Genomic DNA, 115343 nt, shown 5'->3' with positions numbered 1-115343 from the left:
GGTGTTGCTTCGGCCTTGATTCCGTTGGTAGGAAACGCAAAATCCGAAGGGGTAAAAACGGCCGCCTGTGCAAACTGTATATCCATATTGTTCACTTTGGGAAGATTCCCGACACAACCGGCGATGGCGACATAACATTCGTTTTCGATAGCCCGCGCCTGCGCACAATTGCGAACCCGGGTATATCCGTTTTGCGTATCCGTTAGAAAGGGAACAAATAGGATGTCCATTCCTTCGTCGGCCAGTAAGCGGGACAATTCCGGGAATTCCACATCGTAACAAATCATAATACCGATTTTTCCACAATCGGTATCAAACGTTTTGATTTGCGAACCGCCTTTCATACCCCAATAAAACACCTCGTTTGGTGTAATATGAATTTTGGAATACATTTCGGATGTTCCGTCTCTTTTACACAGAAAACCGACATTGTACAAATTCCCGTTTTCCAGCAACGGCATACTACCGGTGATGATATTGATATTATAGGAAATCGCGAATTCCTGAAATTTTTTCCGGATCGAATCGGTATAGCGCGCTAATTCCCGAATCGCATCGGCTTCTGAAAGATGATTGTAATCGGCCATTAGGGGCGCGATAAACAACTCAGGAAACATAGCAAAATCGCTGGCATATCCGGAAACGGCATCAATAAAAAACTCGGCCTGTTCAAACAGCGCTTCCAGATTGTTGAGCGGTCGCATCTGCCATTGAATCAACCCTAGTCGGATGACACTTTTTCGTGTGTTGATCAATTGCTGATGTTTTTCATAATAAATATTGTTCCATTCCAAAAGCACGGCATATTCCTGCGAGCTAACATCGCCTTCGAGGTAATTTTTCATCACCTTGATCACGTGGAAATCATTACTCAGTTGAAACGACAATACCGGATCGTGGATTTCCTTGGCGCGTACTTTTTCGATATATTGTTTTGGTGTCATCTCTTTGGCATGTTCGGCATAACGCGGAATTCTTCCGGCAAAGATGATCGATTGTAAATTCAGTTTTTCGCAGATTTCTTTCCGGGCATCATACAAACGTCTGCCTAAACGGAGTCCGCGATAATCCGGATGAATAAAAACATCGATACCGTATAACACATCGCCAAAAGGATCGTGTGTGGAAAAGGTATAATTTCCGGTGATTTTTTCATAAGTATGTGTCGCACTGGCTTTCCGGTTATCTACAATTAATGAAAGTGCCGAACCAACCACTCTGCCGTCGACCAGTATTACAAGTTGGCCTTCAGGGAAAATTTCCAGTAAGCGTTCGATTTGCTCTTCTTGCCAATAGGCTTCTTTTAGTTCGCTATAGGCTTCCACCATGGAATTTTTCAGTTCTTTATAATCTTCGATCTGTAAATTTCGTAACTCAACTTTATTGATAGCTTGTTGCATAGGGGCGTATTTTTTAGAAAGTTACAAAAAATACCATCTTTTTACAAGCGATTGCAAAGCAGGACAGTTAGATATTTTCACAAAAAAGAGATATTTAATGTGCTGTGCTATAATTTTAACACAGTGCTAACATTGCGAATAATGCGGGTTTAGCGATTATTTTAAAGTATTGTAAAAACATTTAACAGTATTAAGTCTTTAAGATTATATTATTCTTATAAATTTGGTTAAAAACAAATCAAATACTACTATATGAAACTAAAACTACTTATTACAACAACTCTAATTAGTTTCTGTGGCGTCCAAGCTCAGAATTTTAACCAGAGTCAATGGCTTTGGAGTGCTGTAACCGAAAACAGCGGCTTGCAGGAAAACCAACCACAAGGTTTTGTTGACCGATACGGCAATTATATTATGCTTGGAAATTTCAGAACCGATACGGCAACAATACAGGGGACTACGATACAAAACACCAGCGATCCGTCGGCCACAACCAAAGGAGATGCTTATATTGCCAAATTTGATACGAACGGTATACTTTTAAATGTAAAGCATTTTAGCGGAAGCAAGTACGAACAATTTACTGCTGTCGCCTATGATGGTAATGATCATTATTATGCTATAGGGAGTTTTGGAGGTACTATGCAAATCGGTACGACCACTTTGGTCAATACAAATACCTATGGAGAACGTAGCTTTATCGTGAAATTTACATTAGATGGCAATCCGGTTTGGATTAAGGAATTCCCGGAGTATATGGGAGGTGGTTACCTGCAATATAAAAACAACTACCTGTATCTGGCGGCCAATTATTCGTCGGATCAATTTTCTTTTGAAGGATTAACCTTACCGATGGTGAATTATGCACCAGCAATTCAAGGTATGGATAAAAACCTGGTAGCCAAATTCGATGCCGGTACCGGCAATCTGGTTTGGGCTTCGTCTTCGCGTTATACCGGTACGACCAGTTCGAATATGTCCGACCGAATCGGAGCACAGATGAAAGCTATGGTTGTCGACAATAACGGGAATGTTTATGTAGCGGGCGATTTTCTGTCGCGTTCGGTAACCTTTGGAAATATTACGTTAAACCGCAGTTCGGCTTCGAACGCAGGATTATTTTATGTGCGCTATGATAATACCGGAGCGGTGGTCTGGGCAAAAACAGCTACCGTTGGGTCAAGTTCCGACACCAAGGCGTTTAATCTGGCGGTAGATTCAGCAAACAACGTATATTTGGTAGGGATGGCCTATAATTCGACAATAAATTTTGATGGAACCATTTTACAGTTTCCAGGAAATTACGGCGGTTATATGGTAAAACACGGTACTGCCGGAAACCTGATATGGGCTAGAAAAGCGGGAATATCAACCGATCAGGCACCGGGAACCAATGCGAGTTCCTCGTCGAAGTTTTCGAGATTGTATATCGATGCACAGGATAATATTTATGTAGGCGGAAATTTTTACCGATATGTCAATCTTTCCCCGGATTTTACCTATACGATTGATAATAATTTTTTCAACTTCATAGCTAAATATAATACACAAGGAAATATTCAGGCCTGTGAGATTTATCCCGCTCCTGCAAATGGATCCTCAAATTTGAAAGTACTGGATTCCGATCCGGATAATTTTACGATTATTTCGACGGCTTCTGTAGACATACAATTAAATAATCTGGCGATAGAAACCAACAACAAGCAATCGATTTATATTGCCAAAACCGGAGAATCGGCTTTAGGGCTTGCCGAGTTTGGAACAGCCCATTTTGCAGTATATCCCAATCCGGCCAGCGAACGATTGTTTATTAAAAACAAGGAACAATTATCCGATCAGGCACAAATCGCGGTATATGACTTAAACGGAAGACAGATTTTTAAGGTAACAGGAGCTACTATTGGCGAAAAAGGAATTGAGGTATCCAAACTGGCCGCCGGGATTTATGTGTTGGGAATTGAAGATGCAGCACAACAACTAAAAGAATATCAGAAATTTGTAAAAAACAAATAACCCTATACTCCCTTTTCCCCGAATTAAAAGTTAACCTATTAAAATTATGAGCCATGAACACATTGAGAAACCGAGTGCAATTGATCGGAAACGTAGGAAGTGATCCGGAAATTAAGACATTGGAAGAAGGTAGAAAACTGGCAAAATTGTCGGTTGCTACGAACGAAGTGTATTACAATGAAAAAGGTGAAAAAGTTACTGACACGCAATGGCATGTTGTAAAAGCCTGGGGGAAGCTAGCCGACATTGTTGAGAAATTTGTAGAAAAGGGAAAAGAGGTTGTTTTAGAAGGCAAGCTGGTTCACCGAACCTGGGAAGACAAAGAGGGACATAAACGATATTCGACAGAGATTGTCGTAAACGAGATTTTATTGCTTTAAACGAATTAGCTATAAATATAGGAAGCTACCCGGTAGGTATTGGTATGGGCCTGGATAATCGTTCGGATATCCGGCGAATAGCCGCCGCCCATACTACATTGAACCGGTATTCCCGCGCTATGGCAATGTGAAAATACGATTTCATCCCGCTTTTTACAGGCTTCCAGCGAACAGGCGAGTTTTCCGAGTTTATCGGAAGACAATATGTCGACACCGCTAAGGTAAAAGATAAAATCAGGGCGTTCTGAGACAATGAGTTGTGGCAACGTCTGATTTAATAGCGATAAATACGCATCGTCGGCCGTATGGTCTGGCAGTGCGATGTCCAGATCGGAACGTTCTTTTTTAAAAGGATAGTTGGACTGACCGTGCATCGAAAAGGTAAAAACGGAACGATTGTGTTCGAAAATCGCTGCGGTTCCGTTTCCCTGATGTACGTCAAGATCTACAATCAGAATTTTTTTAGCCAACTTTTGGTCCAGTAAATACTGTGCCGCTATAGCCTGATCATTTAACAGACAAAAAGCTTCGCCATGATCGGCATAGGCATGGTGTGTTCCGCCTGCGATATTAAAGGCAATTCCGGTTTGTAATGCTTTTTTGGCACCGGTTATGGAACCTTGTACAATTCGTAATTCCCGTTCGACCAATTCGGCCGATAATGGAAACCCTATTTTGCGAACCGCTCTCGGATCCAGTGTTAATCGGATCAAATCGGTTACATATTCTTTTTGATGTACAGCCAATATTGGTTGCATATCCGGCATATCCGGTTCAAAAAAAGCATTGTCGGAAACAATACCTTCATGTACCAGTTGTTGTGGTAGTAATTCGTATTTGATCATCGGAAAGCGATGGCCTTCCGGTAGCGGATGTTTGTAAATCGGATGGAAGGCAATCGGGAACATACCGTTTATTACGGATTTAATTCGTCGATCAATTCCAATAAGTTGCGTTCCGCATCATAACGGGCACTATAGGCGAAAGGCTGTTGGTTAAAAGCCTTTTCGTAAATATGCAGATCCGTTTCCGGTGTCAGGATATTTTTCAGATTATCTTTATGAATCCATTCCAATATTCCTTCGTTACATTCAGGTGCCGGTTGGTATGGAATTTCGGCCAAATAGACAAAAGTAAGCCAGTTGTATTCCACGGGCGAAACCTCGAAAAGCGTTCCCATATAAGTAAAATGTTCCGGACGAATACCGGTTTCTTCAAATGTTTCGCGTATTGCGGCATCCAAAGGTGTTTCGTTAGGATCGAGCTTGCCGCCAACAGGTACGTAATAGCCTTTAAAGGGTTCTTTAAAGCGTTTTAGTAAAAGCAACTCATCGTTACATTTTAAGATGATAAAAGCGGCAATTTTTCTCATTTCTGATCCAGTTGTTTTTGTAATTCTTCAAAAAACAGGCCTACATGATAACCGTCGGCCAATCCATGATGTACGTGTACGGAAACCGGCATTTCTCTTTTGGCTCCGATAAGCGTCATTTTACCAAAGGAAATTTTCGGACAACTATCGGGGAATGTAAAACTTCTCGCATGTGACAACGAGGTAAAATTCACCCAAGGAATAGAAGAAAAATGAATCAGGTTGTCCATTTCAAAACTTCGGGTAAAAAGTCCCGGCGTTTGTCGTACCCTTTCGATTTCGTTTTGAGCCATGGCTTTAAAATTTTGAATATTGTGGTCAAACTCGATCAGCGAAAAACCAAAAGAATGATCTTCCCGCAAGATCGTCGAAGAAGCATCGATACGATCGTAAATAACCACTTCATTATCCTGAATCCGGTAGCGAAAAGCTTCGACAGCATTTACCGCGACCAGCGTTTTGTACAGGTAATAAATAAAAAACGGCACACCGGCTTCCTTGGCGTTATCGTAGGCTTTGGTACAGTCAACCGTTGCGATAAGGCCGAAAAAAGGCTCTTCAAAATTTTTAAAAAATTCGAAGTGTTCTTTTCTGCTCCAGGTGGTCAGGTCTAATTTTTGTTTCACGATACTAAAAGTGGTAGGATATCGGTTAATTTTTCAATGGTTCTAAAGTTGGGATGTTCCACTTTATGATCGATACGTTCGTGCGCCCAGGTGGTGTGGAACGGCACGTGTACGGCATGACCACCAATTTCCAATACCGGTAATACATCCGATTTTAATGAATTTCCAATCATAAAAAACTCCTCCGGTTTTAGATCCAAACGGCTTACCAGTTTTTGGTAATCCAAAGGCTGTTTATCGGACATTACTTCAATATGGTGAAAATAAGCCCCGAGTCCGGAATCGTGTAATTTGCGATGTTGGTCTTTTAGATCGCCTTTAGTAGCGACGACCAAGCGGTATTTTCCTTTTAAAGTTTCCAGTGTTTCTTCAACGCCATCGAGTAATTCGATTGGTTTTTCCAGCAACTCTTTTCCCAGCTCGATAATACGGCCAATGATGGCGACATCGATGGTATTATTTGAAATTTTTAAGGCCGCTTCAATCATCGAAAGAATATAGCCTTTGATACCGTAACCATAGGCCGGTAAATTTTGTATTTCAATTTTGAATAACTCCTGTGATAATCCCTGGTGTGACAGATAATCTTCCATCAATCCGCAGAATTTTTTTTCGGTTTCTTCAAAATAAGGCTCATTTACCCAAAGGGTATCATCTGCATCAAAGGCTATAACTTTTAGTGCCATTTTATTTTTGTATTTGTAATCTTAATTAATAGTCGCTCCGTTTTTAACGCCATCGGCATCCGGGTTTACAAAAACCAGTTTACCTTCGGCATTTTCCGTCATCAGAATCATTCCTTCGCTTTCCACACCGCGTAAAGCTCTTGGCGCCAGATTGGCTAAAACGGTTACTTTTTTGCCGATAATAGCTTCCGGTGTAAAATGCTCGGCAATTCCCGAAACGATGGTACGAACATCAAGTCCGGTGTCGACTTTAAGCACCAGTAATTTATTTGCTTTTGGCATTTTTTCGGCAGAAACAATGGTTCCTACGCGTAAATCCAATTTGGCAAAATCATCAAAAGTAGCCACTTCTTTTTGTGGTGTTACCACTTGATTTTCGGCTTTATTGGCCACTTTTGTAGCCTCTAGTCGGTCGATTTGTTTTTGAATTTCTTCATCCTCAATTTTAGCGAATAGCAGTTCCGCTTGTCCGATCTGATGACCTGCCGGTATTAAATCGGAATTTTGAGCGATATCATTCCATCCGAAAGCATTGTCAATTTTTAAAATTGATTTTAATTTCTGAGCGGTAAACGGAAGGAACGGTTCGGCTAAAACGCTCAATGCTGCAGCAATCTGTAAGGCTACATACATTTGCGTTTTTACTCTTTCCGGATTTTCTTTTACAATTTTCCACGGTTCTTCATCGGCCAGGTATTTGTTCCCTAAACGCGCTACATTCATCAATTCACCTAAAGCTTCGCGGAAACGGTAACGCTCGATTGAACTCGAAATAACTGCCGGATAGGCTTTTAATTCGGTTAAAGCCGCTTCGTCCGCTTCGGTCAGTTCGTTAGGCTGCGGAATGATACCGTCGTAATATTTGTTGCTTAATACCACTACACGGTTGATAAAGTTTCCGAAAATAGCAACCAGTTCATTATTATTACGTGCCTGAAAATCTTTCCAGGTAAAATCATTGTCTTTGGTTTCCGGAGCATTGGAGGTTAAAGCATAACGCAATACGTCCTGTTTTTCCGGGAAATCGATAAGGTATTCGTGTAACCATACCGCCCAGTTTTTGGATGTCGACAGTTTGTTACCTTCCAGATTCAGGAACTCATTGGCCGGAACATTGTCCGGTAGAATATAACTTCCTTCGGCTTTTAACATCGCCGGGAAAATCACACAGTGGAAAACGATATTGTCTTTTCCGATAAAATGTACCAGTTTGGTATCCTGGTCTTTCCAGTACGGTTCCCAGTCTTTTCCTTCTCTTTCGGCCCATTCTTTTGTAGACGAAATATAACCGATAGGCGCGTCAAACCATACATATAGTACTTTTCCTTCGGCACCTTCAACCGGAACCGGAATTCCCCAGTCCAGATCACGCGTAACGGCACGCGGTTTTAAACCGTCGTCCAGCCATGATTTTACCTGTCCGAAAACATTCGGTTTCCAGTCGTTTTTATGACCTTCCAGAATCCACTCTCTTAAAAAAGTGTCGTATTGATCTAATGGCAGGAACCAGTGTTTGGTTGATTTTAAGATCGGTTTTGTCCCGGTTATGGTCGATTTTGGATTGATTAAATCGGTTGCATTTAACGACGTACCACATTTTTCACATTGATCGCCGTATGCCTCTTCATTACCACATTTTGGACAAGTTCCGGTCACAAAACGATCGGCCAGGAATTGTTGGGCTTTTTCGTCGTATAATTGTTCGGTAACCTCTTCGATGAATTTACCGTTGTCGTATAATTTTCTGAAAAAATCAGAAGCGGTATCGTGGTGTATTTTGGCTGAAGTTCTGGAATAATTGTCAAAAGAGATTCCGAAATCAGCAAAAGATTGTTTAATAATCCCGTTATATTTATCGATAACTTCCTGAGGTGTAATGCCTTCTTTTTTCGCTTTCATCGAAATGGCAACACCATGTTCGTCACTCCCACAAATAAAAGCTACATCTTTACCTTGCTGACGTAAAAAACGCGCATAGATATCAGCCGGTACATATACTCCGGCTAAATGGCCAATATGAATCGGACCGTTCGTATACGGTAAAGCAGCTGTAATGGTATATCTTTTAGGATTTTGTATCATAAAAAAAAGATTAGATTTTGAATGTATTTTCAAGATGAAATGCAAAAATAGGCTATTAGCCACGAATTTGAATGTTTTTTTCATTCAAATTGTGCAAAAAAGCGTTGACAAATCCTTTAACGGATGTTTATCGGATTGTTTTAAAAATGCTAAATTTGTTAGAAACGATTTCAAATGAAAACAAACCGCCTCCATCCGAAAGCCGTATTTTTGAGATCATTCTTGATTTTAGTGTTAATTTTTACAACGACCGATTTATATTCACAACGAAAAATGAAAATTCCATCCTATTTAAAGAAAGGTGATACCGTAGCCATTGTTTGTACCGCAAGAAAATTTTTTCCAGAAGATGCACAACCCGCCATTGAACTCTTAAAATCGTGGGGATTGGAAGTCAAATTAGGACGTACGATAGGATTGGATAGTTGCCAGTTGGGTGGTACGGATCGCGAGCGTATCGATGATTTTCAGCAAATGCTGGACGATGATAACATCAAAGCAATATGGTGTGCACGTGGAGGTTATGGAACGGTTCGCATTATAGACGGTTTGGATTTTACAAAGTTTAAAAAACATCCAAAATGGATCATTGGATTTAGTGATGTTACCGTTTTGCATAGTCATGTTCATACTATGAAAGTGGCAACCCTGCATAGTATCATGCCGTTTACGGTGCCACGAACGGAAGAAATTTCAAAAGAAACGCTACGAAAAGCACTATTTGGAGAGAAAATCCGATATGAGGTTTCGGCAAAAGGATATGAAATTAAGGGAAAAGCAACGGGGCAATTAGTAGGAGGTAACCTGTCTATATTATACAGTTTGTTAGGATCCAAATCCTCAATTGATACAAAAGATAAGATATTATTTATAGAAGATCTGGACGAATATTTATATCATATAGATCGAATGCTGTATAATTTAAAAAGAAATGGTTATTTTGACGGACTAAAAGGACTTGTAGTAGGAGGAATGACAGATATGCATGATAACGAAATTCCTTTTGGGCAAAATGAGGTAGGTATTATCACTTCCATCGCAAAAGAATATAATATTCCGGTATGTTTTTACTTTCCGGCCGGACATGTTAAAGATAATCGGGCACTAATTTTGGGTGCTACGGTTAATTTTGAAATAACCGACGATAAAGTTGTGTTAGAATTCCAATAAAATAAAAAATGGCACGTCATAATGAACTTGGAAAAGAAGGAGAATCGCGTGCAGTAGCATTTTTGATACAGAACGGATACGAAATTCTAGAACGAAACTGGATATTTTGTAAAGCCGAGATTGACATAATTGCAAAAAAAGGTACAACTTTAGTAGTTGTAGAAGTTAAAACTCGTTCTAAATTAGAGTATGGATTACCACAAGAATTTGTGAAATCGAAGAAAATTCAGCTTTTAGTGAAAGCTGTTAACGAATATGTAATCCTAAGGGACATCGAATGTGACGTCCGTTTTGATATAATTGCTATTCACAAACAGGGAGCTGTTTTTGATATTAAGCATTATCCTGATGCATTTTATTATTTCTAATTTATTTTTGTTAAAGTTTTAACAGATTGTTTTTTTTGTAATTTTACGAGATTTTTAAAACCCACTATAATTATGAAAACTATTTCCTCTGTAGTTGAACATTACATTAAAACGAAACCCTTTTTGCTCAATGGCCTCTCCCAGGGTATTATTAATCTGACCTCCTTAGCAAGAGTAATGATGCCGGAATTAGAGCAGGAATTAGGGAAAAACATTAAACAAGGAGCAGTCGTAATGGCTCTGAAACGATTATCGGAAGAACTTGGTTTCCGGATGAACCACAAACTGGATAAAGTTCTGAAGAATCTGGGAGAGATTACTGTACGTTCCTCATTGACGGATTATAATTTCGCAATTACTCCCAAAGTATTGAGTTGTCAATCGGATTTAATCGCAGAAATTAATAACTATACAGATATATTCTATACTTCTTCGCGAGGGGTAAATGAAACCAATATCATTGTAAGTGATTCCCTAAACCACTTAGTAGAGAAATACTTTGCAGAAGAAAAATGGGCTCATAAAACCGAAAACCTAGCTTCGATTACGGTAAAGCTACCTAAAGACAACCTTTCAGTACCGGGATTGTTTTACTACGTATTTCAACGTTTGGCATGGGAAGGTGTGAATATTTGCGAAGTGGTTTCCACAAATTACGAATTCACCATTATTGTTAGTGATGATCAAGTAGATATCGCTTTCAAAGCTATTAAAGACCTTAAAAGTTTGTAGTTAAAAGGTTAAAATTGTGTAGTTAAGCCGGGAATGTGACTCAGAACCTAAATATTTTTTATATTTGGACTGACTAAAATACTAACTAACCCCGCAAAATGAAAAAATTTACACTTTTTTTAGCCCTTTTAACCGGGCTGACTGTGTTTTCGCAAAACAGGGTCGCCCAAAGGGTCGCCGAGTTACGCTCACAGAACACAGACTTTAAAAAATTTTCAGTATTAGAAGCGTCGACTAAAACTCCAGGTAAAGAAATTGCCAGAGTTGTAAACGACGCTTCTTTTGCTATTATAAAAGAAGCTGCTGTCAATGAAATCGTGTCCAAAAAACCCAACGCGATCGAATTGAATCTACCGTATCATAACGAAACGGTAACACTACAACTTTATCGGGTAGACATATTAGCCGAAGGTTTTCACCTGGATACCGATAAAGGAAAAAACATCATTTACGAACCGGGAGTTTATTACCGTGGTATTGTAAAAGGTGATTCAAACTCCTTGGTGTCTTTTAACTTTTTTAAAGGCGAACTGAATGGAATCGCATCTAGTTCAAAGTTAAGCAATTTAACAGTGGGTAAATTGGACAAAAAAGGAAACAAAACGGACTATATTATCTATGAAGATCAAAAAATGAACGTGACCCACGATTTTGAATGTGCTACGGATGATAGAGTTGAAGAGTTTAAAAGCGCTCCAACAACTCCATCAGCAAGTCCGGCCAGTAATAAATGTGTAACGGTTTATTTTGAAATCGATTATAACCTGTATCAATCAAACGGAAGTAATACAACCACCACTTCCAACTGGATGACTTCGGTTTTTAATAATGTACAGACCTTATATAATAACGATGGAATTACGACAGCATTAAAATCGGTATACATCTGGACAACAGAAGATCCGTATGAAGGAGTAGGTAACAGTTCTGGTGATTATCTGGCAAAATTTAATGCAGTACGACCTGTTTTCGATGGTGATGTAGGACAATTGGTAGGGATCGATCCGGGTGGATTAGGTGGAGTAGCAGTAACAATCGGAGGACTGTGTACCGCTAATAATTATTGTTATTCGGATGTGAATTTTAGTTATAGTACCGTTCCAACGTATTCCTGGACTGTTCAGGTAGTGACACACGAATTAGGGCACTTGCTAGGTTCAAGACATACCCACGCTTGTGTGTGGAATGGGAATAATACCGCTATTGATAACTGTGCTCCGGCTGCTTTAGGGTCGACATCGGAAGGATACAACTGTATGACCAGTCCGCCAACAATTCCTTCTTCTTCTGTAAAAGGGACAATCATGAGTTATTGCCATTTGGTGAGTGGTGTAGGAATCAGTTTTAATAATGGATTCGGACCACAACCATCAGCGGCAATTTTAAATCATGTTGATTCCAGAACTTGTTTAAGTACGGATTGTATCAATACCTGTATTAATACGGTTATGGATATCAATTCTACTATGGGAGCCGGAAATACATCGGCTGTGATTACCTGGTCGGATGCCGGAAGTGCTACTTCATGGCAAATAGTTGTGTTCCCGTACTCTGGAACAGCAGGCCAATATACTACGGTAGGAACAAATTCATATACAGCGCAAAACTTAACGCCAAATACGTATTACAGAGTGCGAATCCGTCCGGTTTGTGGTCTTGGAATGACATCATTGGCCAGAGATTTTATATTGTTGACCGGAGCCGATTATTGTAACGGCATTCAATTGACCGATACCGGAGGAACATTTGGACAATATGGTAACAATCAGGTGTTTGTTAGAACGCTTATTCCAAATCTGGCAAACAATAAAGTAAAACTAACCTTTACTGCTTTCAGACTGGAAGATGGTTATGATTTCTTATATATCTACAACGGATCAAGTACAGAAGCGCCATTAGTAGGCGGCGCTGGTTTAACCGGATTAACGTTACCGGCACCAATCGAATCGACTGCTGCAGACGGTGCTTTAACCATGAAATTCGTTTCTGACGGAGGTGTAACCGAAGCAGGATGGGTGGCAACAACCTCTTGTACGCCTTCTTTAGGATTGGAAGATGCTGTGTATATGGATTATTCCTATTACCCGAACCCGGTTAACGGTTTTGTAAATATTGCATCAAAAGACGCAATAACAGAAATTCAGGTATTTAATGTTCAGGGACAATTGTTGTATAACAGTCAGTTGAACGACCTGACAACAAAAGTAGACATGACGGCCTATGCGACCGGAACCTATCTTTTCAAAATGAAAATCAACAACCAGACCGTTAATTTTAAAGTTGTTAAATTATAATTAAAAATAACGAAATCGGATGATTAAAGCCGTTTACCACTTAGGGTAAGCGGCTTTTTTAGTTTCAATTCCTTATCTTTGTTTTGAAAACAAAAAACTAACTATGTACGAAATTATTCAAAAAGGCCATTCCGGATTGGCTTACTTAGCTTTATTGGCTTTATTCATCGCTGTAATCAACGCTTTTTTAGGAATGAGTTCCAAAAGAGATTTTGAACCAAAAGACAGAAGCATTTCACTTTTTGGATTGATCTTTTCTCATATTCAGTTGCTTTTCGGTTTTATCCTATATTTTGTTTCACCACTGGGTTCGGCATCATTCGGACAAATGAGTAACAGTGCGCTTCGATTAACTTCTTTGGAGCATCCGCTAATCAATATCATTGCCATTGCATTGATCACAATTGGTTGGTCGAAACATAAAAAAGCAGCTACCGGAACGGATAAATTCAAAAAAATAGCCATTTTCTATGCGATAGGTTTGGTTTTAATACTAAGCAGAATACCATGGAGTTTATGGTTTAAATAAAATGAAGGCCCGTAAGGGCCTTTTTCAACTTGGCATATTTCTTGCCTTTCACCATCTAAAAAACGAATAGAATGAAAAAAGTAATAGTTTACATCGTATTTGTTACACTCGCTGTTTTGTTAATCAGTGCAACAACCGGAAGGGTTTTTGCTTTTCAGACAGATCCTAAAGTGAAAGCGAACGATACGATAAAAAAAGATTCTATCACGATTCAGGGAGGTCTTAAGCTTAAGAATTATAAAAAAAATGTACATGCATCGTATTATGCCGACCGATTTAATGGAAGAAGAACCGCAAGCGGCAGGAAATTTGACAATTCAAAATATACCGCTGCGCATAGAAATCTACCTTTCGGAACCAAAATAAAAGTAACGAATGTAGCGAATAAAAAAGCCGTTATCGTAGAAGTAACCGATCGCGGACCATTCTCACGAGGACGGGAAATTGACCTTTCTAAAAAAGCGTTTATGGAAATTACACACGGAAAAGGCCGTGGATTCGTAAACGTAAATATTGAAGTGATTCAGGATTAAACTATTCGAGTTTACTTCCTTTTGCTGCCCACCATCCCATAGTTTCCACTTCCAGTCGTCCGGATTTTACCGCCGGATCCAATTTTGCAAGACTGTCGGCTTCGCGTAATGTAGGTGTGTTAAAAACCAGAATGCCCGAAATGGTTTCGTGTTTGTCCATAGGACCGGCAAGGCTGATTTTTCCGTTTTGATGCAACCAGGAAAGATGTTCCATATGCTTTTTCTGAATTTCCTCAGCGTCCTCTTTTGATTGAGTTCTGTTAGGACCTTTTTTTAGTAAGACCAGAAAATATTTTTGCATCACATAAGTGATACCATTGTCCTGATAACTAAAAGTCTCCGGGGCAAGTCCGGTTGGAATGGATGGTGTTTGGACTGTTTTCTTAGGACTGCTACAGGATAAAACCGCAAGCAGAAAAACTAAAGTATACCGCGGCGTTTTCATTTTACCAGAGTTTATAAGGGTTGTTGCTTAAAAAAGCATTGTAATACCGTTTGTCGCCGGTAACCTCGGATCCGAGCCAGTCCGGCTTTTCAAAGAGCTCGTTTTCCGATTGCAATTCCACTTCGGCAATAATCAGTCCTTCATTGGCTCCGGAAAAAACATCCACCTCAAAAGTGTGGTTTCCTTTTTGGATCTCATAACGAACTTTGTCGATAACACCTTTTTCGCAGAGCGGCAGGAGCGTTTCGGCATCGGAAACCGGAATTTCCGTTTCCCATTCCAGGCGTGTCGTTCCGGAAGCATTGCCGATTCCTTTAACGGTTAGAAAACCTTTTTCGCCTTTAATACGAACGCGAACGGTTCGTTCCGGATCCGAATTAAGATAACCTTGAACAATCCTGTTTTGATGGTGTGATTCGGTAATAAAAGCCTCGGATTTGACTAAAAACTTTCGCTCGATTTCCTGCATTTTCTGGAGAAATTAATATAAATTAGGAGCAAGTTAAGAAAATTATAGCTCCCGGATCGTAATTTTGCAACAGAATAATTTACCAAAAACAAGCGCATGAATTTAAGACATAAGCTACAATCAAAGACAACGATAGAAAACCTGTTTGACAAACATTTTGAAAACCAGCGGTATGTCTCTGAAGATAGCTTACATTTTTTAGTGGATCTGGTACATTTGTTCCGCCCGAAAAAACCACAAAAACAAGCGACGGTTTCCATCGAAAAATTGCTTTATTTTCTCGAAGAACACCCGGATAAACGCGAATTACTGATTGGCTATCTGGCACAGTTGTTTAAAGAACGAAAATTCAGTCGGATGTTATCGGACGCTGCGATTTTGCAGGATGCCGATTTTGTCTTTGAAGTCAAAAAAAGATTATTGGCTAAAGTGCTACCGTATCAACCGCAAAAAGACACCCTTCAATATATCCTGAATCAGGTTTTTTATCTGAATTCAGATGGTATTTGGATCAAAAAAGTTCCAATGGAAGAATTATTGCGATTATTTGATCTGCTTTCGTTTCGGGATATCTATGTTTCGGTTAAAGAAAAATCACCATTATCCGAATTGCTCAATGTGATGAACCTGATTCCGCAGCGTATGAGCGGAAGAGCGATGGAAAATGACGTGATCAAAATGGTGCCGGAATACAGTCAGTTTGAAAGTCCGTTTACAGCTTTTGAAAAAGAGTTGCAGGAAATTATCGAAAAAATACGTACCGGAGAACAACATGCCATTACTTCCGATGATTTGTTGTATAAGCAACTGCTAATCCTGCACAAACAATGCGAAGAGTATGTCGACAAAGCTTTTGCCAACAGTTCCAAATACGGGATTTCGATTAAGGTAAACCAAAGTTTGTTACGCATTCGACAGCAATTGTACCGTATGAAAATCCTGATTCCGTTATTGGTAGTCAATAAAGAAGAAGACAAAAAACACAACACGATTCAGTTGGCCTTACAGCTTATTAAGTTTAACTGTTATAAAAACAACGTTGGTCAGCTGATCAATGAAAGTACGCAATTGCTTTCGTATGAGATCACACAACATACGGCCAAAACGGGAGAGCATTATATAACCGAAAGTCCGAAAGAGTATTTCGGGATGCTTAAAGCTGCTTTGGGAGGTGGTTTTATCGTAGGGATATTGTGTATCATCAAATTGTTGTTTTCCAAAATAGAAACCAGTGCTTTCGGGCATGCATTTCTGTATAGTTTAAACTATTCGCTTGGTTTTATTGCCATTTACCTTTGTGGCTTTACATTGGCGACCAAACAACCGGCAATGACCGCTGCGACCATCATTCAGGCATTGGAGAAAGGGATGAAAAAACAAGGAAAAACGGAAAATAAGCACAGTTCGTTTGCCAAATTATTTGCCCGTTTGTTCCGATCTCAGTTTATCGCATTTGTTGGAAATGTTGTTATGGCTTTTCCGGTTTCCTTATTGGGAATTTGGGCGATCGATCAGGTTTTCGATTACAATATTGCTGAAACAAAATGGCCCAAACTGTTAGGCGATTTGAATCCGATTTTTTCACCTGCCATTTTTCACGCTTCCATAGCCGGTGTATTCCTTTTTTTGTCGGGGATTATTTCCGGAAGTATTTCCAACCGAAACAAACACAATCAGGTGTATTACCGTATTCAAGAGCATCCGTTTTTGAAAATGAGTTTCGGTGTCGAAAAAACAAAAAAAATAGCCAACTGGTTTGAACACAATTGGGCCGGTATCGTTTCGAACGGCTGGTTTGGAGTTTTCCTGGGAAGTACGGCGTCGATAGGGATCTTTTTGGGGTTAAATCTGGACATTCGACACATTACATTTGCGAGTGGAAATTTTGCCTTAGGATTATACGGGATGAATTTTAAAGCCGATTTATGGATGATTGGCTGGAGTATTTTAGGAATCGGACTTATTGGGTTTATGAACTTTATTATCAGTTTTGGTTTGTCGATCGGATTAGCGTTCCGTTCCCGAAATATACCGCTTTCGGAATTCCGGCTTTTAAACAAGGCCATCTGGATTCATTTTAGAAAGCGACCGCTATCGTTTTTTATCCCGGTAAAAGACAAACGGGAGGAAGAATCCGTATCCTGATTCTGTCTGTTTTTTTCAGGTTTATGCCTACATTTACGATATGGAAACTACCCCGAATTTCAGAAAGATTATCCACGTGGATATGGATGCGTTTTATGCTTCCGTAGAGCAAATGGATAATCCGGAATTAAAGGGAAAACCGGTAGCCGTTGGTGGAAGTGAAGTCAGAGGAGTGGTTTCAGCGGCAAGTTATGAAGCCCGTAAATTTGGCGTTCGAAGTGCGATGAGTGGTTATATGGCGCGCAAAAACTGTCCGGAACTTATTTTTGTTCGTCCCCGCTTTGACCGGTATAAAGAAATCTCTAAAAAAATCCGGAAAATATTTTACGAATATACCGATCTGGTAGAACCGCTTTCGCTGGACGAGGCCTATCTGGACGTAACGGAGAATAAAAAAGGGAATCCGAGTGCCACGCTAATCGCGCAGGAAATCCGGAAACGTATTTTTGAGGAAATCGGACTAACGGCTTCAGCGGGAATTTCGGTAAATAAATTCCTGGCAAAAGTAGCCAGTGACTATAACAAACCCAACGGACAAAAAACGATTAATCCTGAAGAAATAATCCAATTTCTCGAAGAACTGGATATTAAAAAATTCTACGGTATTGGGAAAGTAACAGCCGAAAAAATGTACCAGAGTGGCATTTTTACCGGAAAAGATTTAAAAGCAAAATCGCTGGATTATCTGGAGGAACATTTTGGAAAAAGCGGAACCCATTATTACAATATTGTAAGAGGTATTCATAATAGTGCGGTAAAACCGGATCGAATGTTAAAATCGGTTGGCGCCGAAAGAACTTTTAATGTCAACTTATCGTCCGAAATTTTTATGGTTGAAAAGCTGGAAAATATCGCAAATGAATTAGAAAAACGACTGAAGTCTTATAAAATAGCCGGAAAAACGGTAACGTTAAAGATCAAATATTCCGATTTCACACTACAAACGCGAAGCAAAACGCTACCGTATTTTATAGCCGATAAAGCTCTGATTCTGGAAGCGGCGAAAGAATTGCTGTATCAGGAGAAAATGAAAGATTCCGTACGCTTACTAGGTATTTCGTTACACAACCTGAATACGGAAATCAAAAAAACTATTGCCGTACAATTGCGGTTTGACTTTTAAAAAAAAACCTGCCGATTGCGACAGGTTTGTACTATTTTATAATCATGTGGATTAGCTGATTTGAGAAATACGCAGGGTGTTAACCATCCCTTTATCAATTACCGGCATGGCGGCCAGGTTAATCATCATATCGTCTTCTTTTACAAATCCTTTTTCTTTTGAAATGCGGTTGATGTCTTCTACGGTATCATCGGTGCTCACCAATTTGTCGTAGTAGAACGTATGAACACCCCAAAGTAAACCCAATTGGGTCACAATTTTTTTATTGGATGTAAATACCAAAATGTGAGAATGAGGGCGCCAGGCCGAAATCTGGAAGGCCGTATAACCACTATTGGTTAGTGTTGAAATCGCTTTTGCATCGATATCATTAGCCATCAAAGCGGCGTGGTAACAGATCGATTTAGTAATATAGCGTTTGGTTCGAACTAATGGTGGATTTTGCGGAACCTTGATTAGCGGTGAATTTTCAACACTTTCGATAATCTGAGTCATTTTTTCAATTACTTGCACCGGATAGTTTCCTACGGAAGTTTCTCCGGAAAGCATTACCGCATCGGCACCATCCATAACCGAGTTGGCTACGTCGTTTACTTCGGCACGGGTTGGTGTTAAACTGGTGATCATCGTTTCCATCATCTGTGTTGCGATAATAACCGGAATACGGGCTGTTTTGGCACGGTGAACCAGTTTTTTCTGGATTAACGGAACTTCCTGAGCCGGAATTTCCACACCAAGATCTCCACGGGCAACCATTAGTCCGTCGGCAAAAGCAACGATTTTATCAATATTTTCAACCGCTTCGGGTTTTTCAATTTTAGCGATAATCGGAATTTTATGATCGGAATGTTTGGCAATTAAATCCTGAAGATCCTCCAGATCTTTTGGTGTTCTAACAAACGATAAGGCAATCCAGTCCACTTGATTTTCAATAGCGAAAATCGCATCGCGGATGTCTTTTTCCGTTAAAGCCGGTAATGAAACTTTAGTGTTTGGGAGGTTTACTCCTTTTTTCGATTTCAACGGACCACCTTGAATGACCACGGTTTTTACCTCAGTGTTTTTATCGGTTTCCAGTACTTCAAAAATCAGTTTTCCGTCATCCAAAAGAATACGCTCTCCGGGATTTACATCTTTTGGAAACTCTTTGTAATTCATATACACCCTTTCGGCAGTTCCCAGAATATCTTCAGCAGTAGTAAATGTAATGGTATCACCTTTACTCACTACTACGTCTTCTTTCATGACACCGACGCGAAGTTTTGGACCTTGCAGGTCGGCAAGAATAGAAGTGGTATAACCAAATTCATCGTTTAGTCCTCTAATAATATCGATACGTTCTTTAACATCCGTATAATCAGCGTGAGAAAAATTAATTCGGAAGACATTTACTCCTGTATCAATCATTTCTTTTATTATTTCTCTTGTACTACAAGCAGGGCCAAGTGTCGCTACGATTTTTGTCTTTTTTCTTGTCAGCATTGGTATTAGAAAATTAAATTATTTTTCGATTTTAGTTTGTTTTGTTCAATTTTATAGGCCGTGGTAATCTGTTTGATTGTCAACAGTTGATCAATCAATTGGTCCAGGTCAAAAAAATCGTCTGTGTTTTCAATTTTTATGATATAATCCACTTTTTTGAGCTCTGGCAACAGATATATGTTGGTTGCGATATCAAATTCCGTTTCCTCAAAAAGGGATGTGGCTTTCGTTTGTCGGGTAACCAGCGTTGTTTTATTTGGAATCAGATTCCAGAATAATTCATGTGCTTCGTCGTCGAAAATAAAGCGGGTAAAATGACTTTTTCCTTCCGGTACCTGAATACCGATATCCTTGCTGCTTTTTTCGAATGTAACGGGAAGCTTCTGGTTGATAAAATAGGCTAACCGATAGTCTTCCAGAGTCGAATGAATTGCAATCAATTCATAATCTTCGGAGATAAAATCGTTAATCAGTAGTTTATGAATAGCCATATTCTTTGAAAAAAATCCAGAGGTAAAGATACTACATTAAAGATTTAAAAAACAGGAAAGTAAGGTTGTTAACGATAATTTAGCAAAGACGGCACTTACTTTTTGTTAATTTTTTCCTGGAATGCGAAATAGGCACGTTGCGAGGCTTTTTCCTCGGCCTTTTTCTTGGAAGTAGCTCTGGCTTTGGCTATGATTTTATTGTCGATCTTTAGTTTTACGCCAAAATATTTGATTCCTTCGTTACCGTTATCTTCGAAAACGTCGTACTGGAAGGTATGTTTTTCTTTCTGACACCATTCGATTAACAGGCTTTTGTAGCTGATTACTTTTCCTTCGAGTTTGGCAATATCCACATACGGAACGATCACTTTTTTATGGATAAATTTCTCGCAATAGGTAAAGCCGCGATCCAGATAAATAGCGCCGATTAAGGCTTCAAATAAATTGCCGTGGATGTTTTCGCCAAAGTGCTGTGTCGATACTTTGCTTTCCACATGTCGGATCAGGTTCAGGTCTTTGCCGAGTTCGTTCAAATGTTCGCGACTCACGATTTTAGACCGCATTTTGGTCAGATAACCTTCGTCGCCGGTTGGAACTTTATTGAACAAATGTGCCGCAATTACCGATCCGAGCATGGCGTCCCCTAAAAATTCCAGGCGTTCATAATTCATCGGATTGCCTTCATCATCAGATTTATTCATCGAACGATGGGTAAATGCCTTGCGGTAATGAATCATGTTTAGGGGTTTGAACCCTAGTATTTTAGAAACTTCATCAAAAAAAATCCCGTCTTCATTAGAGCGGGAATTTGAAAATATTTTTTTGATAATACGCATTACAAGACTACAGATCCAATTTTTTTACAAGTACACAAGCATTGTGACCACCAAAACCAAACGTATTGCTCATAACCACTTTCATGTCTCTTTTCTGAGCCTGGTTAAAAGTAAAATTCAATTTACTGTCGATGTTTTCATCGTCTGTAAAATGGTTGATAGTTGGTGGAACGATTCCGTGTACGATCGAAAGAATAGAAGCTATGGCTTCGATAGCTCCGGCAGCACCTAGCAAGTGACCGGTCATCGATTTGGTAGCGTTCAGGTTTAGCGTATAGGCATGTTCGCCAAATACGTGTTGGATTGCTTTACTTTCGGCAATATCACCAAGAGGTGTCGATGTACCGTGCATATTCACACCGTCTACGTCGGTAGGTTGTAAACCGGCATCGCGTAAACAGTTTAACATTACGTTTTTCGCACCAAAACCTTCCGGATGTGGAGCGGTAATGTGATGTGCATCAGCCGACATACCACCACCACCTATTTCACAATAGATTCGGGCGCCACGGGCAACAGCATGATCGTATTCTTCCAATACCAAAGCACCGGCACCTTCACCTAAAACAAAACCTTCACGGTCTTTGTCCATCGGACGGGAAGCTGTTTTTGGATCATCATTTCGGGTCGATAAAGCATGCATAGCGTTAAAACCTCCCATTCCGGCAATAGTAACAGCAGCTTCCGATCCTCCTGTAACCATCACATCGGCATGTCCTAAACGGATGTAGTTAAAGGCATCGATAAGCGCATTAGTAGAAGAAGCACAAGCGGATACCGTAGTAAAGTTTGGTCCTCTAAAACCATATTTGATGGAAATATGACCACCGGCAATATCGGCAATCATTTTAGGGATAAAGAACGGGTTGAATTTCGGGATTCCGCTACTTCTGGCAAAATCAATAACTTCCTGTTGGAAGGTTTCCAATCCGCCAATTCCGGATCCCCAAATTACACCTACTCTGTCTTTGTCTAATTTATCAAAATTGAAATTCGCATCGTTAACCGCTTCTTCTGATGACACCATTGCATATTGTGCATAGCGATCCATTTTTCGAGCTTCTTTACGATCTATGAAATTCTCAACATTAAAACCTTTTAATTCGCAGGCGAATTGTGTCTTGAAGTTGGAGGCATCAAAATAAGTAATTGGAGCAGCTCCGCTTACACCGTTAATAAGACCATTCCAGTATTCCTGAATATTGTTTCCAATAGGAGTAAGAGCACCTAATCCTGTTACTACAACTCGTCTTAATTTCATACGTTCAATTTTATAGTTTCAATTTAAACAAAAATACCCATGTTGTTTTCTTTTATAAACTAAAGGAAACATGGGCAATTTGATAGTATATTTAATGATTGTTGCCAATCAGTTGTATTTCTTAACCAAATACCGTTGAAAAATAATAACACCCATGTATTCACAGTAAAACCGGAATACATGGGATTAATGAGGTTATTATTTTTTAGCTTCTTCTATGTAAGAGATAGCTTGGCCAACAGTAGAAATGTTTTCAGCTTGGTCATCTGGAATTTGAATATCGAATTCTTTTTCGAACTCCATAATAAGCTCAACAGTGTCTAATGAATCAGCTCCTAAATCGTTAGTGAAGCTTGCTTCCGTTACAACTTCGTTTTCGTCAACACCTAATTTGTCTACGATAATCGCTTTTACTCTTGATGCAATGTCTGACATAATCTTTAATTTTAAAATTTAATTTGTTGGCAAAAATAAAAAACTTTATTTTAAAACAACATTTTAGTTAATAAATGTAGCTACGAAAATAAAAAATTAATTTGAAAAGGCTCTCAAAAACTGTTTAATATCATTTATTATTCTTTTTTTTGCGGTCTGAAAAACAAAGGATAAATGAGAAAGATCGTCATATTTGCCTCGGGTTCGGGAAGCAATGCAGAAAAAATAATTTTACACTTTAAAAATAGTAATTTAGGGCTTGTTTCGGCCGTTTTTTCGAACAAACCGGATGCAAAAGTGTTGGAGAAATCCCAAAATTTAGGAATTTCGACTGTCGTTTTCGACAAAAATGCGCTTTCAGACGGTACGGTTTTGGCGAAAATTAAGGCGATCGATCCCGATTTAATCGTTTTGGCAGGCTTCCTTTGGAAGTTTCCGGAATCGATTATCGAACAATATCCCGGGAAAATTATTAACATTCACCCGGCTCTATTGCCAAAGTACGGCGGAAAAGGAATGTATGGGATGAATGTACACCGCGCCATACTCGAAAATGGCGAAAAAGAAACCGGTATTACGATACATTATGTAAACGAGCATTATGATGAAGGCGGAATTGTGTTTCAGGCAACCGTATCGGTAGCCGATTGTACCACGCCGGAAGCCATAGCGGCAAAAGTTCAGGAGTTGGAACACGAACATTTTCCTATAGTAATCGAAAACCTATTAAAAGCATAAGGTGCAGTCTCACGAAGTACATATATATACAGACGGTGCGGCAAAAGGAAATCCGGGCCCTGGCGGTTATGGCGTAATCCTGCAATGGGTGGGTAAACCGTATAAAAAAGAATTTTACGAAGGATTCCGGTTAACAACCAATAACCGAATGGAATTGCTGGCGGTAATTGTGGGCCTGGAAAAACTTAAAATCCAGGGAACTAGTGTTCTGGTGGTTTCGGATTCCAAATATGTAGTCGATTCCGTTTTAAAAGGATGGGTATTCGGATGGGAAAAGAAAAACTTCGAAGGTAAGAAAAATCCCGATCTATGGATGCGTTTTCTAAAGATATACCGCAAACACCGTGTCGATTTCAAATGGATCAAAGGACATAACAATCATCCTCAAAATGAGCGTTGTGACCAGTTGGCGGTAATGGCTTCGCAACAGGAAAAACTTTCGGTAGATACCTATTACGAAAAAGTGCAGCAGGATTAACGATCGTATTGTGAAATTTTACCATTACTTTGTGAGGCTGAACCGTTGCAACTCTGAAACTTATGAAGTATATTTGCACCCTAATTTTCAACACGTTTTATGAACAAACTATTAATTGTAGGTACCGTTGCGTTTGATGCGATTGAAACGCCATTCGGAAAAACTGACAAGATTCTAGGTGGAGCGGCAACGTATATCGGATTGTCGGCGTCATTTTTTAATATAAAATCAGCTATCGTTTCGGTTGTAGGAGAAGATTTTCCGGAAGCGTATTTGGACTTGCTTCGAAATAAAAACATCGATATTTCGGGAGTAGAAGTGGTTAAAGGTGGAAAAACGTTCTTTTGGAGCGGACGCTACCATAACGATCTGAATTCCAGAGATACCTTAGATACCCAATTAAATGTATTAGCGGATTTCCAACCGAAAGTACCGGCCGATTATACCGATGCCGATGTGGTTATGTTAGGAAACCTGCACCCAATTGTACAAAGCAGTGTTCTGGATCAGATGACAACACGTCCGAAGTTGGTGGTATTGGATACCATGAATTTCTGGATGGATTGTGCACTACCGGAATTACTGGACGTAATGAAACGAGTAGATGTAATTACCATTAACGATGAGGAAGCGCGTCAGTTATCAGGAGAATATTCCTTGGTTAAAGCGGCTGCCAAAATCCATACAATGGGGCCAAAATATGTAGTGATCAAAAAAGGAGAACACGGCGCGTTATTGTTCCATGATAAAGACGTTTTCTTTGCGCCGGCTTTACCGCTGGAGGAAGTTTTTGATCCGACCGGAGCCGGAGATACTTTCGCAGGAGGATTCTCAGGATTTATTGCACAAAGCGAAAACATTTCGTTTGGCAATATGAAAAATGCAATTGTATACGGTTCGAATTTAGCTTCGTTCTGTGTAGAAGAATTCGGGACACAACGTATGGAGCGTTTGGAAAAACACGAAGTACTATCCCGACTACAACAGTTTAAAGCGTTGACACAGTTCGACATCGCATTACAAGATTAACGGAAACATCCGAAGCCTCGAAACGGGGCTTTTTTTATTAATACACAACAACAACACAACAACTATGAGTGACGCAATAAAACACGAGTGTGGCATTGCCCTTTTACGATTAAAAAAACCATTATCCTTTTATAAAGAAAAATATGGTTCTGCATTCTACGGAATACAGAAAATGTATCTCTTAATGGAGAAGCAACATAACAGAGGACAGGATGGAGCCGGTTTGGCAAGTATTAAACTGGATGTGGAACCGGGAGAGCGCTATATTAGCAGAATCCGTTCCAATCAGTCGCAGCCGATTCAGGATATTTTTGCGCAAATCAATCAGCGTATTAACGAAGAATTGACTGCGCATCCGGAATATAATGACAACGTGGATTTACAAAAACAGGAAATCCCTTATATAGGAGAATTGTTTTTGGGACACGTACGTTATGGGACTTTTGGTAAAAACAGTATCGAAAGTGTCCACCCGTTTTTACGTCAGAACAACTGGATGCATCGCAACCTGATTGTAGCCGGAAACTTTAATATGACCAATGTTAAAGAATTGTTCGACGATTTGGTTCGATTGGGACAACATCCGAAAGAAATGGCTGATACGGTTACCGTAATGGAAAAAATCGGACACTTTTTGGATGATGAAGTAACCGATTTGTACCAGCAATGTAAAAACGAAGGACTAAGTAAAAGAGAAGCGTCACCGGAAATTGCAGAACGTTTGGACATTGCCCGTATTTTACGACGCGCGTCCAAAAACTGGGACGGTGGATATGCTATGGCGGGACTTTTAGGGCATGGCGATGCATTTGTAACCCGTGATCCGGCTGGAATCCGTCCGGCATTCTATTATCAGGACGACGAAATCGTAGTTGTGGCATCCGAAAGACCGGTAATTCAAACCGTATTTAATGTGCCGTTTGAAGCTATCCGTGAAATCACACCGGGACATGCGATTATCGTTAAAAAAGACGGACGCGTACTGGACGAGCAAATTCGCGAAGCCTTACCGTTAAAAGCCTGTTCGTTCGAAAGAATTTATTTCTCAAGAGGAAGCGATGCCGAAATTTATCAGGAACGCAAAGAATTAGGGAAATTGATCATGCCTGCGGTTCTGGAAGCAATCGGAAACGATACCGATAATACGGTGTTTTCCTATATTCCGAATACAGCGGAAACCTCCTTTTATGGAATGGTTGAGGCCGCGCAGGATTTTTTAAACCAACGTAAGATTTCCGATATTTTAGCGAATAAGGAAGTGCTGACAGCCGAAAAATTACAGGATATACTATCGGTAAAACTCCGAACAGAAAAAGTAGCGATTAAAGATGCGAAACTCCGCACCTTTATTACCGAAGATAGTAGCCGCGACGATTTGGTAGCGCACGTATACGATGTAACTTATGGGGTGATCAAACCAAGCGACAATCTAGTGATCATCGATGATAGTATTGTACGGGGAACAACCTTGAAAAAGAGTATTATCAAGATGATGGATCGTTTGCATCCGAAGAAAATCGTAATTGTCTCTTCGGCACCGCAAATCCGTTATCCGGATTGTTACGGAATTGATATGGCGAAGTTGGAAGGTTTAATCGCATTTCAGGCTACATTAGAGTTGTTAAAAGAGCGCAATCTATACCATTTGGTAGACGAAGTGTACCAAAAATCAAAAGCGCAGGAAAACTTCCCGGATAGTGAAGTGGTCAACTATGTAAAAGAAATTTATGCACCGTTTACGGATCAGGAAATTTCTGACAAAATCGCCGAGATGTTAACTTCGTCGGATGTTAATGCTGAAGTGAAAATCATTTTCCAGACCGTGGCGAATTTACACACGGCTTGTCCGAAAAATTTAGGGGATTGGTATTTCACAGGTGACTATCCAACCAATGGTGGTAATCGCGTAGTGAACCGTGCTTTTATGAATTTTTACGAAGGTAAAGACGCCCGCGCGTACTAACAAGTAGTTAAAAACACGCTTTTTATCGAATTTATTAGTAGATAATCTGATTTTTTTGATAGCAAAAAGCATTGACAATACATTTGTATCACCATAGCATTAGTAGGTTAAGTTTATGGTAGATTTGGGGCAAAAAGGGTGGAATTCTATTCCACCTTTTTATTTTATGATCAATAAAAAACCCCGACAGTAATACCATCGGGGCTATTTGTAGTTGTTATTTTAGATTATTTTGCAGCTGCATAACGTTTTGCTACTTCAGCCCAGTTAATCACATTGAAAAACGCCTCAATATAATCCGGTCTTCTGTTTTGATAGTGCAAATAGTAGGCATGTTCCCAAACGTCCATTCCTAAAATAGGAGTTCCGCCACATCCGATACCGGGCATTAACGGGTTGTCCTGATTTGGAGTGCCACAAACATCCAGTTTTCCACCTTTCTGAACACATAGCCATGCCCATCCGGAACCAAATTGTGTCGCACCAGCTTTTGAAAACTGCGCTTTAAATTCGTCAAAAGAACCAAAAGAAGCATTAATAGCCTCTGCTAATTCTCCAGTCGGTAATCCGCCTCCGTTTGGTGACATTACTTCCCAGAATAAATTGTGATTGTAAAAACCACCACCGTTATTACGAACAGCTGCTTTAGACAAATCAAGACCGTTAAGGATTTCTTCGATGGTTTTGCCTTCTAAATCCGTTCCTGCGATTGCAGCGTTTAAATTCGTAGTATAAGCATTGTGATGTTTAGAATGGTGAATCTCCATTGTACGGGCATCAATATGAGGCTCTAACGCGTCATAGGCATATGGAAGTTTTGGTAATTCGAAAGCCATAGTATTTTTATTTAAAGATTAGTATTAATTTTATTCAAAATTATAAATTATACTTTGGAATAAAAAATAGTAATTTTCTATTCTGATATTGGTAATGCCAATATAAACATTTCTTAATTGTGGAGAAAACTGCTTTTTCAATTTATGACGCTTCCGCCGGATCGGGAAAAACCTATATGCTTGTCAAAGAGTATCTTAAAATTTTATTGACAGCGGATTCGAATGATGCGTATAAAAAAATTCTGGCCATAACCTTTACCAATAAAGCCGTAGAGGAAATGAAAACCCGGATTGTAAACGGTTTGTCGGAGTTTTCAAAACCCGATACCAGCGACAAAGCTTTGGAGTTGATGAAGGATATTTCGGCGGAAACGCGGTTAAGTCTGGCGACAATTCAGGACAAATCGAAAGCGATCATCAAAAATATTATCCATAATTATGCGTCTTTTGATATTTCTACGATTGATAAATTTACTCATAAAGTAATTCGTGCTTTTGCACACGATCTGAATTTACCGGTAACCTTTGATGTTTCGCTCGAAACCGATTCGCTTTTAATGGAAGCCGTGGATGCCATAGTGGCCAAAGCGGGAGAAGAAAACGAATTGACAAACTTGTTGGTCGATTTTTCGGTGGATAAAACCGATAACGACAGAAGTTGGGATGTGACCGGCGAATTGTTGGATGTAGGGCGATTATTACTCAATGAAAACAACCGGAACGAGATTCATAATTTCGAGGATAAATCGATTGGGGAGTTTCTGGAGGTTAAAGCTAAACTAAAAGAAGCCGTGTCGCATCTTGATGCCGATAGTGTCGCTAAGGCGGATGAAGCCATGGCGCTGATCGAAAGTAAAGGAATCGATCTTAAATCATTTTCCCGCGGAACGTTTCCCAATCATTTGGGGTATATCCAAAAAGGCGAATTAAAAAGTTCGCATAAAAAGTTTCGGGAGATCGATGATATTGCGATTAATAAAACAGCAAAAGATAAGGACATAATCGAGTCGATTTCCGGAGAGTTGATTGCTATTTTGGATGCGGTCTATAAAAATTACGAAAAAAAGAATTTTTATACGGCTTTCTTAAAAAACATAACGCCATTGTCGTTGTTAAACTCGATTAGTCAGGAGTTGGAACGGATTCAGAAAGAACAAAACATACTGTCGATTTCGGAGTTTAACGCGATTATTTATAAAGAAATTCAAAACCAGCCGGCACCGTTTATTTATGAACGTCTGGGCGAACGCTACCGTCATTTTTTTATCGACGAATTTCAGGATACATCCGAAATGCAATGGCATAATCTGATTCCGCTAATCGACAATGCACTGGCCAGTGAAGATTTGTCGGGCGTACGCGGATCGCTAATGATTGTAGGCGATCCAAAACAGTCCATTTACCGTTGGCGCGGTGGAAAAGCAGAACAGTTTATTGCGCTGAGTAAATGCCATAATCCGTTTTCAAACCCGGATAAAAAACTCGTCCGACTGGAGAAAAATTATAGGAGTTACTCGGAAATCATTCAGTTTAACAACGCTTTTTTTGCGATGCTGGCCGATGAGTTTTCAAACGAAGACTATCAGGATTTGTATCGCAATCACAGTCGTCAGGAAAACAATTCCAAAATAGGCGGCTATGTCAATATTTCGTTTATTCCCGAAACGGTGGAAGTAACCGATGACGATGGAGAAGAAACAAACGACAAAGAACAGTTATACCTAAAAGCGACCTTAAAAACAATATACGAGGTCGTTGCAAAAGGATATGCCTACAAAGATATAGTGTTGCTCACGCGAAAGCGATCGTCAGGTGTCGCGTTGGCAAATTACCTTACCGAAAACGGAATCAAGATATTATCGTCCGAAACCTTGCTGATCGAAAATGCAACCGAAGTACGATTGATTTTAAACGTGCTGCGTTACCTGAAAAACAACAACGACAAAGAGTCCAAAGCAGCCTTTTTATATTTTGTGGCGCGGCATCGTCAAAACAAGTTGCCAATTCACGATTGTATTGAACAGGGGATGCAACAGGAAACGGAAGCGGCCCTCGAAAACTGGTTACGGGAACTCGGAATCGGAATTTCATTTGATGAATGCAGGAAGAAATCGCTCTATGAAACCGTTGAAATTATAATTGCCGCTTTTATAAAAGAAAAAAGCACCATTTCCTATGTGCAGTACTTTTTGGATCTGGTATTGGAAAGAGACGTGCGAACCCAGTCCGGTATTGCAGATTTTCTCGATTACTGGGATAAAAACGGATCCAAGTTTAGTATTCCGTCGCCTGAAGGAAACAATGCGGTTCGTATCATGACGATCCATAAATCCAAGGGATTGGAATTTCCGGTGGTGATCTTTCCGTTTGCAGAAGAAAACTATGCTGCGGCACCGCGGAATAAGATGTGGCTCGAAATGGAAGAAGACGAATTTGCGATTTCCAGAGCTTTGGTCGATGCTAAAAAAGAAGTATCGGAATACGGTGGAAAAGCAGCCGAAGTCTATGAAGAAAAAAGTCAGCAGGACATTCTGGATAACATCAATGTTTTGTATGTGGCGCTCACCCGTGCCGAAGAACAATTATATATTATTACCGGACGTAACATCAGTAGTAAAGGGGAATTACAAAATAACATGTCATCGTTCTTTATTAAATACCTCGATTTTCAAGGTGTTTATAATGATGATAGCATGGTGTTTGAATTCGGAGAACCGAACCGACAGTCGATAGGAGGAAGTTACACCGATACGCAGCAGCTAATTGTAGAAGTAAACGAAAAGCTAAATCCAAAAGCCATCAAGATTGCCCAACGGGAAGCATTGATGTGGGGAACGACACAGGAAAAAGCAATTGAATTCGGAAATATACTACACGAAATACTATCGTTTATCAAAACCAAAAACGACATTCCGCTGGCTTTGATCAAAGCGCAGGAAACCGGATTGATTGTCCGGATGCAAAAAGAAACCGTCGAACAGACGTTGCATACGATTGTAGACCACGAAGAGCTACGGCTGTTTTTCGAAGAAGCCGATGCCATTTATAACGAACAAAGTATTATTAAAAAAGACAGTCGGACCATTAAGCCTGATCGCGTGGTTATACGCGGAAAAACGGCTTATTTACTGGATTATAAAACCGGAGCGCATCAGGCAAAATACGCCCGTCAGCTGGAAGAATACGAACTCGCCTTGCAGGAAATGGGCTATGAGGTTGCGAAAAAAACACTGGTATATATAGGGGAAACGTTAAATGTGATACATTTGTAACCGGAATAATAATAACCGAATAAACAGCATATCATGTACGGAAAAATTAAAGCGCATTTAGAGAACGAATTAAATGCCATTCAGGATAACGGATTGTTTAAAAAAGAACGTATCATCACATCGTCACAAGGTGCGGAAATCACCATTTCGACCGGAGAAACCGTCTTGAATTTTTGTGCGAACAACTACCTCGGATTGTCATCGCATCCGGAAGTGGTTCAGGCGGCAAAAGACGCTTTGGATACACACGGATTCGGAATGTCGTCCGTTCGTTTTATCTGTGGTACGCAGGATATTCATAAAACATTAGAGCGAAAAATTGCCGATTTCTATGGTACGGAAGATACCATACTGTATGCGGCTGCTTTTGATGCCAATGGAGGTGTTTTTGAACCGTTGTTGGGGGAGGAAGATGCTATCATTTCCGATAGTTTAAACCACGCTTCAATCATCGATGGGGTGCGTTTGTGTAAGGCGGCCCGTTACCGTTATGAAAATAATAATATGGCCGATTTGGAGCAACAATTGATCAAAGCCAATGAAGAAGGAAGACGCTTTAAATTGATTGTAACCGATGGTGTTTTTTCGATGGATGGATTGGTAGCACCATTGGATAAAATCTGCGATTTAGCTGACAAATACGATGCGATGGTGATGGTAGACGAATGTCACGCAGCCGGATTTATCGGAGCGACCGGAAAAGGTACGTTGGAAGCTAAAAATGTAATGGGGCGTGTGGATATTATAACCGGAACATTAGGGAAAGCCTTAGGTGGCGCTATGGGTGGTTATACAACGGCCAAAAAAGAAATAATCGAAATTTTAAGACAGCGTTCAAGACCGTATTTGTTTTCAAATTCATTGGCACCGTCTATAGTGGGCGCGTCGATTAAAGTTTTTGAATTGTTGGAAAAAGATACTACATTGCGCGACAAACTGGAGTGGAATACCAATTATTTTAAAGTAGGAATGAAAGCGGCCGGATTTGATATCATCGATGGCGACTCAGCAATTGTGCCGGTAATGCTTTATGATGCAAAACTTTCGCAAGTAATGGCAGATGAATTACTTAAAAAAGGAATCTATGTAATTGGTTTCTTTTTTCCGGTGGTTCCAAAAGATAAAGCAAGAATTCGGGTACAATTATCTGCAGCCCATTCTAAAGAGCATTTAGACAAGGCTATAAGTGCTTTTACAGAGGTTGGAAAGGCATTGGAAGTAATTCGGTAAGAAGTTTTTAGTAAGAAAAAGCGAATTTTTTAACAAATTGCTTTGTAGTTAATATTTTACATCTTACTTTTGCTCTAATTATAACGTATTGTAATTAAATAAAAAAAGTATGAGACATCTAAACAAATTATTCGTAGCAGCATTGATGTTTGCGGGTCTAAGTTCGCAGGCTCAGGATAGCAATAACCCTTGGGCTATTACTATTGGTGCGAATGCTGTAGACACTAGATTCAGTGCTAGCAAGAAATTAGAAGACCAGTTTTCACAGTATTTTAACGCAAAAGCCAACTGGAACATTATTCCATCAGTATCTTTTGTTAACGTTTCCAGACACATTGGAGATAACTTCTCTTTTGGTGTAACGGGATCGGTAAACAAAATCACTAAGTTTGTTGAGCCAAGAGTTACAGTTCCTGGTGATTACAATGTAGTGAATCCTGGAGATTTATCTTACTACGGAATTGATGGGGTTATTAACTATAGCTTCATGAACCTTATCGGATCTAAAGTTATTGATCCGTCTGCACACATCGGTGGAGGTTACACATTCTTCGGTGATGCTAGTACAGGAACCGTTAACGGAGGTTTAGGATTAACGTTCTGGTTCTCTGAAAACGTAGGTTTATCATTCCGTTCAACTTACAAACATTCATTTGATGAGACAAGAGATCCGTCAGTAGACGTTCCTTCTCACATGCAACACTTCGCAGGGATTACTTTCAAATTTGGAGGTAAAGATACAGACGGAGACGGAATCTATGATAAAGATGACGCTTGTCCGGATGTACCTGGTTTAAAAGAATTCCAGGGTTGTCCTGATACAGACGGAGACGGAATTCCTGATAAAGATGACGCTTGTCCAGATGTAGCTGGTCCTAAAGAATTCCAGGGTTGTCCTGATACAGACGGAGACGGAATTCCTGATAAAGACGATGCTTGTCCTGAAGTAGCTGGTCCAAAACAATTCAACGGATGTCCTGATACAGACGGTGATGGTGTGCCAGATAACGTAGACAAATGTCCAAACGTAAAAGGTCCTAAAGAAAACGGTGGTTGTCCTTGGCCAGATAGAGATGGTGACGGTGTAGCTGATAAAGATGATAAATGTCCAGATGTTAAAGGAACTGTTGCTAACAACGGATGTCCTGAAGTTTCTGACGAGACTATCAAAAAATTAAATGCTTACGCTAAAACGATCTTGTTCAACTCTGGTAAAGCTTCTTTCCAAAAACAAACTTTCCCTGTGTTACAGTCAATCACTGCAATCTTAAAAGAGTATCCAAACTCTAGATTCAGCATCGAAGGACACACAGATAGCGATGGTAAAGATGCATTCAACCAAAAATTATCTGAAGACAGAGCTAAAGCTGTTAAAGATTATTTAATCGAAAACGGAATTGACTCCGATAGATTGTCTTCAATCGGATATGGTGAGTCTAAACCAATCGATACAAATAAAACAGCTAAAGGTAAAGCAAACAACAGACGTGTTGAGGTTAAATTAATCAAATAATTTCCCACACAAATAAATATGGAAAACGCCCCGTTTATCGGGGCGTTTTTTTATTTTTATACTATGGCAACGTTTTCCTTTTTAGACAAACTCAGTAGTGCGATTATCGATCAGTATCAGGATACTATCTCCAATATTGTAATTATACTTCCTAACAAAAGAGCGCGTATTTTCCTGATAGAGGCCTTAAAAAAACAATTACCGGGTACCTTATTTGCACCGGAAATCGTCAGTATCGAAGATTTTATTCAGGATGTTGCGGGGATACGAACCTGTGACAACATCGAATTGTTATTTGAGTTTTATGACGTTTACCTCGAATTAACGCCACCGGAAAAACAACAATCGTTCGAACTGTTTGCCAACTGGGCAAAAACACTGGTACAGGATTTTAATGAAATCGATCGCTACCTGCTAAAACCGAGCCATATATTTTCATATCTAAAAGATATTGAAGATATCAAACACTGGTCGTTGGATCTGGAGAAAAGAACCACGATGATCGAAAATTACCTGGAATTCTGGAAGCTTTTACCGTTATACTACGAATCGCTGTATGATCATTTATTGCGGAAAGGAATTGGTTATCAGGGATTGATTTATCGGGAAGCGGTAGAAAATCTTAATCATTTTTCGGAAGCGCTTGGATCTAAAAAACTAATTTTTGCCGGTTTTAACGCTTTGAATCAGGCTGAAGAAAAAATCATACAACAATTACTGTTTAATGATCAGGCAAAAGTCTATTGGGATATTGACGCTGCTTTTTTAAATGATTCATTTCACGATGCCGGTTTGTTTGTACGCCGATTTAAAAAAGAATGGAAACAATATACTACCCAGCCTTTTGAATGGATTGTAAGTGATTTTAGTCAGGAAAAAAATATCCGGATCATTGGAACGCCTAAAACCGTAGGGCAAGCTAAAATAGCCGGAAAATTAATAGAAGAAATTCAGCTTGAAACCGAAAGTCTGGACAAAGTCGCTTTGGTTTTAGGAGAAGAGAATTTGTTGATTCCGGTACTTTATGCTTTACCGTCATCGGTGGAAAGCCTCAATATTACCATGGGGTATAATAGTAAAAATAACCCGGCTCAGATCCTGATCAATAAGCTGTTTAAACTTCATACCAATGCTGTTCAGCGAAACGAAAAAAGTTACGTTTTCTATTATAAGGAAGTGCTGGATATACTCACACATCCGTTGGTGGAGCCCTATGTGAAAGCCGGATCGCTGGTTCAGGTGATCAACAGAAATAACATCACATTTTTAACATATAAAAAGCTTTTTGAAATTCAGGAAAAACCCTCCGCATTGTTTCAGTTGTTGTTTGAAAAATGGGATAATAATGATGTCGGACAAGTATTGGATCGATTGTCACAAATCATATTGACAATCAAATCGTTTTTAAATAACGATAAGGAAGAAGACAAGTTGTCAAAGACCTTTTTGTACTCGATTTTTAAAGTCATTAACAAGCTGATCAACTACCACGAAGCGCATCCGAAACTGGATACGGTGAGTACGCTTTATACGGTGTACAAACAAGTGATCGATCTGGCGGAAGTCTCCTTCGAAGGGGAACCGTTAACCGGACTTCAGATCATGGGAGTGTTGGAAAGTCGGGTTCTTGATTTTGAAACCGTAATCGTAACGTCTATGAATGAAGGGAAATTTCCGGCCGGAAAAACCATGAATTCGTTTATTCCGTACGATGTAAAACGCGAATTGGGATTGCCTACGTATAAAGAAAAAGACGCGATTTATAGTTATCACTTTTATCATTTGCTGTTGCGGGCCAAAAACATCTATCTGTTGTACAATACGGAAAGTGAAGGTTTGGATGCAGGTGAACGAAGCCGATTTATAACGCAACTGGAAATCGAAAAGCAACCGGCTCATCACTTGTCGCATCAGATTTATAATGCCTTTTTACCGGACAAAGCCTACGAACCGGTGTCGGTACCAAAATCGGATCGGGTGATGGTGCGCTTAAAAGAAATCGCAACCGGAAAAGGATTTTCACCTTCGGGACTGACGACCTATATGCGGAATCCGATTCAATTTTACAACCAGCGAATTCTGCGTATTTCGGAGGTGGAAGAAGTAGAGGAAAATATTGCTTTGAATACACTGGGAACGATTATTCACGCCACTTTGGAAGAATTGTACAAACCGTATGTTGGCAAATTCCTGTCGTTTACGGATATGGATTGGTTGTTTGCGATGGCCGATTCGGAAGTGGAAAAACAATTCCGATTGGTGTATAAAGAAGGAGAAATTTCGAAAGGAAAAAACCTTCTGGCTTTTGAAGTGGCCAAGCGGAATGTATACAATTTTTTAAAAGAGGAAAAGTGCCAACTGGAAGCCGGTGACGCGGTTAAAATAATCGCTTTGGAAACGCCGTTGAAACGAACACTGGAAGACAGTCGGCTGCCGTTTTCGGTAAAAATTGCCGGAAATGTCGACCGGATCGAACAGCGCAACGGGAAAATCAGGATTGTCGATTATAAAACCGGAAAAGTTTTAAAAAACAACGTACAGTTAAAAGAGTGGACGGGGCTGACCGAAGATATCAAAAACGACAAAATCATACAGTTGCTTTGTTATGCGTTTATGTATGAAGAAAAAACGGCAGGTTTGGAAATGGAAGTAGGAATTGTATCGTTTAAAAACATGCGTGGCGGCTTTATGCCTTTTGGTAGAAAAGTGGAAAAAGACTACGAAACGATTGTAACCTCGGAAATCCTTGCCGATTTCAGAACGCAGCTTGTTATGTTGATCAACGAAATTTTGAATCCCGAAATTCCTTTCGAAGAACAAATCAAATAATTAAACGGTTTTAAAAAAATCGCGTAACACGCTTACCAGTTCGTCCCGATTTTCCAGATGACTCATATGGCCGTCGTTAAACGTGATCAGTTTTACATCGGTATTTTCGATTTGTTCCAGACTATCCTGATAATTTAAAACCGGATCTTTTTTGCCGAGAATCAGCACAATCGGATACGGTGCAAAATGCAAAATCACTTCCCGGTCGTTACGGGTTTTCATGCCTTCGAGTGCGGCAATAATTCCTTGTAACGGTGTTTTTAAAGCTTCCGTTTTGGCAGTTTCAATTGCATCAGCCAGTCGGTCGCGGTTGTCTTCGCTAAAAAGATTGGCGATCGACATTTTAATAAAATTCGTATAACTCTGTTTGACGGCAACGATAGCCCGATCGCGGTTGCGTTTTCGTTCGTCACTGTCGGCTCTGGAAGTCGAATTTAAAAGAACCATTCCTTTTACGTGATCCGGATATAGTTCGGCAAAAGCCAGTGCCACATAACCACCCATCGAATGCCCGATAAAAACGGCCTTCCGAATCCGGAGTTCGCTTAAAACCGTCTGAACGGCATCGGCCATATCTTCCATACTATGAATATATCCGATCGATTCCGATTGTCCGTGACCTAAAAGATCGATGGTAATAACGCGGTATTTTTTAGAAAATTCAGCCGTATAAAAATCCCACATTCCGGCATTTTCAAGGAAACCGTGCAAAAAAACAAGTGCGGTTCCTTTTCCGGTATCCGTATAGGCAATCTTGGCGTTTTTAAAAAGGGTAAACTTCAAAGTAAGCGATTTTGATCCTGCAAAAATAAAGAATAAAGCGAGACGGCCGAAAAAGAAAAACGGTTTGCAACCAAAGCTACAAACCGTTTTTATGATCCGTTTGATATTGTATTAAGAATGCATAAGGCTTTCGATTTCATCGGCCTCGATAGGAATATTGCGCATCAAATTAAAAGGTTCTCCATTAGCCTGAATCACTACATCGTCTTCAATACGGATTCCAAATCCTTCGGCCGGAATATAAATTCCCGGTTCGATCGTGAAAACCATGTTTGCCTGCATTGGTTCATATAGTAAACCGTAATCGTGCGTATCTAATCCCATATGGTGTGAAGTGCCGTGCATAAAATATTTTTTATATGCCGGCCATTCCGGATTTTCGTTTTGAACATCCGCTTTGTCAAGCAAACCTAATCCCAATAACTCAGACGTCATAATTTTACCAACTTCCACATGATATTGTTTCCAGAAATTACCCGGAACCAACATTTTGGCAGCTTCGTTTTTAACGCGTAATACCGCGTCGTAAACCTCGCGTTGTCTTTTGTTAAAACGTCCCGAAACCGGAATTGTACGGGTCATATCGCTGGAATAGTTGGCATATTCGGCACCTACGTCCAATAACAATAAATCGCCGTCGTTACATTGTTGGTTGTTTTCGATATAGTGTAAAACATTCGCATTATTGCCTGAAGCGATAATCGGCGTATAAGCAAAACCTTTGGAACGGTTTCGTAAAAATTCGTGTGCAAATTCGGCTTCCACTTCATATTCCATAACGCCTGGTTTTACAAACGATAAAATACGACGGAATCCTTTTTCGGTAATATTACAAGCCTGTTGGATCAAATCCAGCTCTTCGCTTTCTTTTACCGAACGAATGCGTTGTAAAATGGGATTGCTCTTTTCTACTTTATGTGCCGGATACGTTTCTTTCCACCATTTGATAAAACGAGCCTCACGGGTTTCGGTTTCCACAGAAGCGCGGTAATGTTCGTTGGTGTTGATGTACATCGTATCGGCATAGGTCATCAGTTCGTATAAAACTTTTTTGAAATCCTGTAACCAATATACGGTTTTGATACCCGACACTTCGAAAGCGCGTTCTTTAGTCAGTTTTTCACCTTCCCAAACAGCGATATGCTCGTTGGTTTCTCTAAGGAAAAGAATTTCTCTCTGATGTTCGTACGGAGCATCCGGGAAAAGCACTAAAATACTTTCTTCCTGATCTACGCCCGACAGATAGAAAATATCGCGGTGTTGAGCAAACGGAAGCGTACTGTCGGCACTTACCGGATAGATATCGTTGGAGTTAAAAATAGCAATACCGTTTGGTTTCATAGCCGCAGTGAATTTCTTGCGGTTTTTGATAAAAAGGTTTCGGTCAATCTGATGGTATTTCATAACGAAATAAATTTAAGTATAGAACCTCAAATTTAGAGATTTTAGGTCGAAATGGTGTTAATGGCAATTTAAAATTTTGAAGAATTCATAATAATGGGTAATTTTCTGCCATGAAAAAAATACGACCCCTCTTTATATTCCTGTTTTTTGTGACAATTTTGCAGGCGCAGGACAAAATGCCGTATCAGTTATTTGATAAAAAAGGAAAAAAGTCAACCTATAGCAAACTGCTAAAAACAGCTGAAAAAACCGATGTAGTTTTGTTTGGTGAACATCATGATAATTCGGTGGTACACTGGTTGCAGTTGGAACTGACAAAAGATCTGGGTGAAAAAAAAGACGTGGTATTAGGTGCCGAAATGATCGAAGCTGACAATCAGAAGCAATTGGATCAGTACCTGCGTGGCGAAATTGATCAAAAAGCTTTTGATACTTTAGCAAGGCTGTGGAACAATCATAAAACGGATTACAAGCCTTTGGTAGACTATGCAAAAGAACATCATAAACATTTTGTCGCTACCAATGTGCCGCGCCGTTATGCCAGTATGGTTTTTAAAAAAGGACTTGAGATTTTGGAAACCCTAACGACGGAAGAGAAAACCTGGATCGCACCGTTGCCGATAGCCTATGATGCGCAATTACCAGGTTATGTAAAGATGATCGAAATGATGGGCGGTCACGGAGGGGATAATTTACCAAAAGCACAAGCGATTAAAGATGCTACGATGGCTTATTTTATCCAAAAAAACCAAAAACCGGAAGCGGTATTTATTCATTATAACGGAACCTATCATAGCGATAATTTCGAAGGAATCTATTGGTATTTAAAGAAAACCAACCCGGAAAGTAAGATAATTACCATTGCTACGGTTACGCAAAAAAATATTTCACGATTAGAGGCGGAACACTACAATAAAGCCGACTATATTCTCGTTGTAGATGAAGATGTAACCAAGACCTATTGATTTAACAAAATCTTGGCAGGATTTTTGTTGGTAATATTGTGTTAATTCAGGCTATGAAATTTAAAAGCATTATATTAGTAGTATTACTTGCCATCGCATTCTTTTCGTGTGATGACAATGATGATGTGAAAAATGCTGAGCCACACTTGGTGATGCGATTTAAGTTTGATGCGACACAGCCAAGATTGAACAATTTGGGACAGCCTGTGGCTGTTGCTGAGGGAAATGCGGCACAATCCCCGTCGTTTAATGCAATCAGTTCGCATTATATGGAACTGGCGCCCAATGCTAATACGGCCTTAGGTATGGGTACGATACTGTACCATGCGCCCGAAACAATGGCAGGAGGGGCGAAAGCAATCGATTTCAGTCAGTCGAAAATTGTTGGTGAAAACGAAATCTTTTTGTCGATACCCTTAAGTCAGGTAGCAACAGGAAGCTACGAATGGATCCGAACGTCACTTTCGTATCAAAACTACGATATCAATATATTGCATCAGGGAACCGATTATACCGGTACGCTGGCTAGTTTTGTCGGTTTTAAAACCTATTTGACCACGCATCATATCGGAAACAGTAGTTTTCCGGTAAACGGAAACCGCGAACAGGGTTATTGGGCTTTGAGTGTAAACGGAATGCCGTTTTCAGGTCAGACCGAAGCCGGAGCGACCACGGTTCCGAATCCGCTTTATGCAACATCTCCAATTCCGCCTAAATCGTGTGTCGTAACCGGTAAATTTGCTACGCCTTTGGTGATCACCGGAAATGAAACCCGCGACGTAGAAGTGACGCTTTCGCTGTCCGTAAACAACAGTTTCGAGTGGAAAGAAGTTCATGTGGATGGAAAATACGAGCCATCAGCCGGGGAAAATGTGGTCGATATGGGCTTAAGAGGCTTGTTGCCGACCTATCAGAAATAAAATCCCAAAAGTTATTCTGCTATAATTTAATAAGATAGAAAAATGAGAATATGGTTTTCTCAGTGCTATCTGATAAATACTTTAAATTCATTATAAATAAGCTTGAAAGGGTTGCGGTTAATTTGAAATAGCCTTATTTTTGTTTGATTTTTTTAAAAACTATTACAATCAAACACTATGGCGAAATCTGCACTTTTAAAGTCATCTATTGGAAAGAAATACTGGATGGCTCTTACGGGTTTATTTTTATGCTTGTTTTTGGTGGGACACTTAGCAGGTAATCTACAGTTATTGTTCGGTACACAATTGCAGTTCAACGAATATGCATTGTTTATGACAACCAATCCAGCGGTAAAAATTCTATCTTATGTTACCTACATTTCGATCCTTTTCCACGCGATCGACGGTATTCTTCTAACTATTCAAAACAAAAAAGCAAGGCCTATTGGTTATGCGAAGAACAATGCTGGAGCAAACAGTGCCTGGGCATCTAGGAATATGGCTGTTTTAGGGACATTGATTTTGATTTTCATTGCAACGCACATGGTGAACTTCTGGGCAAAAATGCACTTTACAACAATGCCGTTACAAAAAATTACGGTTGAAGCGCAACCGGGAGCGACTCAGGATTTTTACCTGACTTCAGGATGGGGACAAGATAAATTTATTCCGGTACAAAGTGTTGATGGGGAAAATATTGTTCTTGACGGACGTGATTTCTACTACACAAAACCACTTAAAGTGAAATTTGCAGAAGGATATAAAGATTTGCATACGATTACAATTGAATTCTTTAAAGATCCGAAATGGGGATTGGCATTCACAATTTTCTACGTGTTTTCGATGGCGGTATTAGCGTTCCACTTACTACACGGATTTAACAGTGCATTTCAGTCGTTAGGAGCAAACAATCCTAAATACACCCCGGCGATCAAAGTTTTCGGAAAAGGATTTGCAATTATTGTACCGTTATTATTTGCTATTATTCCTTTATATATTCACTTCTTTAAATAATCCTATAATAGATAAAGATTATGGCATTAGATTCTAAAATACCTCAAGGTCCTATTTCGACGAAATGGACAGACTATAAAGATCATATAAACTTAGTGAACCCGGCTAATAAGCGTAACATCGATGTAATTATCGTTGGAACCGGATTGGCAGGAGGTTCGGCTGCAGCAACTTTAGCAGAATTAGGATATAACGTAAAAGCATTTTGTTTTCAGGATTCTCCACGTCGTGCGCACTCGATTGCGGCACAGGGAGGTATCAATGCGGCAAAAAACTATCAGGGAGATGGTGACTCAACTTTCCGTTTATTTTATGATACGGTAAAAGGTGGAGATTACCGCGCCCGAGAAGCAAACGTACACCGTTTAGCGGAAGTTTCGGCCAATATTATTGACCAGTGTGTGGCTCAGGGCGTGCCTTTGGCTCGTGAATATGGCGGATTATTGGATAACCGTTCTTTCGGGGGAACTTTGGTATCGAGAACGTTCTACGCAAAAGGACAAACAGGACAACAGTTGTTATTAGGAGCTTATTCTGCGATGAACCGTCAGATCGGACGTGGAAAAATCCAAATGTATAACCGTCACGAAATGTTGGATCTTGTAATCGTTGATGGAAAAGCAAGAGGAATCATTGCCCGTAACCTGGTTACCGGAGAAATTGAAAGACATTCGGCTCACGCTGTAGTGATTGCTTCCGGCGGTTATGGAAACGTATTCTTCCTTTCTACAAATGCGATGGGAAGTAACGTAACGGCAGCCTGGAAAATCCACAAAAAAGGAGCATATTTTGCAAACCCTTGTTATACGCAAATTCACCCAACCTGTATTCCGGTTTCGGGTGATCACCAGTCAAAATTAACATTGATGTCCGAGTCATTGCGTAATGACGGTCGTATCTGGGTACCTAAAAAATTAGAAGATGCACAGGCAATCCGTGAAGGTCGTTTAAAACCGACGGATCTTGCCGAAGAAGATAGAGATTACTATTTGGAAAGACGTTATCCATCTTTTGGTAACCTTGTACCACGTGACGTAGCATCGCGTGCGGCAAAAGAAAGATGTGATGCCGGTTTCGGAGTAAACAAAACAGGAGAAGCGGTTTATCTTGATTTCGCCTCTGCGATCCAGCGTTATGGAAAAGAGCAGGCAAAAATCAAACACCTTGATCCGGATGATGCAGCTCTTGTTAAAAAATTAGGAACAGAAGTAGTAGCCAACAAATATGGTAACTTGTTCCAGATGTATGAGAAAATCGTTGACGATAATCCATACGAAACACCAATGATGATCTATCCTGCGGTTCACTATACTATGGGTGGAATCTGGGTAGATTATAACCTGATGACGACTATCGAAGGTTGTTATGCTATTGGTGAAGCCAACTTCTCCGATCACGGGGCGAACCGATTAGGAGCATCTGCTTTAATGCAGGGTCTTGCCGATGGTTATTTCGTATTACCGTATACAATCGGAGATTATTTGTCTAAAGATATCCGTACCGGAAAAATCTCAACCGATTTACCGGAGTTTGTCGAGGCAGAGAAAAACGTTAGAGATCAGATTGAAAGATTAAGTAAAAATAACGGAACGCATTCCGTAGACTACTTCCACAGAAAACTTGGAAAAGTAATGTGGGATAAAGTAGGAATGGCGCGTAACGCTCAAGGATTATCAGAAGCGATGGAAGAAATCAAAGCGATCCGTGAAGAATTCTACAGAGACGTTCGTGTACCGGGTGATGTTAACGGATTCAACCAGGAACTGGAAAAAGCATTACGTGTAGCCGATTTCCTTGAATTAGGAGAATTATTCGCGAAAGATGCTTTACATCGAAACGAATCATGTGGTGGACACTTCAGAGAAGAATATCAAACCGAAGAAGGAGAAGCACAACGTGATGACGTTAACTTTGCATACGTAGCTGCCTGGGAATACAAAGGAGATCCAAGAGAAGCCGTATTACACAAAGAAGAGCTGAAATTCGAAAATGTGAAACTGGTACAAAGAAGTTACAAATAATGTAATGTGTTAAGGGATCCTCTTAATACTTAATACTTAAAGTTATGAATTTAACGTTAAAAATATGGCGTCAGAAAAACGCTCAAGATAAAGGACAATTAGTTGATTATAAAATCAGCGATGTGTCACCGGATATGTCTTTCCTTGAAATGTTAGACGTATTAAACGACGGATTAGTTGAAAAAGGAGACGAACCGGTAGCTTTCGACCACGATTGTCGTGAAGGAATCTGCGGAATGTGTTCCCTTTATATCAACGGAGAAGCGCACGGACCGGACAGAGGTGTAACAACATGTCAGTTACACATGCGTATGTTCAAAGATGGTGATACGATTTTTATCGAACCATTCCGTGCCAAAGCATTCCCGGTAATTAAAGATTTAGTAGTAGACAGAAGTGCTTTCGACAGAATCCAGCACGCAGGTGGATTTATCTCGGTAAACACTTCCGGAAATACACAGGATGCAAATGCGATTCCAATTCCAAAACACGATGCCGACAGAGCTTTTGATGCGGCGACTTGTATCGGATGCGGAGCTTGTGTAGCGACTTGTAAAAACTCATCTGCAATGTTATTCGTATCGGCCAAAGTTTCCCAGTTTGCCTTATTACCACAAGGTAAAGTTGAAGCAGCCGAGCGTGTGCTAAACATGGTAGAGCAAATGGACCACGAAGGATTTGGAAACTGTACCAATACAGGAGCCTGTGAAATCGAATGTCCAAAAGGTATTTCGCTTGAGAATATTGCTCGTATGAACAGAGAATACTTTAAAGCAAGTATCAAATAAGTTTTAAAAAAATCACGATTCAAAAACGCATCCTTCATTCCGTTGGGTGCGTTTTTGTTTTTTACATCGAAATTATAGGCCGAAACGGTTTCTTTTGAAAGAACTTTTATATTTTTATTAGATAAAAACGCGCCAACTCTAAAATTAACAACACGAGATGAAAATCAGTATCATTCAGGCACCGCTATTTTGGGAAAACCCGGAAGTGAACAGAAATTATTTTGCAGCTAAAATTCAGAATATACCAGAAGACTCCTTGCTAATTGTTTTGCCGGAAATGTTTAGTTCTGGTTTTACGATGAATCCTGGTGAAGTCGCTGAAACGATGGATGGTACAACGGTAAACTGGATGAAACAGACGGCTACGGAAAAAAACTGCGCCATAACGGGTAGTCTGGTGATTAAGGAAGATGGGAATTTTTATAATCGTTTGCTTTTTGTCTTTCCAAACGGCGATGTCGAACACTACGACAAACGTCATTTGTTTTCTTTGGCGGGAGAACATAAAACCTACACTTCCGGAGGAACCGAACGTTTGGTGGTGAACTATCTCGGCTGGCGTATTTGTCCGCTAATTTGCTACGATTTGCGATTCCCGGTATATTCCCGGAATAATGACGATTACGACTTACTGATTTATGTTGCCAATTGGCCGCAGGTACGAATTCTGGCCTGGGATACGCTTTTAAAAGCAAGAGCAATCGAAAACATGTCGTATGTGATTGGTGTTAACCGTATTGGCGACGATGTGAACCACAATTTTTATTCCGGACATTCACAGGTTTTGGATTATTTGGGGAATGCCTTAGTAGAACCGGTGGAAAAAGAAGTTGTCTTTTCGGTACAACTGGATAAAGAATTAATGTTGGCGAACCGAAATAAACTAGGCTTTCTAAGAGATCGGGATAAATTTAATCTGCTTTAAAAACCTGATCGACATCCCAATTGGCGCGCACATCCACTTCCCCTGGAAAATAGAGAACTTCTTCCGGTAGTTCTTTTTTTAGGAAATTACCGGTATCCCATTTGCGGTTTTTATTATCGTCGTAAATAAGACGTAAGGTATAGGTACTTGGTTCCAGTAAATTGAAATCAATGACCGTCTCTTTTTCACTATACTCCGTGGCGAGTATCTTTCCGTTTTTATCCAATACTTCCAGTAAAACCGGAAAGCGTTTTACATTTTCAAGGCGGACACGTAAATTTCCAAAATCGGTATTGCTACGCGTACCTAACGTATACTTTAAAGTATCATTTTTGGTTTCGTAAAAATCGGTCAAAGCACCCGGTAAGAGGGTTAGTTTATACCGTTGATCGGCTTCTTTTTTAAAGTCGATTTCCAATTTCTTTTCATATTCGAGATATTTAAGCTGGAATGGTACTGCTGCTGTTGAATCTTTAACGTTGATCAGTTTGATTTTTGAAGTATCGATTTTAGACAAAGGTATCGACGGTGTAATGGTGAAAACATCTCTAAAACCGATTGAGCCGGTTGGTTTGGCTTCAAAAGACAAGGTGTCGCTTTTGGTCTTCATTTCTTTTATTTTTGCGACAAACTCCCTGGTATAATCGCCATTGCTAACATGAATCTTCAGGGAATCGGCTTTTACTTTCGGAAACCAAATGTTTAAGGAATCTTTGGAAGGATATTTTGTGATAACCGAAGTCAGCGGTTCACCACCTTTGAAAACCGTAATCTTTGTGTTTTTTGCTTTTTCCTTACCTTCAAAACCCATGATCAGTTTATTGGATGTTTCCTGTGTCGGCTTTTCGGCTTTAAAAGCCAGTTCTTCCTTAAACAAATCCAAACGGAAGATAGTATCATTAGGAATCCGTATCGGTTTTTTAAAGAACGCGATTTTATCCTCTTTAGGGTTGAATTTATAATCGTTGTTTTTGTCTTTAAGTGCCACAAGATAATAATCGCCTTCTTTTAGGTTTTCCAGTGTAAAAACCTTTAAACTGTCTAGTGTATTGGTTACATAACGGGGTTGTTGTTTGAAAACGGTAGAATCGGTAAAAGTAGCCGCTTCGTAAAGCATTACGGAAACAAAGTGGTCAACTTTTTTATCGTATGCATCACGAATGATCCCGCCAATTTTTAAAGAATCGATATACGATCCGGTCGAAAAAACATATTTAAACTGTGAGTACGGGTTTTGCTCATTATTGTCGGAAATACTTTGTCCGAAATTAAAACTGTAAGTGGTATTCGGTTGTAGCGTGTCTTTGATTTTAATCGTGATATATTTACTGGCATAGCCCATTGGAACGATATCCGGAGCTTTTTTCATCGGAGGTGAAATAATTAACTGCTTGTTGATGTCTTTTACCTTAATATATTCACTAAAATTGATTTTGATAAAATTACCGGTAAAATTAGTGCTGAAATTCTTAGGCGTACTAAAAGTAATCGTCGGCGGAATAGTATCTTTCGGTCCACCGGAAACCATACCTCTTTTGGCACAATTGGTTAGTAGTAGCGAAAAAACAACAATAAGAAAAGCGATGCGGTATTTCAACATGTTAGCAGTGATTTTAACAGCACAAAATAACGATTATATTCAGTGGAAAGAAAATCTTTTTAGAAAATCTTTGTAAAATTACGAGTCGGTATAGGCAATGGTGGCAATACTTAGTCTGGCTCCTGGTATTTTTAACAATTGTTTGCCACAGGCTTCCAGTGTTGATCCCGTGGTTATCACGTCGTCGATTAACAGGAAATGGTTTCCATGACAGTAATTGGTATCGCGAAGCGCAAAGAGTTCTGCATCGGTTTCGGTTCGCCCGAAAAGCGTCTTTTGGGTTTGGGTTTTCGAGTACCGTTTCCGGTATAAGAGTTGGTCGTTATAAAAAGTATGGAAACCGTCGGCCAAAGTACGACCAAATGTGGTTAGTTGGTTATAACCGCGTTCGCGTAACCGTTTTGGGTGTAGCGGAACGGGAATGATATCGGTCACGGTTTGTAGATCCGGATTGGCTTCAAAACGAAACACGTACCATTCGGCCAGCAAAGCTCCAATTTCCTGTTGACCTTTGTATTTTAAATGGTGGATAAGTTGTTGTGTAATACCATTTTTGCGATAATATAAAAGCGAAGATCCGTGGACTAACGGAAGTCGTCCGTAAAACTTTTTATAAGTCATATTGGTGTTGGTGCGCGGATGGTTAGTGAAGGGAAGTTCGTGACGGCATTTAAGGCATATAATCTTCTCATTTTGCAATAAAACAGAATTACAACCAACGCAAATTGGCGGAAAAAGTAAGTTTATCAAGTTTTTTATCATTTCATCGATTATTTTTTTTGGATTACGGAAGGCGGAATACTTTTAGCGATTATTAAATAGAAATGGTACGTAAAAGCGCTACAAAATTAATTCAGGTAAGTGTTGGTGTACTGCTCATTGGAGTGTTCACCCTGTCTTTTAATTTATACCGGTTATCGGTTGAAAATAAGACGCTTAAAGATAAGCTTTCTCTGGAGAATTCCCTTCATAAAAACGAACTTTTGGAGATTTTAAAGCGGTACGATTCGGTCAATAGTATGTTGGTCGGTCACACAAAGGCCGCAATGACTCCTTTTAAGTCTGCTACACCATCCAATACCCTTTTAAAAACAATCGGAACCGGTCATATTAAGACAGAAGTTGTAAAAAATAAACCCTTAAGCGCTAGGATTAAAAAGGAAAAACGGAAACCGGTTAAAACAGTAGCCGAATCCGACACGTCTTCTGCTACTTCCGACGCCTCTTCGAAATACTTAAAAGCACTCAATGTTAGTGTAAGAGGTGTTAAAATTATCTACAGTGACATCCTCGAAACCAATCGTTCCAAAAAAATAGACCAGATCCGCATTTGTTATACCTTAGGATATAATGAAACCGTTCCGAAAGGAAATCAGGAAATCTTTTATCAGATTGTAAATCCGGAACATATGGTACTGGGCAATTGTTCTCATCCGGATGAAAAATTTGACTGTGATTTAAGCTGTACAGCAAAAGGAATCGTATTCTACGAAAATAAATCCACCGATGTCTGCGCCTTTGTCGATGTGGATAAAAAAAAACTGATTCGTGGCGATTATGAAGTAAACATAATCCATCAGGACCGTGTAATCGGAACCGCGAATTTCCAATTTAGATGATTGGTGTAAAAAGTTAAAATTTCCCCTGTTTTATACAATCTCTTTTTCCTATTTTTGCAACATGGCAAAACAAGATGACTTATTTAAAAATGTAGTTTCGCATGCTAAAGAATACGGATTTATATTCCCTTCAAGCGAAATCTATGATGGATTGAGTGCAGTTTACGACTATGCTCAGAACGGTGTTGAATTAAAGAAAAATATACGGGAATACTGGTGGAAATCCATGGTTCAGATGCACGAAAATATAGTTGGTATCGACGCGGCTATTTTTATGCACCCAACGACCTGGAAAGCTTCTGGCCACGTAGATGCGTTTAACGATCCGTTAATTGACAATAAAGATTCCAAAAGAAGATATCGTGCTGATGTTTTAATTGAGGATTATGCCGAAAAATTAAATCAGAAAGCGCAAAAAGAAATCGATAAAGCACGCGAACGTTTTGGTGATGCTTTTGATGAAGCACAGTTTGTAGCTACAAATGCCCGTGTGATCGAATACCGTTCCCGTCAGCGAGAAATCCTGGAGCGTATGGCGCGTTCGTTGGAAACCGAAAACCTGGCCGATGTAAAAGCACTGATCGAAGAGCTTGAAATCGCTTGTCCGGAATCGGGATCCAAAAACTGGACAGAAGTACGTCAGTTTAACCTGATGTTCGGAACAAAATTAGGAGCATCCGCCGATTCGGCTATGGATTTATACCTACGACCGGAGACGGCTCAGGGAATTTTTGTAAACTTCCTGAACGTTCAGAAAACGGGACGTATGAAAATACCTTTTGGTATTGCACAAACCGGAAAAGCTTTCCGTAATGAAATTGTAGCCCGTCAGTTTATTTTCCGTATGCGTGAATTTGAACAAATGGAAATGCAGTTTTTCGTTCGTCCGGGCGAAGAAATGAAATATTACGAATACTGGAAGGAAACCCGATTGAAATGGCATCTTTCATTAGGACTTGGAAAAGAGAATTACCGTTTCCACGACCATGAAAAACTGGCGCATTACGCCAATGCTGCTGCGGATATCGAATTTAATTTTCCATTCGGATTTAAAGAATTAGAAGGAATTCATTCCAGAACCGATTTCGACCTTAAAGCACACGAATCGCATTCCGGAAAGAAATTACAATATTTTGACAATGAAACCAATTCCAGCTATGTGCCGTATGTAGTGGAAACATCCGTTGGATTGGATCGTATGTTCCTGGCGGTTTTCTCCAAAGCCTTACGGGAAGAAACATTGGAAGACGGATCGACACGTACGGTATTAAAATTACCGTCGGTGTTGGCGCCAACCAAAGCAGCCGTTTTGCCATTGGTTAAAAAAGACGGTTTACCGGAAGTTGCCCGAAATATTATTGACGATCTGAAATGGGATTTCAATGTATCGTACGACGAAAAAGATGCTGTAGGGCGTCGTTACCGTCGTCAGGATGCTTTGGGAACACCATTCTGTATTACGGTTGATCACCAGACATTGGAAGACCAAACCGTAACGATCCGTCATCGAGATAGCATGAAGCAAGATCGCGTTAAAATTTCTGAATTAAGAGGAATTATTAGTGAAGAAGTTTCGATGCGCAACTGGTTAATGAAAATGTAATACCCTATATCGAAAAAGCTTTCCGTAATCGGGAAGCTTTTTTCGTTACGGTTGCGAACTAACTTACGGTTAAAATTACGGTTTGGGTAGCCTTTTTGGGACAAAACAGGAGTTTTGAAAGCCATTAAAAGTGTTAAAATGGACAAAAAAGCCAAAAAAAAGTCAAACCGTAAAAAAAACTGAAAAAAACCGTAAAATGCTTGTGTGGGAAACAAGTACTTTTACAGTGTCATTAAATACTTAATTAAGTTAGTTTATACAGTATAAGGTAAATATAGTGGATTACCTTCTTTAGCCCAGCCTGTAAAAGGTCTTGCTACAGCCCAGCCAAATAGAGGATTTGGTTTAGCTCATTAAAAATCAAGCGTTAGTAATGTACTAACGCTTTTTTTATGGATTTATTTTAATTTTGTAAGAATTTCTACTCATTTTTCAAAGCATTCCATCCTCTCGCTTTTAATGGAATCTTGGTGTTTGCTCTGGTAATCAGGTGAATTCCATCGCTTTCCGGTGTCATATGGCCAATTACCGTAAAATTCGGATTCGCTTTGATTTTGTCGTAATCGTCCATTTTAATAGTAAACAATAATTCGTAATCCTCACCGCCATTAATCGCGATTGTTGTACTATCGACATTAAATTCTTCACAGGCATTGATCAATTGTGGATCCAAAGGCAATTTGTCTTCATATAAATTACAGCCTTTTGAGGAATTCTTACAAAGATGAATGATCTCAGATGATAACCCATCGGAAACATCAATCATCGAAGTCGGTTTTAAATCCAAAGCCTCCAATAACTCTTTAATATCCTTACGGGCTTCGGGTTTTAACTGACGCTCGATTAAATACGTATACGCATCCAGATCGGGCTGGTTATTCGGGTTTACCTGAAAAACCTGTTTTTCACGTTCTAAAACCTGTAATCCCATATAGGCGGCACCGATATCACCGGTCACTACCAATAAATCGGTTTCGTTGGCACCGTTACGGTAAACCAGTTCTTCTTCCTTAGCCTCGCCAATAGCGGTGATGCTTATAATCAATCCTTTTTGAGACGAAGTGGTATCACCACCAATCACATCTACATCATATATTTTGGAAGCCAGTGCAATTCCGTCATACAATTCTTCCAGTGCTTCCAAAGGAAAACGGTTCGAAACGGCAATCGACACTGTAATTTGTGTCGGTTTGGCATTCATCGCACAGATGTCGGAAAGATTTACCACAACGGCTTTATAACCTAAATGTTTTAAAGGCATATAGGCCAGGTCAAAATGAACACCTTCTACCAGTAAATCGGTTGAAATCACCACTTTTTTATCCTTAAAATCCAGTACGGCCGCATCGTCGCCAATCCCTGTTAATGTGGATGGCTGATTGATTTTGAAATTTTGGGTCAGATGACTTATTAATCCAAATTCGCCCAGTTGCGACAAACTGGTTCTTTGAGGTGTTTTGTCTTCTATCATCGAAATAAAGTATTAGGTACAAAGTTGCGAAGGTTTTTTAAATAAAAAAAACGCATATGCTTAAATAGGCGGGCTTTAAAAATGAAAGACCTACCGTTTCATCGAAAAATGGGACTTAAATTCTTTTTCTTCTCCGTTATCTTTAAAGATTACCTTAAACCAATAATCGGTCGACGGAAGCGGATAGCCATTATAGGTTCCGTCCCAACCCGGTCCATCCGGTCGAAGTTGTTTCAGAAATTTACCATAGCGGTCGAAAATATATATCCGTGCATCTTTCTGATTTCGCAGGTCGCGGATATTCCAGGTGTCGTTATAGCCATCACCATTGGGTGTGAAAAAATTCGGGTATTTCAGAATAAAAGCTCTTAGTCGGATATTGCCGCAATTGTTTTTGGTATCGGTAATGGTTACCCAGTGCTCGCCACCGGAAACATTAGTGAAATAATTGGAAGATTGCGGATTGCCATCGTCCAGTTGATATTCGTAGTGACCATATCCGCCGGTTATGTTAACGGTAATCGAACTGTCATCAGAAAAAGGTTCTCCAACGGAAAGTGTAGCCACAGCTATACTGGATGGTTCAATGGTGACAGTCGTTGGATTATAATTACAATCGTTACCCGACTCCGGAGTGAGTTTTATGGTGTTGATCGTATACTGCCCAACCTGAGTAGCGGTATAGTTGGGTCCGGTATGAATCAGTTGGTTGTTTTGATACCATTCTACGGTAAATAAGGCTGGGCTTAATCCGGTTGTGAAAGTATGGGTCGTCAGTGGATTCTGCGTAATCGGGTCTACGCAAATACTACCGTTGGCTATATTGAGATCTAATAAAGGGTATATGGTGACCAGAAATTGTTTTTCACTAAAGCAAGCTGCATTATCCGACGCAGCAAGATATACATATACGGTTTGCGAATTGCTAATACTGTCGCCCGGTTGGTAGGCCGTGCCCGTTCCGCCACTACCGCTAAAATAGCTGCCCGAGGCCAGAGGCGGTAAGGTATAACTACCGCAGCGTTCCACGTTGTTGAAATTCGGAAGGGTCGGTGTGGTGGAAATGGTAACGAGAAAATCATCTTCGTCCGTACAATTGATACGGTTCCCGGAAATGGCATATACATATATTGTCTGACTGGTGGTTAAAACGGTTCCAGCCGGAATAACAGCACCCTGACCATTGGGTTGTGTGTAATAATTTCCTATGGTAAGATTAGGAAGCGTATAACTGTCGCAGGCTTTAACATCGTCAAACGTACTTACTTCAACACCTATTGCGTTTACCGTAAATACCGTTTGATTACTACATTGCGGAAAATCGCTCCAGTTGTTATAGATATACAGCGTTTGCGTGGTCGAAATTTCCGTACCCGGACTTAACTGGGTTCCGGTTCCGCCTGGTCCTGTAAAATAGTGTCCGTTGTTTAACGGAGGTAATGTAAAAGAGGTGCAGGTATATATATCGGTAAAACTATCGATTGGAGGAAGGGGCCGGATCGTTACGGTAAATGTATGTTCGTTGGTACAACCGTTGGCAGCGACAGCATAAACATAGATTGTTCGTGTGTTGATCAAAATTTGCCCTGCACTCATTTGTGTTCCGGTTCCACCGGTTCCGGTATAATAGTTTCCATTCGTTAATGGAGGTAAAATATATTGACCGCATTCCGTTCGGTCGGCAGGTGTGTCGACTAAAGGTTTTGGAAGTATGGTGATTTGATAGTTTAAAAAATCCGTACAATTGGGAGAGGATGTTGTTGGGGCATAATAATAAACGGTTTGCGATGTATGGATTACTGTTCCGGCTGGAATTGGGGTGCCACCACCTAAGGGTTGGGTATAATAATTACCGACTTCAATCGCTGGTAGCGTATATTCACCACAAGCAGTTACCGGTTGAAAAGACGGACCATCGATGATAGTCACCCGGAAAACATGCTCGTTCGAACATTCTCCGTCAAAAGCATAAACATAGATATCCTGAGACGTGGTAATATTTGTGCCGGGTTGTATTTGAGGGCCACTACCACCAGGTTGCGAATAGTAATTGCCGTGTGCTAATGAAGGTAAAATATAGGAATTACAAGTGATCACATCGGCAGGTTTATCGATAACCGGTAGGGGTAAAATCCGGATATGATATACTTTTTCCTGACAAACATTTCCGTTGACCACCGCATAAAAATAAATCGTCTGATCGGTTGTCAATACTGTTCCAACAGGTAAAAGCGTTCCGGTTCCGCCCGGTCCGGTATAAAAATTACCTGCCGGAGCATTACGGATGATATATTGTTCGCAACCAATTTCCGGAAAACTTAGCTGATCAATTAGTGTTACGACAAAAGTAGTCTGATCGGCGCATCCCAAAGGTCCGGGTGCGGTGTTGTATATATAATAGGTGCCTTGTTGGGTAATGGTATCGCCTGGGAAAAGAGGCGTTCCCGATCCGCTGGAACCCGAAAAATAATTTCCATTGGTAATAGGCGGTAATACATAGCTGCTACATTCGATAACATCCGGATGGACATCCACCAATGGAAGTGGTAATATTGTGATGGTAAAACTGGTAAGCGCATAACAATTTAGATTATTAACATCGGTCATTCGCACCCATATGGTAACCGGTGATTGTGATGCATTTACGATAAAAGCCGTCGGATCGGCAATACTGTTGGTGTTGTTGTCGGCGTTATTCTGTGAAGTAAAGTATTGGATACTAAAATCACTAAGGCTTTGCCCGTTTAGGACTATTGGTGTTTCCACGGTCAGGTCAAAGCTTAGCTGACCATTGCGATTGCTGCACTTTGTCATGTTTAAAGCCTGTCCGGGAGTAATGGTGTTGTTAACGATCAGGTCGAACGATGTCAGATTGTCGCAAATAAGGTTTCCGTTATGTTTGCGTACCTTAATATAGATGGTTTGTCCACCGGTACTTAAATAGCTATTAATGTCGGAAGCCGGAATCGGATTGTTGGCATTGGCATCGGCCAAAGAGGCATAATATAAAACATCGAAATCGGCAGGATTCAAGCCTAAGACTGTGGCATTATTTTGAGTTAGATTGAAAGGATAATTGGTCGATCCGTTATTACAAACCCGTATATCCTGTGGTGTGCCGATCGTCAGATCGGTAATTTCGATTTCGTCGGTCATTTGGCAGGTGCCGTTTGTAGTAGTGGCGATCACACTATAAAGTCCGGCTTGCGTAACACTTAGGGACGATGATGTGGCACCTGGAATAATATTATGGTTAAAAGTCCATACATGATTGAATTGTGGTCCTAACCCGGATTGTAATACGATGGTTTCACCCTGACAAATAGTAGTATCGGAACCTAAGTTAGTATGGGTTGTAAAACTCTTTCCGGCGATAAAAACAGCCGAGTCAAAATTGGAGTCGTTATAATCGCCAATGGCTAGCTTGATCCGGTAGGGATTGTTAGGTGTAACCGTTGACGAAGCAGTTAATAAAGTGGTTTGTCCGCGCATATTGATTGCCGAAGTGCTCGGATTGTTCACATTATAACGGCCAAATAAACCCGGATTAGAAGAGGTACAGCCTGAATTGTATTGGTTGTCTCGAATCGTTTTTATGGAAATCGGAATATTGGTATTGGGAATCACCGCCAGGTTTGTGGTAACACCGGTGGTAAGATCGGTTAACAGAAAAGCAAAGATATCGTTGAAACCACATTGGTATTCTCCATATTCGTTGGAAGCAAATAGAAAATCAAAACTAAAACTACTGGATAAAGGTGTAAAATCAAACTGTATATAAGCGACATCCCGAATCGGAAGTGTTTGTCCACTGGCATTACTGATATTTTGTAGATCGGGATCGCCGGCGTTGGTAAGAAAAGAACTTTCATTTAACCCGGTATATTGCCCTTCGGTATATTTGGCGATACCATTTCGTATCACAATGCCTTCCTGAATCGGGAAATTGGGATTGGTATTGGTAAACTGTCCGATACCGCGATGAGACGAAAACTGGAAATTCGTTTCGTTAAAGCAGGAATTTTGCAAAAGAATGTTGCTCACTAATTGCGGAACGGTTTGCGATGTAGTGTCAATAGCAATTCCCTGCGCATAAAAAGTAAGGCTGGAAAAAAACAGCAACAATAAGACAACTCTTTTCATGATGGGGGCATTAATCTTGTAAAGTTACTAAAAAGAGCTTTTTATTATATTAAATAAGGGGTTAGATTTATTTATTGTTTTGAAAATATAGTTAAATTGTTAAAAAAATAAGTTATTTTTAAATTCAAACTTTGGGAGGCGGTGAGGAATCGATAAAAAAAGACCGGATTGTACAATCCGGTCTTTTATCTGATACTAATCGTTTAATTTTAATACGGCCATAAATGCTTCCTGCGGGATTTCAACATTACCTACCTGACGCATACGTTTTTTACCTTTTTTCTGTTTTTCGAGTAATTTACGTTTACGGGAGATATCCCCTCCGTAACATTTTGCAGTTACGTCTTTACGCAATGCTTTAATTGTTTCACGGGCGATGATCTTGGCACCGATAGCGGCCTGAATCGGAATGTCAAATTGTTGACGCGGGATCAGCTCTTTTAGCTTTTCACACATTTTTTTACCGATGTTATAGGCGTTGTCGGCATGAATCAAAGCCGATAAAGCATCTACAGAGTTTGCATTTAAGAGTACATCCACTTTTACCAGATTTGACGTACGCATTCCAATAGGTGAGTAGTCAAAAGAGGCATATCCTTTGGAAACCGTTTTTAATCGGTCGTAGAAATCAAATACGATTTCGGCCAATGGCATGTCGAAAGTTAACTCCACACGTTCTGGTGTTAGATAGGTCTGGTTGGTGATGATACCGCGTTTTTCGATACAAAGACTCATTACCTGTCCGACAAAATCTGATTTGGTGATGATTGTTGCTTTGATATACGGTTCTTCCACACGATCCAGTTTGGAAGGCTCCGGTAAATCGGAAGGGTTGTTTACAATTAACGGAGTATCCGGTTCTTTTTTGGTATAGGCCAGATACGAAACGTTAGGTACCGTAGTGATCACAGTCATGTTGAACTCACGCTCCAGACGTTCCTGAATGATTTCCATATGAAGCATTCCCAGGAAGCCACAACGGAAACCAAAACCTAAAGCGGCCGAACTTTCCGGGCTAAATACCAGCGAAGCGTCATTTAGCTGTAGTTTTTCCATGGAGTTACGAAGCTCTTCATAATCCTCGGTGTCAACAGGGTAAATACCGGCGAAAACCATTGGTTTTACATCCTCGAATCCCTGAATCATATTTTGAGTTGGTGTTTTGGCATCGGTAATGGTATCACCCACTTTTACTTCGCGGGCTTCTTTGATACCGGAAATCAGATACCCTACGTCACCGGTGGAAACCACCTGTTTTGGAACCTGATTTAATTTTAGCGTTCCGATTTCGTCGGCAAAATATTCGTTACCGGTAGCCATAAACTTAATTTTCTGACCTTTTCGGATTTCACCGTTGATCACACGGAAAATAACTTCAATTCCACGGAACGGGTTGTAAACCGAGTCAAAAATCAAAGCCTGAAGCGGTTCTTCTTTATCACCTTTAGGTGCCGGAATACGCTCAATAATGGCTTCCAGAATTTTATCGACACCAAGACCGGTTTTTCCGGATGCCGGGATAATATCTTCCAGTTTACAGCCTAACAGATCCACGATATCATCGCTCACTTCTTCCGGATTGGCACTTGGTAAATCAATTTTATTTAGAACAGGGATAATTTCCAGGTCGTTTTCCAATGCCAGGTATAGATTGGAAATGGTTTGTGCCTGAATACTCTGTGCTGCATCCACAATTAAAAGTGCTCCTTCACAGGCTGCGATCGAACGGGATACCTCATAGGAGAAATCCACGTGACCCGGAGTGTCGATCAGGTTCAGGATGTACTGTTCTCCTTTATAGGTGTACTCCATCTGAATCGCGTGACTTTTAATGGTGATACCACGTTCGCGTTCCAAATCCATATTGTCCAGCAACTGAGCTTGTTGCTCACGTGCGGTCACGGTTTGGGTAGCGTCCAGTAATCGATCGGCAAGGGTACTTTTCCCGTGATCGATATGTGCAATAATGCAGAAATTTCTAATATGCTTCATCTTCGTTTTGTATCAATTTTAAAGGCAAATCCGAATGCAGATCGGCCATACCTTTGTTAAAAAACAAAAGGACTTTATAAGCCTTTGTACAGATAATCAGCCGTATATGGGGATTTTCTATATAAAGGTAGTGAAATAATCCGCAAATATAATTGAAAGTTGGTCAGTTACAAGCGGATAGTATTGAAATCACTGTCTTTTTTCTGTCGATTCGATAATTTTTAGAAAAGACAAGTAAGGCATCGGTTGAAGGGCTACTCAAAAGCTTTACAGTAACGTTAAGAAAAAGAATTGATTAAAATTTGTAATTTTGCGGCAAAATGTAGATGATGGTCAAGATTGGCAATATAGAATTACCGGATTATCCGCTATTACTCGCACCTATGGAAGATGTGAGTGATCCGCCATTCCGCAGGTTGTGCAAATTGCATGGCGCGGATTTGATGTATTCCGAATTTATTTCTTCGGAAGGATTGATCCGTGATGCGATGAAGAGTCGTAAAAAGCTGGACATTTTCGATTACGAACGACCGGTAGGGATTCAGATTTTCGGAGGTGATGAGGAGGCGATGGCATTATCGGCTAAGATCGTGGAAACCGTAGAGCCGGATCTGGTGGATATCAATTTCGGATGCCCGGTAAAAAAGGTCGTTTGTAAAGGCGCCGGAGCGGGCGTTTTAAAAGATATTGATCTGATGGTTCGTTTAACCAAAGCCGTAGTTAAAAGTACGCACTTGCCGGTAACGGTAAAAACCCGTTTGGGATGGGATGACGATTCGATTAATATCGATGAGGTAGCCGAACGATTACAGGACGTAGGTGTTCAGGCACTTACAATCCATGCGCGCACCCGGGCACAGATGTATAAAGGACATTCCGACTGGACGCATATCGAACGGGTAAAAAACAATCCGAGAATCACGATGCCGATTTTTGGTAACGGAGACATCGACAGTCCACAAAAAGCATTGGAATACAAAAACCGATTTGGTTTGGATGGCATTATGATCGGACGTGCGGCGATTGGTTACCCGTGGATTTTTAACGAGATCAAACATTATTTTGAAACCGGTGAATTACTAGCAGCGCCTACGATCAAAGACAGAGTGGAAGCGGCACGAAACCACCTTACCTGGTCGATGGAATGGAAAGGAGAGCGCGTTGGAATTGTAGAAATGCGCCGTCATTATACCAACTATTTTAAAGGCATCCACGGATTTAAAGAATACCGTCAGAAATTGGTTACCCAGGATGATGGAGCGATATTGTTTAAAGTATTTGAAGAAATTGAAGAAGCGTATGCTGATTATCAGATGACATAAAAAAAGAGCTGTTCGAACAGCTCTTTTATATAGGAAACCTGCCAGATCGATCTGGCAGGTTTTTTTATACTTCAACACGTTTCCATCGGCCTCTCCGGTATAGGAAGATACTGGCGATTGTAATTGCTGTTTCGGCAATCGGAACGGAAAGGAATACCCCGGTTGGCCCCATTTGATAATATTTGGCCAACAGATACGCCAATGGAATCTGAAACAGCCAAAACCCGAAAAAGTTCACCCAGGTTGGTGTCCAGGTATCACCTGCTCCGTTAAAGGTGTTGATCAACACCATTCCGATACCATAAAAAACATAGCCTAAACACATAATGTGTAGCGCTTCAACTGCGATATTTTGTATCAGTATATCGTCTGTGAAAAAACCGATAATATACTGGGCAAACAGAAAGGTAACAACCGTAATTACAGCCATAAATGCTACGTTATATTTAGCGGTTGTCAACACCGATTTTTCGGCGCGTTCCACCTGTTTGGCACCAAGATTTTGCCCTACCAGGGTAGAAGCGGCATTACTTAATCCCCAGGCCGGAAGGATAAAAAACATCATGATCCGTAAAGCTGTCTGGTATCCGGCCGATCCATGATCACCGCCGGTTGTAGCCACCAGTTGCGCTAAAAAGATCCAGCTACACGAAGCGATTACAAACTGTAAAACACCTGGAGCTGCGATTTTGATCAATGCTTTTATCTGTTCGAAATCCGGAATAAAATAAGAAGGGATAATTTTTAAAATGCCCCGACCGTTAAACAAATGATACAATTGATAGAGTACGCCAATACTTCTGCCGGTAGTCGTGGCAATTGCAGCACCGGTAAGCCCGAAAGCCGGAATCGGTCCGAAGCCATTGATCAATATTGGGCATAAAATAATGTTACAGATATTGGCGAGCCATAGACTTTTCATCGCGATAGCTGCGTTTCCGGCACCGCGGAAAATTCCGTTGATCAGGAAAAGCAACATAATACATAAGCTACCACCCATCATAATGCGGGTAAAATTCACCCCATAATCGGCGGCTTCCTGAGAAGCACCCATCAGTAATAAAATATCTTTGGCGAAAATAAACCCGCCAATACTGATAATACTATTGATCAAAACCGCAATAATAATAGCCTGCATACCGGCTTTGGCTGCGGCAACCGGATCTTTTTCTCCGATACGACGCGCCACTACGGCGGTTGCGGCCATACTGATTCCAATAGCAAGCGAATAGATAATCGTGATCACCGATTCGGTTAAACCTACGGTTTGAATGGCGTAGCTACTATGTTCCAAATGACCTACAAAATATAGGTCGACCAAAGCAAAAACGGATTCCATCAGCATTTCCAAAACCATGGGAATGGCCAATAGGATTACTGCCTTTTTGATACTGCCGCTGGTATAATCGAAATTTTCGTCCCCTTTAAGGGCTTGTTTGATGGTATTGAAAATTTTTAAAAGAGTGCCTTGCGGCCTATTTGTTTCTGTCATAATAATTAGGATTAATGATTGATAAGGTCCCGAAAAAGGGAAGGGAAGATAAATCGAAGTGTCCTAAATTATCACCGGATAGGTTAGGACGATGCAGAAACTTTCATCGGCGTTCAGTTATAATGAGCGACAAATATAGAATTTATTTTTCAGGAGAAAATTTATTGCAATAATTTTTTACTCACCCGACTGGAGGCGATAAGCGATGCCAGAAAGCCTAAAATAACGATCGTCAGTAATACGGTAAGAATATTCATAATATCGAAAACCACCGGATAAGCCATTGTTGGCGTGACCATGATCAATGAAAACTGTTTTTGCAGGATCACCACAATAATACCGAGCACTAAACCGATTAGTCCTCCGGTTACGGTGATCAAACTACCTTGGAGTAGAAAAATGCTTCTTAGATGTTTGATTTCGGCACCGAGATTAAAAAGCGTTTTCAGATTGGCTTTTTTATCCAGAATCATCATGATCAAGGCACCGATCAGATTGAATAATGCCACGATGATCACTAATGTAAAGATCAGGTAAACGGCAATATTTTCGGTATTCAGCATCTTGTAAAGACTGTCGTTGAGCTGTGCCCGTGTTTTGATTGAAACGGAGTCTTTAAAAATAGATTTGATTTCGGATAATGCCAGATTTTCATCGGCTCCGGCTTTAAGCTGAAACTCGATAGCAGTCACCTGATTGGGTTTGTATTGCAATAATTCCTGCGCTAATCCTAAATCGGAAAAAACATATTTATTGTCCAGATCTTCGTTGATAGCATAAATCCCAATCGGAACCAGAACCGCTTTGTTAAAAGCGTCATTCGGATTGTCGATCGTACCTTTGCCGGGTTTTGGTACAAAAACTTCAAAGGTGTTGTTGTAATCGAAAAGTCCCATCGACAATTTATTGGTAATGCCATACCCAACGACTACCTGACTGGTATTTGGATTTAGCCATTGACCACCGTAAATTTTCTTTTCAAACGGATTGATTTTTCTATAGATGCTATCCACACCTTTTAAATAAGCCACCTGTTCCTTACCGTTAAAATAGAACAAGACGCGTTCCTCAACCACTTTACTAAAAAGCGCGATACTTTTGGTGTTTTTAAGCTGTTTTTCCTGTTCCGGACTAATGGTGAGTGATTTGCCGGTTTTTCCGAACATTTTCAGATCGGGATCGGTATCGTTGGCAAACGAAAGACTAAATTCCCGTAGGCCACTAAAAACCGAAAGCACGACAAATAAAGACATAGCACTAACAATAATACCCAGCGATGCAATACCGGTAATGATATTGATCGCGGTGCTTTTGCTAAAACTAACGGTATATCGTTTGGCTATGTAAAACGGGAAATTCAATTACGATTTTTTTCGTTTGATTAGAAGTTCCGGGTTTTCGATCGGATTTTCGTCGCCGCTTAATGCTTTGTCGATTTTTTCGATATAATCAAGGCTGTCATCGATATAGAAAGCCAGATTGGGTACTTTGCGCAATTGTAGTTTTACACGTTGTGACAAATCGTGTTTGATCAATGGAGTATTACTACGGATAGCGTTTAGAATTTCCGCACCTTTGTCGGCCGGGAAAATACTCAGGTATACTTTGGCGATAGATAAATCGGTGGTGACACTTACTTTCGATACGGAAATAATTAGATTGCTAATTCCGTTTTTACGCACTTCGCCCTGCAGAATATCAACAAGATCTTTCTGCAAAACGGTTCCTATCTTTTTTTGTCTATTTGTTTCCATGATGCAAAAGTACAATTTTTTGGATTGTAAAGTTTTAAAGTTGGCGGCGGATAAAGTTTTTTATCTTTGTTTTCGGAAGATAACGACCAAAAAAACAAAACAGCAAGTAATACAATGAGAAAAATAGAGCATATCGGAATAGCGGTAAAAGACCTTGAAGTGTCCAATGTTATTTTTGAAAAATTATTCGGTGCGCCGGCCTACAAACAGGAGGAAGTGGCCAGTGAAGGAGTGAAAACGTCTTTTTTTAGGAACGGACCGAATAAAATAGAATTATTGGAAGCCACCACTCCGGATAGTCCGATTGCAAAATTTATCGAGAAAAAAGGCGAAGGAATTCACCATATTGCTTTTGATGTAGAAGACATAGTTTCGGAAATCGCCCGTTTAAAATCGGAAGGATTTACGGTATTAAACGAAACACCAAAACGCGGCGCTGATAACAAACTAGTGGCCTTTTTGCACCCTAAAGGGACCAATGGTGTACTGGTAGAACTGTGTCAAGAAATTTTGGAATAAGTTTGCACTAAACGAAAAATAGTAGTAATATTGCAGCCTCTAAACCGGTCCTATAGCTCAGTTGGTTAGAGCACCTGACTCATAATCAGGTGGTCCTTGGTTCGAGCCCAAGTGGGACCACTAGCGGAAAAAAGAAAAGCCTTACAGAAATGTAGGGCTTTTTTTGTTATGCATTGTTTACACATGGCAGGTTTCAAAAACCTGTCAGGTGTAGCTGCTTTTAATCCAATTAAACCTAAAAATGAAAACAGCAATTGCCTCGATTGTTCATGGCATTGAACAGAAGCACGTAAATGATCCAACTGTTCCGGATGACCTGGATCGAATCGTTACGATGATCCTTTCGGACTTACCACAGGCAATAGATGCCATCAATAACCTTGATCTAAACACACTGGGATGGATCGCCTCGCGTTTTGAAGCAATATCGTACAAAGCGCAGCATAAAGAATTTGTTATGTGTTTAGAAGGTTTGCTGGTTAAATTTCCGAATAGCACTATACTTAGACAAGATGTTTTGGAAGGTGTTGCGGCCTACTATGGAGAAATCGAATAATGGCCTACTCTTTATTTTTTAACTGGTAGATACCAAAAACATAATCGCTCGGATTGGATTGTAGAAAGTTGTCCTCCATTTTAAAAAGATTTTGTAAAACCTGTTGCTTATCGGCGGTAAAGTCGTCGTTTTCTATAAAATGATGTGCAATATCTTTTAAGGTACTATGAAGTAAATTGTTGCCATATGGTTTTTCTAAAACGATATCAAAGTGCGTATAAATGGCAGGGAGTATATTTTCTGAATCCACACATTCGGAAGGATCTGCAATAATCATTTTAAAGATTCCATTGCCGGAGAAATGGTTTTTATAATACCTTGTTTTGTGAATTTTTCGGTATTCTTTCGGAATAGACTGTAGTGCTTTGTTGATGTGCACAATTTGTTCCTTTGAATATTGAAGTCTGTTTTTTCCAACATATTCATTGATGATCAAGTATCCTTTTGGTTTTAGACTGTGTATAACGGTATGCTTTAGGAAATGCGGGATTTTGTCGAAATGATGTAGTGAAGCATGAAAGAATACGGCATTATATTTTTGGGAATCGAAACTATAGGTTACAATATTTTCCAGATAGAAAGCAATATTATTTAGTTTTTTGTCTTTAGCGGTTTTGATGGCGCTATTTAATCGTTTTTCACAGAAATCAAAACAATCGATTTGCCAGTGTGGGTTTAGTTCTGCGAGTAGTAGTTCATGACTACAATCACCTGAACCGAGTGCCAGTACTTTGAACTCTTTAGCGTTTTGAAAATAATTCGCGCTGAGAAATGCTTCATAACCAATATCGGAATGACCGGTAATTAAGCGATTCCATCTTCGTCTGACTTCAGGGATAATCCAAAAATTGGCACAGTCTATTTTTTCTTGATTGAAAGCGCTTTTTGTTCGGGCATAGGGCGTTATTTTTAGTTTGGACAACAGGAAATTTGACCCTCTTTGATGCAACTTAATAAAAACGTCTTTGATGTCTTCTAGTGTTACGAAACGCATGGGCTTTATCGTTTGCAGATTAAGAAGAATAAAATTAGACGTTAAAAAAAGAGTCAGAATTATTTGGTAAGTTATGTCTTGGAAATGACTGTTATTGTCTTGTGAAATCATTATTTACACCTGACAGGTTTTTAAAACCTGTCAGGTGTTGGTGTGTTAAATGGTATCGCTAATCTTAATCTGTTAATGTAGATGGAACGGACTACTTTTTATTTTACGATTTAAAATATTATATACATGATTTGTAATTCGTGATTTATTATACATATTTTTAGTTATTATGTGTTGACTTTAAATAAGAGAGTTCTTTTTTGACACCATCAAGAATTAACCGTTCAAACTTTTCTTTTTCAGAACTGTTTTCTTTACCTTTCAAGTCGTGGTTTATTTCTTTCCAATTCCCAATTTCTAAACCTTGATTGATACTAACAAATGCAAATGATGTTTTGGTATCATTTATTGGCCTAGTCCAGGAATAAATTATCTGATTGCTGTCCGGATAATAAAAATAGATATGATACCAATAATCATCCACTCCTCCACGGCCACCTTCTAAAATCGTAGGATTACCTTTTATAGTGACTGCATTTGGGATGTTAAATTCCGGATGATGTTTCTTGAAATTTTCTATAGCAGTGATTAAAAGTTTTTCAGATGTGTCAATATCATATTCTTCAGCGTACGGATAACTTCCTGGTGCAAAATTACAGGAAGTCATATTTATTAATATGGCTGATAATAGAAAAAAAATATAAGTTAAACGATGTCTCATAATCAAATTAATTAGTGTTAGTCTGAATAATTAGGTTTGTTAGTTACACCAAATAGTACTTTTTTGTACCAATGATAAAGATAGGGATGCCATTCAAGTATAGTGTGAATTATTGATTTAAAAAAGGTAGAAATCATTCGGGAAGTTATGTTTTAGAAAAGACTGTTATAGTTTTATAAAATCAAGACTCCTGAAAAAGCTTAAAAAAAGCTCCGTGACTAGTCCTAAAATAACGATATAGGATTAATAGTAGTAAAAATACATTTTTTAGACAGAAGTAGCTTCCGAGTTACTTCTGTTTTTTGTTTTATAAGTTTTTATTTTAATACTTCTTTGTAAGTGCATTTGATTAGGTGTTAGCATATAGTTTGACCAATGTGGTCTAATCTGGTTATATTTGTTAATAATCTCAGCTATGAGTTTCTTCATTAAATATAGTTCAAGATGATAGGTATCAATTCTAAACTCTTGTTTTAATATTCCGTTTATTCTTTCAGCCACTGCGTTTTCATACGGATCTGAGTTTTGTGTCATACTGCATTTTAGACTGTATTTCTTTAATAAATACTGATACTCATCCGAACAATATTGTATTCCCCTGTCAGAATGATGTATCAATGATTCAGACTTAAATATCCTATTCTTACGAGCCATTTTTAAGGCTCTGATACAGCCTTGTGTACTGAGAGAATCAGATACATCATATCCCATTATCTTTTTTGAATAGGCATCAGTTATTAAACTCAGATAACAAGGCTTTTCTCGTTTTCCAATATAGGTGATATCTGATACCCACACTTGTTCCGGTCTTGTAATATCCAGCTCTTTTATCAAGTTAGGATGTTTTTAAAACGATGGTGTGACCATGTGGTAAGATGATAACTCCTTTTGGGGTGTATCAATAAATGATTAGCTTTTAAAATAGCAAAAAACTTATCTCGGCCTACTTTTAATGCTTTAAGTTCAGTTATAAGAATATGATACAGTTTACGTGTTCCTAACCGAGGTTGAGCTATACGTTGCTCTTTTACAAGTGTTACAACCTGTTCTGCCAAGGTTCTTCTGAATTTAGCGCGCTTAATACTTCGATAATAAACCTGCCTGTTTATCCCGAACAAACCACAGGTAAAACTTATGTTTTCCTGCCTTTTTTGACTAAAGGATTGGATTGTCCGGGAGGTAAGTTTTTTCGAATATCGATATTGTATTCCTTTTCCGCAAGGTCTATCATCATATCAAAAATAATAGCTTTAGAATCAGAAATATGGTTTTGTTTTTCAAGCTGGGCTTTCTGCTTTTCCAAGAGTTTTACCTTGGCTTCAAGCTCCATAATTCGTTGTTCTGGTGTCTTTGGCATATTTGATGGTGTTTGGTTCTCCCAATCAAAGTTACCATATTTTCTGAGCCAATTCACAACTGTGGACCGTGCCTGGATACCATATTTCTTCTGGGCTGCATAAGTCGACAATTCTCCCGATTCAATTTCCTTTGTAATCTGAATCTTTAAACTTAAGGAGTAGTCTTTTTGGGTACGTTTAACATAAGTGGTTTGTGTTTCCATAATAACGCTTTTTTTTGTATCGTTATTTCAGGACGAGACAACCGTAGGATTCCGACTTTTAACAGTGCCTTCATATGCTGAGGATTCCGTAATATGGGTTAGTCTTTCGTAGCCTAATGAGTTGCTATCGTGGGTTAAGGTGTACTTTCTGTAATGAGAATTAAAAGCATTGGTTGGGTGTACCTGTATATAACTTAGAATATACGCCTCTGTAAAAGGAATTCCTCCGATATAGGCATTTTCGTAACGATTTCTCTTTTTATAGTGGAAATATATCGTATTGCAACCTGGATTGGTACCAATGGCACCATAGCTTATCCTCATGATCCGGGAAATGTTTAAAAACTTGGCGTAGGAATAATTGATACGAATACCCTGAGGGTTTTCCCAATAGTCGATAGACCATTTTAGTTCCGATCGCGATTCGAGGTGATTGCCATACTGCGCCTTTGAACCGTCAGGGTATTCTACCAGGAAATACTGAGGGCCATAGGTAGCACCTAATGGAGAAACACCAAAAGAGGTCACTTTTGTAGTCGAAAAATTTTCAGTTTCATATACCGTTCCATTCGCTCCATAAGTACCGGAAGTTCCATTTTTAATTAATAATCGCTGGCCATCCAGTGCAAAACGATCCAAATTGTTAAAGTCGACAGGATCATTGACTCCATCATGATATTTGGTGGATGGGATTCGGGTAATGGAAGAGAGTCCGGAAACGGACCAGCCATAACCGGCGATATTATTCCCGCTTTGACTGTCGTACGACAAACTGATTTGGGGAACGATACCCTTTATACCGGGTAAAACTTCGATAGGGATCGTATAGTTTGCGGCTCCGGATAGCGAAACGGTTAGATTTCCTTCGGTGATACCTGCTTCGGAAGAATTTCCGGTGGGAGCACTAGGCATTATCGATTGTCTGTCCTGACTTGATAATCGGTTGTTGTCGATCGGATCGGGTGTGTTTTTATTCACTACAGGAATAATTCCCGGAACAGGTATCCCATCGGGAGGAGTTTGTGATACGGTCTGGATAAAGGTGCATAAGGCGCATAAAAGAAGAAACGGCGTGAATTTTTTGACCATAATTGAAATTTGTTAGATCGAAAAATCAGCGGAAACAATTTATATAGCAGGAGAGTAGGGAAGTGCGTTCAAAAAACACAACAAAGGTTATGGTTTCCGAACTGTTTCTTCGAAAGTTGAAAACGAAATAGCGAGGAGAATTATTTATTCCTGATTTTTAAACAGTTGTTATGGAGTTTCAGAGTAGAAAATTAAAGTTGTCTTTTTAGATTGGCTAAAAAGTGATCTTTCTTTCCGGTTTAACGAACGTTTTGTATCGGTTTTTTTGCAAGAATAAACGGATCATATAACCTCTAAAACGTAAAAAAAGAAAATAGGTGTTAGAAGTGTTAATGAAGATAGAGGTATTGTAGTATTTTTTTGAAAGGAAACACTTTAATGCTAGAAGTGTCGTTTGTAAAATAATAGCTCTCCTGGGATATAAATAAGTCTTATTGGGACAATTAGTCTGATTTTTGCAGATAAACAGAAAAAACGGAGTATTGGTCTATTTTTTTATAGAAAAAGATTGTTTTGTTAAAAAAACTTGCTACATTCGTGTCCTGCAGAACTACTGGCACAAAGGCTTGTTTTCTGTGTGAAATTTGCGATTATTTTAAATAGATTGACAATTTCTTGTAAAATATTTGTTATTCACGTTAAGAATATTTTTTATTTTTGCCAAATGAAAAACAGCTTTATAAAAATAGGAGTCTTTTCCTATTTCATTTTAAATACACTCTCAGCTATTGGAGCGCCGGTACCGCCGCCGCCGGAAAATGGTGCGCCGCCACCTCCGGGAGCGCCGTTAGACGAGCGTCTTTATTTACTGTTAGGTGTGGGGCTGTTATATGCATTTTACTATTATAAAAACTATCATACAAAAAAAGCGTCCGAATAATCGGGCGCTTTTTTTATTGTCGCAGTTCGTGTAATCTGCTGACGTATTTTCCAATTACATCAAATTCCAGATTAATAGAAGTGCCGACTTTAAAATTCTTAAAGTTGGTGTGTTCCATAGTATACGGTATAATCGCAACGCTAAACTCGTTTGCCTTGGAGTTAACCACGGTAAGACTGACACCATTAACGGTAATGGAGCCTTTTTCGATTGTGATGTTGCGTAACTGCTGATCGTATTCAAAAGTAAAATAAAAACTGCCGTTCGCATCCTGTATGCTTTTGCAGATTCCGGTCTGGTCCACATGACCCTGAACGATATGACCGTCCAGACGATCGCCTAGTTTCATTCCCCTTTCCAGGTTGATCAAATCTCCTGTCTGCCAACTGCCCAAATTGGTTTTGTCGAGCGTCTCTTTTATGGCGGTTACTGTATAGGTGTCGCCATCAATAGCAACCACGGTTAGACAGACTCCATTATGGGAAACACTTTGGTCAATTTTAAGTTCGTTGGTTATGGAAGATTGGACCTGAATATGAATATTGTCGTTTTCTTTTCGGATGTTCCGGATGGTTCCGAGAGTTTCGATAATTCCTGTAAACATAACTGATTTATTTTGCTAAATTTGCATATCCAAAATTAGTAATAAATAACTAGTCGGCATGGTGAAAAAAGCAGAAAATATAATTGTAGGAATTTCCATAGGGGATCTAAATGGGATTGGGAGCGAGGTAGTATTGAAAACGTTCGAGGATACCCGTATGCTGGAGCTATGCACGCCGGTCATTTTTGCTAATGTGAAAATCCTTTCCTTTATAAAGAAAACATTACAGCTCAATGTAAACCTTCACGGCATTGATAAGATGGAGCAAATTGTTCCTGGAAAAATCAACGTGTTGAATGTATGGCGGGAAGGTGTAAATCTTGAATTTGGTGTCAACGATGAAAATGTAGGAAAATATGCTGTCCGGTCGTTTACAGCGGCTACAAAAGCGCTAAAGGAAGGATTGGTCGATGTATTGGTAACGGCGCCAATCAATAAATACAATATACAATCGGAAGAATTTCATTTTCCGGGGCATACCGATTATCTGGACCAGGAACTGGAAGGTGATGCGTTGATGCTAATGGTTCAGGATGGTTTACGGGTCGGTTTATTTACCGATCATATTCCGGTTAACGAAGTGTCAAATCATCTTACGGAAGCGCTGATTCATAAAAAAATCGAGACGGTTCATAAAACACTGATTCAGGATTTTGGAATTACGCGACCTAAGATTGCTGTTTTGGGATTAAATCCACATTGTGGTGATAACGGTGTAATTGGAAAAGAAGATGATGCGGTAATCAAACCGGCTCTGAAAAAAATGTTTGATAAAGGAATTATGGTTTTCGGGCCGTTTTCGGCAGATAGTTTTTTCGGATTAAGCCAATATGAAAAATACGATGCCGTTATTGCAAACTATCACGATCAGGGATTGGTTCCGTTTAAGACGTTGTCGTTTGGAAACGGCGTGAACTATACGGCGGGACTCAACAAAATCCGAACGTCGCCCGATCACGGAACGGCCTATGAAATTGCCGGAAAAGGAGAAGCCGATTATAATTCGTTTAAAGAAGCGGTTTATCTGGCGATTGATGTGTATAATAACCGGAACGAGCATAAAGAACTGGTTAAAAACCCTTTGAAAACCAAACAAAAACAGTTATAAACAAAAAAATGTTTACAACTCCTTTGAAATTCCAATAATTTTATATCTTTGCACGCTCAAAACTGTTGTTATGAATATTGATAAAGAATTTTTGATCCCCTTTGTTGGATTAAAGCAAGGGAAGCACCAGTTTGAATATCATATAGATAAGAAGTTCTTTGAGCACTTTGAGTTTGATGACTATAATGGTGTCGATATCAAAGTTGATGTGATTCTGGACAAAAAAAGCACAATGCTTGAACTCGCTTTTAAGCACAAAGGAACGGTAAACGTGCCTTGTGATCTGACAAACGAGGATTTTGATTTGCCGATTAAAGGTAAGATGAATTTAATTGTAAAATTCGGTGATAGCTTTAATGATGAGAACGATGAGTTGCTGGTGTTACCTCATGGCGAATATCAAATCAACATTATGCAATATATTTATGAGGCAATTGTACTGTCGGTTCCAACCAAAAGGATTCATCCCGGGGTAAAAGACGGAACGTTACAATCGGAAGCAATTGCTCGCTTAAATGAATTAGCGCCAAAAGAACAACACAAAGAAGAAGAAAATACGGATCCCCGATGGGACAAATTAAAACAACTATTAACGGATAAATAATATAGTAAGATGGCACATCCTAAGAGAAAAACCTCGAAAACAAGAAGAGATAAAAGAAGAACGCATTATAAAGCGACGGTTCCTCAAATTGCTACATGTCCTGTAACAGGAGAGGCGCATTTGTATCACAGAGCTTACTGGCATGAAGGTAAAATGTACTACAGAGGTCAGGTTGTAATTGATAAGCAAGAAGCTGTTGCTTAATTGAAGAAAATAATAGAGAAAACTCTCACTATGTGGGAGTTTTTTTTGTTAAAAACTCTTTGAAACGAATTAAGTAGCGATAAAAAAGGCTTGGTTTCGGATTTTTTTTGTAATTTCCACCACTTTTTTCAGCTAAAATTTGAAAAAGAAAAAGTAACCCATATGACTAAAATTACAGCAGCCATTACAGCGGTTGGATCCTATGTTCCGGACTATGTTTTGTCGAATCAGGTTCTGGAAACTATGGTCGATACCAACGATGAATGGATTACCACTCGTACGGGAATTAAAGAAAGACGTATTCTCAAAGAAGAAGGACAAGGGACTTCTTTTATGGCAATTAGAGCCGCACAAAACCTGATTGAAAAATCGGGAATTGATCCTAAAGAAATTGATCTGGTATTGTTGGCAACAGCAACACCGGATATGCCGGTAGCTTCTACCGCAGTATATACCGCAACACAAATTGGAGCGACAAATGCTTTTGCCTACGATCTGCAGGCGGCTTGTTCCAGTTTTCTATACGGGCTTTCTACAGCCTCTGCTTACATCGAATCAGGACGTTATAAAAAAGTATTATTGATAGGATCGGATAAAATGTCTTCTATCATTGATTATACCGACAGAGCGACTTGTATTATTTTTGGAGATGGTGCCGGTGCCGTATTGTTCGAACCGAATACCGAAGGTTTAGGCTTCCAGGATGAATATTTAAGAAGCGACGGGATAGGAAGAGAATTCCTTAAAATCGAAGCAGGAGGATCTATATTGCCGGCTTCTGAAGAAACGGTAAAAAATAAACAACACTTTGTACACCAGGATGGAACAACCGTTTTTAAATATGCAGTTTCCGGAATGGCCGACGTAAGTGAGAAAATAATGGAGCGTAATAAGCTTACAAAAGAAGATGTCAATTGGTTGGTAGCGCATCAGGCGAATAAACGTATCATTGATGCTACTGCAAACCGAATGGGATTAGACGAATCAAAAGTATTGGTAAATATCCAGAAATACGGTAATACCACTTCGGCAACTTTACCTTTATTGTTGTCTGATTTCGAAGATTCTTTAAAAAAAGGAGATAATATAATTTTTGCCGCATTTGGTGGTGGCTTCACTTGGGGAGCTATCTATTTAAAATGGGCCTACAATAAACAAAAAAACTAACTAAATCAAAATTCCGAACAAGATGGATATTAGAGAAATTCAAAACCTAATCAAATTTGTAGCGAAGTCTGGTGCTACTGAAGTAAAATTAGAGATGGATGATTTCAAGATCACCATTAAAACTACAGAAGCAGGAGCAGCAGAAACTACTTATGTTCAACATGTTCCAATGCAAGCGGCTGTTCCGCAAGCGGCAGCACCTCAGGCAGTAGCAGCACCTGCACCGGCAGCACCGGTAAGTACTCCGGCTGCAGATGACGATTCCAAATACGTGGTAGTTAAATCACCGATTATCGGAACATTATACCGTAAACCGTCACCGGATAAAGCACCTTTCGTAGAAGTTGGAAGCACTATCAATAAAGGTGATGTGGTTTGTGTGATCGAAGCGATGAAATTATTTAATGAAATCGAATCGGAAGTATCCGGTAAAATCGTTAAAGTATTAGTTGACGACGCTTCTCCAGTAGAATTCGACCAACCGTTATTTTTAGTAGACCCATCATAAGAAATTTTAAATGCTAAATTTTGAATGATGGTTTTTTTATGCCGCATTTAAAAGGATTTAAAATGTAACCCGAATTTAAAATTTCAAAAGATGTTTAAAAAAATATTAATCGCAAACAGGGGAGAAATTGCGCTTCGCGTAATCAGAACCTGTAGAGAAATGGGCATCAAAACTGTAGCCGTATATTCGACTGCAGATGCGGAAAGCCTACATGTTAAATTTGCTGACGAAGCAGTTTGTATCGGTCCTCCGCCAAGTAATTTATCCTATCTGAAAATGTCGAACATTATTGCGGCTGCAGAGATTACCAATGCAGATGCGATTCACCCTGGATATGGATTCCTTTCGGAAAATGCTAAATTTTCCAAAATTTGTGAAGAACACGGTATTAAATTTATCGGAGCTTCACCGGAAATGATCGAAAAAATGGGTGACAAAGCTACGGCTAAAGCAACCATGAAAGAAGCGGGAGTTCCTACTATTCCAGGATCAGAAGGTCTATTGGAATCGTATGAGCAAGCGGAAAAATTAGCCAAAGAATTCGGATACCCTATTATGTTAAAAGCTACTGCCGGTGGTGGTGGTAAAGGGATGCGAGCAGTTTGGAAAAAAGAAGACTTACAAAAAGCATGGGAAAGTGCGCGTCAGGAAGCCGGTGCAGCCTTCGGAAACGATGGAATGTACATGGAAAAACTGATCGAAGAACCACGCCATATTGAAATACAGATTGTAGGAGATTCCTATGGTAAAGCGTGTCACCTTTCAGAAAGAGACTGTTCAGTACAACGTCGTCACCAGAAATTGACGGAAGAAACGCCTTCTCCATTTATGACGGACGAATTACGTACGAAAATGGGAGATGCAGCGGTTAAAGCGGCCGAATATATTAAATATGAAGGCGCTGGTACAGTTGAGTTCCTGGTTGACAAACACCGTAATTTCTATTTTATGGAAATGAACACCCGTATTCAGGTAGAGCACCCGATTACGGAGCAGGTAATTGATTACGATTTGATCCGTGAGCAAATTTTGGTTGCGGCTGGAGTGCCAATTTCAGGTAAAAACTATTTACCACAGTTACACTCTATCGAATGTCGTATCAATGCCGAAGATCCATATAACGATTTCCGTCCGTCACCAGGAAGAATCACAACGTTGCATTCACCGGGAGGACACGGGGTACGTCTGGATACACACGTGTATGCCGGATATACCATTCCGCCAAACTACGATTCCATGATCGCGAAGCTGATTACTACAGCACAAACAAGAGAAGAAGCTATCAACAAAATGAAACGTGCTTTGGATGAATTCGTAATCGAAGGAATCAAAACGACAATTCCGTTCCACAGACAATTAATGGACGATCCGGATTATGTTGCAGGAAACTATACTACAAAATTCATGGAAGGTTTTGTAATGAAAGAACCGGCAGAATAGGCCTGAAAAACAGGATAATTAAAAATCTCACATAACAGTGAGATTTTTTTGTTTTTATGCTTTCAGATACTTTATATTTGGCACACAAAAACAAACCTTATGAAATTTAAAAAATTACTTTTAGGATTGACAGTTTTTGCTGCCATCCTGTATTCGTGTTCGTCTGACTCTTCTTCAGATGCGTCTGCTTCCACACCGGAATCGGTAGCCGATGCAAAGCAAAACATTACCAACACGTTTAATAGTTTTTATAACTGTTTGAATACGCTTGACGATGGAGAACTTTCGAATTTTATACTATACTCATTGTTTAATTCGGGAAATCAGGATTATAATGATTCCTGGATCAAAAACTTATCCAGCAAATTTGAAGAACAATATGGTGAAGTGTTCTTAAATAACAAACTGCAATTTGCCAATAGAGCTGGTGTATATGTATGGAATTCCACATCGCAAAGCTGGACCAAACAAGCGGCATCTAATATTATTACGTTAAAATTTCCATCGCGTCAAAACCATTCCGGAAATGATGCGGAATTTAGCCTGAATGCATACAATGATACTTCGGTTTCTTATACTTCCGAAACATATTGGTTACCGACGTTGGTGAATTTCACATTAAAAAGAGATAACAATTTGGTGTTTTCGTTAAATGCATCCAACATTACTTTTAATGTAAACACAAACTTTAGTATGCCTACCAATGCTGATATAGTAATTTATACGGCTCCGTACACGCATAATTTTTCATGGAGAAGAAATTCGGCTGTGGATTTTCAGTTAAATTATAATTCCGCTACGCCACAGGGATGTACCAATTCGATTGTTACTAATGTGAAATTAAAACATTCGGATTATGGGAATATTACATCAATCAGTGATGTGAAAACGGCAAATGGAACAGTATCGGTGGGTGATCTGAAAATTGTTTATGCGGCCAATATTGAAGCAATTACGGCTTATGAAAACCCAACTCCGGCTCAAATCAACAACAATACAAATGCCGAAGTGTATTATAATAATGCCAAGATTGGTAACCTGATTTATGACGAGGTTAACGGTACTACAAAGATTTATATTGTTTATGCAGACGGCACCCGTGAGAATGTGGATGTTTATGTAGGCGATTTTGAAACAAAAATCAGAGCGATCTTTGAAAATTACCTGAATTAATGATCCTGAGAAATACGATATTGTTATTTGTATTACTGGGTTCGCTATGCTGTTTTTCGCAAAGCGAACCATTAAAAACAGTTGATACGGTGCAATTTAGAAGCCGATTGGGAATAGGGATTTCGAACTTTATTAATTCTGCTTTTTCATCCGATAAGAATGCTTATAATCTCGAATACCGTTATGCATTAAATAAAAAATATGCACTTCGAGCCGGAGCAAGTTATGAAAAAGACGATAGTGAAGGCGGATTTACAGAAATAGGGTTAAAGATAGGTGCTGATAAAGTGTTTCGCCAAAACAAACACTGGACGTTCTATTTTGGAGCCGATATATTGAGTAGCTATTCCAATTTTAAAAACGTTAATAAAGACAATTATGCTATTGGTATTGCACCGCTCCTGGGTATCCAGTATAACATAGTGGATAATTTTTCGATATCGATTGAGCCGATGCTGTATTTTAAATACAATATTGTGGTTGATAATGCTACCTTTTTGGAAAACAAAAGGACCACTTGGTCGGAATCCGGATTTGGAAAAACGGGATATATCCAGCTTAATTTTCATTTTTAAATATAAACAGGCTGTTTCACTTAATGGAGACAGCCTGTTTTCTTTTTTTAGGATACGATCAGATTACTATCGGTTAAACGGTTCTTCGTTAATCCAGTGAAAGCCACGTCCGGTAAGCAGAAAATCGGCTTTGGTTTTGTGTTTTAACGGTATTTTTACCGAATCGGCAGTTTTAAATAGCAAACCGTATTTGGTTTTTTCATAACGGAAATACTCCGCTTTGGGAACCGTTTTGTCGTTATCGGTTATTTCGCGTAACACGATGTATTTGGCGACCGTGTCGATAGTCGATGTGAACTTAACTTCCCGGTTATTGGTATAGCGGATAGCTGCTCCATCGCGGGTTTCAAAAACAAAATGTAAATAACCGGAATTGTTTTTCGAATCCGTTACTTCATAAAAACCATAGAGTGGTGGATTGCCGGAATTCTGATGATGCATTTTCAGATAGGCGATTAGAAAAGCCGAAAATATCCCGACAGCTAAAAGTAGTTTAAAACCGGTCTTGATATAGTGCAATACTTTTTCCGAGCGGGCATCGCCCAAATAGATAGTGTGCTCTTTTTGCGGTACGGCTTTGTCGAGAATAAAAAAACGTATCAATCGGATCCGTTCGTAATACAGGAGTATTAACGCTGCCAGCAACATATGGATGGAGCTGATTTTAACCGGAATGTCATAACAAAGATTCATCATTACAATATTAGTAAGTACTCCGGTAAGGATTACGGTTCCTAATGTAATCGTTTTACGATTTAAGAGTAAAAGACCTCCAATCACTTCGGCGAGGCCGGCAAAAGCTGTGTAATAAGGTGAAAACTGCATAAAAGTCCATGCCAGTCCCATGGGTGATGATTCGCCGTAAGGTTGTGCCAGTCGGAAATATAAAATAGGAGGAAACTGAAACGGAAACACTTTGCTAAATCCATAAACCAACATATAAAACGCGAGATATAAGCGCAAGGTTACCTGAAAAAGGTAACGAATAGTGTTGTACGTGTTTTTATGGCGCAGCTGACTGAGCTGCATGGTTACCGGTAGCGCCAAAATCAAACTAAGACAGAGGTTCCAGAACGTAGTGATGTAGGCATAGGTGTTATCGCCGCTTCCACTTCCGCTGGCTTCAAATGCATAGCCAATATGAAAGAGATTTTTGGCCGACCAGAATACCAAAGGATTCAGTACCAGTGCAAATAAGAAGCTGAACAGGTGGAAAATAAAATAAATAAATAAAAAATGCAGCAGATATTTCTTCAATAGCATAACAATTCGTTTTTATAAATATAAACTGTATTTTCATATAAATAGTATGCCATAAAAAAATCCCGAAGCGATGGCTTCGGGACTTGATTTTGATTGATGATAGTAAGGTAATTGAGGTATATTATAATTTTAGCTTTTTAGCAATGGCCGATGGAATCGCTCCTTTGTGAACCATGATGTCGGTAGTTTTGTATTTTACGAAATCTTTCGTCATATACAAATAGCCTTTGTAATCGTTGGAAAGACCCCATGAGTTTTTCACGATATAGTATTCTTTACCGTTCTGATCTTTAGAAATTCCCACGATGTGCATTCCGTGATCATCGGTAGTTGTATAATTGTCAAATGCTTTCTGACGTAATTCTTCTGTGATTTTCATTTCCGGTTTCGGACCGTTAAACATATCCGCTTTTTCTTCGGGAGTCATATCCGCAAAGTTTTTTTCAGGAATAAAGGCTACCCCATTTTTCCAGCTGAATCCTTTTTCGCTAACATCACCAGCCCAGGCTACTGTATATCCTTTTTTCAAAGCATTGTCGATGATTTCTGTTAACTCATCCATTTTTACGTTATATACCTGATCGAAAGCCCAGTTATCCGGTACTAATAAGGTGAATTTAGAATAGTAAGGATATTCCTGTAGGGAAGAAATTTCCACATAATCGTCCGGGTTAATACCCACTACCTCTTTAGCAAAAGATTGCGGCGTATATTTTTTCCCTTTATAATCGAAAGAAGTCGGAACCTGACCTAGGTAAGCATCAATAACTGCAGTATAAGCTTTTTCCCAGTTTGGTGTTAACTCGCCATTTGGATTTTTAACCACAGCGGCCAATACACCTTCCATTACACCGCTCATTTCGGCAAATTTATTTTTATCGGTTCCGTAATTTAATCCGGTATAAACCGTTTGCGGAACAGCACCATATTTGCGGTACATATTCATTACATCGTGGAAAGCACCACCATCGCCTAAGGTAACGGCACCATGCATGCGAACATACATTTTTCCTTTTTCTACATAAGCATTACGGGCAGAGAAAATCTGAGATAATTCAACGGGTTGTTTTCCCATACGGATCATTTCCGACTCGATAAACGAGTTGGCCGAATAACTCCAACAGGTTCCGGATGAACCCTGGTTTTTGATAGACGTATTTTCCAGGTTGATAACATCGGTAAATTTGAATGATTCTTTACTGTTTGAACTCGCATTATTCTTTAACGCATTAACTAAGTTGTCCTGTGCGAATCCGGAACTTAAACCCATTAGTAAAGCCGAAGCCATTACAACTGGTTTAATAGAAAAATTGTACATAATTTAATTTTTTTGATTTCAATTAATTTGAGTCCGAAATTAGGATGTTGTTACACGGGAAACCAAATTTTAACACATATTTATGTTTTTGGTAACCTTAGTGAAAAAGATTTTCTTACAGAGCTAATTTATTGGCAGGGGAAATTTGAGGGAGCAATCGATTAAAAAAGGATAGGAAATAAAAAGGAGGAGGTTGTAATGGCTTATATTTTTAAATTCTTAATTAGCCGGAATTCGGTTTTCCGGATAGTGGAAGTCGCTTTAACCATAGATTTGATTTCCTGAGTGAGTTCGGATAATCGGGTACAGGCTTTTGCCCTGCTATTTTTAAGTAGTAAGTATTCGGAATAGATTGTGATTACGGTATCATTGGCCTGGATGGCTTCTTTTTTTATCGCTTTTAAGGCCAAAATGGATAAGGTTTCATCAAAGGGAGTATATGTGTTTTTAAGGTTTTCAAGTGATGTAATCACGGATGAAAACAACTGAATCTGTGAGGTATAAGAAAGATAGGCCTGATTAATGTTGTTTTCAATACTGCTGTTGCCAACATTGTGAATTCTGTTAGCGCCTCGAATCTGGGATATAGAATCTGAAATGGAGAGTGCTTCGCGGGAGGTTTTTCCAAAACATTCCTTAATAAAGGCTCCTATGCCGGATAGGCGTTTGCGGATGGCATCGTCTCTTTTAATAAAGATTCGTTTCAGATTTTCCACTGCATCAGAATACAGTTGTTTTTTTAGATGGACGGCCGTATTCTGTGTTTTAATAATGGTAATGGTTGTTTCCAGTTCAGAAATTACCGCCTTACAATTTTCAGGCAGATAGGAACTATTTTCTTTTAATAAAGTAAGCAGCTTTTCTGCATTTGTAACTTTAATACGATAAATGGATTCAGAACATGATCGCATGACATAAATATTAAGTTAGTATTTAGATATAATGTTTTAAATGCTTTTGGAGCAAAACAATATTCCGGTGAGGGATCATGCCGGTAAAAAAAGGGGAGGTAAATGAGGTGATGTTCCGGTCAAGAATCGTGACGGATCATTATGATGTAAATATATAAAAAAATATCAAATGCAGTATTTTTGAGAAAGTACTATGTATGATTTTGATATATAATTTATTGTGAATGATGTTTTTATGTAGAAAATACAAAAGGATAACCCTTATGGATTTGGATAGCCGGTTGGGATTTTGTGGTATAAAAAAACCGGAGCATTGCTCCGGTTTTCTGTTATTATAAGGTTTCGTTTAACCACTTGAAAAATTCACGTTGCCATACCAACGCGTTTTGTGGTTTGGTTACCCAGTGATTTTCTTCCGGGAAAAGCATAAAACGGCTTTTGATTCCTTTTAGCTGCGCCGCCTGGAAAGCTTCCTGTCCTTGTCCGATTGGAACACGGTAGTCTTTTCCGCCCTGAATAATCAGGATAGGGGTATTCCAGTTGTTGATCAGTTTTATAGGATTGAATTGATTGTAGGCTTTCTGAGCGACAGGATTATTGGTTTCCCAATACGCACCACCGTGATCCCAGTTGTTAAAGAATACTTCTTCGGTAGTTCCGTACATACTTTCAAGATTGTACACACCACAGTGGGAGATAAATGTTTTAAAACGGTTTTTGTGAATTCCAGCCAGGTAAAATACCGAGTAGCCACCATAGCTGGCACCAACAGCACCCAATCGGGTTTTATCTACATAGGATTCTTTAGCAACATCGTCTATAGCCGATAGGTAATCGTCCATTACTTGTCCGCCCCAGTCCTTGCTGATGGCTTCGTTCCATTGTACTCCATGACCCGGCATACCGCGACGGTTAGGAGCTACAATAATATAACCCTGAGAAGCCATCAGGGAGAAATTCCAACGGAACGAATAACTTTGTGTCAAAGCCGATTGTGGTCCACCCTGACAATATAATAGGGTAGGGTATTTTTTGTTTTTGTCGAAATTGGGAGGAAGAATCACCCAAACCAACATTTTCTTACCGTCGGTAGTCGTTACATACCGTCTTTCGGTTTTACTTAAGGTCAGTTTGCCATAACTTTCGTTGTTTACGGTCGTTAATTGCTTCCAGCTTTTTTTCTTAAGATCATACGCATAGATTTCCGGCGCATGATTCATATCGGTACGGGTTACAATAGCCGTGTTCCCATTGAAACCAATCAACTCGGTAACGTCAAAATCGCCATTGGTAATTTGAGTAACGCGTACGGCAATTTTTGTCAGACCCGGGAAGTTCACTTCAAATAACTGACGTGTTCCGTCTACAGCGGCGATAAAATATACTTTTTTACCATCGGTACTCCATTTGAAACTATCTACCGTTCCGTCCCATGCAGCGGTTAGATTAATATCAATTCCTTTATGACGAACGATAATGTCGTTTTTGTCGGCCTCATATCCGTCGCGCTTCATTTGCAACCAGCTTAGGTCACCCGTAGGCGATAAAGTTGGATGCGTATCATATCCCGGATTGTTTTCCGTTAGGTTGCGAGTCGTTTTGGATGCGATGTCATATTCGTATAAATCGGTATTTGTACTGATGGCATAGGCGGTACCGGCTTTCTTTTTACTCACATAAATAATTTTGGAACCGTCGTGTGACCATATATAATCTTCGTCTCCGCCAAAAGGTTTTTGCGGAGCGTCAAACGGTTCGTCTTTCATAATGTCGATAGCACGGGCTTTATCGGTGTTTTCGGCATAAAAAACGTGGTTATGACTTCCATCGTTCCAGGTATCCCAATGACGGTAATCCAGTCCGTCGTAGATTTGAGCTTCCGATTTTTTTAATTCCGGGTAAAAATCTTTTCCGAGTACTTTGGCTACTTTGACCTCTTTATGGGATAAGATATATTTTCCGTCGGGCGAAACATTTTTATCGGCCACCAGATTTTTTACGTCCGGCACCTCGGTAGGAATACCACCATTCACCGGAAGGATGTAGTATTTGGAATTCAGTTTGTTTTCGTCAATGGAAGGTGTGGCTACTTTGTAAACAATATTCTTCCCGTCTTTTGAAATCCCGATAGGGGAAAGACGTCCCAGTTTCCAGAGAATATCCGGATTCAGGGTTTCTTGTGCTGTACTTGTCAGTCCCATCATACCCAGGGTTAAAATAAGTAGTTTTTTCATTCGTGAATTAATTTTAAAAAAAGAAAGCTTAAAAGTAAGCATTTTATTGGGATTAGACCGTTAAGCCGATAAAGTAAAAAGCGGCCCTATGAAGAGGCCGCTTTAGAAGGATTAATTAAGGGATAGCAAAAACGCTTATTGTTTGATAAAACGTTTGCTGCTAACCGTATCGTTATCCTGGATTTCAAGAATATAATTTCCGGTTGCGATAGTGCTTATCGCGATGCTATTGTTGCGGATGGAACCGTTAAGCACCTCCTGACCTAACAGGTTAAAGATTCGGAACGTTGCCTTTTCGGATACATTTGTAATATTTAGGAGGTTACTGGCCGGGTTCGGATATAGTTTAATATCGGCTACCGTAGTGTCTCTACCAACATAGTTTTCTTTAGCCGAAGTCGTGATGTTTACGGTATAATCTTCCACTTCACCATAGGAAAACGCTTCGCAGGCAGTTGGGATGCCGCTGTATTTCATCGAAACGCGCATTCTTGTAGCGCCATTCAGTGCTGTGGCCGGTACTGTAAAGGAACCTGATGCCGGAGTAGCGGTTGAGGCCGCTCTGCTCCATACCAGTTCGCCGCTGTCGGTAAAATCGCCATTCTGATTGTAATCAATCCAAACAGCAAAGCCTTCAGAATAAGTTGTTCCGGTCCAGGTTGGTGTTACGGTAATCGTATTGGAAACACCTTTTACCAGATTGGTACTAATGCTGGTATAATCGGAATACCCGGTTCCGCCTGTAGAGGCATTGTTGATTGTACCCAACTGAACGCGTCCAATATATTCGTCTGCTACGCTGTTCCCTTTGGAAGTGCAATAGGTGAGCGGAGTCGTACCGCCGGTTTGAAGGTTTACAGTATAATCTTCCACTTCACCATAGGAGAACGCTTCACAGGCTGTTGGAACCCCGTTGTATTTCATCGAAACACGCATTCTTGTTGTTCCGGTGATTGCAGTGGCTGGTACGGTAAAGGTTCCGGTAGCCGGAGTTGTTGTGGCAGCCGCACGGCTCCATACTAGTTCACCGGCATCATCAAAATCTTTATCGCCATTATAGTCAATCCAAACGGCAAAACCTTCCGAATAGGTACTTCCGGTCCAGGTTGGCGTTACCGTGATCGTATAGGCGCTGCCTTTAGTCAGGTTGGTAGAAATACTGGTGAAATCGGTATATCCGGTTCCGCCGGTAGACGCATTGTTAATTGTGCCCAACTGAACACGTCCGATATATTCATCGGCCACGCTATTTCCTTTGGACGTACAATAGCTCGCCGTTGCCGGTAAGGTGGTTACGGAAACAATGTTGCTTTCGGCCGAAATATTGCCGGCAGCATCTTTCGCTTTTACCGAGAAAGTATATGTAGTATTTGCTGTTAATCCGGTTACATTATAAGTGGTTGTTGTTACAGTACCTAATAAGGTAGTGCCACGATACACATCATATCCGGTTACCCCTACGTTATCGGTCGATGCCGTCCAGGATAAGTTGGTCGTTGTCTGCGTCGTTCCGGAAGCGGCTAAACTCGTCGGGGCGGTGGGTGCTTGTGTATCACCTCCGGTTCCGCCGGTAATGGTAAAGTTCACATTCGAAATATCAAAGAAGATATGATTGGAACCTTTTACCATAATACGGTTTTGTGTCCCCGGATTGTTTGGTACGGTAATCGATTGCGTTCCGTCGTTTGGTGTTCCGGCCAGGATGGTAATCGGATACGTATTTCCGCCATCGGTCGATAAAAGGATATCCACATTAGCTGCATTTACGCCATTGGCAGTTGTTCCGGCTACGTTCCAGGTTACGGTTTGCGTCGATCCGGCAGCCCATGATACCGCTGTATTTGGTGCGCTTACGGTAAAAGGTCCGGCAGTAGCGTTTACAGTTACAACCATATCATCGCTATTATTAGCAGGTCCTCCGGCTCGGTTATCACGAACCGTTAAACGGAAATTCATCGATCGGGCGACATTTGGTACGGCTTCCCATTTCCAGGATGTTGCTCCGGTTTTAACGGTGCTCATCTGCGGGAAATAACGGACTCCGGATGTAGTCGGTATAAACGATTTAAAAGCAGGTCCGGATGTAGCGGTTACACTCGGATACGTTGTTGTTGAAGTTCCGGAATCCATTTGCTCCCAGCAATAGGTCAATGTGTCGCCATTGGCATCGGTTCCGGTTCCGGTTAACATAAAAGGAGTGCCTTTCGGAATGGTATAATCGGCACCGGCATTGGCTGTAGGAACGGTATTTCCGGTAGCCGTATTGGTCTGACAGGTTGTGGTCTTAATATAATTGGTCACTTGTTGGATACTCACTGCATGGAAAAACGGATCGCTGTGTGCCTGTACATCGGTGGCTCCGGTAATTCCGGCATATCCCATAATAGTCGTGCCACTTCCCGGTTCGGTTTGTACACCGGTTCCTTCGTTGCTAAAAGTAAAGGTGTGATTGGCTCCAAATTGATGTCCCATTTCGTGGGCTACAAAGTCGATATCAAAATTATCGCCCGTTGGAACGGTGCTGGTGGTAAATCCACTACCTTTATTCGACTTACAAACACATCCGATACAACCGGCATTTCCATTGTTTCCGATGGCGGACATCAGGTGGCCTACATCATAGTTGGCCGCTCCGATAACACTGGTTAAAGTCGATTGTAATTCTGAGTTATAATTGGCATCTGTACTACCGTATGGATCGGTACTGGCACTGGTATAAATCACCGCATCGGTATTGGCAATTAACACCATTCGTACGCCGAAATCCATTTCGAAAACACCGTTTACGCGGGTCAAGGTGTTGTTAATTGCGGCTAGAGCGAGTGCTTTGGTTCCGCCGAAATAACTGGTGTATTCGCCGGTTACCGACATCGCCAGGCGATAGGTGCGCAGCGTACTGTCATCGGCATTTGGACGAAGTGCTTCACCGGAATTGCCTACTTTCGAGATGGCGTGATCCAGTACTTCACATTCAAATTTTGTAAAGCCGGCTATTTTATCCGAACGTTTAAAAACGGAATAGGTTTTCAGATCGGTAGAATAGGGTTCGATAAAAACGGTCTGTTTGTCGGCAGCTGTTCGCATCGCCTGTACACCCAATGGGGAAACACTGATACGAATAATGGCAGATGGGTCGTCAATACCTTGTCCGACATACGATTTTATTTCGGGATAACGGGCGGCAAGTTCGGGAGTCATCACCGAAGCTTCTGTCATACGGAAACGCTCCAGTTCGCCATCGGCATTCGGGAATGCGATGATAACATTCGATTTGGCATACGTCAGCGACCGGTCCGGTGCTTGTAAAAGTGCTGTTTTGAGCCCGTTAAGGTTCAGGTCAAAAAGATTTTTAACGGGAAGTGGTGCTCTTTTTTCGAAAGTAGTTTGGCTACTTTTTTTAGAAGACACTTTCCAGAAAGGATTTCCATTTTGAGCAAAGGAAACACTCGTAATTGTCAATAAAGCAATTGAAAGTAATTTACACTTCATAGGTTGTGAGTTTTTTAGGTTAAAATTTTCGAATAACAAATATATTTTAACATTTTTTGTTTGAATCAGTTAAAGATGGTCATAAGTGAACCATATCTTAATCTTAACTTTTTGTCAGCGTAAAATGATTTGTTTGTGATTTTGCTAATTTGGAGCAGCTAAAAGAGGCCGGAAGCAGATGATAAATTGCTTTTTATGAAAATAGCAACGGGCAGTTTGGAAAAATATACCTATTTTCACGGACTAAAATTGAATGCACGTGAAAAGTAACAACAAACTATTTATCGCAATTATCATCTCATTAGTACTGGGCGTCTTCCTGGGGTATTTGGTCAATTCATTAGGAAAAGGAAATACACTCCGGTATACACCTGCAAAAGAAGGTGCCGATGAACTGATATTTGAGACCAGTGACGGGGTGACCCACCATCAAAAAGTTTTTGTTATAAAGGACAGTCTGGAATACAACCAACTTCACAAAACCTTGCCGGCAGACGTTATGGTCGTAGTAGCAAGTAGTAAAAAAGTGAATCTGGTACCGGAGGTATTAAAAACCAATAAAACGTTAAAACTCGAAAAAACGCATAAATCAGTTAATGAATCCGTTACGTCTATTGATAATATCGACTCGTTTTCCGAAAAAATAAAATTACTGGGAACCATCTTTATTCGCCTGGTTCAGATGATCATTGCGCCATTAGTGTTTTCGACCTTAGTGGTTGGAATTGCAAAAATGGGTGATATGAAAATGGTAGGACGCGTTGGAGCGAAAGCCATGGGCTGGTTTATTTCAGCATCTCTGATGTCGTTATTATTAGGGATGGTATTGGTAAACTGGTTGGAACCGGGTAAAGGAACACCAATCAAAATGGAAGATGCTTCTTCGGCCGGGGAATTGTTGGAAAAAACACAATCGTTTTCGCTGGAAGAATTTGTAAAACATGTCGTTCCGAAAAGTATTTTTGAAGCTATGGCGACGAATGAAATCCTACAGATTGTAATCTTTTCGGTTTTATTCGGAATTGCACTGGCTTCTCTGGGTGAGGCTGCCAAAGGGATTATCAAAATGTTGGATGTTGTTTCGCATGTGATTCTGAAAATGGTAACTTATATTATGTGGGTGGCGCCATTGGGTGTATTCGGAGCGGTAGCGGCTGCTGTGGCGAGCTATGGTTTCGGAATTTTCGGATTATATGCCAAATACCTGCTGGATTTTAGTATCGGAATTGCGCTGTTATGGGTCGTATTGCTCTCAGTCGGTTATGTGATCTTAGGAAAGCGTTTATGGGAATTGTTGCGACGCATCAAAAGCCCGTTGTTAATTGCTTTTTCAACGACCAGTAGTGAGGCGGTTTTCCCGAAATTGGTAGAGGAACTGGAGCGTTTTGGCTGTCAGAAACGTATTGTGTCGTTTACCTTACCGTTAGGCTATTCGTTTAACCTGGACGGAAGTATGATGTATATGACCTTTGCGAGTATTTTTATCGCACAGGTATACGGAATTGATATGCCAATTGAAAAACAATTAACCATGTTACTGGTACTGATGCTAACCAGTAAAGGCGTAGCCGGTGTGCCGAGAGCGTCACTGATTGTAGTGGTGGCTACCTGTGCAATGTTTGGTATTCCGCCGGAAGGAATTGCATTAATATTACCAATTGACCATTTTTGTGATATGGCGCGAAGTATGACCAACGTTCTTGGAAATGCTTTGGCAACTACAGCCGTAGACAAATGGGAAACAGCGAATGAAACTAACTAACTAATATTTATATATAATTTACCCAAAAATTATGGAAGGCTTTAAGTGGACAGAATTGTTGAATCCGGAGTTTTATATTAACCTGGAAATCGGCGGACACCATATTGGAATTTACGTTGTATTGTTTATCGTTTTTGCAGAAACAGGCTTATTCGCCGGTTTCTTTTTACCGGGAGACAGTTTATTATTCCTTTCCGGAATTTACAGCGAAGTGCTGATGCGCGAATTAATGACTGTTCATGGTGATTTTGCCAATGTAGCCTTGCTGGCCACACTTGTAGCCATTTCCGGAATTATCGGGAATATTTTCGGGTATTGGTTTGGAGCGAAAAGCGGACATTATCTGTATGCCAAAGAAGACAACTTCTGGTTTAAGAAAAAATACCTGATCCAATCGCGTTTGTTTTTTGAAAAACACGGAGGACGTGCCATTATTTTTGCCCGTTTCCTTCCAATCTTACGAACGTTTGCACCTATTGTAGCAGGAATTGTTCAGATGGAGAAAAAGAAATTTATGTTTTTTAACATTGTGAGTTCGTTCCTGTGGTCGTTTACCCTGATTTTCTCAGGACACTATCTGTACCGCTATTTATTGGACAACCACAATATGGATTTAAAAGCCAATATCGAATATATCGTAATTGCGATTATTATCCTTTCTACATCGCCACTTGCGATAAACTATCTGAAAAATAAGATCAAAGAAAGAAGAAGCTAATGCTTAGTCTGAGTTACTGGGAAATTAAAAACTGGTTTTCAAACGTCGACTATACGGTAGTGGGCAGTGGTATTGTCGGATTACATACGGCATTGCGCCTGCGCGAACGATTTCCGAAAAGTAAGATCCTGGTACTCGAAAAAGGGCCGTTACCACAAGGTGCGAGCACTAAAAATGCCGGTTTTGCCTGCTTTGGAAGTCTGTCGGAAATTATAGACGACCTGAAAAATCATACCGAAGACGAAGTCGTGCAATTAATCGAAAAGCGTTGGCACGGACTGCAATTGCTTCGTAAAAGATTAGGTGATCAAACGATTGATTTCCGTCCGTATGGCGGTTACGAGTTGTTTTTAAAAGACGATGAGTCGGCCTATGCCGAATGTCTTCAGAAAATGCCATTTGTCAACGAAGTGCTGAAACCGCTTTTTAAAGCCGATGTTTTTTCAAAAGAAGTAGACCGTTTCGACTTTAAAGGTATTCAGGATTATCTGATCTTTAATCCGTTTGAAGGACAAATCGACACCGGAAACATGATGCAGGCTTTGTTAAAAGAAGCCGTGGCAAACGATATTCAAATCTTAAATTATCAAACCGTTACCGGTTATCTGGATAAAGGAAACAGCGTTGAGGTACATACGAACGATTTTGTCGTAACAACCGGAAAGCTGTTTTTTGCGACCAATGGTTTTGCCGGAACGATCACCAATGGCGCGGTTCGTCCGGCCAGAGCGCAGGTTTTAATTACCGAACCGATTCCAAATCTCGATATTCGCGGAACGTTTCATATCGACAGTGGGTATTATTATTTCCGGAATATCGGCGACAGAATTCTTTTTGGTGGCGGAAGAAACCTCGATTTTGAAGGTGAAACTACCACAACTTTTGGTCTGACGGAACAAATTCAAAACCGTTTGGAAGAATTGTTAAAAAATGTAATTTTGCCGAATCAGGAGTTTCAGGTTGCCCATCGCTGGAGCGGAATCATGGGAATGGGAACGCATAAAAAACCAATCGTAGAACAACGCTCTCAAAACGTCTTTTGTGGCGTTCGCCTTGGCGGAATGGGAGTGGCTATCGGAAGCCTGATCGGACAGGAATTAGCAGATTTATTAGAATAATGGCGGTAAAAAAGACATCAAAAACAAACACCAAACCCAAATCAAAAGACGAAAAAAGAAGTTTTGGCAATAAAGTAGCACGCTTTTGTATTAAAGTGTTTCTATGGTTTTTTGCCATTTCCCTGTTTTTTGTAATCCTGTTTAAATTTGTACCGGTTCCGTTTACGCCTTTAATGGCAATCCGGGCTATGGAAACCCGAACAGATGGTAAAGAAAAGGTTTGCAAACACGATTGGGTACCGTTGGAAGATATTTCCGAAAACCTGCAAAAAGCAGTTATCGCCAGTGAAGACGGTACATTTTTAGATCATAACGGTTTTGATTTTAGTGCGATGCAAAAAGCATTTAGCAGTAATCAGAAAGGTCGGAAACTAAAAGGAGGAAGTACCATTTCGCAACAAACCGCCAAAAATGTTTTTTTATGGCAGGGAAGAAGTTACCTGCGCAAAGGACTGGAGGCCTATTTTACCGTTTTGATCGAACTCATTTGGGGTAAAGAACGCATCATGGAAGTCTACCTGAACAGTATCGAAATGGGAGATGGAATTTACGGTGCGCAAGCGGCATCGGAATTCTGGTACGGAAAGAGTGCCAAAAACCTGTCCAAATACGAAGCAGCCGGAATTGCGGCTATCTTGCCAAGTCCGAGACGATTTAAAGCTTCGAATTCGTCGGCCTATATTAACAAACGAAAAGATAAGATTGTCCGCGTAATGCGCCATATCAGGAAGCTTGAATACTAATAGAAAATAAAAAAGTATACTATATAAAAAGGCTGTTTCATTTAGAAACAGCCTTTTTTGATCTTGCAAAAGAGATTAATTGCTGGCAGCTAATTCGCCAACTTTGATAATGGATACGTTCGCATCGACTACTTCGTGCCAGTTACCTTTATCATCGGTATACATAAAATTCGCTTTTCCGGACTGCCAATCCGATTCCAATACCATTCGTAGTTTGGTGTTTGGCAAAATAACCGGTCCGATTCCGGCATGCGGAGGGAATTTAATGTTAGGATATCCTTCGGCGGTTACCAAAATATGCGTGTTTTTTGGCATAACCGTCATATACGTAAAATCACCACGTAAATCCGTAAACAATGTAAAAGGCGGATTAACGGTAGCATTGTGAACCACTCCTTTTCCGGTAACGGTTTGTGCAGGTGTGTTTACGGCAAAATGTACTTCGAAAGTTGGTGCTCCCAGGTTTGGAGAAGCAATCTTGTACGAAACGATGAATAAACCAGATTTTGATTCCATAATGAAATAGATTTGAGATTAGGATAACAAATTTCAGCGGTTTAAATGAGGTATTTTAACGTAGAAGTACGGAATCTTCTTTTTACGTAAAATTACGTGCCAGGGATTTGGATGTTAGTATTTTAGGTGTTTTTGGAGGAGATTATACTAAAAGGTTTTGTAACAATTGTAAGGATGAGGCGTCTAATATGAACAATCAAAAAACAAACAATTATGTACGCACATGAAATCGATTACCAGATTTTTGGTGAAGAAATGCAATACGTCGAAATAGAACTGGATCCGCTGGAAGTAGTAGTCGCTGAGGCGGGAAGTTTTATGATGATGGATAACGGTATCAAAATGGAAACCATTTTTGGTGACGGATCGGAGCAACAGCAATCCGGAATTTTCGGAAAATTGCTTTCGGCCGGAAAACGGGTTCTAACAGGTGAGAGTCTTTTTATGACCGCTTATACAAATCAGAACAACCGTAAAAGCAAAATCTGTTTTGCTTCACCGTATCCCGGAAAAATTGTAGCGATCGATCTGACGAAATACCAGGGGAAATTTATTTGTCAGAAAGATTCCTTTCTATGTGCGGCCAAAGGGGTTTCTATCGGGATTGAATTTTCCCGTAAACTGGGAACCGGACTTTTTGGAGGCGAAGGATTTATCATGCAAAAGATCGAAGGCGATGGAATGGCCTTTGTGCATTCCGGAGGAACTTTGGCGCGACGCGAATTACAAGCCGGTGAAGTATTAAAAGTGGATACCGGATGTATTGTCGGTTTTACAAAAGACATTGATTACGATATTGAATTTATCGGTGGTATCAAGAATTCAATTTTTGGCGGTGAAGGTTTGTTTTTTGCAACCCTACGCGGACCGGGAGTGGTTTATATACAATCATTACCGTTTAGCCGTTTAGCCGACAGAATTATCGCATCGGCTCCGAAAGCTGGCGGAAAAAGCAGAGAAGAAGGAAGTCTTTTAGGAGGCTTGGGGAACCTGCTGGACGGTGACAACCGTTTTTAAAAAAAGCATTTTTTTCTAATTAATTGATTTTTATAAAAGGAAAGCGCCCTGCAATTGCGGGCGCTTTTTGAATTGTATACGAGAATGGATCGCTTACTTTTTCAGATTCGGTAAACTTTTAATTCCCATATTGTATAGCGTAAAGGCAAAAATATCGACACTTTCCTGAATCGAAGCGGCAACCGATTTTCCGGCACCGTGTCCTGCATTCACATCAATACGGATTAAAACCGGATTGCTTCCTGTTTGTTTTTCCTGTAATTCGGCTGCAAATTTAAAGCTGTGTGCCGGAACCACACGGTCGTCATGATCACCGGTAGTAATTAAAGTTGCCGGGTAGTGTACGCCTTTTTTTACATTGTGAACCGGCGAATAACCTTTTAGATAATCAAACATTTCTTTGTTGTCTTCTGCCGTTCCATAGTCGTATGCCCATCCGGCACCGGCTGTAAACGTATGGTAACGCAACATGTCCATTACACCAACGGCTGGTAAAGCCACCTTCATAAGGTCAGGGCGTTGTGTCATCGTAGCACCCACTAATAATCCTCCGTTCGATCCACCGCGGATAGCAAGAAAATCTTTCGAAGTATATTTATTGGCAATCAGGTATTCTGCTGCTGCGATAAAATCGTCAAATACATTTTGTTTTTGAAGTTTGGTACCGGCATCATGCCATTTTTTACCATATTCACCACCACCGCGAAGGTTTGGAACGGCATAAATTCCGCCACTTTCCAGCCAAACAGCATTCGAAATACTGAAACCAGGTGTAAGACTGGCATTAAAACCACCGTAACCATATAGGATTGTCGGGTTTTTACCGTCTAATTTGATTCCTTTTTTGTAAGTGATGATCATTGGTATTTTAGTACCGTCTTTAGACGTATAGAATACCTGTTTGGACGTATAATCCGCACTGTTAAAATCTACTTTTGGTTTTTGGTAGATCTCCGATTTTCCGGTTTTCGGGTCGTAGGAATAAATCGTTCCCGGTGTCGTATAGTTGGTAAAGTAAAAATACAATGTTTTTACCTCTTTTTTGCCACCAAATCCGGAAGCCGTTCCTACGCCCGGAAGCTGTACTTCTCGTATCAGTTTTCCGTTATAGTCATACTGTTTTACAACCGATACGGCATCTTTCATATAATTGGCAAAGAAATAACCGGCTCCGATGCTTGGTGTCAATACATTTTCGGTTTCGGCGATAAAATCTTTCCAGTTTTCCGGTTTCGGATTGCTGATATCCGTAGTAACGATACGTCTGTTTGGTGCATTCAGGTTGGTCATGATATACAATTTTCCACCTTCATTTTCCATGATATAACTATCACTGTTAAAATTGTCCAGGATAGTAATAAGCGGGCTGCTCGGATTGGTAAGATCCTTCACGTATAATTCGTTTCCGGATGTCGAATTGGCCGCTGTGATCACTAAATATTTGTCATCTTCGGTTACCGATCCGCCAACATAACGTCTTTTCTGATCCAGTCCGAAAACAACTTTATCGTCTTTTTGGGACGTCCCTAGTTTGTGGTAATACAATTTATGCTGATCGGTTTTGGCCGATAGTTCACTTCCGGTTGGTTTGTCGTAGCTGGAATAGTAGAAACCGTCGTTTCCTTTCCACGATACACCACTAAACTTAATGTCAACCAAAGTGTCTTCAATTATTTTTTTCGTGATGGCATCCATGATGATCACTTTTCTCCAATCACTACCGCCTTCCGAGATGGAATAAGCCACTTTTGAACCGTCGCGGGAAAAATCAAGACCACCTAAAGAGGATGTTCCGTCTTTTGAGAAGGTATTCGGATCCAGGAACATTTCTTCTTTTCCGGAAGCATCTTTACGGTATATGACCGATTGGTTTTGCAGACCGTTATTTTTGGTATAATAGGTATAGTTTCCTTCTTTAAAAGGAGCACTTATTTTTTCATAATTCCACAGTTTTTCCAAACGGGCTTTTAAAGCATCGCGAAAAGGAATCTGACTCAGGTAGTTGTAGGTCACTTCGTTTTCGGCCTTTACCCACGCGGCAGTTTCGGCAGAACGATCGTCCTCCAGCCATCGATATGGGTCTTTAACATTGGTGCCGAAATAGGTGTCATTCGTTTCGGTTTTACGGGTGTCTGGGTATTTTAATTTTACCGGCCCCTTGGATGTTTGTGCATTCATCATGGTAAGACTACAAACCACAGCCATGGTCGTTATTGTTTTTTTCATCTACTTGGTTTTTGGTTTCTAACAAAAATAAGGAATCAATTGTTATAGTTTCGTTAAAATAAAAAAGTGCTGTGATAGCACAGCACTTTTTAGCAGAATCGGTTATTTTTTAGTTAATCGATTTATGATCATGTCCGTGATCACCACCGTCGGCACCAATATAGATTTCAAGAAAAACCTGTTGTTGGTTCCCGGCTTTGTCCAGACAGAAAACCCCTAAATGATAATGTCCGTCGGTAAAAGGTTGTCCGCTTGCATCCAACGCCGGAATCTCAATATGGTGGTGAAATTCTTTAATACGCAATCCGGCTTCAATTGGGAAAGTCTGCTCATAATGGAAATAACTCGCGGCTTCTGCACCGGCCATTTTTCCGTGGGTATGCCCGTCTTCCGCACTATGAACTTCTACTTTATAGGATGCCAATTCCACATTGTCGGTTAAAACACCTTCCAGATGAATTTCAGTTCCGGGTGTAAAACCTTCGTCTAACACAGGTTCTGTAATGGTAATCACTGGTTTTTCGGTGTCTTGGTCGTTGCTGTCGCTACTACAAGAGGTGAAACTTAAAGCGGCAATAGTGGCAAATGCGTATAGATATTTGATATTTTTCATGATATAATTTTAAAAAGTATTTGATTTTATTTGATTTCGCTGTTGTGTTGTAAAACGGATAAAATCAAACGGCTGGCGGACCTCTTAAAAAACAGGAAAATAAGGTTTGTGATCCGTATTTTTTAATAAGTCTAAATGGCTTTTCAACGGGGTATACCGGAATAAATGGCGTAAAACTAAAAAAGCTAATCGCTGTAATCGCCGGTATTTTAAAAATATGCAGTTCACAATTATGGGCATGGTGCTTTTCGCCAAAAACAACCCTTTTTTCAGCGGTATAATGAAACGTATGTTCCGTCCAGAAATAGTGGACCGCATTATTGATTTGCGGAAAAGCAAAAATCAGGCACAGTAGTATAACAATATGTTGTTTGTATTTATTCATGCGATGCTTTTCCAAAAGGGATACGGATTAATAACTGAATGTTACGTCCCATTTCCGGGATTTCCAACGCCCTGTAATAACTGTTGTGATTAAAATATTTGGTGTTAAAGGCATTGTTTACCGATAGCTGAACATTGGCCAGGAAATTGCCTAGTTTGATGTCACTTTTCAGTGCGCCGCCAAAAATGGAATAACCCGGTGTGATTAGCTCGTTTTGTGCAATTCGGTTTTGTTCCAAAGCGGTTCGCCCGTTTACGGATAAAACGGTATTGGTAAAGGCTTTTAACGGTTTAAACTGGTAACCGATTTCCCAATAACCATTCGCCGGCGGTGTAAACGGTAACGGATAATCTTTGGAAGCATCGGAAGTGATCTGGCGGTTGTAAAGGTATTCCAGTACAACTTCGGCTGTGATCCGATCGAAGAAACGCTTTTCGATACTGACTTCAAATCCGGATAAAAGGGCTTCCGATTGCGAATACTGATAAATCTGGCCACCGTGCGGTAAAATCGAAAATTGCCCGGACGGTTTTAGGAAAATATAATTACTGAAATAGTACACATACGGACTAAAAGCCATTTTAAAACTATTTTGGGCGTAACTCAGTTTGGTGTCGAATGAAATTCCTTGCTCGGGTTTTAGCGTAGCATCGCCCATTTCATGTCGGAAAGCACCGTGATGAATTCCGTTGGCACTTAGCTCGATAGCGGTTGGAAAACGGAAATTACTACCAAGAGTAGCCGTCAGGTTCCAATGGTTAGTTATCATATAGCCCATTCCTACGGACGCATTAAAACTCGAGAAATTTTTGTCGATATTCTGACTTCTTTGCGCATAGAAATTCGCAATGGTCTGACTTTGTCCATTTCCGGTCAGGTAGTCGAATAGTGTCTGATCAAAAAAGCTGTCAATAGCGACTCTCGCCCAGTCAAATCGGATACCGGCATTGAGTTTTAGTTTGTCCGAAGCGGTATAATCATGGATCATATAAGCCCCGATAGCGTTTCTCGTAAACTTTGGAAGCAGAAAACTATAACCGTCAATCGTATTGCTTTGGTATTGATTCTGTACGCCTACCGTAGTTTGATGCGCGGTCGACCAGATGTATTTGTATTTTAACTGCGCATCCAGCGTACTCAGATTAAAATCCAATTCCAGATCCGGATTTACTTCCGGTGGTTGCTGATTGCTGTAATGCGTATGGAATTTACTCCATTCCTGGCGGTGGTTGTTTTGAAAACTAACCGAAGCATTTAACTGTGCATTTTCGAAATTCCACTGGTTGTTGTTGATAATCTTAAAATGATTCACCCGTTGATAAGGTAATCCGATATTGCGATCGTCGCCATCGTCCTGAACGGCGGCAATCGACGGAATGCCATGTGCGCCCGGAAAGAATCCCGATTTAAAATAGACATTACTGATGCTTATCGTGGATCTGAATTTTTCGCTCACATAACCAATTTGTCCAAAGAAATCCGTTTCCCGTCCGGCTGTGTTTTTTAACCGCTGATTGTATACCGGAATGCGGGTGTTGAGGTAGAGGATTTCATCCGTCGGAACTTTATAATCGCCAAAATCCAATACCGTTCCTTTGAATTTGTAAAAGAAATGATCCTTCCGATATTTGATTCCTACGGAAGTTCCAATTGTATTGTTAACCGATTTGACGATGGCTAAGGCCTGACCGGAAAAGCTGTTTTTGGCCGGAACGGCATCGTTGTTAATACTGATCACGCCACCCATGGCATCACTTCCGTATTCGATCGCGCCTACGCCTTTTACGACTTCTACGTTTTCGGCATTAAAAGCGTCGATCTCCAAGCCGTGATCGGCACCCCATTGTTGGCCTTCCTGTTTGACACCATTTTCGGTTACGGCAATCCGGTTAAAACCCAAACCGCGGATAATCGGTTTGGAGGTTCCGGCTCCGATTTCCATCGCATTAACACCGGGAAGTTTTTCCAACGATTTGGCCAGCGATCCGGCATAGGATTCCTGAATGTAGTTCTGGTTAACCTTTTCGGAATTCTTGACACTTTGCGGTTGCCCGGCTTTGTTGATAACGACTTCTTTTAAGGCGTTAAGATCCGGTTGCATTCGAAATGAAATAGACATGTCGTCCTCAACTGTAAGCAGGGTATCGATAGTGGTGTATCCGATATACGATACAATAAGACGTTTTTTACCGGCCGGAATATTTTTAATTTCAAATACACCAACGGGATTGGTTGCAGTACTTTTGTCTGCGATATGAATATGTGCTCCGTTTAAAGGCTGTTTTTTGGCATTGGTAATGGTCCCTGAAATTTTATTCTGGGAAAAACCGGAAATTGCAGTCCATAGCAAGCAGAGAACAAGAAAAGATTTTTGTTGCATTTTTTCCTGATTCAGATAATATACGATAGTTCATAAAACCAAAGGGATTATGAAGCGGAACTACTGGTATAATTATGCGAATACAGGTGGAGCCCGTAACGAAAAAAACGAACCGGAAAAAACGATCGGTTTTTCTGTTTTCGTTATGTGTTTCGTTAAGGTTTTGGAGGTATTGGTAAAGGTAAACGAAAAGAATTCGGTTGGCAGATAACTGCTAAATGTAAATTCGCAGGCAAAACAATGATCGAAATCATGATGGGCGTGCGTGAATTCTGTTTTGGATATATCGTATTTGTGATGGCAGTGTTCGTGTGTAAATTCCGCTGCCAGATGTTCGAATGAATGCGCCGACTGGAACAGTATTGCAAACAATACCGCCAGCATTAGAGAAAGGTTAAATAGCGCCAGTTTCTTTTTCATTCCCTGCAAATATAGAAAACGAAAAAAAGAAAACCGTTTTATTTTAACAAAATTTAAGCTTTGTCAAAATAAAACGGTCAATATTGTGATAAAACCGGGTTTATACTAAGTTGTTCGCTACCAGATATTCAGCGATTTGAATCGTGTTGGTTGCGGCTCCTTTTCGAAGGTTATCCGCCACAATCCACATATTTAAGGTGTTTGGCTGACTTTCGTCACGACGGATACGCCCTACAAATACATCGTCTTTGCCATGCGCATAAATGGGCATCGGATAGGTTTTGGTGTCAATATTATCCTGAACCACAACACCCGGTGTGTGGTGTAAAATAGTGCGAACCTCGGTCACGTCGAAATCATTCGCAAATTGAATGTTTACCGATTCGCTATGACCGCCCACTACCGGAATACGGATAGCGGTAGCCGTAACGGCAATCGTTTTATCGTTCATGATTTTCTGTGTTTCGCGAACCAGTTTCATTTCTTCTTTGGTATAACCGTTTTCCTCAAAAACATCACATTGCGGAATAGCATTACGGTGAATCGGATACGGATAAGCCATTTCGCCCTGAATTCCGGCATATTCGTTTTCCAGTTGTTTTACCGCTTTAACACCTGTTCCGGTAATCGATTGATAGGTCGAAACCACCACGCGTTTGATACCGTATTTCTGGTGTAACGGTGCCAATACCATTACCATTTGAATGGTCGAACAGTTCGGATTGGCAATAATTTTGTCTTCTTTGGTTAATGTGGAAGCGTTAATCTCCGGAACCACCAGTTTTTTGGTTGGATCCATGCGCCATGCGGATGAATTGTCGATAACGGTTGTACCCACTTCTGCAAATTTTGGAGCCCAGTCTAAGGATGTTTGTCCACCGGCAGAAAAAATGGCAATTTCAGGTTTCAGATCAACCGCTGTTTGTAATCCTACTACGGCATACGATTTTCCCATAAATTCAATTTGTTTTCCGACCGATTTTTCGGAAGCGACAGGAATTAATTCGGTTACGGGGAAGTTTCTTTCTGCCAGTAATTGTAACATTACTTCGCCTACCATTCCGGTGGCTCCTACAACGGCTACTTTCATTTTAATAGAGGTGTTAATAGTTAATTTTTAGTAGGACAAATGTAAATAATAAAGCTGTTAAAAAAACAATAAATAAAAAAACCGTTCGGATTAGGAACGGTTTCATTTAGACTATAGTAGGACGATTATTTTTTCAATAAATCGCGGATTTCAGCCAATAATTCTTCCTGAGTTGGTCCGGCTGGAGCAGCAGGAGCCGGTGCTTCTTTTTTCTTCGCGGCATTAATTCCTTTGATTAATAAAAATAACACGAAGGCCACGATCACAAAATTGATAATAGCCGATAAAAACATACCGTACTTGACACCGCCCAAAATGGTAAGGTCTTCAATTTTGGACAGATTAGCCGCTTCCAGTGCTGGTTTTAACAATAAAGGTGTAATCACATCATCGATAAACGAACTGACAATTTTACCGAAAGCACCGCCAATGATAACCCCGATTGCAAGATCTACAACGTTGCCTTTCATGGCAAATTCCTTAAATTCTGATAACATTCCCATACCTTATACTATTTTAATTAAAAATTTACGTACTACTAAAGTACTAAAACCGATTAAAATTTTAACAATTTTAGTAGTATTTTTTATTCTTTATAGAAAATGCGTTTTACCCGTTGGGAAATGCTGGTCAGGATTTCGTATGGTATGGTGCCAATCGTTTTAGCGATTTCGGTTACTCGTGGTTGCTCGCCAAAGAGGATCACACTATCACCTTCTTTACAGTTAATATCGGTAATGTCCACCATTAACATGTCCATACAGATATTGCCGATAATCGGTGCTTTTTGATTTTTGATCATCACATAACCTTTCTGATTACCCCAACTTCTCGGAATACCGTCGGCATATCCGATCGGAATGGTTGCCGTTCGGGTTTGATGTGTGGCCCTAAATTTCCGACTATAGCCCACACTGTCGCCGGTTGGTACCTCTTTGATTTGTAGGATAACAGTTTTTAGCGTGCCAACGTTTTCCAGTTGTTTCATCTCGTTTTCGTCGTTCCCTACACCGTATAAACCAATACCAAGGCGTACCATATCAAATTGATATTCCGGGAAATTGTAGATCCCTGAGGTGTTTAGGATATGACGTATCGGTTGGATTTGCAACGCGGTTATAATTTGTTGTGACCACTGATCAAAAGTGTGAATCTGATGTAAGGTGAAATCGTTAAACTCCGGTCCGTCGCTGGCCGAAAGGTGGGAGAAAATACTTTTTACCGAAACAAAATTATTGTGTTGTAACAGTTCAATCAGTTCGTTTAGGTTTCCGGCTTCAAATCCCAGTCGGTGCATACCGGTATCCAGTTTGATATGGATCGGGTAATTCGACAGGTTTTTTTGTTGTGCCAGGGTGATAAAACGTTTTAATACTTCCGGGGAATAAATTTCCGGTTCGAGATTATAAGCCACCATAGCCGAAAAAGCACTGTTTTCCGGATTCATTACGATAATCGGCATGTCAATACCGGCATTGCGTAAAGCGATTCCTTCGTCGGCAAAAGCCACGCCCAGATAATCCACTTTGTGATGGGCGAGTAATTTGGCAATTTCAAAACTACCGCTTCCATATCCGAAAGCCTTTACCATGACCATTACTTTAGTGCCTGGTTTTAATTTCGATTTATAAAAATTGAGGTTATGACTAATCGCATTCAGGTTGATTTCCAATACGGTTTCGTGCGTTTTTTCCTCTAGAAGGGTTACGATTTCTTCAAAGTGAAAATTGCGTGCGCCTTTCACTAAAATTGTTTCGTTTTCGAAAGCTGCCGGATTATACTGATTCAGAAAATCGGAAGTATTTTTAAATGGAATAAAACCTTTGAAATCGGATAAATAACGGCTAATGGTTTCGCCGATACCGATTACCCGTTCAATTTTATTGCGGGTTAGTAAATGGGCTACTTTCGAATACAGTTCGTCCACTGGAAAACCACTTTGGAAAATATCCGAAAGAATTACCGTTTTCTTTTGATGTGTTTTATGTTGTTCGAGAAAGTCCAGTGCGATTTTTAACGATTGATAATCAGAGCTGTAACTGTCGTCGATAATGGTACAATTATGAATTCCGTTTTTAACCTGCAAACGCATCTCCATCGGATACAGATTTGGAATGCGTTCCTGTATAACCGATTCGGCATAGCCCAAATACAAAAGCGTCATCAAGCAATGAATGGTATTTTCCACCGAGGCAGCATCCTGAAATGGTACCGTCACCGAAAAGTGATGTTCTTGATATGTGATATTAAGTGAATTTCCTTGTTTTTGAATGACAACATCCGCTTTTGGATCGTCAAAACTCCAGGAAAAGGTTTTAAGTTTTGCATCCAGTAGGGAGTCGATGGTATCATTTTTTTGATAAATCAGGACTTCTGTATGTTGGAAAAGCCTTAGTTTTTCTGATATTTTCTGACGGCGGTCGGAGAAACCTTCGTCGTGTGCGGTTCCGATATTGGTCAGAATTCCGATAGTCGGTTTGATAATCGGTTCCAGTTTTTCCATTTCGTTAGTGGTGGAAATCCCGGCTTCGAAAATACCCAGATTGTGTTTTTCGTTAATTCCGATAACCGATAGCGGTACGCCTACCTGCGAGTTATAACTTTTCGGACTACGGATAATGTTGTATTCCGGACTTAGTAAAAAGTTGAGCCATTCTTTTACGATTGTTTTTCCATTACTGCCGGTAATACCAATCACCGGAATATTGAATAACTTCCGGTAATACGCTGCAAATTGTTGTAAACTTTCAAGCGTGTCTTTTACAACCAGAAAATTCGCCTTTCCGTTAAGATTTTCCGGAATATGATGGACGACAAAATTGGAAACACCTTTGGCAATCAGGCTTTCGATATAATAATGTCCGTCGTGATTATGCCCCACCAAAGCAAAAAACAAGGTTCCGGAACCGTTTTGTAACGAACGGCTGTCAATAGAAACGTTGTCAATAGGGCAGGTGTCGTCATTCCCATACCATTTGGCAGCAATGACAGGGATTATATTTTTGATAGTAAAACTCAAGGTGTACTTTATTTTTTATTAATTGAAATCAGAAATTCGGCTGCAGTCATCACAGGAATTTCGGTTTTTTTGAAATCTTTTTTGTTGCGGGTGATAAAAATATCGCTTTTTACAGCTAGGGCACTATGGTATTGTACAGCATCTTCAAAATCGTTAAAACCGGAAGCCAAAGCCTTGTCGACGGTATTTGCATTTGTCGGGGCGACATCACAGATGATCCGAAGCCTTGTTAAAATTCCGGATAACTTTTTTTTATCCATATGTTTTGAAAGGACATAAAAAGTATTGACAAAAGAAAGCGGAGTGGCAATCATTCTAAGTTTTTTGCTTTTGGCCAGTGTGGCAATTTTTGCGATACTCTGGTAGTGCGGTTCCCGTTGTGCGATAAGGTCGATAATGATATTGGTATCGATAAAAAGCGTCTTCATTATTGATGCTTTTTAGAATAGTGATTGCCTAGTTCTTTTTTATAATCAAAATCTTCCGGTATAGCAGTTGGCTGTGAAAGCTCTTTTACAAAGGGCGATATTTTGATTTCTTCGGAATTATCCCGGGGATCATCAGAAGTTAACGATTGTAGATAGGACTCTATGATCCGGGACAAGCTTTTTTTGTTCCGGGAAGCATACTCTTTGGCTTTTTCGATAACCTCTTTATCAAGTTTAAGCGTCAGTTTACGATCCATGGCTTCGGGTTTACTACGTATAAAATTAGGGAAATTATCCGTACAATCGTTAATATTAGCGTTTTTATAACACGAAGCGAAATGGAGTTATTCGTCGTTTTTTTTGTTTTTGGAATTTCGTTCCTTTTCCTGCATTTCTTTCATAGCCGTAAAATAGGCAGCGCGACTCAGTGGTTCGTATTCTTCGGTTTCGCCAAGCAATACAAGGTTGTCGTTTTGTGCTTTTCGGAAACTGTAATTGGCCAGATTTCCAGTTCGGGTACATACGGCGTGTACTTTGGTCACATATTCGGCAGTCGCCATTAATGCAGGCATCGGACCAAAAGGATTGCCTTTAAAATCCATATCCAGACCGGCTACGATTACGCGAACACCGGCATTGGCCAGGTCGTTGCAAACCGCTACAATCTCATCGTCAAAAAACTGGGCTTCATCAATACCAACCACATCACAGCCATCGGCCAGAATACGGATATTCGCCGCGGCGGGAACGGGCGTGGAACGAATTTCATTCGAATCGTGCGAAACCACCATCTCATCGTGGTAACGGGTATCGATGGCCGGTTTAAAGATTTCGACGCGTTGTTTGGCGAACTGAGCCCTTTTTAAACGGCGTATCAATTCTTCCGTCTTACCGGAAAACATAGAGCCACATATGACTTCAATCCACCCAAATTGTTCTTTATGATTTACCGTATTTTCGAGAAACATTTTGTACTTTTCAAGCTGTAAACAGCGTTTTTTTCTGTTACTTTTGTAATGGAAACAAATTTATTAAAATAACCATCGTTTTACTCCATATAAAAGCAAAAGTTATGAAGAAAAAGTTAGAGGCCGAGTTGATTAGTATTGCGCATCGCATTTTAAAATTAAAAAACAAATCGGAAGTAATTCAGTTACACCAGGAAACGCAAAAGTTGTATGAAATCTTATCCGTATTGCGTTTTTATGAAGAAAATTTTGAAGAAGCGAAGCCAACGATCGGTCTGCCGGAACTGGAAGAAAAACTGGAGGAAACTTTTGAAAATAAGGAACCGGAAACCGTAGCCGTTATCGAAGAACCGAAAAAAGAAGAACCGGTTGTGCCCGAAAAAGAACCGGAGGCGGAAACGATTGCTACGCCGGAAGAAACGTTGGAAGCCGTAATTACAGAAGCGTCTGTTTCGGAAGAAGAAAATACTGCTATTGAAGAAGTGGTGTCAGAACCGGAACAAAAGGAGGAACCGGAAGAGCCGGTTGTAGCGGAAGCGGAAAAAGTAGTCGTAGGCCAGATCGATATTGACGAAAGTGATCTGGATGAAGAAGAACCGCTGATTGAAGAAGAAAAAGCTGCTTTCCCGGAAGTAGCGGAGGAACCTGTTTTTGAACCGGTAAAAGAAGAACCGAAAAAAGAAGCGCAACAAATCACACTGGAAGATTTGTTGGGTCAGCACACCTATAAAGAACCGGAGTTTGTAAAAGTAGAAGATGTACCGGCTGAGGTAGAAAAAGTAGCCGATATCACTTTCGAACCGGTATTCGAAACCAAAGTGGAGACACAATCAATGTCGATTGATGCGGAAAAAGATGCCTATAGTCGTAAAACCGATGCTATGGGGAAATCGATCTCGTTGGGATTAAATGACCGTATCGCTTTTGAAAAAAATCTTTTTGGCGGAAGCGGAGAAGATTTGAATCGCGTATTGTCGCAATTAAACAGTTTTGACAATTATCAGGATGCCCAGAATTTTATCGAAGACCTGGTAAAACCGGATTACAACAACTGGGAAGGAAAAGAAGAATACGAAACACGCTTTATGGAGATCGTTGAGAAGCGATTTTCATAATCACGAAACCCATTCATTACACCAATCGGTATAAACTGCGGTTTGTGCCGATTGGTGTTTAAATTTTACGCTATGTCTAAATTATATTTGGTCCCAACGCCAATCGGAAATCTGGAAGACATGACTTTCCGGGCGATCCGTATCTTAAAGGAAGTCGACTTGATTTTGGCGGAAGATACCCGTAACAGCGGAAAACTGCTCAAACATTTCGAGATCGCCACACCGATGCAAAGTCATCATATGCATAACGAACACAAAACGGTTGAGTATATTATCCGAAGATTACAATCCGGGGAAACGATTGCGTTGATTTCGGATGCAGGAACACCGGCCATTTCCGATCCGGGCTTTTTACTGACCCGTGCTTGTGTGGAAAACAAAATCGAAGTGGAATGTTTACCCGGAGCTACGGCTTTTGTTCCGGCTTTGGTCAATAGCGGATTGCCCAATGACAAATTTATATTCGAAGGCTTTTTGCCGGATAAAAAAGGCCGTCAGACGCGTTATCTTGCATTAGCGGAAGAAACCCGTACGATGATTTTATATGTTTCGCCGCATAAACTGGTCAAAACATTAGCCGAATTTGTACAGTATTTTGGTGCCGACCGACCGGTTTCGGTATCGCGGGAATTGTCCAAATTACACGAAGAAACCGTACGCGGAACCGCCGAAGAAGTATTACAACACTTTGAAGCCAAACCGCCAAAAGGAGAAATTGTAGTGATTGTAGGCGGAAAAATCACGGAAAAAGAAACGAAAAAAGATAAAAACGAAGCGATATGACACATCAGGTACGTACCAAATGGTTAGGAAAAATGCAATTTGAATCGACAAATCCCAGTGGTGATTTAATGACGATTGATGCCGGACCGGAAAACGGAGGCGAGGGAAAAGGACTGCGTCCGAAAGCATTGATGTTGTCGGCATTGGCCGGTTGTACCGGATTGGATGTGGCTTCGCTTATCGAAAAAATGAAACTGGATGTTGCTGATTTTACCATCGAAACGGAAGGCGAATTAACCGAAGAACATCCGAAAACCTACCATACGGTTCGGGTGGACTACCATTTTTACGGGAATAACCTCGAACCGAAAAAACTGGAAAAAGCGGTCAACCTTTCTGTGGAAAAATACTGTGGTGTGATGGAAATGTTCCGTCAGTTTGCCAAAGTTGAAATCAAAATACACTACCACACCCTATAAAATCAAACACCTGACAGGTTTTGAAAACCTGTCAGGTGTAACGCACAGATAGATTTATAAACCATACAAAATACCACTATGCGCTGGACACTCAAACCCAATCCGAATCCCCATAAAACCAGGCAACTGGCTGCCGAACTGGGCGTGACGCCATTAATTGCTACTTTATTGGTGCAACGCGGTGTGGAAACCTTTGAGGAAGCGCGCGCTTTTTTCCGACCGGCGTTCGAACATTTACACGATCCGTACCTGATGCAGGATATGGATAAAGCCGTGGCGCGTATCGAAACCGCCATAACAGCCGGAGAAAACATTTTGGTATTTGGCGATTATGATGTCGACGGTACTACGGCAGTGGCACTGATGAGTTCCTACCTTAGAAGCTATTATCCGAATGTAGCCACCTATATTCCCGACCGGTATGCGGAAGGGTATGGTGTTTCGTTTCAGGGAATTGATTTTGCAGAAGACAACGGATTCACATTGATCATCGCACTGGATTGTGGTATCAAATCGATTGATAAGGTCGAATATGCCACACAAAAGGGCATTGATTTTATTATCTGTGATCACCATCGTCCGGGAGACGAATTGCCGGAAGCCATTGCCGTATTGGATCCGAAACGACAGGATTGCGCCTATCCGTATAAGGAATTATGCGGATGCGGTGTCGGTTTTAAACTCATACAAGCCTTGTCGGCCAATCGCGGACAAAGTTTACTGGATCTAATCCCATATTTAGATTTGGTAGCGACGGCTATAGCAGCGGATATTGTTCCGATTACCGGAGAAAACCGGGTTTTGGCGAAATTCGGATTGGAAGTGATCAATAAGAATCCACGTCCGGGGATTAAAGCACTGATTAAAAATGTCAAAAAACAGGAATTAACGATCACCGATGTAGTTTTTATCATCGCACCACGAATCAATGCGGCCGGAAGGATTAAACACGGTAACCATGCGGTAGCTTTATTGACCGAATTTAATCAGAAACAGGCGGAGGAATTTGCCAGTCAGATTGAAACTTTTAATGCCGACCGAAAAGATCTGGACAAACAGATCACCAAAGAAGCCTTAAAACAGATTGAAACGAATGGCGAACAGGAACGATATACAACGGTTGTCTATCAGGAAGACTGGCATAAAGGTGTTATCGGAATTGTAGCTTCCCGATTGACGGAAGTGTATTATCGTCCGACGCTGGTTTTTACCAAAAGCGGCGATAAACTGGCGGCTTCGGCGCGATCGGTTAAAGATTTCGATGTTTATAATGCCTTAGAAGCCTGTTCTGATTATCTGGAACAATTCGGCGGGCATATGTATGCGGCCGGATTAACGCTAAAAGAAAGCGATTTTGAATCGTTTAAACAGCAATTTGAAGAAGTTGTAGCCAATACGATTACGCCTGATTTACGAGTACCGGAAATCAGTATCGATGCCGAAATCGATTTTTCGGATATCGACGATAAACTTATCCGTATCCTAAAACAATTTGAGCCGTTTGGTCCGGAAAACATGACACCGGTTTTTATCGCGCGCCATTTAACGGATAGCGGTTATGGTAAAGCAATTGGTCAGGATGAAGAACATTTGCGATTATTTGTTAAACAACAACCTGAGGGGAAAGGATATGCAGCGATTGGTTTTGGTCTGGCTAAAAAAATCGGACTTACTCAAAATCAAAAACACTTCGATGCGGTTTTTTCAATCGATGAAAACGAATGGAATGGCACTGTAAGTGTACAACTTCGCTTACGGGATATTAAAGTATCTTAATTAACAGTTTGTTGGGTTTTCTGAAGAAAGTATTTCTCTACTTTTAGTTTTTATAAAAAACAAGAAATGATTTCAACTGAAAATCCGTTACACGGAGTTCACTATTCTATACTGGATTTAGCGGTAGTTTCTCAGGGTGACACCTATTCTGACACCTTCCGAAAATGCCGGGAACTGGCTCAAAAAGTGGAAGCTTTAGGCTATTCGCGTTTTTGGTTATCCGAACATCACAATATGCAACATGTCGCGAGTTCGGCGACTTCTGTTCTGATTGGCAATATCGCCGAACATACCCAAACCCTACGCATTGGCTCCGGAGGTATTATGTTACCCAACCATTCGCCACTTGCCGTAGCAGAGCAATTCGGAACACTAAGCACTTTATATCCCGGACGGATCGACCTCGGATTGGGACGCGCACCCGGAACCGATGGTGCGACTGCGATGGCCTTACGCAAAAACAACTACGACCTGAATTACGATTTTGAAGCACATATACAGGAATTACAACGCTATTTAAGTGCCGAAAACAGTACGGCAAAAGTCAGAGCTTTTCCGGGCGAAGGGATTGATATCCCGTTATGGATTTTAGGCTCCAGTATGGAAAGCGCTATCCTGGCTGGAAAATTAGGATTACCCTATGCTTTTGCGGCTCATTTTGCACCGGCGCAATTTTACCGTGCGATCGAATTGTACCGACACTATTTTATTCCATCGGAGTATTTGGCGGAACCCTATATTCTGGCTTGTGTGAATGTGGTTGCCGCGGATAATGATGATGAAGCCAATTATTTAGCTACTTCGCTTTATCAGGCTTTTACCGGAATCATCACCAACACACGCCGACCGTTAATGCCGCCGGTGGACGATATGGATGATGTCTGGACGGCCGATGTTATGGAAGCGGTGATGCAAATGACGGCCTTTACATTTGTGGGGAACAAGACCACTTTACAACAACATTTTGCAGCATTTATAGAGGCTACAAAAGTCGACGAGATCATGGCCATTTCACAGATTTTTGATCATAAGGCCAAATTACGATCTTTCGAAATACTGGCTGAAGTGTTTCAAAAATAATTACGGATAGCCTTAATAAAAATGGTTTTTTGGAATGCCCTTATATTGGTAGGTCCCCGGTATAAGGGTAGGCTATCCTGAAAATAAAATTACTTTATTTAGAATGAATATAAATAATTTGCTATATTTGTTTAAAATTAAAGGTGATGCAACAGATAGAACAACTTTATCATAATGATTTCGGAGTAGCATTTTTCTGGATTAAAGACCAGCAAACCTTACGTCATAAGGTACAGTTGGTATTTAAAGAAACCGGATTTTACCTGACTCGCGAGCAGATACAGGAATTTTCGGAACTGATCGATTTATCGTGTCAAAGTACTTGTTGTTCGGACTGTGAAATGCGTAGTCGTTGCCATAAATTTTTATTAAAAACGCCATTTGAAGCCCTGGATCTTGCGGTAACGCGAAAAGAAGTCTATCAAATTAAAGATCTGGTAGAAGGAACGCTTTTCCAGTTGGACCTCAATACCTATTTGGATGAGTTGTGTAAAAACTAAACACTCTTCAATACATAGGTAACGATTCCCCAGATGATCAAATCATTTTCTTCGGTTACTTTTATCGGATTATAATCGGTATTTTCCGGGATGAGGTAGATACAATCCTTTTCGATTTTAATCCGTTTTACGGTAAATTCCCCATCAATATAACAAACGGCAATTTTATTATTTTTGGGTTCCAGACTACGGTCGATCACCAGAATATCGCCATCGTCGATACCGGCACCGGTCATTGAATTTCCTTTAGCCCGGGCATAAAAAGTAGCCTCCTGATTTTTAACAACCACTTTATCCAGACTGATTTTAGTACCGTCGAAATCGGCGGCAGGCGAGGGAAATCCCGCTTTGATACCATCGGCAATAAAAGGCAGTTCCACCGAAGCATCGCCTTCGGGCATAAAAAATTTCAGGGGAGTTTTGTCTAGCGGCATTGTATTTCCAGTATGTCTTTAATGTTGGTTGTATAGTTGGGTGACAGATGTTTTTGTTTCATTTTCCAGGTACGTTGTAAATCCTGATTTCCCAATCGGATTTTTCGATCGCCCGTTTTTCGATGATAATTGTCCATGACCTCCATCAATTTCTGATGTTTCGGATTTTCCTCGTCAAACAAATGCAATTGTTTTTGATCCTGCGGCATCAACTGGGTTACGATTACACCGGCTTTTAAATACACCGCATTGGGTTCGTATAACTTTTCGAGTAAGCCGATAGCCATATTGCTAATCGTGATATTCGAATTGCTGGCAAACGGCAGGTTTTCCATCAGGCTAAAATAGTGTCGTTTTGAGGGTGTTTGGTGTTTGTCTTTTACCAAAAGCACCACCACGCTATAACAGCAGGATTTTTGTTTGCGCAGTTTTTCGGCACAAACGGACGCAAAAGTGGCAATTCGTTCCCGTATTTCCCGATAATCGGATAGCTTTTTTTCGAAACTACGGGTAATGGCGATACTCTTTTTCGAATCCTGTTGCGTTTCGAGTTCAAGCACGGGAATTCCGAGTAACTCGCTTCGAAGTCGCAGACCAACAACCCCCATTTCCCTACGGATCCAGGCTTCGTGTTCCGGCAAGGTAAAATCATAGGCCGTAAAGATCCGTTGTGCTTTTACTTTTTTGATCAAACGATAACCGATACCCCAAACATCCTCAATTTTGGTCCACTTTAGGGCTTTAATGCGTTTTTCCTCGTTGTCGATTACATAGACACCACCGGTACGTTCCTGAAATTTTTTAGCAATTTTATTGGCTACTTTGGACAGTGCTTTGGTAGGCGCCATGCCGACGCATATTGGGATACTCAGCCACTTTTGCACTCGTTTTTTGATCTGTATTCCGTAATCGTGGTAATCGGCTATTGCCATACCGTCGAAATTCAAAAAAGCCTCATCGATACTGTATTCTTCGACATGCGGTGTAAATTGTCGGAGGATATTCATCACGCGTCCGCTCAAGTCGCCATAGAGCGCATAATTGGACGAAAACACTTTAATGCCGAGTTGTTTGAGTTGATCCCGTACCTGAAATTCCGGAGCGCCCATCGGAATACCCAAAGCTTTGGCTTCTTCACTGCGCGAGATAATACAACCGTCGTTATTGGATAAAATCACGACGGGTTTACCCACGTATTGCGGTTGGAATACGCGCTCGCAGGAGGCGTAAAAGTTGTTACAATCGACCAAAGCATACATGGTGTAAAATTACGATTTTGGTCGTTAGGGAAACAAAAAGGGACGTTAAAAGTTACTGTCGTTTGGTTTGAGCGACAGTCTGCTTGCTATCAGTTCGGTTTCATAAGCACCTCCAGCTCCAGCAACACTTCCGGTAATAAAACCCGAAACAAACCCATTTCCGGTTTGTTACAGTATACTAAGCCGAAATTAATTCATCCTGTAAGGTTATTTAAAATTAAGGGTTTATATTTTTCGATTGCCTTTTATAAGATTAGATGTGCTCGTTTTGTTTCTATTTGTCCGATGTTGATATATATTTAATTAACTTTTTTCAGGATGAGACAGAAGAATAGCTACGATACTCATAGTCGTAATTGATCGAATTTGCTGAAACAGAAATGGAAAATATTATAAAATACAAAAAGCTGATAATAACAATAAATGTCCTTATCAGCCAATTTTTTATTTGATCTATTCCGAGCATATTTTTATTCTACTCCTCCTTTACTTGCTCCCGAAACAAGATCCACTTCAAAAAACTCATTTGCTTCACTTCTTATATCATAATACTCTCCTTTAATATAACTATTAGATAATTCAATGATTTTTAAGTTATCCCAAGAAAGTCGCTTTGTCTTCCATTTAACGCCACGATCATTGTAAGCAATCAACTCTGTGTAGTCAGCGAATATTATAAGCTCTTGTGCTTTACTTATTCGGGCATCAATTATTGGGATAGATTTTATTTCTTCCCAATCTTTAGGATTATCAGAAGAAACTATATATCCTGCTCCATTTGAGACAACGCATAATTTATTAGTATGTGGGGTTGTGTAAACTCCTGAAAACCCATCCTTACTTACATTTCCAAAAGCAAATATTCCAATCCATGTTTTCCCTTGTTCCGGGTTAACTTGAACAATTACTCCGTCCTTACCGCTTTGGGTTGATGCACCGGGATAATAATAAATTTCACATTCTTGTTTTAATTCTTCAAGAATTTGAATATCATATTTGTGATCTAAAGTTTTATCAATATTCATGATAATAAGTTTTAATATGGTTTAAAGAATCTGTGCATTATCAATTCTGTATTCCCCGAAACAGAGGGTCTAACACCAATTTGAAATACTCCATTAGTACCATTAATTGTACCAGGGAGTTCATACATAATACCAGTATTGCTTAAACCAGGCTTACCTACTCTAAAGAAATTTGGAGTGATAGTCTTAGTGCCTTGTGAAAAAATTGTTTGGTTGAATGATTCAGGGAAATTATGGAAAGGCCCGGGTTCGGCTGTCCTTCTTAGCAATTCACGTGCAGAATAAATACGATTTACTCCTCCAGTTCCCCCCTTAGCGGCAACCGCTTTCCCTGTCCAAGGATTTAACCCCTGAGTTTTGGCATTGGCATAAGCACCCCCAGCTCCGGCAACACTTCCGGTAATAAAACCCGAAACAAAACCATTTCCCGATTGTTTAAGAGCATCATCAAAACTGGAACCGGAAGCTAAAGATATGGAAAAATTTAAAATAGCTCCTGTCGTTCCACCGCCAAAACCACCGCCTAAAAAGCCATTTAAAACCGGACTGCTTATATTGGCGGAACCGATCATAACAGTAAGACCTTTTCCAATATATTGACCAATAGTACCACCGATAAGGCCTGTAACACCTCCCATAATAGCGCCCTGAACCGGATCCGAACCGGATAACCAGGCATTGGTGCTTCCTATAATAGCACCTCCGGCCGCCCAACCTGCAGGGCCATATGTTGCCAGGGCTCCTGCTGCAAAACCGGATCCAAAAGCAGCACTCCCTTTTCCTACGACTTCCCAGAAATTACCGTCAATATTCCCTTCAACAATGTTAACGGTCAGATTAATAATACCACCGATAGTCCCGGCAATAAGATCATCGATACCAAATAGCTCCCCACTTTCATCCGTATACTTCAAAGGGTTGTTTAAGCAATAGCCATAGCGGTTATAATTTTGGGTGTTATATGAATTCTATAATTATCAAGAAAGAGAAAATATTTTAATTATTTAAGCTTTTATAAAATTTTTTAATATAATCAGGTTCATAATCTTTTGATATAAAAAGATTATCTCTATAATATAGATAATCACTTTTAACATTCCAGTCAAATTTATATTCTTGTACTTTTAAGGAGTCTTTCAATTTTGAGATTTCATTAAAAGCATTTATTTCAAATAATTTTTGCCTTTGTCGGTCGATTTTAAGAGTATACTTTTTTTGTTTAAGCTTTATGTCAATATTTAAAGCTTTATTTTTATAATAAATTTCTCCGTTTTTATTGTATAGTTTTCCTCTTTTACTATTATTGTGATTATCAAAATAATCTAAATAACCGAATTTAATATTAGCAATTTCGACTACTTTAGGTAGCTTTTGATTATCGTAATAAATAGTCCATGAAAAACTTTTTCCAATATATATATGTTTAATAGGTTGCTTTTGCGTATTTAAGTTTAAAAGAAGCAATAAAAATAGTTGTATTTTTAGCATAGCTTTAATGATAAGAATAGTAATAAGAATATAAAATGGACTAACACCAAGACTTCGTAAATACATTTGTCCGTGAAGAATATAAGGATGGAGTCCCAAGGCAGGTGCTCCTGCTAAGCTTAATACTCGTTCAGTATTTTCATTTTTTGTTGATTAGAACTAGTTAAAAAATTAGGATGAATAGCTTTATATAGTTTATCCTTATTAAATTTATGTTTAACATACGATTCACTTGTATAAGCTTGAATATTTAGCCCCTCTATAATAATATTCCCTTTACCATCTTTTTTGTATGTATAAGTATGGTTAGAGGGATAATCTTTTTTATTGATTTTTATTATTCCCTTTTTATCTGAAAAATATATTTTATAGTTAAGTATTTGTTTAACTACATTATCTTGAACAATAACAAAGCCAATAATCGACTGCCCATATATCTTTGGTGAAGCTTCATATACATAAACATCTTCCTGTAAAGGTTTTAAATTGGATTCTTTTTCACACGAAAAAAAAAACATAAATATTATTAATAAATTATTCATTTTAATTATTGATTAAAGTAATATGTGAATAAATCGGGTCTTATTCCTACAGAATATGCCCAAGTTGTAGCATGTAATAGATATGGGTGAATACCAATGTTTGGTATTCCATTTAGCCATAGTGATAATGATGACATATTTACACAATTGATTGTAGCACCTTGATAGGGTAAAATTTTTCCTAACCATCTTACTAAATTAACCGAGTATTTATTTACTGTAATGTCAACCGTAAGTGGAGTGTTGTCATGTAGAATATAATCGGAAGTACTTTTTCGTAATTTCAATGCAAATCCTAGTCTAGTTCTTGGAACCTTTGTGTCATTTGGTCCATAAGACATTAAAATGTCTTTGGTATTTTTATCTCTAATTGCACTATGGGATATAAAATCTGTATCATCTGTATATAATTCTGAATGAGTGCTATTAATAATTTGATTTATATCAGCTAGGTTAGCCAAAGCCCCAAATCCATAGCCTAAATTTTCTATAAAAGAATTACCTTTTTTACCGAGATACCCCAAAGTACCATTTGTAAAATCATAAGAAGCAACACCAAAACTTATAGAAACAGGAGACTGTCCACCGGTATAAATATGCGTTCCTAATGAATTAATAAGCGAAGCACTTGCTATGGCGGCAGTATTCGCCATAGGTATGCCAGAACCCGCTATTGCCGAGCCGGTCCCCCCTGACAAACCGCCAACAACTGCTCCGGCTGTCATATAACTCCAGGTTTTTCCGGAACTGTAATTCCACTTAAATGGGTTTGTTGTTCCGTTGGCAATACTTCCGCCGCTCCACATACCAATATCAGCACCAATTGCCCACGGTAAGAATACCTGACCTCCGGGAATAATACAAGCAAGTGCTGTAAATATAAACTCACCACTGGGATCGGTATATTTTAGCGGATTATTCCAACAATACCCATAACGGTTATAGTTTTGAGTGTTATAGGGATCCTGTACGTAATTATCGGGCGAGAGAAAGCGATGGAGTTTCGGATCGTATATCCGTCCGTTCATATTGATAATCCCGATACCTTGTATATGTTCGTGTCCGGTATAGCCGCGATCGAGTAGTGTGAGCCCGGCCAGATTGTGATTTTGCTCATCCTGAACTTTTATCAGTTTCCCCCAGGGATCGAAAAGGCGTTTTTCGACAAAATTTCCACTTTGATCGGAAATCGCGACTATCGTTCCCTGATAATCCCGATGCAGGTAAAGGTACTCGCTTGTGGTTCCATAGTCTTTAAAAACAACCGGAGCAGTATAGGCATCACCACCTACAAAAAACACAAAGGTGGACTGGCCTGTTTGCTGGTTCGTGGTAATCTCCACCGCCCCGTCGGCGGCATAATCTTTACGGAAAGGTTGTTGTTCCGGATTTTCCAATCCACCGTAATACAGGACATTTCGAAAATGATCGGATGTATAGGAAAAGGCTACTTTTTCCACTCCGGTTTCGGTAATGGAGATTGGTTTTTTAAAAAGGTCGTAGGACACATCCAACTGCCTCAAATCGGTTTTGGGATTGCTGGTTTTCCGGATTCGGATATCGTCAAACCAAACATTTCCACCACCGTTATTATCGACCCGGATGTTTAGTTTTTTGATATGAGCCGGGACATATACGGTTCGTTCCAGATACACCCATTGGTGGGTCACCTCGGTATATTTGTCGGCCACGAGGGTATAATACCCGGTTTCAGTCTCGGAATTCATAAACAGAAAAATCTGAGAAGAAGGTCCGTCACTATATACCCATCCGGAAAACGTATAGGAAGCGCCATGCGGGTTATCAATCGGAATCCAGTGATCGGAATGTAAGGTTAACTCCGAGTCGGTTGGATTATGAATTTTTAGCGAATATTTTCCGGATTTGACTTTGGAATCGTCGTAAGTCGGTTTGCCGAAAATGTCCCATCCGAGTCCCAAATCCGACCATCCCTTTTGTTCTTCCATGCCATCA

General features: G+C 40.1%; 103 protein-coding genes and 1 tRNA gene (1 of these 104 running past the window's edge). 50 read left to right on the top strand and 54 right to left on the bottom strand.

Annotated features, from left to right (window positions below):
• Positions 1 to 1400: the 5' portion of a bifunctional GNAT family N-acetyltransferase/carbon-nitrogen hydrolase family protein gene (locus E6C50_RS12120; protein WP_136403495.1), read on the bottom strand. 130 nt of this gene lie to the left of the window's left edge; the window shows 1400 of its 1530 coding nt (coding positions 1-1400); its start codon is at positions 1398 to 1400; the stop codon falls past the left edge of the window.
• A 252-nt stretch (positions 1401 to 1652) separates the two neighbouring features.
• On the opposite strand from E6C50_RS12120, the gene E6C50_RS12115 reads away from it, so the two are divergent.
• Positions 1653 to 3413, top strand: a complete 1761-nt coding sequence (locus tag E6C50_RS12115; RefSeq protein WP_136403494.1) for a T9SS type A sorting domain-containing protein — start codon at positions 1653 to 1655, stop codon at positions 3411 to 3413.
• 53 nt (positions 3414 to 3466) lie between these two features.
• The gene (locus tag E6C50_RS12110; RefSeq protein ID WP_136403493.1) at positions 3467 to 3793 is read left to right on the top strand and encodes a single-stranded DNA-binding protein; all 327 of its coding nucleotides are present in this window, start codon (positions 3467 to 3469) and stop codon (positions 3791 to 3793) included.
• A 5-nt stretch (positions 3794 to 3798) separates the two neighbouring features.
• Here E6C50_RS12110 and E6C50_RS12105 read toward each other — a convergent pair whose 3' ends face one another.
• From E6C50_RS12105 to metG, 5 genes are read right to left on the bottom strand one after another with little or no spacing between them, the layout of a single operon-like run.
• A complete protein-coding gene (locus E6C50_RS12105) occupies positions 3799 to 4701 on the bottom strand; it encodes a histone deacetylase family protein (protein WP_136403492.1) in 903 nt (300 codons plus the stop codon).
• 8 nt (positions 4702 to 4709) lie between these two features.
• On the bottom strand, positions 4710 to 5165 hold the full coding sequence (locus E6C50_RS12100; RefSeq protein WP_136403491.1) for an NUDIX hydrolase: 456 nt from the start codon (positions 5163 to 5165) through the stop codon (positions 4710 to 4712).
• Positions 5162 to 5791 (bottom strand): chloramphenicol acetyltransferase, encoded by a 630-nt coding sequence (locus E6C50_RS12095; RefSeq protein WP_136403490.1) that lies wholly within the window; start codon positions 5789 to 5791, stop codon positions 5162 to 5164. The genes E6C50_RS12100 and E6C50_RS12095 overlap by 4 nt, the downstream gene beginning before the upstream one ends.
• Positions 5788 to 6477, bottom strand: coding sequence for an HAD family hydrolase (locus E6C50_RS12090; protein WP_136403489.1), 690 nt, complete (start codon positions 6475 to 6477; stop codon positions 5788 to 5790). The genes E6C50_RS12095 and E6C50_RS12090 overlap by 4 nt, the downstream gene beginning before the upstream one ends.
• A 21-nt stretch (positions 6478 to 6498) precedes the next feature.
• Complete coding sequence (metG, locus tag E6C50_RS12085) at positions 6499 to 8559, bottom strand: methionine--tRNA ligase (RefSeq protein WP_136403488.1); 2061 nt, start codon at positions 8557 to 8559, stop codon at positions 6499 to 6501.
• Positions 8560 to 8832: 273 nt separating this feature from the next.
• Here metG and E6C50_RS12080 point away from each other — a divergent pair, with 273 nt between their 5' ends.
• The 6 genes from E6C50_RS12080 (at position 8833) to E6C50_RS12055 (ending at position 14185) form a co-directional block, all read left to right on the top strand.
• A complete protein-coding gene (locus E6C50_RS12080; protein WP_136403487.1) occupies positions 8833 to 9729 on the top strand; it encodes a S66 peptidase family protein in 897 nt (298 codons plus the stop codon).
• A gap of 8 nt (positions 9730 to 9737) precedes the next feature.
• A complete protein-coding gene (locus tag E6C50_RS12075; RefSeq protein ID WP_136403486.1) occupies positions 9738 to 10097 on the top strand; it encodes a YraN family protein in 360 nt (119 codons plus the stop codon).
• Positions 10098 to 10169: 72 nt separating this feature from the next.
• Complete coding sequence (locus E6C50_RS12070; RefSeq protein ID WP_136403485.1) at positions 10170 to 10829, top strand: aspartate kinase; 660 nt, start codon at positions 10170 to 10172, stop codon at positions 10827 to 10829.
• 98 nt (positions 10830 to 10927) lie between these two features.
• Positions 10928 to 13123, top strand: a complete 2196-nt coding sequence (locus tag E6C50_RS12065) for a M12 family metallo-peptidase (protein WP_136403484.1) — start codon at positions 10928 to 10930, stop codon at positions 13121 to 13123.
• Positions 13124 to 13226: 103 nt separating this feature from the next.
• Positions 13227 to 13652: a hypothetical protein gene (locus tag E6C50_RS12060; protein ID WP_136403483.1), complete on the top strand. Its 426-nt coding sequence runs from the start codon at positions 13227 to 13229 to the stop codon at positions 13650 to 13652.
• Between the two features lie 71 nt (positions 13653 to 13723).
• A complete protein-coding gene (locus E6C50_RS12055) occupies positions 13724 to 14185 on the top strand; it encodes a septal ring lytic transglycosylase RlpA family protein (RefSeq protein ID WP_136403482.1) in 462 nt (153 codons plus the stop codon).
• Position 14186: 1 nt separating this feature from the next.
• Here E6C50_RS12055 and E6C50_RS12050 read toward each other — a convergent pair whose 3' ends face one another.
• Complete coding sequence (locus tag E6C50_RS12050) at positions 14187 to 14630, bottom strand: YciI family protein (RefSeq protein WP_136403481.1); 444 nt, start codon at positions 14628 to 14630, stop codon at positions 14187 to 14189.
• Position 14631: 1 nt separating this feature from the next.
• Entirely contained in the window at positions 14632 to 15099 is a 468-nt protein-coding gene (locus tag E6C50_RS12045; protein ID WP_136403480.1) for a CYTH domain-containing protein, read from the bottom strand.
• Positions 15100 to 15195: 96 nt separating this feature from the next.
• Between E6C50_RS12045 and E6C50_RS12040 the strand changes: the two genes are divergently transcribed.
• Together E6C50_RS12040 and dinB are read left to right on the top strand one after the other, a co-directional pair.
• The gene (locus tag E6C50_RS12040; protein WP_136403479.1) at positions 15196 to 17244 is read left to right on the top strand and encodes a site-specific recombinase; all 2049 of its coding nucleotides are present in this window, start codon (positions 15196 to 15198) and stop codon (positions 17242 to 17244) included.
• A 40-nt stretch (positions 17245 to 17284) separates the two neighbouring features.
• Positions 17285 to 18367: a DNA polymerase IV gene (gene dinB, locus E6C50_RS12035; RefSeq protein ID WP_136403478.1), complete on the top strand. Its 1083-nt coding sequence runs from the start codon at positions 17285 to 17287 to the stop codon at positions 18365 to 18367.
• Between the two features lie 51 nt (positions 18368 to 18418).
• Here dinB and pyk read toward each other — a convergent pair whose 3' ends face one another.
• The 5 genes from pyk to E6C50_RS12010 form a co-directional block, all read right to left on the bottom strand.
• On the bottom strand, positions 18419 to 19849 hold the full coding sequence (pyk, locus tag E6C50_RS12030; protein WP_136403477.1) for a pyruvate kinase: 1431 nt from the start codon (positions 19847 to 19849) through the stop codon (positions 18419 to 18421).
• A gap of 5 nt (positions 19850 to 19854) precedes the next feature.
• Positions 19855 to 20340, bottom strand: coding sequence for an IPExxxVDY family protein (locus tag E6C50_RS12025; protein ID WP_136403476.1), 486 nt, complete (start codon positions 20338 to 20340; stop codon positions 19855 to 19857).
• 95 nt (positions 20341 to 20435) lie between these two features.
• On the bottom strand, positions 20436 to 21176 hold the full coding sequence (gene rnc, locus E6C50_RS12020; RefSeq protein ID WP_136403475.1) for a ribonuclease III: 741 nt from the start codon (positions 21174 to 21176) through the stop codon (positions 20436 to 20438).
• 7 nt (positions 21177 to 21183) lie between these two features.
• Entirely contained in the window at positions 21184 to 22437 is a 1254-nt protein-coding gene (gene fabF, locus E6C50_RS12015) for a beta-ketoacyl-ACP synthase II (protein ID WP_136403474.1), read from the bottom strand.
• A gap of 198 nt (positions 22438 to 22635) precedes the next feature.
• A complete protein-coding gene (locus tag E6C50_RS12010; RefSeq protein WP_019037482.1) occupies positions 22636 to 22872 on the bottom strand; it encodes an acyl carrier protein in 237 nt (78 codons plus the stop codon).
• Between the two features lie 174 nt (positions 22873 to 23046).
• Between E6C50_RS12010 and purN the strand changes: the two genes are divergently transcribed.
• The 4 genes from purN (at position 23047) to E6C50_RS11990 (ending at position 27080) form a co-directional block, all read left to right on the top strand.
• Positions 23047 to 23610, top strand: a complete 564-nt coding sequence (gene purN, locus E6C50_RS12005) for a phosphoribosylglycinamide formyltransferase (protein WP_136403473.1) — start codon at positions 23047 to 23049, stop codon at positions 23608 to 23610.
• 1 nt (position 23611) lies between these two features.
• The gene (gene rnhA / locus E6C50_RS12000) at positions 23612 to 24088 is read left to right on the top strand and encodes a ribonuclease HI (protein ID WP_136403472.1); all 477 of its coding nucleotides are present in this window, start codon (positions 23612 to 23614) and stop codon (positions 24086 to 24088) included.
• Positions 24089 to 24187: 99 nt separating this feature from the next.
• Positions 24188 to 25117 carry a PfkB family carbohydrate kinase gene (locus E6C50_RS11995; protein ID WP_136403471.1) on the top strand — a complete coding sequence of 310 codons (930 nt, stop codon included), beginning with the start codon at positions 24188 to 24190 and terminating at the stop codon, positions 25115 to 25117.
• A 64-nt stretch (positions 25118 to 25181) separates the two neighbouring features.
• Entirely contained in the window at positions 25182 to 27080 is a 1899-nt protein-coding gene (locus E6C50_RS11990) for an amidophosphoribosyltransferase (RefSeq protein WP_136403470.1), read from the top strand.
• 227 nt (positions 27081 to 27307) lie between these two features.
• Here the strand turns inward: E6C50_RS11990 and E6C50_RS11985 are convergent, their stop codons facing one another.
• Entirely contained in the window at positions 27308 to 27916 is a 609-nt protein-coding gene (locus E6C50_RS11985) for a superoxide dismutase (RefSeq protein ID WP_136403469.1), read from the bottom strand.
• Positions 27917 to 28035: 119 nt separating this feature from the next.
• Here E6C50_RS11985 and E6C50_RS11980 point away from each other — a divergent pair, with 119 nt between their 5' ends.
• The 4 genes from E6C50_RS11980 to E6C50_RS11965 all read left to right on the top strand — a co-directional run bounded on the left by E6C50_RS11980 (position 28036) and on the right by E6C50_RS11965 (position 36760).
• Positions 28036 to 31188 carry a UvrD-helicase domain-containing protein gene (locus tag E6C50_RS11980; protein ID WP_136403468.1) on the top strand — a complete coding sequence of 1051 codons (3153 nt, stop codon included), beginning with the start codon at positions 28036 to 28038 and terminating at the stop codon, positions 31186 to 31188.
• Between the two features lie 33 nt (positions 31189 to 31221).
• On the top strand, positions 31222 to 32418 hold the full coding sequence (kbl, locus tag E6C50_RS11975) for a glycine C-acetyltransferase (protein ID WP_136403467.1): 1197 nt from the start codon (positions 31222 to 31224) through the stop codon (positions 32416 to 32418).
• 109 nt (positions 32419 to 32527) lie between these two features.
• A complete protein-coding gene (locus E6C50_RS11970) occupies positions 32528 to 33931 on the top strand; it encodes an OmpA family protein (protein WP_136403466.1) in 1404 nt (467 codons plus the stop codon).
• 63 nt (positions 33932 to 33994) lie between these two features.
• The gene (locus E6C50_RS11965) at positions 33995 to 36760 is read left to right on the top strand and encodes a PD-(D/E)XK nuclease family protein (protein ID WP_136403579.1); all 2766 of its coding nucleotides are present in this window, start codon (positions 33995 to 33997) and stop codon (positions 36758 to 36760) included.
• Here the strand turns inward: E6C50_RS11965 and E6C50_RS11960 are convergent, their stop codons facing one another.
• Positions 36761 to 37543, bottom strand: coding sequence for an alpha/beta fold hydrolase (locus E6C50_RS11960; RefSeq protein WP_136403465.1), 783 nt, complete (start codon positions 37541 to 37543; stop codon positions 36761 to 36763).
• A 111-nt stretch (positions 37544 to 37654) separates the two neighbouring features.
• Positions 37655 to 38947 (bottom strand): aminopeptidase P family protein, encoded by a 1293-nt coding sequence (locus E6C50_RS11955; protein WP_136403464.1) that lies wholly within the window; start codon positions 38945 to 38947, stop codon positions 37655 to 37657.
• A gap of 110 nt (positions 38948 to 39057) precedes the next feature.
• On the opposite strand from E6C50_RS11955, the gene E6C50_RS11950 reads away from it, so the two are divergent.
• The 6 genes from E6C50_RS11950 (at position 39058) to E6C50_RS11925 (ending at position 45580) form a co-directional block, all read left to right on the top strand.
• Positions 39058 to 39912 carry a ChaN family lipoprotein gene (locus E6C50_RS11950; RefSeq protein WP_136403463.1) on the top strand — a complete coding sequence of 285 codons (855 nt, stop codon included), beginning with the start codon at positions 39058 to 39060 and terminating at the stop codon, positions 39910 to 39912.
• Between the two features lie 53 nt (positions 39913 to 39965).
• Positions 39966 to 40832 carry a hypothetical protein gene (locus tag E6C50_RS11945; RefSeq protein ID WP_136403462.1) on the top strand — a complete coding sequence of 289 codons (867 nt, stop codon included), beginning with the start codon at positions 39966 to 39968 and terminating at the stop codon, positions 40830 to 40832.
• A 177-nt stretch (positions 40833 to 41009) separates the two neighbouring features.
• Positions 41010 to 41846, top strand: a complete 837-nt coding sequence (locus tag E6C50_RS11940; RefSeq protein ID WP_136403461.1) for a succinate dehydrogenase cytochrome b subunit — start codon at positions 41010 to 41012, stop codon at positions 41844 to 41846.
• Between the two features lie 20 nt (positions 41847 to 41866).
• Positions 41867 to 43867 carry a fumarate reductase/succinate dehydrogenase flavoprotein subunit gene (locus tag E6C50_RS11935; protein ID WP_136403460.1) on the top strand — a complete coding sequence of 667 codons (2001 nt, stop codon included), beginning with the start codon at positions 41867 to 41869 and terminating at the stop codon, positions 43865 to 43867.
• Positions 43868 to 43911: 44 nt separating this feature from the next.
• A complete protein-coding gene (locus E6C50_RS11930; protein WP_136403459.1) occupies positions 43912 to 44655 on the top strand; it encodes a succinate dehydrogenase/fumarate reductase iron-sulfur subunit in 744 nt (247 codons plus the stop codon).
• Positions 44656 to 44812: 157 nt separating this feature from the next.
• Entirely contained in the window at positions 44813 to 45580 is a 768-nt protein-coding gene (locus E6C50_RS11925; protein WP_136403458.1) for an amidohydrolase, read from the top strand.
• On the opposite strand, the gene E6C50_RS11920 is transcribed toward E6C50_RS11925, so the two are convergent.
• Both E6C50_RS11920 and E6C50_RS11915 read right to left on the bottom strand, forming a co-directional pair.
• Positions 45567 to 47180 (bottom strand): Ig-like domain-containing protein, encoded by a 1614-nt coding sequence (locus E6C50_RS11920; RefSeq protein ID WP_136403457.1) that lies wholly within the window; start codon positions 47178 to 47180, stop codon positions 45567 to 45569. The two genes, E6C50_RS11925 and E6C50_RS11920, sit on opposite strands and share 14 nt — an antisense overlap.
• 78 nt (positions 47181 to 47258) lie before the next feature.
• Positions 47259 to 47942, bottom strand: a complete 684-nt coding sequence (locus E6C50_RS11915; RefSeq protein WP_136403456.1) for a ComF family protein — start codon at positions 47940 to 47942, stop codon at positions 47259 to 47261.
• A gap of 62 nt (positions 47943 to 48004) precedes the next feature.
• Between E6C50_RS11915 and E6C50_RS11910 the strand changes: the two genes are divergently transcribed.
• Together E6C50_RS11910 and E6C50_RS11905 are read left to right on the top strand one after the other, a co-directional pair.
• A complete protein-coding gene (locus E6C50_RS11910) occupies positions 48005 to 48799 on the top strand; it encodes a hypothetical protein (protein ID WP_136403455.1) in 795 nt (264 codons plus the stop codon).
• A gap of 61 nt (positions 48800 to 48860) precedes the next feature.
• A complete protein-coding gene (locus E6C50_RS11905; RefSeq protein WP_136403454.1) occupies positions 48861 to 50402 on the top strand; it encodes a glycine--tRNA ligase in 1542 nt (513 codons plus the stop codon).
• Between the two features lie 421 nt (positions 50403 to 50823).
• On the opposite strand, the gene thiL is transcribed toward E6C50_RS11905, so the two are convergent.
• The 3 genes from thiL to lepA all read right to left on the bottom strand — a co-directional run bounded on the left by thiL (position 50824) and on the right by lepA (position 58008).
• Positions 50824 to 51873: a thiamine-phosphate kinase gene (gene thiL / locus E6C50_RS11900; protein WP_136403453.1), complete on the bottom strand. Its 1050-nt coding sequence runs from the start codon at positions 51871 to 51873 to the stop codon at positions 50824 to 50826.
• Positions 51874 to 51963: 90 nt separating this feature from the next.
• The gene (locus E6C50_RS11895; protein ID WP_136403452.1) at positions 51964 to 56016 is read right to left on the bottom strand and encodes a T9SS type B sorting domain-containing protein; all 4053 of its coding nucleotides are present in this window, start codon (positions 56014 to 56016) and stop codon (positions 51964 to 51966) included.
• Positions 56017 to 56211: 195 nt separating this feature from the next.
• Complete coding sequence (gene lepA / locus E6C50_RS11890) at positions 56212 to 58008, bottom strand: translation elongation factor 4 (protein ID WP_136403451.1); 1797 nt, start codon at positions 58006 to 58008, stop codon at positions 56212 to 56214.
• 329 nt (positions 58009 to 58337) lie between these two features.
• On the opposite strand from lepA, the gene dusB reads away from it, so the two are divergent.
• Complete coding sequence (dusB, locus tag E6C50_RS11885) at positions 58338 to 59330, top strand: tRNA dihydrouridine synthase DusB (RefSeq protein WP_136403578.1); 993 nt, start codon at positions 58338 to 58340, stop codon at positions 59328 to 59330.
• Between the two features lie 64 nt (positions 59331 to 59394).
• On the opposite strand, the gene E6C50_RS11880 is transcribed toward dusB, so the two are convergent.
• The 3 genes from E6C50_RS11880 to rbfA all read right to left on the bottom strand — a co-directional run bounded on the left by E6C50_RS11880 (position 59395) and on the right by rbfA (position 62576).
• Positions 59395 to 60822, bottom strand: a complete 1428-nt coding sequence (locus tag E6C50_RS11880) for an MATE family efflux transporter (protein ID WP_136403450.1) — start codon at positions 60820 to 60822, stop codon at positions 59395 to 59397.
• Positions 60823 to 60983: 161 nt separating this feature from the next.
• Positions 60984 to 62183 (bottom strand): ABC transporter permease, encoded by a 1200-nt coding sequence (locus E6C50_RS11875; protein WP_168732798.1) that lies wholly within the window; start codon positions 62181 to 62183, stop codon positions 60984 to 60986.
• The gene (rbfA, locus tag E6C50_RS11870) at positions 62184 to 62576 is read right to left on the bottom strand and encodes a 30S ribosome-binding factor RbfA (protein WP_136403449.1); all 393 of its coding nucleotides are present in this window, start codon (positions 62574 to 62576) and stop codon (positions 62184 to 62186) included.
• A 114-nt stretch (positions 62577 to 62690) separates the two neighbouring features.
• On the opposite strand from rbfA, the gene mce reads away from it, so the two are divergent.
• The 3 genes from mce to E6C50_RS11855 all read left to right on the top strand — a co-directional run bounded on the left by mce (position 62691) and on the right by E6C50_RS11855 (position 63651).
• Entirely contained in the window at positions 62691 to 63095 is a 405-nt protein-coding gene (mce, locus tag E6C50_RS11865; RefSeq protein ID WP_136403448.1) for a methylmalonyl-CoA epimerase, read from the top strand.
• Between the two features lie 46 nt (positions 63096 to 63141).
• A tRNA-Ile gene (locus tag E6C50_RS11860) sits at positions 63142 to 63215 on the top strand.
• A gap of 121 nt (positions 63216 to 63336) precedes the next feature.
• Complete coding sequence (locus E6C50_RS11855; protein WP_136403447.1) at positions 63337 to 63651, top strand: hypothetical protein; 315 nt, start codon at positions 63337 to 63339, stop codon at positions 63649 to 63651.
• Between the two features lie 4 nt (positions 63652 to 63655).
• Here E6C50_RS11855 and E6C50_RS11850 read toward each other — a convergent pair whose 3' ends face one another.
• The 5 genes from E6C50_RS11850 to E6C50_RS11835 all read right to left on the bottom strand — a co-directional run bounded on the left by E6C50_RS11850 (position 63656) and on the right by E6C50_RS11835 (position 68067).
• A complete protein-coding gene (locus tag E6C50_RS11850; protein ID WP_168732797.1) occupies positions 63656 to 64645 on the bottom strand; it encodes a class I SAM-dependent methyltransferase in 990 nt (329 codons plus the stop codon).
• Between the two features lie 271 nt (positions 64646 to 64916).
• Positions 64917 to 65417: a hypothetical protein gene (locus E6C50_RS11845; RefSeq protein WP_136403445.1), complete on the bottom strand. Its 501-nt coding sequence runs from the start codon at positions 65415 to 65417 to the stop codon at positions 64917 to 64919.
• Between the two features lie 267 nt (positions 65418 to 65684).
• Positions 65685 to 66251 carry an IS3 family transposase gene (locus E6C50_RS17860; protein ID WP_211089542.1) on the bottom strand — a complete coding sequence of 189 codons (567 nt, stop codon included), beginning with the start codon at positions 66249 to 66251 and terminating at the stop codon, positions 65685 to 65687.
• Positions 66252 to 66549: 298 nt separating this feature from the next.
• Complete coding sequence (locus E6C50_RS17855) at positions 66550 to 66978, bottom strand: hypothetical protein (RefSeq protein WP_211089541.1); 429 nt, start codon at positions 66976 to 66978, stop codon at positions 66550 to 66552.
• A gap of 27 nt (positions 66979 to 67005) precedes the next feature.
• Positions 67006 to 68067, bottom strand: a complete 1062-nt coding sequence (locus tag E6C50_RS11835; protein WP_136403444.1) for a SpvB/TcaC N-terminal domain-containing protein — start codon at positions 68065 to 68067, stop codon at positions 67006 to 67008.
• A 664-nt stretch (positions 68068 to 68731) separates the two neighbouring features.
• On the opposite strand from E6C50_RS11835, the gene E6C50_RS11830 reads away from it, so the two are divergent.
• Positions 68732 to 68947, top strand: a complete 216-nt coding sequence (locus tag E6C50_RS11830; RefSeq protein WP_230979006.1) for a hypothetical protein — start codon at positions 68732 to 68734, stop codon at positions 68945 to 68947.
• A gap of 13 nt (positions 68948 to 68960) precedes the next feature.
• Here the strand turns inward: E6C50_RS11830 and E6C50_RS11825 are convergent, their stop codons facing one another.
• The gene (locus E6C50_RS11825) at positions 68961 to 69551 is read right to left on the bottom strand and encodes a riboflavin synthase (protein WP_136403443.1); all 591 of its coding nucleotides are present in this window, start codon (positions 69549 to 69551) and stop codon (positions 68961 to 68963) included.
• 58 nt (positions 69552 to 69609) lie between these two features.
• On the opposite strand from E6C50_RS11825, the gene pdxA reads away from it, so the two are divergent.
• The 8 genes from pdxA to E6C50_RS11785 all read left to right on the top strand — a co-directional run bounded on the left by pdxA (position 69610) and on the right by E6C50_RS11785 (position 76330).
• Positions 69610 to 70659 carry a 4-hydroxythreonine-4-phosphate dehydrogenase PdxA gene (gene pdxA / locus E6C50_RS11820; RefSeq protein ID WP_136403442.1) on the top strand — a complete coding sequence of 350 codons (1050 nt, stop codon included), beginning with the start codon at positions 69610 to 69612 and terminating at the stop codon, positions 70657 to 70659.
• A 70-nt stretch (positions 70660 to 70729) separates the two neighbouring features.
• Positions 70730 to 71263, top strand: a complete 534-nt coding sequence (locus tag E6C50_RS11815) for a YceD family protein (RefSeq protein WP_136403441.1) — start codon at positions 70730 to 70732, stop codon at positions 71261 to 71263.
• A gap of 9 nt (positions 71264 to 71272) precedes the next feature.
• Positions 71273 to 71467, top strand: coding sequence for a 50S ribosomal protein L32 (rpmF, locus tag E6C50_RS11810; RefSeq protein ID WP_136403440.1), 195 nt, complete (start codon positions 71273 to 71275; stop codon positions 71465 to 71467).
• Between the two features lie 162 nt (positions 71468 to 71629).
• Positions 71630 to 72634: a beta-ketoacyl-ACP synthase III gene (locus E6C50_RS11805; RefSeq protein ID WP_136403439.1), complete on the top strand. Its 1005-nt coding sequence runs from the start codon at positions 71630 to 71632 to the stop codon at positions 72632 to 72634.
• A 22-nt stretch (positions 72635 to 72656) separates the two neighbouring features.
• A complete protein-coding gene (gene accB / locus E6C50_RS11800; RefSeq protein WP_136403438.1) occupies positions 72657 to 73142 on the top strand; it encodes an acetyl-CoA carboxylase biotin carboxyl carrier protein in 486 nt (161 codons plus the stop codon).
• 90 nt (positions 73143 to 73232) lie between these two features.
• The gene (accC, locus tag E6C50_RS11795; protein ID WP_136403437.1) at positions 73233 to 74582 is read left to right on the top strand and encodes an acetyl-CoA carboxylase biotin carboxylase subunit; all 1350 of its coding nucleotides are present in this window, start codon (positions 73233 to 73235) and stop codon (positions 74580 to 74582) included.
• Between the two features lie 99 nt (positions 74583 to 74681).
• Positions 74682 to 75755, top strand: a complete 1074-nt coding sequence (locus E6C50_RS11790; protein ID WP_136403436.1) for a hypothetical protein — start codon at positions 74682 to 74684, stop codon at positions 75753 to 75755.
• Positions 75755 to 76330 (top strand): DUF481 domain-containing protein, encoded by a 576-nt coding sequence (locus E6C50_RS11785; RefSeq protein WP_136403435.1) that lies wholly within the window; start codon positions 75755 to 75757, stop codon positions 76328 to 76330. Before E6C50_RS11790 ends, E6C50_RS11785 begins: the two co-directional genes overlap by 1 nt.
• Positions 76331 to 76396: 66 nt before the next feature.
• Here E6C50_RS11785 and E6C50_RS11780 read toward each other — a convergent pair whose 3' ends face one another.
• From E6C50_RS11780 to E6C50_RS11760, 5 genes are all read right to left on the bottom strand, one after another.
• Positions 76397 to 77593 (bottom strand): hypothetical protein, encoded by a 1197-nt coding sequence (locus E6C50_RS11780; protein ID WP_136403434.1) that lies wholly within the window; start codon positions 77591 to 77593, stop codon positions 76397 to 76399.
• 121 nt (positions 77594 to 77714) lie between these two features.
• On the bottom strand, positions 77715 to 78911 hold the full coding sequence (locus tag E6C50_RS11775) for a C1 family peptidase (protein WP_136403433.1): 1197 nt from the start codon (positions 78909 to 78911) through the stop codon (positions 77715 to 77717).
• Positions 78912 to 79114: 203 nt separating this feature from the next.
• Positions 79115 to 79822 carry a hypothetical protein gene (locus tag E6C50_RS11770; RefSeq protein WP_136403432.1) on the bottom strand — a complete coding sequence of 236 codons (708 nt, stop codon included), beginning with the start codon at positions 79820 to 79822 and terminating at the stop codon, positions 79115 to 79117.
• A 332-nt stretch (positions 79823 to 80154) separates the two neighbouring features.
• Positions 80155 to 82056, bottom strand: coding sequence for a S9 family peptidase (locus E6C50_RS11765; protein ID WP_136403431.1), 1902 nt, complete (start codon positions 82054 to 82056; stop codon positions 80155 to 80157).
• Between the two features lie 135 nt (positions 82057 to 82191).
• Positions 82192 to 85545: a GEVED domain-containing protein gene (locus tag E6C50_RS11760; protein WP_136403430.1), complete on the bottom strand. Its 3354-nt coding sequence runs from the start codon at positions 85543 to 85545 to the stop codon at positions 82192 to 82194.
• Positions 85546 to 85804: 259 nt separating this feature from the next.
• On the opposite strand from E6C50_RS11760, the gene E6C50_RS11755 reads away from it, so the two are divergent.
• Genes E6C50_RS11755 through mtgA form a run of 4 tightly spaced genes read left to right on the top strand, consistent with a single transcriptional unit; the run spans position 85805 to position 89886 of the window.
• Complete coding sequence (locus E6C50_RS11755) at positions 85805 to 87307, top strand: dicarboxylate/amino acid:cation symporter (RefSeq protein ID WP_230979005.1); 1503 nt, start codon at positions 85805 to 85807, stop codon at positions 87305 to 87307.
• Between the two features lie 31 nt (positions 87308 to 87338).
• A complete protein-coding gene (locus E6C50_RS11750) occupies positions 87339 to 88025 on the top strand; it encodes a DedA family protein (protein WP_136403428.1) in 687 nt (228 codons plus the stop codon).
• Positions 88025 to 89143, top strand: coding sequence for an NAD(P)/FAD-dependent oxidoreductase (locus tag E6C50_RS11745; protein WP_136403427.1), 1119 nt, complete (start codon positions 88025 to 88027; stop codon positions 89141 to 89143). Before E6C50_RS11750 ends, E6C50_RS11745 begins: the two co-directional genes overlap by 1 nt.
• Positions 89143 to 89886 carry a monofunctional biosynthetic peptidoglycan transglycosylase gene (gene mtgA, locus E6C50_RS11740; protein ID WP_136403426.1) on the top strand — a complete coding sequence of 248 codons (744 nt, stop codon included), beginning with the start codon at positions 89143 to 89145 and terminating at the stop codon, positions 89884 to 89886. Before E6C50_RS11745 ends, mtgA begins: the two co-directional genes overlap by 1 nt.
• 75 nt (positions 89887 to 89961) lie before the next feature.
• Here the strand turns inward: mtgA and E6C50_RS11735 are convergent, their stop codons facing one another.
• On the bottom strand, positions 89962 to 90402 hold the full coding sequence (locus tag E6C50_RS11735) for a DUF1842 domain-containing protein (protein ID WP_211089540.1): 441 nt from the start codon (positions 90400 to 90402) through the stop codon (positions 89962 to 89964).
• A gap of 213 nt (positions 90403 to 90615) precedes the next feature.
• Here E6C50_RS11735 and E6C50_RS11730 point away from each other — a divergent pair, with 213 nt between their 5' ends.
• A complete protein-coding gene (locus E6C50_RS11730) occupies positions 90616 to 91419 on the top strand; it encodes a TIGR00266 family protein (protein WP_136403424.1) in 804 nt (267 codons plus the stop codon).
• Positions 91420 to 91512: 93 nt separating this feature from the next.
• On the opposite strand, the gene E6C50_RS11725 is transcribed toward E6C50_RS11730, so the two are convergent.
• The 11 genes from E6C50_RS11725 to E6C50_RS11675 form a co-directional block, all read right to left on the bottom strand.
• A complete protein-coding gene (locus E6C50_RS11725) occupies positions 91513 to 93645 on the bottom strand; it encodes a prolyl oligopeptidase family serine peptidase (protein ID WP_136403423.1) in 2133 nt (710 codons plus the stop codon).
• 109 nt (positions 93646 to 93754) lie between these two features.
• A complete protein-coding gene (locus E6C50_RS11720) occupies positions 93755 to 94258 on the bottom strand; it encodes a DUF4625 domain-containing protein (protein ID WP_136403422.1) in 504 nt (167 codons plus the stop codon).
• 64 nt (positions 94259 to 94322) lie between these two features.
• Positions 94323 to 94643 carry a hypothetical protein gene (locus E6C50_RS11715; protein WP_136403421.1) on the bottom strand — a complete coding sequence of 107 codons (321 nt, stop codon included), beginning with the start codon at positions 94641 to 94643 and terminating at the stop codon, positions 94323 to 94325.
• Complete coding sequence (locus E6C50_RS11710; protein ID WP_136403420.1) at positions 94636 to 97023, bottom strand: TonB-dependent receptor; 2388 nt, start codon at positions 97021 to 97023, stop codon at positions 94636 to 94638. Before E6C50_RS11710 ends, E6C50_RS11715 begins: the two co-directional genes overlap by 8 nt.
• A 72-nt stretch (positions 97024 to 97095) precedes the next feature.
• Positions 97096 to 97443 (bottom strand): hypothetical protein, encoded by a 348-nt coding sequence (locus E6C50_RS11705; RefSeq protein ID WP_136403419.1) that lies wholly within the window; start codon positions 97441 to 97443, stop codon positions 97096 to 97098.
• Between the two features lie 100 nt (positions 97444 to 97543).
• Complete coding sequence (locus E6C50_RS11700) at positions 97544 to 98533, bottom strand: aspartate-semialdehyde dehydrogenase (protein ID WP_136403418.1); 990 nt, start codon at positions 98531 to 98533, stop codon at positions 97544 to 97546.
• A 125-nt stretch (positions 98534 to 98658) separates the two neighbouring features.
• Positions 98659 to 99036, bottom strand: a complete 378-nt coding sequence (mscL, locus tag E6C50_RS11695) for a large conductance mechanosensitive channel protein MscL (RefSeq protein ID WP_136403417.1) — start codon at positions 99034 to 99036, stop codon at positions 98659 to 98661.
• A gap of 83 nt (positions 99037 to 99119) precedes the next feature.
• Positions 99120 to 101552 (bottom strand): bifunctional UDP-N-acetylmuramoyl-tripeptide:D-alanyl-D-alanine ligase/alanine racemase, encoded by a 2433-nt coding sequence (locus tag E6C50_RS11690; RefSeq protein ID WP_136403416.1) that lies wholly within the window; start codon positions 101550 to 101552, stop codon positions 99120 to 99122.
• An 8-nt stretch (positions 101553 to 101560) separates the two neighbouring features.
• On the bottom strand, positions 101561 to 101980 hold the full coding sequence (locus E6C50_RS11685; protein WP_136403415.1) for a type II toxin-antitoxin system VapC family toxin: 420 nt from the start codon (positions 101978 to 101980) through the stop codon (positions 101561 to 101563).
• Positions 101980 to 102237: a DUF6364 family protein gene (locus tag E6C50_RS11680; RefSeq protein WP_136403414.1), complete on the bottom strand. Its 258-nt coding sequence runs from the start codon at positions 102235 to 102237 to the stop codon at positions 101980 to 101982. The genes E6C50_RS11685 and E6C50_RS11680 overlap by 1 nt, the downstream gene beginning before the upstream one ends.
• Positions 102238 to 102324: 87 nt before the next feature.
• Positions 102325 to 102948 (bottom strand): thymidine kinase, encoded by a 624-nt coding sequence (locus tag E6C50_RS11675; RefSeq protein WP_136403413.1) that lies wholly within the window; start codon positions 102946 to 102948, stop codon positions 102325 to 102327.
• A gap of 104 nt (positions 102949 to 103052) precedes the next feature.
• On the opposite strand from E6C50_RS11675, the gene E6C50_RS11670 reads away from it, so the two are divergent.
• The 6 genes from E6C50_RS11670 to E6C50_RS11645 all read left to right on the top strand — a co-directional run bounded on the left by E6C50_RS11670 (position 103053) and on the right by E6C50_RS11645 (position 108621).
• Positions 103053 to 104063 (top strand): hypothetical protein, encoded by a 1011-nt coding sequence (locus E6C50_RS11670; protein ID WP_136403412.1) that lies wholly within the window; start codon positions 103053 to 103055, stop codon positions 104061 to 104063.
• Positions 104064 to 104135: 72 nt separating this feature from the next.
• Positions 104136 to 104846 carry a 16S rRNA (cytidine(1402)-2'-O)-methyltransferase gene (rsmI, locus tag E6C50_RS11665; RefSeq protein ID WP_136403411.1) on the top strand — a complete coding sequence of 237 codons (711 nt, stop codon included), beginning with the start codon at positions 104136 to 104138 and terminating at the stop codon, positions 104844 to 104846.
• Positions 104843 to 105265 carry an OsmC family protein gene (locus E6C50_RS11660; RefSeq protein ID WP_136403410.1) on the top strand — a complete coding sequence of 141 codons (423 nt, stop codon included), beginning with the start codon at positions 104843 to 104845 and terminating at the stop codon, positions 105263 to 105265. Before rsmI ends, E6C50_RS11660 begins: the two co-directional genes overlap by 4 nt.
• A 78-nt stretch (positions 105266 to 105343) precedes the next feature.
• A complete protein-coding gene (gene recJ / locus E6C50_RS11655; RefSeq protein WP_136403409.1) occupies positions 105344 to 107041 on the top strand; it encodes a single-stranded-DNA-specific exonuclease RecJ in 1698 nt (565 codons plus the stop codon).
• A gap of 66 nt (positions 107042 to 107107) precedes the next feature.
• Positions 107108 to 108121: an LLM class flavin-dependent oxidoreductase gene (locus E6C50_RS11650; RefSeq protein ID WP_136403408.1), complete on the top strand. Its 1014-nt coding sequence runs from the start codon at positions 107108 to 107110 to the stop codon at positions 108119 to 108121.
• A 146-nt stretch (positions 108122 to 108267) separates the two neighbouring features.
• A complete protein-coding gene (locus tag E6C50_RS11645) occupies positions 108268 to 108621 on the top strand; it encodes a hypothetical protein (protein WP_136403407.1) in 354 nt (117 codons plus the stop codon).
• On the opposite strand, the gene E6C50_RS11640 is transcribed toward E6C50_RS11645, so the two are convergent.
• The 7 genes from E6C50_RS11640 to E6C50_RS11610 all read right to left on the bottom strand — a co-directional run.
• Positions 108618 to 109055 carry a LexA family protein gene (locus E6C50_RS11640; RefSeq protein WP_136403406.1) on the bottom strand — a complete coding sequence of 146 codons (438 nt, stop codon included), beginning with the start codon at positions 109053 to 109055 and terminating at the stop codon, positions 108618 to 108620. The two genes, E6C50_RS11645 and E6C50_RS11640, sit on opposite strands and share 4 nt — an antisense overlap.
• Positions 109046 to 110314 (bottom strand): Y-family DNA polymerase, encoded by a 1269-nt coding sequence (locus E6C50_RS11635; RefSeq protein WP_136403405.1) that lies wholly within the window; start codon positions 110312 to 110314, stop codon positions 109046 to 109048. The genes E6C50_RS11640 and E6C50_RS11635 overlap by 10 nt, the downstream gene beginning before the upstream one ends.
• Before the next feature lie 470 nt (positions 110315 to 110784).
• The gene (locus E6C50_RS11630; protein WP_136403404.1) at positions 110785 to 111339 is read right to left on the bottom strand and encodes a hypothetical protein; all 555 of its coding nucleotides are present in this window, start codon (positions 111337 to 111339) and stop codon (positions 110785 to 110787) included.
• An 11-nt stretch (positions 111340 to 111350) separates the two neighbouring features.
• On the bottom strand, positions 111351 to 112253 hold the full coding sequence (locus E6C50_RS11625) for a hypothetical protein (protein WP_136403403.1): 903 nt from the start codon (positions 112251 to 112253) through the stop codon (positions 111351 to 111353).
• Positions 112254 to 112335: 82 nt separating this feature from the next.
• Positions 112336 to 112827 carry a hypothetical protein gene (locus E6C50_RS11620; protein ID WP_136403402.1) on the bottom strand — a complete coding sequence of 164 codons (492 nt, stop codon included), beginning with the start codon at positions 112825 to 112827 and terminating at the stop codon, positions 112336 to 112338.
• A 119-nt stretch (positions 112828 to 112946) separates the two neighbouring features.
• Entirely contained in the window at positions 112947 to 113369 is a 423-nt protein-coding gene (locus E6C50_RS11615) for a hypothetical protein (RefSeq protein ID WP_136403401.1), read from the bottom strand.
• 5 nt (positions 113370 to 113374) lie between these two features.
• A partial coding sequence (locus E6C50_RS11610) for an RHS repeat-associated core domain-containing protein (protein ID WP_317128628.1) occupies positions 113375 to 115343 on the bottom strand: 1969 nt, incomplete at its 5' end.

The organism is Flavobacterium supellecticarium, assembly GCF_004801375.1.
GTDB lineage: Bacteria > Bacteroidota > Bacteroidia > Flavobacteriales > Flavobacteriaceae > Flavobacterium > Flavobacterium supellecticarium.
The sequence above is the reverse complement of the archived record's forward strand: the minus strand, read 5'-3'. Positions and strand labels throughout refer to the sequence as shown.

Coding starts and splice junctions, on each gene's coding strand:
- E6C50_RS12115 (WP_136403494.1), top strand. CDS start 1,653: ATGAAACTAAAACTACTTATTACAACAACTCTAATTAGTTTCTGTGGC.
- E6C50_RS12110 (WP_136403493.1), top strand. CDS start 3,467: ATGAACACATTGAGAAACCGAGTGCAATTGATCGGAAACGTAGGAAGT.
- E6C50_RS12105 (WP_136403492.1), bottom strand. CDS start 4,701: ATGTTCCCGATTGCCTTCCATCCGATTTACAAACATCCGCTACCGGAA.
- E6C50_RS12100 (WP_136403491.1), bottom strand. CDS start 5,165: ATGAGAAAAATTGCCGCTTTTATCATCTTAAAATGTAACGATGAGTTG.
- E6C50_RS12090 (WP_136403489.1), bottom strand. CDS start 6,477: ATGGCACTAAAAGTTATAGCCTTTGATGCAGATGATACCCTTTGGGTA.
- metG (WP_136403488.1), bottom strand. CDS start 8,559: ATGATACAAAATCCTAAAAGATATACCATTACAGCTGCTTTACCGTAT.
- E6C50_RS12080 (WP_136403487.1), top strand. CDS start 8,833: ATGAAAATTCCATCCTATTTAAAGAAAGGTGATACCGTAGCCATTGTT.
- E6C50_RS12075 (WP_136403486.1), top strand. CDS start 9,738: ATGGCACGTCATAATGAACTTGGAAAAGAAGGAGAATCGCGTGCAGTA.
- E6C50_RS12070 (WP_136403485.1), top strand. CDS start 10,170: ATGAAAACTATTTCCTCTGTAGTTGAACATTACATTAAAACGAAACCC.
- E6C50_RS12065 (WP_136403484.1), top strand. CDS start 10,928: ATGAAAAAATTTACACTTTTTTTAGCCCTTTTAACCGGGCTGACTGTG.
- E6C50_RS12060 (WP_136403483.1), top strand. CDS start 13,227: ATGTACGAAATTATTCAAAAAGGCCATTCCGGATTGGCTTACTTAGCT.
- E6C50_RS12055 (WP_136403482.1), top strand. CDS start 13,724: ATGAAAAAAGTAATAGTTTACATCGTATTTGTTACACTCGCTGTTTTG.
- E6C50_RS12050 (WP_136403481.1), bottom strand. CDS start 14,630: ATGAAAACGCCGCGGTATACTTTAGTTTTTCTGCTTGCGGTTTTATCC.
- E6C50_RS12045 (WP_136403480.1), bottom strand. CDS start 15,099: ATGCAGGAAATCGAGCGAAAGTTTTTAGTCAAATCCGAGGCTTTTATT.
- E6C50_RS12040 (WP_136403479.1), top strand. CDS start 15,196: ATGAATTTAAGACATAAGCTACAATCAAAGACAACGATAGAAAACCTG.
- dinB (WP_136403478.1), top strand. CDS start 17,285: ATGGAAACTACCCCGAATTTCAGAAAGATTATCCACGTGGATATGGAT.
- pyk (WP_136403477.1), bottom strand. CDS start 19,849: ATGCTGACAAGAAAAAAGACAAAAATCGTAGCGACACTTGGCCCTGCT.
- E6C50_RS12025 (WP_136403476.1), bottom strand. CDS start 20,340: ATGGCTATTCATAAACTACTGATTAACGATTTTATCTCCGAAGATTAT.
- rnc (WP_136403475.1), bottom strand. CDS start 21,176: ATGCGTATTATCAAAAAAATATTTTCAAATTCCCGCTCTAATGAAGAC.
- fabF (WP_136403474.1), bottom strand. CDS start 22,437: ATGAAATTAAGACGAGTTGTAGTAACAGGATTAGGTGCTCTTACTCCT.
- E6C50_RS12010 (WP_019037482.1), bottom strand. CDS start 22,872: ATGTCAGACATTGCATCAAGAGTAAAAGCGATTATCGTAGACAAATTA.
- purN (WP_136403473.1), top strand. CDS start 23,047: ATGAGAAAGATCGTCATATTTGCCTCGGGTTCGGGAAGCAATGCAGAA.
- E6C50_RS11995 (WP_136403471.1), top strand. CDS start 24,188: ATGAACAAACTATTAATTGTAGGTACCGTTGCGTTTGATGCGATTGAA.
- E6C50_RS11990 (WP_136403470.1), top strand. CDS start 25,182: ATGAGTGACGCAATAAAACACGAGTGTGGCATTGCCCTTTTACGATTA.
- E6C50_RS11985 (WP_136403469.1), bottom strand. CDS start 27,916: ATGGCTTTCGAATTACCAAAACTTCCATATGCCTATGACGCGTTAGAG.
- kbl (WP_136403467.1), top strand. CDS start 31,222: ATGTACGGAAAAATTAAAGCGCATTTAGAGAACGAATTAAATGCCATT.
- E6C50_RS11970 (WP_136403466.1), top strand. CDS start 32,528: ATGAGACATCTAAACAAATTATTCGTAGCAGCATTGATGTTTGCGGGT.
- E6C50_RS11965 (WP_136403579.1), top strand. CDS start 33,995: ATGGCAACGTTTTCCTTTTTAGACAAACTCAGTAGTGCGATTATCGAT.
- E6C50_RS11955 (WP_136403464.1), bottom strand. CDS start 38,947: ATGAAATACCATCAGATTGACCGAAACCTTTTTATCAAAAACCGCAAG.
- E6C50_RS11950 (WP_136403463.1), top strand. CDS start 39,058: ATGAAAAAAATACGACCCCTCTTTATATTCCTGTTTTTTGTGACAATT.
- E6C50_RS11945 (WP_136403462.1), top strand. CDS start 39,966: ATGAAATTTAAAAGCATTATATTAGTAGTATTACTTGCCATCGCATTC.
- E6C50_RS11940 (WP_136403461.1), top strand. CDS start 41,010: ATGGCGAAATCTGCACTTTTAAAGTCATCTATTGGAAAGAAATACTGG.
- E6C50_RS11935 (WP_136403460.1), top strand. CDS start 41,867: ATGGCATTAGATTCTAAAATACCTCAAGGTCCTATTTCGACGAAATGG.
- E6C50_RS11930 (WP_136403459.1), top strand. CDS start 43,912: ATGAATTTAACGTTAAAAATATGGCGTCAGAAAAACGCTCAAGATAAA.
- E6C50_RS11925 (WP_136403458.1), top strand. CDS start 44,813: ATGAAAATCAGTATCATTCAGGCACCGCTATTTTGGGAAAACCCGGAA.
- E6C50_RS11920 (WP_136403457.1), bottom strand. CDS start 47,180: ATGTTGAAATACCGCATCGCTTTTCTTATTGTTGTTTTTTCGCTACTA.
- E6C50_RS11915 (WP_136403456.1), bottom strand. CDS start 47,942: ATGATAAAAAACTTGATAAACTTACTTTTTCCGCCAATTTGCGTTGGT.
- E6C50_RS11910 (WP_136403455.1), top strand. CDS start 48,005: ATGGTACGTAAAAGCGCTACAAAATTAATTCAGGTAAGTGTTGGTGTA.
- E6C50_RS11905 (WP_136403454.1), top strand. CDS start 48,861: ATGGCAAAACAAGATGACTTATTTAAAAATGTAGTTTCGCATGCTAAA.
- thiL (WP_136403453.1), bottom strand. CDS start 51,873: ATGATAGAAGACAAAACACCTCAAAGAACCAGTTTGTCGCAACTGGGC.
- E6C50_RS11895 (WP_136403452.1), bottom strand. CDS start 56,016: ATGAAAAGAGTTGTCTTATTGTTGCTGTTTTTTTCCAGCCTTACTTTT.
- lepA (WP_136403451.1), bottom strand. CDS start 58,008: ATGAAGCATATTAGAAATTTCTGCATTATTGCACATATCGATCACGGG.
- dusB (WP_136403578.1), top strand. CDS start 58,338: ATGGTCAAGATTGGCAATATAGAATTACCGGATTATCCGCTATTACTC.
- E6C50_RS11880 (WP_136403450.1), bottom strand. CDS start 60,822: ATGACAGAAACAAATAGGCCGCAAGGCACTCTTTTAAAAATTTTCAAT.
- rbfA (WP_136403449.1), bottom strand. CDS start 62,576: ATGGAAACAAATAGACAAAAAAAGATAGGAACCGTTTTGCAGAAAGAT.
- mce (WP_136403448.1), top strand. CDS start 62,691: ATGAGAAAAATAGAGCATATCGGAATAGCGGTAAAAGACCTTGAAGTG.
- E6C50_RS11855 (WP_136403447.1), top strand. CDS start 63,337: ATGAAAACAGCAATTGCCTCGATTGTTCATGGCATTGAACAGAAGCAC.
- E6C50_RS11850 (WP_168732797.1), bottom strand. CDS start 64,645: ATGCGTTTCGTAACACTAGAAGACATCAAAGACGTTTTTATTAAGTTG.
- E6C50_RS11845 (WP_136403445.1), bottom strand. CDS start 65,417: ATGAGACATCGTTTAACTTATATTTTTTTTCTATTATCAGCCATATTA.
- E6C50_RS17855 (WP_211089541.1), bottom strand. CDS start 66,978: ATGGAAACACAAACCACTTATGTTAAACGTACCCAAAAAGACTACTCC.
- E6C50_RS11835 (WP_136403444.1), bottom strand. CDS start 68,067: ATGGTCAAAAAATTCACGCCGTTTCTTCTTTTATGCGCCTTATGCACC.
- E6C50_RS11830 (WP_230979006.1), top strand. CDS start 68,732: ATGAAAAACAGCTTTATAAAAATAGGAGTCTTTTCCTATTTCATTTTA.
- E6C50_RS11825 (WP_136403443.1), bottom strand. CDS start 69,551: ATGTTTACAGGAATTATCGAAACTCTCGGAACCATCCGGAACATCCGA.
- pdxA (WP_136403442.1), top strand. CDS start 69,610: ATGGTGAAAAAAGCAGAAAATATAATTGTAGGAATTTCCATAGGGGAT.
- E6C50_RS11815 (WP_136403441.1), top strand. CDS start 70,730: ATGAATATTGATAAAGAATTTTTGATCCCCTTTGTTGGATTAAAGCAA.
- rpmF (WP_136403440.1), top strand. CDS start 71,273: ATGGCACATCCTAAGAGAAAAACCTCGAAAACAAGAAGAGATAAAAGA.
- E6C50_RS11805 (WP_136403439.1), top strand. CDS start 71,630: ATGACTAAAATTACAGCAGCCATTACAGCGGTTGGATCCTATGTTCCG.
- accB (WP_136403438.1), top strand. CDS start 72,657: ATGGATATTAGAGAAATTCAAAACCTAATCAAATTTGTAGCGAAGTCT.
- accC (WP_136403437.1), top strand. CDS start 73,233: ATGTTTAAAAAAATATTAATCGCAAACAGGGGAGAAATTGCGCTTCGC.
- E6C50_RS11790 (WP_136403436.1), top strand. CDS start 74,682: ATGAAATTTAAAAAATTACTTTTAGGATTGACAGTTTTTGCTGCCATC.
- E6C50_RS11785 (WP_136403435.1), top strand. CDS start 75,755: ATGATCCTGAGAAATACGATATTGTTATTTGTATTACTGGGTTCGCTA.
- E6C50_RS11780 (WP_136403434.1), bottom strand. CDS start 77,593: ATGCTATTGAAGAAATATCTGCTGCATTTTTTATTTATTTATTTTATT.
- E6C50_RS11775 (WP_136403433.1), bottom strand. CDS start 78,911: ATGTACAATTTTTCTATTAAACCAGTTGTAATGGCTTCGGCTTTACTA.
- E6C50_RS11770 (WP_136403432.1), bottom strand. CDS start 79,822: ATGCGATCATGTTCTGAATCCATTTATCGTATTAAAGTTACAAATGCA.
- E6C50_RS11765 (WP_136403431.1), bottom strand. CDS start 82,056: ATGAAAAAACTACTTATTTTAACCCTGGGTATGATGGGACTGACAAGT.
- E6C50_RS11760 (WP_136403430.1), bottom strand. CDS start 85,545: ATGAAGTGTAAATTACTTTCAATTGCTTTATTGACAATTACGAGTGTT.
- E6C50_RS11750 (WP_136403428.1), top strand. CDS start 87,339: ATGGAAGGCTTTAAGTGGACAGAATTGTTGAATCCGGAGTTTTATATT.
- E6C50_RS11745 (WP_136403427.1), top strand. CDS start 88,025: ATGCTTAGTCTGAGTTACTGGGAAATTAAAAACTGGTTTTCAAACGTC.
- mtgA (WP_136403426.1), top strand. CDS start 89,143: ATGGCGGTAAAAAAGACATCAAAAACAAACACCAAACCCAAATCAAAA.
- E6C50_RS11735 (WP_211089540.1), bottom strand. CDS start 90,402: ATGGAATCAAAATCTGGTTTATTCATCGTTTCGTACAAGATTGCTTCT.
- E6C50_RS11730 (WP_136403424.1), top strand. CDS start 90,616: ATGTACGCACATGAAATCGATTACCAGATTTTTGGTGAAGAAATGCAA.
- E6C50_RS11725 (WP_136403423.1), bottom strand. CDS start 93,645: ATGAAAAAAACAATAACGACCATGGCTGTGGTTTGTAGTCTTACCATG.
- E6C50_RS11720 (WP_136403422.1), bottom strand. CDS start 94,258: ATGAAAAATATCAAATATCTATACGCATTTGCCACTATTGCCGCTTTA.
- E6C50_RS11715 (WP_136403421.1), bottom strand. CDS start 94,643: ATGAATAAATACAAACAACATATTGTTATACTACTGTGCCTGATTTTT.
- E6C50_RS11710 (WP_136403420.1), bottom strand. CDS start 97,023: ATGCAACAAAAATCTTTTCTTGTTCTCTGCTTGCTATGGACTGCAATT.
- E6C50_RS11705 (WP_136403419.1), bottom strand. CDS start 97,443: ATGAAAAAGAAACTGGCGCTATTTAACCTTTCTCTAATGCTGGCGGTA.
- E6C50_RS11700 (WP_136403418.1), bottom strand. CDS start 98,533: ATGAAAGTAGCCGTTGTAGGAGCCACCGGAATGGTAGGCGAAGTAATG.
- mscL (WP_136403417.1), bottom strand. CDS start 99,036: ATGGGAATGTTATCAGAATTTAAGGAATTTGCCATGAAAGGCAACGTT.
- E6C50_RS11685 (WP_136403415.1), bottom strand. CDS start 101,980: ATGAAGACGCTTTTTATCGATACCAATATCATTATCGACCTTATCGCA.
- E6C50_RS11680 (WP_136403414.1), bottom strand. CDS start 102,237: ATGGATCGTAAACTGACGCTTAAACTTGATAAAGAGGTTATCGAAAAA.
- E6C50_RS11675 (WP_136403413.1), bottom strand. CDS start 102,948: ATGTTTCTCGAAAATACGGTAAATCATAAAGAACAATTTGGGTGGATT.
- E6C50_RS11670 (WP_136403412.1), top strand. CDS start 103,053: ATGAAGAAAAAGTTAGAGGCCGAGTTGATTAGTATTGCGCATCGCATT.
- rsmI (WP_136403411.1), top strand. CDS start 104,136: ATGTCTAAATTATATTTGGTCCCAACGCCAATCGGAAATCTGGAAGAC.
- E6C50_RS11660 (WP_136403410.1), top strand. CDS start 104,843: ATGACACATCAGGTACGTACCAAATGGTTAGGAAAAATGCAATTTGAA.
- recJ (WP_136403409.1), top strand. CDS start 105,344: ATGCGCTGGACACTCAAACCCAATCCGAATCCCCATAAAACCAGGCAA.
- E6C50_RS11650 (WP_136403408.1), top strand. CDS start 107,108: ATGATTTCAACTGAAAATCCGTTACACGGAGTTCACTATTCTATACTG.
- E6C50_RS11645 (WP_136403407.1), top strand. CDS start 108,268: ATGCAACAGATAGAACAACTTTATCATAATGATTTCGGAGTAGCATTT.
- E6C50_RS11640 (WP_136403406.1), bottom strand. CDS start 109,055: ATGCCGCTAGACAAAACTCCCCTGAAATTTTTTATGCCCGAAGGCGAT.
- E6C50_RS11635 (WP_136403405.1), bottom strand. CDS start 110,314: ATGTATGCTTTGGTCGATTGTAACAACTTTTACGCCTCCTGCGAGCGC.
- E6C50_RS11630 (WP_136403404.1), bottom strand. CDS start 111,339: ATGAATATTGATAAAACTTTAGATCACAAATATGATATTCAAATTCTT.
- E6C50_RS11620 (WP_136403402.1), bottom strand. CDS start 112,827: ATGCTAAAAATACAACTATTTTTATTGCTTCTTTTAAACTTAAATACG.
- E6C50_RS11615 (WP_136403401.1), bottom strand. CDS start 113,369: ATGAATAATTTATTAATAATATTTATGTTTTTTTTTTCGTGTGAAAAA.